Origin of the sequence: Streptomyces sp. NPDC048258, assembly GCF_043201995.1 — a bacterium.
Lineage (GTDB): Bacteria > Actinomycetota > Actinomycetes > Streptomycetales > Streptomycetaceae > Streptomyces.
The window spans coordinates 229181-343031 of sequence record NZ_JBICZH010000002.1 but is presented as its reverse complement, the minus strand read 5'-3'; the positions used below and the strand labels follow the sequence as shown (position 1 = coordinate 343031).

At 71.8% G+C, this 113851-nt stretch carries 100 protein-coding genes and 1 tRNA gene (1 of these 101 only partly in view); 34 read left to right on the top strand and 67 right to left on the bottom strand.

Annotation, left to right across the window (positions count from 1 at the left end; translation table 11 throughout):
- Together ACGFYQ_RS05750 and ACGFYQ_RS05745 are read right to left on the bottom strand one after the other, a co-directional pair.
- Positions 1 to 827, bottom strand: the 5' portion of a protein-coding gene (locus tag ACGFYQ_RS05750) for a hypothetical protein (RefSeq protein WP_393740313.1). It extends 739 nt beyond the left edge of the window; the window shows 827 of its 1566 coding nt (coding positions 1-827); the start codon lies at positions 825 to 827; its stop codon lies beyond the left edge, outside the window.
- Positions 749 to 1585: a DUF6777 domain-containing protein gene (locus ACGFYQ_RS05745; RefSeq protein WP_393740311.1), complete on the bottom strand. Its 837-nt coding sequence runs from the start codon at positions 1583 to 1585 to the stop codon at positions 749 to 751. The genes ACGFYQ_RS05750 and ACGFYQ_RS05745 overlap by 79 nt, the downstream gene beginning before the upstream one ends.
- A 362-nt stretch (positions 1586 to 1947) precedes the next feature.
- Between ACGFYQ_RS05745 and ACGFYQ_RS05740 the strand changes: the two genes are divergently transcribed.
- Entirely contained in the window at positions 1948 to 3846 is a 1899-nt protein-coding gene (locus tag ACGFYQ_RS05740) for a glycosyl hydrolase family 18 protein (protein ID WP_393740309.1), read from the top strand.
- A 70-nt stretch (positions 3847 to 3916) separates the two neighbouring features.
- Here the strand turns inward: ACGFYQ_RS05740 and ACGFYQ_RS05735 are convergent, their stop codons facing one another.
- From ACGFYQ_RS05735 to ACGFYQ_RS05615, 25 genes are all read right to left on the bottom strand, one after another.
- On the bottom strand, positions 3917 to 4363 hold the full coding sequence (locus tag ACGFYQ_RS05735; RefSeq protein WP_328927685.1) for a DUF2550 domain-containing protein: 447 nt from the start codon (positions 4361 to 4363) through the stop codon (positions 3917 to 3919).
- Positions 4364 to 4528: 165 nt separating this feature from the next.
- Positions 4529 to 4900 (bottom strand): F0F1 ATP synthase subunit epsilon, encoded by a 372-nt coding sequence (locus tag ACGFYQ_RS05730; protein ID WP_328927684.1) that lies wholly within the window; start codon positions 4898 to 4900, stop codon positions 4529 to 4531.
- 164 nt (positions 4901 to 5064) lie between these two features.
- Positions 5065 to 6507, bottom strand: coding sequence for a F0F1 ATP synthase subunit beta (gene atpD, locus ACGFYQ_RS05725; protein WP_360888493.1), 1443 nt, complete (start codon positions 6505 to 6507; stop codon positions 5065 to 5067).
- A complete protein-coding gene (locus ACGFYQ_RS05720) occupies positions 6507 to 7424 on the bottom strand; it encodes a F0F1 ATP synthase subunit gamma (protein ID WP_393740306.1) in 918 nt (305 codons plus the stop codon). The genes atpD and ACGFYQ_RS05720 overlap by 1 nt, the downstream gene beginning before the upstream one ends.
- A gap of 20 nt (positions 7425 to 7444) precedes the next feature.
- On the bottom strand, positions 7445 to 9040 hold the full coding sequence (gene atpA / locus ACGFYQ_RS05715; protein ID WP_393740304.1) for a F0F1 ATP synthase subunit alpha: 1596 nt from the start codon (positions 9038 to 9040) through the stop codon (positions 7445 to 7447).
- A gap of 129 nt (positions 9041 to 9169) precedes the next feature.
- Positions 9170 to 9985: a F0F1 ATP synthase subunit delta gene (locus tag ACGFYQ_RS05710; protein ID WP_393740302.1), complete on the bottom strand. Its 816-nt coding sequence runs from the start codon at positions 9983 to 9985 to the stop codon at positions 9170 to 9172.
- A complete protein-coding gene (locus ACGFYQ_RS05705) occupies positions 9982 to 10524 on the bottom strand; it encodes a F0F1 ATP synthase subunit B (RefSeq protein WP_393740300.1) in 543 nt (180 codons plus the stop codon). The genes ACGFYQ_RS05710 and ACGFYQ_RS05705 overlap by 4 nt, the downstream gene beginning before the upstream one ends.
- A 42-nt stretch (positions 10525 to 10566) precedes the next feature.
- Entirely contained in the window at positions 10567 to 10791 is a 225-nt protein-coding gene (atpE, locus tag ACGFYQ_RS05700) for an ATP synthase F0 subunit C (RefSeq protein ID WP_030545783.1), read from the bottom strand.
- A 77-nt stretch (positions 10792 to 10868) separates the two neighbouring features.
- Positions 10869 to 11678 carry a F0F1 ATP synthase subunit A gene (atpB, locus tag ACGFYQ_RS05695; RefSeq protein ID WP_393740911.1) on the bottom strand — a complete coding sequence of 270 codons (810 nt, stop codon included), beginning with the start codon at positions 11676 to 11678 and terminating at the stop codon, positions 10869 to 10871.
- Positions 11679 to 11919: 241 nt separating this feature from the next.
- Complete coding sequence (locus tag ACGFYQ_RS05690) at positions 11920 to 12357, bottom strand: hypothetical protein (RefSeq protein WP_393740298.1); 438 nt, start codon at positions 12355 to 12357, stop codon at positions 11920 to 11922.
- 274 nt (positions 12358 to 12631) lie between these two features.
- Complete coding sequence (locus ACGFYQ_RS05685) at positions 12632 to 13966, bottom strand: MraY family glycosyltransferase (protein ID WP_393740296.1); 1335 nt, start codon at positions 13964 to 13966, stop codon at positions 12632 to 12634.
- Positions 13967 to 14082: 116 nt separating this feature from the next.
- Positions 14083 to 15312, bottom strand: a complete 1230-nt coding sequence (gene glyA, locus ACGFYQ_RS05680; protein WP_393740294.1) for a serine hydroxymethyltransferase — start codon at positions 15310 to 15312, stop codon at positions 14083 to 14085.
- 174 nt (positions 15313 to 15486) lie between these two features.
- On the bottom strand, positions 15487 to 16143 hold the full coding sequence (locus tag ACGFYQ_RS05675; protein WP_393740292.1) for a protein-tyrosine-phosphatase: 657 nt from the start codon (positions 16141 to 16143) through the stop codon (positions 15487 to 15489).
- Entirely contained in the window at positions 16140 to 16787 is a 648-nt protein-coding gene (locus tag ACGFYQ_RS05670) for an L-threonylcarbamoyladenylate synthase (protein ID WP_376678557.1), read from the bottom strand. The genes ACGFYQ_RS05675 and ACGFYQ_RS05670 overlap by 4 nt, the downstream gene beginning before the upstream one ends.
- 49 nt (positions 16788 to 16836) lie before the next feature.
- Positions 16837 to 17682, bottom strand: a complete 846-nt coding sequence (prmC, locus tag ACGFYQ_RS05665) for a peptide chain release factor N(5)-glutamine methyltransferase (protein WP_393740289.1) — start codon at positions 17680 to 17682, stop codon at positions 16837 to 16839.
- 63 nt (positions 17683 to 17745) lie between these two features.
- The gene (prfA, locus tag ACGFYQ_RS05660; RefSeq protein WP_362392970.1) at positions 17746 to 18825 is read right to left on the bottom strand and encodes a peptide chain release factor 1; all 1080 of its coding nucleotides are present in this window, start codon (positions 18823 to 18825) and stop codon (positions 17746 to 17748) included.
- A gap of 117 nt (positions 18826 to 18942) precedes the next feature.
- Entirely contained in the window at positions 18943 to 19161 is a 219-nt protein-coding gene (gene rpmE, locus ACGFYQ_RS05655) for a 50S ribosomal protein L31 (RefSeq protein WP_030708126.1), read from the bottom strand.
- A gap of 171 nt (positions 19162 to 19332) precedes the next feature.
- Positions 19333 to 20436 (bottom strand): LCP family protein, encoded by a 1104-nt coding sequence (locus ACGFYQ_RS05650; RefSeq protein ID WP_393740286.1) that lies wholly within the window; start codon positions 20434 to 20436, stop codon positions 19333 to 19335.
- A gap of 297 nt (positions 20437 to 20733) precedes the next feature.
- Positions 20734 to 22866: a transcription termination factor Rho gene (gene rho / locus ACGFYQ_RS05645; protein ID WP_393740284.1), complete on the bottom strand. Its 2133-nt coding sequence runs from the start codon at positions 22864 to 22866 to the stop codon at positions 20734 to 20736.
- 428 nt (positions 22867 to 23294) lie between these two features.
- Positions 23295 to 24221, bottom strand: coding sequence for a homoserine kinase (thrB, locus tag ACGFYQ_RS05640; RefSeq protein WP_393740282.1), 927 nt, complete (start codon positions 24219 to 24221; stop codon positions 23295 to 23297).
- A gap of 377 nt (positions 24222 to 24598) precedes the next feature.
- Entirely contained in the window at positions 24599 to 25669 is a 1071-nt protein-coding gene (thrC, locus tag ACGFYQ_RS05635) for a threonine synthase (protein ID WP_393740280.1), read from the bottom strand.
- Positions 25670 to 25676: 7 nt separating this feature from the next.
- The gene (locus ACGFYQ_RS05630) at positions 25677 to 26966 is read right to left on the bottom strand and encodes a homoserine dehydrogenase (protein ID WP_393740909.1); all 1290 of its coding nucleotides are present in this window, start codon (positions 26964 to 26966) and stop codon (positions 25677 to 25679) included.
- Positions 26967 to 27093: 127 nt separating this feature from the next.
- On the bottom strand, positions 27094 to 28485 hold the full coding sequence (gene lysA / locus ACGFYQ_RS05625) for a diaminopimelate decarboxylase (RefSeq protein WP_393740278.1): 1392 nt from the start codon (positions 28483 to 28485) through the stop codon (positions 27094 to 27096).
- Between the two features lie 19 nt (positions 28486 to 28504).
- Entirely contained in the window at positions 28505 to 29482 is a 978-nt protein-coding gene (nrtL, locus tag ACGFYQ_RS05620) for an ArgS-related anticodon-binding protein NrtL (protein ID WP_393740276.1), read from the bottom strand.
- Between the two features lie 95 nt (positions 29483 to 29577).
- Positions 29578 to 30051 (bottom strand): response regulator, encoded by a 474-nt coding sequence (locus ACGFYQ_RS05615; RefSeq protein ID WP_393740907.1) that lies wholly within the window; start codon positions 30049 to 30051, stop codon positions 29578 to 29580.
- 106 nt (positions 30052 to 30157) lie between these two features.
- Between ACGFYQ_RS05615 and ACGFYQ_RS05610 the strand changes: the two genes are divergently transcribed.
- From ACGFYQ_RS05610 to ACGFYQ_RS05590, 5 genes are all read left to right on the top strand, one after another.
- Positions 30158 to 30229, top strand: a tRNA-Arg gene (locus tag ACGFYQ_RS05610).
- Positions 30230 to 30343: 114 nt separating this feature from the next.
- Complete coding sequence (locus tag ACGFYQ_RS05605; protein ID WP_393740274.1) at positions 30344 to 33904, top strand: DEAD/DEAH box helicase family protein; 3561 nt, start codon at positions 30344 to 30346, stop codon at positions 33902 to 33904.
- Positions 33905 to 34149: 245 nt separating this feature from the next.
- Positions 34150 to 35313, top strand: a complete 1164-nt coding sequence (locus ACGFYQ_RS05600; protein ID WP_393740272.1) for a restriction endonuclease subunit S — start codon at positions 34150 to 34152, stop codon at positions 35311 to 35313.
- Positions 35310 to 36869, top strand: coding sequence for an N-6 DNA methylase (locus tag ACGFYQ_RS05595; RefSeq protein ID WP_393740270.1), 1560 nt, complete (start codon positions 35310 to 35312; stop codon positions 36867 to 36869). Before ACGFYQ_RS05600 ends, ACGFYQ_RS05595 begins: the two co-directional genes overlap by 4 nt.
- A gap of 74 nt (positions 36870 to 36943) precedes the next feature.
- Positions 36944 to 37594 carry a hypothetical protein gene (locus tag ACGFYQ_RS05590; RefSeq protein ID WP_393740267.1) on the top strand — a complete coding sequence of 217 codons (651 nt, stop codon included), beginning with the start codon at positions 36944 to 36946 and terminating at the stop codon, positions 37592 to 37594.
- Between the two features lie 54 nt (positions 37595 to 37648).
- Here ACGFYQ_RS05590 and ACGFYQ_RS05585 read toward each other — a convergent pair whose 3' ends face one another.
- Together ACGFYQ_RS05585 and ACGFYQ_RS05580 are read right to left on the bottom strand one after the other, a co-directional pair.
- A complete protein-coding gene (locus tag ACGFYQ_RS05585; RefSeq protein WP_393740265.1) occupies positions 37649 to 38242 on the bottom strand; it encodes a Uma2 family endonuclease in 594 nt (197 codons plus the stop codon).
- 52 nt (positions 38243 to 38294) lie between these two features.
- Positions 38295 to 38909 carry an ATP-binding protein gene (locus tag ACGFYQ_RS05580; RefSeq protein ID WP_393740263.1) on the bottom strand — a complete coding sequence of 205 codons (615 nt, stop codon included), beginning with the start codon at positions 38907 to 38909 and terminating at the stop codon, positions 38295 to 38297.
- A 173-nt stretch (positions 38910 to 39082) separates the two neighbouring features.
- Between ACGFYQ_RS05580 and ACGFYQ_RS05575 the strand changes: the two genes are divergently transcribed.
- Both ACGFYQ_RS05575 and ACGFYQ_RS05570 read left to right on the top strand, forming a co-directional pair.
- Positions 39083 to 39955 (top strand): helix-turn-helix domain-containing protein, encoded by an 873-nt coding sequence (locus ACGFYQ_RS05575; RefSeq protein WP_393740261.1) that lies wholly within the window; start codon positions 39083 to 39085, stop codon positions 39953 to 39955.
- Positions 39952 to 40158, top strand: a complete 207-nt coding sequence (locus ACGFYQ_RS05570; RefSeq protein ID WP_393740259.1) for a DUF397 domain-containing protein — start codon at positions 39952 to 39954, stop codon at positions 40156 to 40158. The genes ACGFYQ_RS05575 and ACGFYQ_RS05570 overlap by 4 nt, the downstream gene beginning before the upstream one ends.
- Positions 40159 to 40162: 4 nt before the next feature.
- Here ACGFYQ_RS05570 and ACGFYQ_RS05565 read toward each other — a convergent pair whose 3' ends face one another.
- The 4 genes from ACGFYQ_RS05565 to ACGFYQ_RS05550 all read right to left on the bottom strand — a co-directional run bounded on the left by ACGFYQ_RS05565 (position 40163) and on the right by ACGFYQ_RS05550 (position 47168).
- On the bottom strand, positions 40163 to 42628 hold the full coding sequence (locus tag ACGFYQ_RS05565; RefSeq protein ID WP_393740257.1) for a helicase-associated domain-containing protein: 2466 nt from the start codon (positions 42626 to 42628) through the stop codon (positions 40163 to 40165).
- Positions 42629 to 42728: 100 nt separating this feature from the next.
- On the bottom strand, positions 42729 to 44366 hold the full coding sequence (locus tag ACGFYQ_RS05560; protein ID WP_393740255.1) for a hypothetical protein: 1638 nt from the start codon (positions 44364 to 44366) through the stop codon (positions 42729 to 42731).
- Positions 44367 to 44391: 25 nt separating this feature from the next.
- Positions 44392 to 44784: a hypothetical protein gene (locus tag ACGFYQ_RS05555; protein WP_393740253.1), complete on the bottom strand. Its 393-nt coding sequence runs from the start codon at positions 44782 to 44784 to the stop codon at positions 44392 to 44394.
- Positions 44781 to 47168: an AAA family ATPase gene (locus tag ACGFYQ_RS05550; RefSeq protein ID WP_393740251.1), complete on the bottom strand. Its 2388-nt coding sequence runs from the start codon at positions 47166 to 47168 to the stop codon at positions 44781 to 44783. Before ACGFYQ_RS05550 ends, ACGFYQ_RS05555 begins: the two co-directional genes overlap by 4 nt.
- A 296-nt stretch (positions 47169 to 47464) precedes the next feature.
- On the opposite strand from ACGFYQ_RS05550, the gene ACGFYQ_RS05545 reads away from it, so the two are divergent.
- The 3 genes from ACGFYQ_RS05545 (at position 47465) to ACGFYQ_RS05535 (ending at position 50394) form a co-directional block, all read left to right on the top strand.
- A complete protein-coding gene (locus ACGFYQ_RS05545) occupies positions 47465 to 48448 on the top strand; it encodes an XdhC family protein (RefSeq protein ID WP_393740249.1) in 984 nt (327 codons plus the stop codon).
- A gap of 133 nt (positions 48449 to 48581) precedes the next feature.
- On the top strand, positions 48582 to 49811 hold the full coding sequence (locus ACGFYQ_RS05540) for a DUF6745 domain-containing protein (RefSeq protein WP_393740247.1): 1230 nt from the start codon (positions 48582 to 48584) through the stop codon (positions 49809 to 49811).
- Between the two features lie 52 nt (positions 49812 to 49863).
- Complete coding sequence (locus ACGFYQ_RS05535; protein WP_393740245.1) at positions 49864 to 50394, top strand: hypothetical protein; 531 nt, start codon at positions 49864 to 49866, stop codon at positions 50392 to 50394.
- 66 nt (positions 50395 to 50460) lie between these two features.
- Here ACGFYQ_RS05535 and ACGFYQ_RS05530 read toward each other — a convergent pair whose 3' ends face one another.
- Positions 50461 to 50784 (bottom strand): plasmid stabilization protein, encoded by a 324-nt coding sequence (locus tag ACGFYQ_RS05530; RefSeq protein ID WP_393740243.1) that lies wholly within the window; start codon positions 50782 to 50784, stop codon positions 50461 to 50463.
- A 112-nt stretch (positions 50785 to 50896) separates the two neighbouring features.
- Here ACGFYQ_RS05530 and ACGFYQ_RS05525 point away from each other — a divergent pair, with 112 nt between their 5' ends.
- Positions 50897 to 51292, top strand: coding sequence for a DUF6479 family protein (locus ACGFYQ_RS05525; protein ID WP_393740241.1), 396 nt, complete (start codon positions 50897 to 50899; stop codon positions 51290 to 51292).
- A gap of 120 nt (positions 51293 to 51412) precedes the next feature.
- On the opposite strand, the gene ACGFYQ_RS05520 is transcribed toward ACGFYQ_RS05525, so the two are convergent.
- Together ACGFYQ_RS05520 and ligD are read right to left on the bottom strand one after the other, a co-directional pair.
- Positions 51413 to 52297: an ATP-dependent DNA ligase gene (locus tag ACGFYQ_RS05520; RefSeq protein WP_393740905.1), complete on the bottom strand. Its 885-nt coding sequence runs from the start codon at positions 52295 to 52297 to the stop codon at positions 51413 to 51415.
- The gene (ligD, locus tag ACGFYQ_RS05515) at positions 52297 to 53202 is read right to left on the bottom strand and encodes a non-homologous end-joining DNA ligase (RefSeq protein WP_393740239.1); all 906 of its coding nucleotides are present in this window, start codon (positions 53200 to 53202) and stop codon (positions 52297 to 52299) included. Before ligD ends, ACGFYQ_RS05520 begins: the two co-directional genes overlap by 1 nt.
- A gap of 31 nt (positions 53203 to 53233) precedes the next feature.
- Between ligD and ACGFYQ_RS05510 the strand changes: the two genes are divergently transcribed.
- Positions 53234 to 54331 (top strand): Ku protein, encoded by a 1098-nt coding sequence (locus ACGFYQ_RS05510; RefSeq protein WP_393740237.1) that lies wholly within the window; start codon positions 53234 to 53236, stop codon positions 54329 to 54331.
- Positions 54332 to 54433: 102 nt separating this feature from the next.
- Here ACGFYQ_RS05510 and ACGFYQ_RS05505 read toward each other — a convergent pair whose 3' ends face one another.
- Positions 54434 to 55231 (bottom strand): nuclease-related domain-containing protein, encoded by a 798-nt coding sequence (locus ACGFYQ_RS05505; RefSeq protein WP_393740234.1) that lies wholly within the window; start codon positions 55229 to 55231, stop codon positions 54434 to 54436.
- A 185-nt stretch (positions 55232 to 55416) separates the two neighbouring features.
- Here ACGFYQ_RS05505 and ACGFYQ_RS05500 point away from each other — a divergent pair, with 185 nt between their 5' ends.
- From ACGFYQ_RS05500 to ACGFYQ_RS05490, 3 genes are all read left to right on the top strand, one after another.
- The gene (locus ACGFYQ_RS05500) at positions 55417 to 56046 is read left to right on the top strand and encodes a hypothetical protein (protein WP_393740232.1); all 630 of its coding nucleotides are present in this window, start codon (positions 55417 to 55419) and stop codon (positions 56044 to 56046) included.
- A gap of 185 nt (positions 56047 to 56231) precedes the next feature.
- Complete coding sequence (locus ACGFYQ_RS05495) at positions 56232 to 57137, top strand: hypothetical protein (protein ID WP_393740230.1); 906 nt, start codon at positions 56232 to 56234, stop codon at positions 57135 to 57137.
- On the top strand, positions 57134 to 58372 hold the full coding sequence (locus ACGFYQ_RS05490; protein ID WP_393740228.1) for a histidine kinase dimerization/phospho-acceptor domain-containing protein: 1239 nt from the start codon (positions 57134 to 57136) through the stop codon (positions 58370 to 58372). Before ACGFYQ_RS05495 ends, ACGFYQ_RS05490 begins: the two co-directional genes overlap by 4 nt.
- Positions 58373 to 58489: 117 nt before the next feature.
- Here the strand turns inward: ACGFYQ_RS05490 and ACGFYQ_RS05485 are convergent, their stop codons facing one another.
- From ACGFYQ_RS05485 to ACGFYQ_RS05475, 3 genes are read right to left on the bottom strand one after another with little or no spacing between them, the layout of a single operon-like run.
- Complete coding sequence (locus ACGFYQ_RS05485) at positions 58490 to 58759, bottom strand: hypothetical protein (RefSeq protein WP_393740226.1); 270 nt, start codon at positions 58757 to 58759, stop codon at positions 58490 to 58492.
- Between the two features lie 10 nt (positions 58760 to 58769).
- Complete coding sequence (locus ACGFYQ_RS05480) at positions 58770 to 59483, bottom strand: TetR/AcrR family transcriptional regulator (protein WP_393740224.1); 714 nt, start codon at positions 59481 to 59483, stop codon at positions 58770 to 58772.
- Between the two features lie 23 nt (positions 59484 to 59506).
- Positions 59507 to 60436, bottom strand: coding sequence for a diiron oxygenase (locus ACGFYQ_RS05475; RefSeq protein WP_393740222.1), 930 nt, complete (start codon positions 60434 to 60436; stop codon positions 59507 to 59509).
- 169 nt (positions 60437 to 60605) lie between these two features.
- Between ACGFYQ_RS05475 and ACGFYQ_RS05470 the strand changes: the two genes are divergently transcribed.
- Positions 60606 to 61712: a ferritin-like domain-containing protein gene (locus tag ACGFYQ_RS05470; RefSeq protein WP_393740220.1), complete on the top strand. Its 1107-nt coding sequence runs from the start codon at positions 60606 to 60608 to the stop codon at positions 61710 to 61712.
- A 237-nt stretch (positions 61713 to 61949) separates the two neighbouring features.
- Here ACGFYQ_RS05470 and ACGFYQ_RS05465 read toward each other — a convergent pair whose 3' ends face one another.
- Together ACGFYQ_RS05465 and ACGFYQ_RS05460 are read right to left on the bottom strand one after the other, a co-directional pair.
- Positions 61950 to 63422: a penicillin-binding transpeptidase domain-containing protein gene (locus tag ACGFYQ_RS05465; RefSeq protein ID WP_393740218.1), complete on the bottom strand. Its 1473-nt coding sequence runs from the start codon at positions 63420 to 63422 to the stop codon at positions 61950 to 61952.
- A complete protein-coding gene (locus tag ACGFYQ_RS05460; protein WP_393740216.1) occupies positions 63419 to 64804 on the bottom strand; it encodes an FtsW/RodA/SpoVE family cell cycle protein in 1386 nt (461 codons plus the stop codon). Before ACGFYQ_RS05460 ends, ACGFYQ_RS05465 begins: the two co-directional genes overlap by 4 nt.
- Positions 64805 to 64899: 95 nt before the next feature.
- Between ACGFYQ_RS05460 and ACGFYQ_RS05455 the strand changes: the two genes are divergently transcribed.
- The gene (locus tag ACGFYQ_RS05455) at positions 64900 to 65307 is read left to right on the top strand and encodes a DUF6325 family protein (protein WP_393740214.1); all 408 of its coding nucleotides are present in this window, start codon (positions 64900 to 64902) and stop codon (positions 65305 to 65307) included.
- Positions 65307 to 65714, top strand: coding sequence for an SHOCT domain-containing protein (locus tag ACGFYQ_RS05450; protein ID WP_393740212.1), 408 nt, complete (start codon positions 65307 to 65309; stop codon positions 65712 to 65714). Before ACGFYQ_RS05455 ends, ACGFYQ_RS05450 begins: the two co-directional genes overlap by 1 nt.
- Positions 65715 to 65851: 137 nt before the next feature.
- Here the strand turns inward: ACGFYQ_RS05450 and ACGFYQ_RS05445 are convergent, their stop codons facing one another.
- A complete protein-coding gene (locus ACGFYQ_RS05445; RefSeq protein WP_393740210.1) occupies positions 65852 to 66337 on the bottom strand; it encodes a hypothetical protein in 486 nt (161 codons plus the stop codon).
- 208 nt (positions 66338 to 66545) lie between these two features.
- On the opposite strand from ACGFYQ_RS05445, the gene ACGFYQ_RS05440 reads away from it, so the two are divergent.
- Positions 66546 to 67694 (top strand): NlpC/P60 family protein, encoded by a 1149-nt coding sequence (locus ACGFYQ_RS05440; protein ID WP_393740903.1) that lies wholly within the window; start codon positions 66546 to 66548, stop codon positions 67692 to 67694.
- Here the strand turns inward: ACGFYQ_RS05440 and ACGFYQ_RS05435 are convergent.
- The 5 genes from ACGFYQ_RS05435 to ACGFYQ_RS05415 are packed head-to-tail and all read right to left on the bottom strand — an operon-like array spanning position 67643 to position 73728.
- The gene (locus ACGFYQ_RS05435; protein WP_393740208.1) at positions 67643 to 68905 is read right to left on the bottom strand and encodes a styrene monooxygenase/indole monooxygenase family protein; all 1263 of its coding nucleotides are present in this window, start codon (positions 68903 to 68905) and stop codon (positions 67643 to 67645) included. The genes ACGFYQ_RS05440 and ACGFYQ_RS05435 overlap by 52 nt on opposite strands.
- A gap of 27 nt (positions 68906 to 68932) precedes the next feature.
- Positions 68933 to 69562 (bottom strand): ATP/GTP-binding protein, encoded by a 630-nt coding sequence (locus ACGFYQ_RS05430; RefSeq protein ID WP_393740206.1) that lies wholly within the window; start codon positions 69560 to 69562, stop codon positions 68933 to 68935.
- 7 nt (positions 69563 to 69569) lie between these two features.
- Positions 69570 to 69959 carry a DUF742 domain-containing protein gene (locus ACGFYQ_RS05425; protein ID WP_362392873.1) on the bottom strand — a complete coding sequence of 130 codons (390 nt, stop codon included), beginning with the start codon at positions 69957 to 69959 and terminating at the stop codon, positions 69570 to 69572.
- Positions 69956 to 70441 (bottom strand): roadblock/LC7 domain-containing protein, encoded by a 486-nt coding sequence (locus tag ACGFYQ_RS05420; protein WP_393740203.1) that lies wholly within the window; start codon positions 70439 to 70441, stop codon positions 69956 to 69958. Before ACGFYQ_RS05420 ends, ACGFYQ_RS05425 begins: the two co-directional genes overlap by 4 nt.
- Positions 70438 to 73728: a nitrate- and nitrite sensing domain-containing protein gene (locus ACGFYQ_RS05415; protein WP_393740201.1), complete on the bottom strand. Its 3291-nt coding sequence runs from the start codon at positions 73726 to 73728 to the stop codon at positions 70438 to 70440. Before ACGFYQ_RS05415 ends, ACGFYQ_RS05420 begins: the two co-directional genes overlap by 4 nt.
- A 386-nt stretch (positions 73729 to 74114) precedes the next feature.
- Here ACGFYQ_RS05415 and ACGFYQ_RS05410 point away from each other — a divergent pair, with 386 nt between their 5' ends.
- Positions 74115 to 74888 (top strand): hypothetical protein, encoded by a 774-nt coding sequence (locus ACGFYQ_RS05410; RefSeq protein ID WP_393740199.1) that lies wholly within the window; start codon positions 74115 to 74117, stop codon positions 74886 to 74888.
- A gap of 20 nt (positions 74889 to 74908) precedes the next feature.
- Here ACGFYQ_RS05410 and ACGFYQ_RS05405 read toward each other — a convergent pair whose 3' ends face one another.
- Positions 74909 to 75385, bottom strand: coding sequence for a MarR family winged helix-turn-helix transcriptional regulator (locus ACGFYQ_RS05405; protein ID WP_393740901.1), 477 nt, complete (start codon positions 75383 to 75385; stop codon positions 74909 to 74911).
- Between the two features lie 92 nt (positions 75386 to 75477).
- Positions 75478 to 77886 carry an endopeptidase La gene (gene lon / locus ACGFYQ_RS05400; protein WP_393740197.1) on the bottom strand — a complete coding sequence of 803 codons (2409 nt, stop codon included), beginning with the start codon at positions 77884 to 77886 and terminating at the stop codon, positions 75478 to 75480.
- A gap of 206 nt (positions 77887 to 78092) precedes the next feature.
- Here lon and ACGFYQ_RS05395 point away from each other — a divergent pair, with 206 nt between their 5' ends.
- Entirely contained in the window at positions 78093 to 78485 is a 393-nt protein-coding gene (locus ACGFYQ_RS05395) for a nuclear transport factor 2 family protein (protein WP_393740195.1), read from the top strand.
- A gap of 21 nt (positions 78486 to 78506) precedes the next feature.
- Here the strand turns inward: ACGFYQ_RS05395 and ACGFYQ_RS05390 are convergent, their stop codons facing one another.
- From ACGFYQ_RS05390 to ACGFYQ_RS05380, 3 genes are all read right to left on the bottom strand, one after another.
- The gene (locus ACGFYQ_RS05390; RefSeq protein ID WP_393740193.1) at positions 78507 to 79262 is read right to left on the bottom strand and encodes a DUF4097 domain-containing protein; all 756 of its coding nucleotides are present in this window, start codon (positions 79260 to 79262) and stop codon (positions 78507 to 78509) included.
- A 118-nt stretch (positions 79263 to 79380) separates the two neighbouring features.
- Positions 79381 to 80250 (bottom strand): sulfurtransferase, encoded by an 870-nt coding sequence (locus tag ACGFYQ_RS05385; RefSeq protein WP_393740191.1) that lies wholly within the window; start codon positions 80248 to 80250, stop codon positions 79381 to 79383.
- 164 nt (positions 80251 to 80414) lie between these two features.
- Complete coding sequence (locus ACGFYQ_RS05380) at positions 80415 to 81815, bottom strand: hypothetical protein (RefSeq protein ID WP_393740189.1); 1401 nt, start codon at positions 81813 to 81815, stop codon at positions 80415 to 80417.
- Positions 81816 to 81851: 36 nt separating this feature from the next.
- Here ACGFYQ_RS05380 and ACGFYQ_RS05375 point away from each other — a divergent pair, with 36 nt between their 5' ends.
- From ACGFYQ_RS05375 to ACGFYQ_RS05355, 5 genes are all read left to right on the top strand, one after another.
- A complete protein-coding gene (locus ACGFYQ_RS05375; RefSeq protein ID WP_393740187.1) occupies positions 81852 to 82403 on the top strand; it encodes a hypothetical protein in 552 nt (183 codons plus the stop codon).
- A gap of 189 nt (positions 82404 to 82592) precedes the next feature.
- Positions 82593 to 83231, top strand: a complete 639-nt coding sequence (locus ACGFYQ_RS05370; RefSeq protein WP_393740185.1) for a glycoside hydrolase family 3 C-terminal domain-containing protein — start codon at positions 82593 to 82595, stop codon at positions 83229 to 83231.
- Between the two features lie 197 nt (positions 83232 to 83428).
- Complete coding sequence (locus tag ACGFYQ_RS05365) at positions 83429 to 84169, top strand: response regulator transcription factor (protein WP_328927608.1); 741 nt, start codon at positions 83429 to 83431, stop codon at positions 84167 to 84169.
- Entirely contained in the window at positions 84166 to 85242 is a 1077-nt protein-coding gene (locus ACGFYQ_RS05360; RefSeq protein WP_393740182.1) for an ATP-binding protein, read from the top strand. Before ACGFYQ_RS05365 ends, ACGFYQ_RS05360 begins: the two co-directional genes overlap by 4 nt.
- Positions 85243 to 85512: 270 nt before the next feature.
- Complete coding sequence (locus tag ACGFYQ_RS05355; RefSeq protein ID WP_393740180.1) at positions 85513 to 89385, top strand: multifunctional oxoglutarate decarboxylase/oxoglutarate dehydrogenase thiamine pyrophosphate-binding subunit/dihydrolipoyllysine-residue succinyltransferase subunit; 3873 nt, start codon at positions 85513 to 85515, stop codon at positions 89383 to 89385.
- Positions 89386 to 89767: 382 nt separating this feature from the next.
- On the opposite strand, the gene fxsT is transcribed toward ACGFYQ_RS05355, so the two are convergent.
- From fxsT to ACGFYQ_RS05320, 7 genes are all read right to left on the bottom strand, one after another.
- Positions 89768 to 92770: an FxSxx-COOH system tetratricopeptide repeat protein gene (fxsT, locus tag ACGFYQ_RS05350; protein WP_393740178.1), complete on the bottom strand. Its 3003-nt coding sequence runs from the start codon at positions 92768 to 92770 to the stop codon at positions 89768 to 89770.
- 64 nt (positions 92771 to 92834) lie between these two features.
- Complete coding sequence (locus ACGFYQ_RS05345; RefSeq protein ID WP_393740176.1) at positions 92835 to 94091, bottom strand: aKG-HExxH-type peptide beta-hydroxylase; 1257 nt, start codon at positions 94089 to 94091, stop codon at positions 92835 to 92837.
- Complete coding sequence (locus ACGFYQ_RS05340; protein ID WP_393740174.1) at positions 94088 to 95407, bottom strand: FxsB family cyclophane-forming radical SAM/SPASM peptide maturase; 1320 nt, start codon at positions 95405 to 95407, stop codon at positions 94088 to 94090. The genes ACGFYQ_RS05345 and ACGFYQ_RS05340 overlap by 4 nt, the downstream gene beginning before the upstream one ends.
- Positions 95408 to 95535: 128 nt before the next feature.
- Complete coding sequence (gene fxsA / locus ACGFYQ_RS05335) at positions 95536 to 95730, bottom strand: FxSxx-COOH cyclophane-containing RiPP peptide (protein ID WP_393740172.1); 195 nt, start codon at positions 95728 to 95730, stop codon at positions 95536 to 95538.
- Between the two features lie 99 nt (positions 95731 to 95829).
- Positions 95830 to 99183: an SAV_2336 N-terminal domain-related protein gene (locus tag ACGFYQ_RS05330; RefSeq protein ID WP_393740170.1), complete on the bottom strand. Its 3354-nt coding sequence runs from the start codon at positions 99181 to 99183 to the stop codon at positions 95830 to 95832.
- Positions 99184 to 99225: 42 nt separating this feature from the next.
- Positions 99226 to 100242, bottom strand: coding sequence for an AAA family ATPase (locus ACGFYQ_RS05325; protein WP_393740168.1), 1017 nt, complete (start codon positions 100240 to 100242; stop codon positions 99226 to 99228).
- A 22-nt stretch (positions 100243 to 100264) separates the two neighbouring features.
- Positions 100265 to 102334 carry a trypsin-like peptidase domain-containing protein gene (locus ACGFYQ_RS05320; RefSeq protein ID WP_393740166.1) on the bottom strand — a complete coding sequence of 690 codons (2070 nt, stop codon included), beginning with the start codon at positions 102332 to 102334 and terminating at the stop codon, positions 100265 to 100267.
- A 129-nt stretch (positions 102335 to 102463) separates the two neighbouring features.
- Between ACGFYQ_RS05320 and ACGFYQ_RS05315 the strand changes: the two genes are divergently transcribed.
- Complete coding sequence (locus tag ACGFYQ_RS05315; protein WP_328927598.1) at positions 102464 to 102652, top strand: DUF6104 family protein; 189 nt, start codon at positions 102464 to 102466, stop codon at positions 102650 to 102652.
- Between the two features lie 82 nt (positions 102653 to 102734).
- On the opposite strand, the gene sodN is transcribed toward ACGFYQ_RS05315, so the two are convergent.
- Positions 102735 to 103130, bottom strand: coding sequence for a superoxide dismutase, Ni (sodN, locus tag ACGFYQ_RS05310; protein WP_393740165.1), 396 nt, complete (start codon positions 103128 to 103130; stop codon positions 102735 to 102737).
- 172 nt (positions 103131 to 103302) lie between these two features.
- On the opposite strand from sodN, the gene sodX reads away from it, so the two are divergent.
- Positions 103303 to 103725, top strand: a complete 423-nt coding sequence (sodX, locus tag ACGFYQ_RS05305) for a nickel-type superoxide dismutase maturation protease (protein WP_393740164.1) — start codon at positions 103303 to 103305, stop codon at positions 103723 to 103725.
- Here sodX and ACGFYQ_RS05300 read toward each other — a convergent pair.
- A complete protein-coding gene (locus ACGFYQ_RS05300; RefSeq protein ID WP_393740162.1) occupies positions 103629 to 104258 on the bottom strand; it encodes a CGNR zinc finger domain-containing protein in 630 nt (209 codons plus the stop codon). The two genes, sodX and ACGFYQ_RS05300, sit on opposite strands and share 97 nt — an antisense overlap.
- A 166-nt stretch (positions 104259 to 104424) precedes the next feature.
- Here ACGFYQ_RS05300 and ACGFYQ_RS05295 point away from each other — a divergent pair, with 166 nt between their 5' ends.
- Positions 104425 to 105114 carry a class I SAM-dependent methyltransferase gene (locus ACGFYQ_RS05295; protein ID WP_393740899.1) on the top strand — a complete coding sequence of 230 codons (690 nt, stop codon included), beginning with the start codon at positions 104425 to 104427 and terminating at the stop codon, positions 105112 to 105114.
- 71 nt (positions 105115 to 105185) lie between these two features.
- Here the strand turns inward: ACGFYQ_RS05295 and ACGFYQ_RS05290 are convergent, their stop codons facing one another.
- From ACGFYQ_RS05290 to ACGFYQ_RS05280, 3 genes are read right to left on the bottom strand one after another with little or no spacing between them, the layout of a single operon-like run.
- Positions 105186 to 105950 (bottom strand): amino acid ABC transporter ATP-binding protein, encoded by a 765-nt coding sequence (locus ACGFYQ_RS05290; RefSeq protein WP_393740160.1) that lies wholly within the window; start codon positions 105948 to 105950, stop codon positions 105186 to 105188.
- Positions 105950 to 106891: an amino acid ABC transporter permease gene (locus ACGFYQ_RS05285; protein ID WP_393740158.1), complete on the bottom strand. Its 942-nt coding sequence runs from the start codon at positions 106889 to 106891 to the stop codon at positions 105950 to 105952. The genes ACGFYQ_RS05290 and ACGFYQ_RS05285 overlap by 1 nt, the downstream gene beginning before the upstream one ends.
- A gap of 39 nt (positions 106892 to 106930) precedes the next feature.
- Positions 106931 to 107893: an ABC transporter substrate-binding protein gene (locus ACGFYQ_RS05280; RefSeq protein ID WP_393740156.1), complete on the bottom strand. Its 963-nt coding sequence runs from the start codon at positions 107891 to 107893 to the stop codon at positions 106931 to 106933.
- A gap of 524 nt (positions 107894 to 108417) precedes the next feature.
- Here ACGFYQ_RS05280 and ACGFYQ_RS05275 point away from each other — a divergent pair.
- The 4 genes from ACGFYQ_RS05275 (at position 108418) to ACGFYQ_RS05260 (ending at position 111558) form a co-directional block, all read left to right on the top strand.
- Positions 108418 to 109620 carry an NADP-dependent malic enzyme gene (locus tag ACGFYQ_RS05275; protein WP_393740154.1) on the top strand — a complete coding sequence of 401 codons (1203 nt, stop codon included), beginning with the start codon at positions 108418 to 108420 and terminating at the stop codon, positions 109618 to 109620.
- Between the two features lie 150 nt (positions 109621 to 109770).
- Positions 109771 to 110733 carry a zinc-binding dehydrogenase gene (locus ACGFYQ_RS05270; RefSeq protein ID WP_393740152.1) on the top strand — a complete coding sequence of 321 codons (963 nt, stop codon included), beginning with the start codon at positions 109771 to 109773 and terminating at the stop codon, positions 110731 to 110733.
- A gap of 55 nt (positions 110734 to 110788) precedes the next feature.
- Entirely contained in the window at positions 110789 to 110998 is a 210-nt protein-coding gene (locus ACGFYQ_RS05265; protein WP_267843016.1) for a helix-turn-helix domain-containing protein, read from the top strand.
- Positions 110998 to 111558, top strand: coding sequence for a Clp protease N-terminal domain-containing protein (locus tag ACGFYQ_RS05260; RefSeq protein ID WP_393740150.1), 561 nt, complete (start codon positions 110998 to 111000; stop codon positions 111556 to 111558). Before ACGFYQ_RS05265 ends, ACGFYQ_RS05260 begins: the two co-directional genes overlap by 1 nt.
- 198 nt (positions 111559 to 111756) lie before the next feature.
- On the opposite strand, the gene ACGFYQ_RS05255 is transcribed toward ACGFYQ_RS05260, so the two are convergent.
- Entirely contained in the window at positions 111757 to 112641 is an 885-nt protein-coding gene (locus tag ACGFYQ_RS05255; protein WP_393740148.1) for a helix-turn-helix transcriptional regulator, read from the bottom strand.
- Position 112642: 1 nt separating this feature from the next.
- Positions 112643 to 113578 (bottom strand): DUF4097 domain-containing protein, encoded by a 936-nt coding sequence (locus ACGFYQ_RS05250; protein WP_393740146.1) that lies wholly within the window; start codon positions 113576 to 113578, stop codon positions 112643 to 112645.
- Positions 113579 to 113851: the final 273 nt, after the last annotated feature.

Below are 113851 nucleotides of genomic sequence, written 5' to 3'. Positions count from 1 at the left end.
GAAAGGGCAATCCCGGCCCAGCCGCCCGGGACCCCTCTGGCAACGGCAGTGCCAAGAGCGGCGGCGCCCGATTTCACCGCGCCGACCAGAGCCGCGCCGGCGGAGAGGGCCGTAGCCGCACCATTTCTGATCATCGTCCCAGCGGTGTTCAACAGGTTCCCGACGCCATTGCGCGCAGCGCGAGCGCCCTGCATGAACCCGTCCGAGGTCTTGCTCACCAGGTTCTTGATCCACTGGACGGGGGAAGCGTTCCTGAGCTGCTGGAGCATGGACATCGCACGGCTCGGTGCCGCGCCGCCCCCCGCCTGGCGCGCCTCGCTCACCCCTTCCGCGGCCTCGGCCACCACGCCGCGCAACTGGCTCACCTGCTGATACACCTGCCGGTTGTTCTGTGCTCGCTCGTACGCCACCCGCACGCCGTCTAGCTGACGCTCCTTGTAGAGCGCGTCGGTCCCGACCTCCTTCCACCGATCTGTGGCAGCGCTCAGCATGGCCTTCGCCGGGTGGCCATCGGGCAGCACCGAAAGTCGGCTGTACACACGCCCGAGCCGAGCAGCCTCCACCTCGATTTGCGCCAGTTCTCTCTGCAACTCCGGAATCACCTTTCCGATCCTGGTGCCCCTGTCGATCAGCGGAGCGAGTTCGCGCAGCTGCTGCGGGTTCAGCTGTTTCAGGTCCTCAGGGGTGAGGTTGCGGTTGCGCAACTGGTGGTACGTCATCTGCAGCAGTTCTTCTGGGGTCATGATGATCACCGGGCCTGGGCGGTGCGAGCTGCCGCCTGAGGTGATGTCCGAAGAGCGGGCGGAGGTGTGACGGTCGGCGTCCATCCCGACCTGGATGTACCGCTCGGGATGGCCACATCCCGGTCGGTGGGGCCGGTGCCGCCCACCGGTCGGGCGAACCGGTCGCCCGTGGTCACGTCGGTGAGTACCAGACCCCGCAGCGGTTGCCGGGAGGGGACCACCACGACCGTCCTGCCGGGTTCGAACCCGGGCCATCTCTGACCGGTGTAGACCGGCTTGTCGACCACCACGGGTGCGAGCAGCGGATTGCCGCCCTGGCAGCGCACCCGCGGCACCCCGTGCCAGTCCAGCAGAACGGCCGTGCCGCCCTGCAAGACCGCCTGGAACGGCACCCCCCGGCCGTCGCGGTAGCGGTGGTCGGTGACCCGGATGTCCCCGGTCAGCACTACCGGGGTGAGCCACGCGACATATCGGGGAAGGTCCGCGGTCGCCATGCCGAGGACGCCTGCCCATGCCTGCCCGGGGCCGGGGTTCTGGCGCAGGAAGTCCATGAGGCGGCGGGGATCGCAGGCGGCCGTCTTCCTGACCCCGCCGTACAGACCGGGCTCACTGCCGTACCGGCTGGCCACGGCCACTTCCCCCGAAGTCGAGGGGGCGGTGGGAGTCGCCGGGTCGGTGCCCGCCACCGTGCGGGCAGAGCCGGTACCGGCCAAGGGCGAGGTGAACGGATCGGGACCCACCTCCCCGGTCGGCTGCAGGAAGATCTCCCGGTGCTCCTGCTGGGCCTGCCTGCCCACGAGGAACAGGCCGATCGACATGGCCATGGAGACCAGGCCGACCACGACCATGACTCTGCGCGGCCAACGCCGGTGCGGACCTGCCGGAGGCTTCCCCTCCGGCGCCGACGCCTCAGCCAGCGGGCCGGGCGGGGGTGCGGGCGGCGGGCCACCAATCCGAGGAAGGTCCGACATAACCGACACATCCCATACATTTCCCTCGCCACCCCACCCTTCGCCGCCCATCGGCCACTGTCAAGCACCCCGCCGCACGGTCGGCAACTCGAAGGATCCCGGCGGCCGGCTCGCGACAACTCCCGCAAGGTCTGGACCTCTTGACGGTTGGTCCAGACCTTTCTACTCTCACCAACACTGTGGTGAGCGTGCCATGACAAAGCGTGCTCACGGGCGGCGCAGGTCCCACCCCCATGTCGCAGTCGGCCCCACGACCGCGACGGACCTACGGAGGATCACCCTTGAGCACAGCATCCCCACCCCGCACCAGGCGTGCCCGGTTCTTCACCCGCGTCGCGGCGATCGTGGCCGCGCTCGCCCTGCCCGTCACCGGGCTCGTCGTGCTGGCAGGACCCGCCCAGGCCGCCACCTCGGCGACCGCGACGTACACCAAGGTCTCCGACTGGGGCACCGGCTTCGAGGGCAAGTGGACGGTGAAGAACACCGGCACCACCACGATCACCTCCTGGACCGTCGAGTGGGACTACCCGGCCGGCACCGCCGTCACCTCCGCCTGGGACGCCACCGTCACCAGCTCCGGGACCCACTGGACCGGCAAGAACGTGGGCTGGAACGGCACCCTCGCCCCCGGCGGGACCGCCAGCTTCGGATTCAACGGCACCGGCGGCGGCTCCCCCGGCGGCTGCAAGATCAACGGCGCTTCCTGTGACGGCACCCAGCCCGGCGACACTCCCCCCACCGCCCCCGGCACCCCCACGGCGAGCAACGTCGCCGACACCTCACTGACCCTGAGCTGGTCCGCGGCCACCGACGACAAGGGCATCAAGAACTACGACGTCTACCGGGGCTCCAGCAAGATCGCCACCGTCACCGGGACCACGTACGCGGACTCGGGCCTGACCAAGGGCACGGCCTACACCTACAGCGTCACCGCCCGCGACACCGTCGACCAGACCGGCCCCTCCTCCGGCTCCGTCTCGGTGACCACGACCGGCGGCGTCATTCCCCCGGACCCGGGCGGCAAGGTCAAGCTCGGCTACTTCACCGAGTGGGGCGTCTACGGCCGCAACTACCACGTGAAGAACCTGGTGACCTCCGGCTCCGCCGCGAAGATCACCCACATCAACTACGCCTTCGGCAACGTCCAGAACGGCCAGTGCACCATCGGTGACGCCTACGCCGACTACGACAAGGCCTACACCGCCGACCAGAGCGTCGACGGCGTCGCCGACACCTGGGACCAGCCGCTGCGCGGCAACTTCAACCAGCTGCGCAAGCTGAAGAAGCAGTACCCGAACATCAAGGTCCTGTGGTCCTTCGGCGGCTGGACCTGGTCCGGCGGCTTCGGCCAGGCCGCGGCGAACCCGGCCGCCTTCGCCCAGTCCTGCCACAACCTGGTCGAGGACCCGCGCTGGGCCGACGTCTTCGACGGCATCGACATCGACTGGGAGTACCCGAACGCCTGCGGTCTGTCCTGCGACACCAGCGGCGCCGCCGCCCTGAAGAACCTGATGTCCGCGCTGCGCACCAAGTTCGGCGGCTCCAACCTGGTCACCGCCGCCATCTCCGCCGACGGCTCCAACGGCGGCAAGCTCGACGCGGCCGACTACGCGGGCGCCGCGCAGTACGTCGACTTCTACAACGTCATGACGTACGACTTCTTCGGCGCCTGGGCGGCGCAGGGCCCGACGGCCCCGCACTCCCCGCTCACCTCGTACGCCGGCATCCCGCAACAGGGCTTCAACTCCGAGGCCGCGATCACCAAGCTCAAGGGCAAGGGCATCGCGGGCTCCAAGCTCAACCTCGGCATCGGCTTCTACGGCCGCGGCTGGACCGGCGTCACCCAGGCCGCCCCGGGCGGCACCGCCACCGGGCCCGCGCAGGGCACGTACGAGCAGGGCATCGAGGACTACAAGGTGCTCAAGGGCAGCTGCCCGGCCACCGGCACCATCGCCGGCACGGCCTACGCCAAGTGCGGCAGCAACTGGTGGAGCTACGACACCCCCGCCACCATCGCCGGGAAGATGACCTGGGCCAAGCAGCAGGGCCTCAAGGGAGCCTTCTTCTGGGAGTTCAGCGGCGACACCACCAACGGTGAGCTCGCGAACGCGATCCACACCGGACTCCAGTAAAGACCGAAGCCGGGGAGACGGGTCCGCCCCCGTCTCCCCGGCTTCTTCATGTCCAGAGTCCCTCAGGCCCTCAGGCCACATTCACCCGTTGCCCGGGAGGCGCCGCCTCCAGCCACGCGAGGAAACCCGTCAGGGCGTCCTCGCTCATCGCCAGCTCCAGGCGCGTCCCCCGGTGGAGGGCGCCGAGCACGACGGCGTCGGAGAGCAGGGCCAGTTCCTCCTCGCCCTCGGGGGCGCGGCGCGAGACGACCTCGATGGAGGAACGCTCCAGCAGCCGGCGCGGGCGGTGCGAGTAGCTGAAGACACGGAACCATTCGATCCGGTCGCCGCTGTAGCGGGCGACCCCGTACACCCAGCCCTTGCCGGAGGTGTCGGTCTCCTCGGGCACACCCCAGCGCATGCTGCAGTCGAAGGTGCCGCCGGACCGCTGGATGAGTCTGCGGCGCAGCCCGAAGACAAACAGCCCGATCACCACCAGGGCTACGACCAGGCCGCTCACAAGCAGAGCGAGGAGCATCTTCACCGACCTCCTCGCTCATCGAAAAACTACAAACGAAAAACGGACCCGCATCGCCTCAGCCGCGACCCGGTCTGGAAAATTCCAGAACGGACCGCGGCTGAGGTCTGCTGTGTCCCGGAGGATGGCCCCCCGGTACTCAGCGGTTCAAACTCCGACGGGTGTTCAGCCCGTTACGGCGCGCAGCCGGACATCCGCGCGACGCTCGGCGGCCGCGTCGGCCTCCGCCTTCGCGCGCTCCAGTGCCCGCTCCGCACGCTGGACGTCAATCTCGTCCGCGAGCTCGGCGATCTCGGCCAGCAGGGACAGCTTGTTGTCCGCGAACGAGATGAAACCGCCGTGCACCGCCGCGACGACAGTGTCGCCCCCGCTGGTGCGGATGGTCACAGGGCCCGATTCCAGCACACCGAGAAGCGGCTGGTGACCGGGCATGACGCCGATGTCGCCGGACGTGGTGCGGGCGACAACAAGGGTGGCCTCGCCGGACCAGACATTGCGGTCCGCCGCGACCAGCTCGACGTGCAGCTCAGCAGCCAAGGTGGCTCCTCGGGTCACCACCCGGCGGTTCAGCCGGGTGTTGGGTCAAATTCTAATGGGCGTGGGGAGAGGGACGGGACATACCCGCCCCTCTCCGTCGAGGCACCTGCCGGCGAAGCCGGGGGGCCTGCGAACCGGATGCGCTCCTCGCGGAGCGCGCCGGATCAGGAGACGCCCAGCTCCTTGGCGTTGGCCTTCAGGTCCTCGATGCCACCGCACATGAAGAACGCCTGCTCGGGGAAGTGGTCGTAGTCACCGTCGCAGATCGCGTTGAACGCGGTGATCGACTCGTCGAGCGGAACGTCCGAACCGTCCACGCCGGTGAACTGCTTCGCCACGTGGGTGTTCTGCGACAGGAAGCGCTCGACGCGACGGGCACGGTGGACAACGAGCTTGTCCTCCTCGCCCAGCTCGTCGATACCGAGGATCGCGATGATGTCCTGGAGGTCCTTGTACTTCTGGAGGATCCCCTTGACACGCATGGCGGTCGCGTAGTGGTCCGCCGCGATGTACCGCGGGTCGAGGATGCGGGACGTCGAGTCCAGCGGGTCCACGGCCGGGTAGATGCCCTTCTCGGAGATCGGACGGGAGAGAACCGTCGTCGCGTCGAGGTGGGCGAAGGTGGTCGCCGGCGCCGGGTCGGTCAGGTCGTCCGCGGGGACGTAGATCGCCTGCATCGAGGTGATCGAGTGACCACGGGTCGAGGTGATGCGCTCCTGGAGGAGACCCATCTCGTCGGCCAGGTTCGGCTGGTAACCCACCGCGGAGGGCATGCGGCCGAGCAGGGTCGACACCTCGGAACCCGCCTGGGTGTACCGGAAGATGTTGTCGATGAAGAACAGCACGTCCTGCTTCTGCACATCGCGGAAGTACTCCGCCATGGTCAGACCGGCAAGCGCGACGCGCAGACGGGTGCCCGGGGGCTCGTCCATCTGGCCGAAGACGAGCGCCGTCTTGTCGATGACGCCCGAGTCGCCCATTTCCTCGATGAGGTCGTTGCCCTCACGGGTACGCTCACCGACGCCCGCGAACACCGACACACCGTCGTGGTTGTTGGCGACGCGGTAGATCATTTCCTGGATCAGAACGGTCTTGCCGACACCGGCACCACCGAACAGACCGATCTTTCCACCCTTGACGTACGGGGTGAGAAGGTCGATGACCTTGACGCCGGTCTCGAACATCTCGGTCTTCGACTCAAGCTCGTCGAAGCGAGGGGCCTTGCGGTGGATGGGCCAGCGCTCGGTGACCTCGGCGTTCGCCTCGGGGTAGTTGAGCACCTCACCCAGGGTGTTGAAGACCTTGCCCTTGGTGAAGTCACCGACGGGGACGGTGATGCCCTCGCCCGTGTCGGTCACCGGGGCCTGGCGGACCAGGCCGTCGGTCGGCTGCATCGAGATGGTACGGACGAGGCCGTCACCCAGGTGCTGCGCGACCTCAAGGGTCAGGGTCTTGAGCTTGCCGTCCTCGGCCGGGTCGGCGACCTGGACCTTGAGGGCGTTGTAGATCTCGGGCATCGCGTCGACGGGGAACTCCACGTCGACGACCGGGCCGATGACCCGGGCGACGCGGCCCGTGGCGGCGGCCGTCTCAACAGTGGTCGTCATTACTTGTCACTCCCCGCGGTCGCGTCAGCCATGGCGCTGGCGCCACCGACGATCTCGCTGATTTCCTGGGTGATTTCGGCCTGGCGGGCCGCGTTGGCAAGCCGGGAGAGGCTCTTGATGAGATCCCCGGCGTTGTCGGTGGCCGACTTCATCGCGCGGCGGCGGGCGGCGTGCTCGGAAGCGGCCGACTGCAGCAGTGCGTTGTAGATGCGGCTCTCGACGTAGCGCGGCAGCAGGGCGTCGAGGACGTCCTCCGCCGACGGCTCGAAGTCGAACAGCGGAAGGATCTCGCCCTTCGCACCGGTCTCCTCCGCAGCCTTGTCAAGGCTGAGCGGCAGCATCCGGCCGTCCACCGCGTTCTGCGTCATCATCGACACGAATTCCGTGTAGACGATGTGCAGCTCGTCGATGCCACCCTCGGCGGTGTCCGCCTGGATGGCCTCGATCAGCGGCCCCGCGACGCGCTTGGCGTCGGCGTACTCCGGCCTGTCGGTGAAGCCGGTCCACGACTCCGCGATCTTGCGCTCGCGGAACCCGTAGTACGCGACACCCTTGCGGCCGACGATGTAGGCATCGACGTCCTTGCCCTCAGCGCGCAGCCGCTCGGTGAGCCGGTCGGCCTGCTTGATGGCGTTCGAGGAGTAGCCGCCGGCCAGACCGCGGTCGCTCGTGATGAGCAGGACCGCGGCGCGGGTCGGCGCCTCGACCTCGGTGGTCAGGGCGTGCTTGGCGTTCGAACCGGTCGCCACCGCGGTCACCGCACGGGTGAGCTCGGTCGCGTACGGCATCGACGCCGCCACCTTGCGCTGCGCCTTGACGATGCGCGAGGCGGAGATCATCTCCATCGCCTTGGTGATCTTCTTGGTCGCCGTGATGGCACGGATGCGACGCTTGTAGACCCGGAGCTGCGCTCCCATGAGTCAGGTCCCTTCCGTCGTCACTTGGAGACGTTGACGGCCGGTGCGTCCTCGCCCAGGAGCTTGCCGTCCGAGGTCTCGAACTGGCGCTTGAAGCCGGCGATGGCGTCAGCGATCGACGTCAGGGTGTCGTCCGACATCTTGCCGCCCTCGGCGATGGAGGTGAGGAGGTCCTTGCGCTCGCGGCGCAGGTGCTCCAGCAGCTCCGACTCGAAGCGACGGATGTCGTTGACCGGGACGTCGTCCATCTTGCCGGTGGTACCGGCCCAGACGGAGACGACCTGCTCCTCGACGGGCATCGGCTGGTACTGGCCCTGCTTCAGCAGCTCGACCATGCGCTTGCCGCGCTCCAGCGAGTTCTTCGACGCGGCGTCCAGGTCGGAACCGAAGGCGGCGAACGCCTCCAGCTCGCGGTACTGGGCGAGGTCCACGCGCAGACGGCCGGAAACCTGCTTCATGGCCTTGTGCTGGGCGGAGCCACCGACGCGGGAGACCGAGATGCCGACGTTCAGCGCCGGGCGCTGGCCCGCGTTGAACAGGTCGGACTCCAGGAAGCACTGGCCGTCGGTGATGGAGATGACGTTGGTCGGGATGAACGCCGACACGTCGTTCGCCTTGGTCTCGACGATCGGCAGACCGGTCATCGAACCGGCACCCATCTCGTCGGAGAGCTTGGCGCAGCGCTCCAGCAGACGCGAGTGCAGGTAGAAGACGTCACCCGGGTAGGCCTCACGGCCCGGCGGGCGGCGCAGCAGCAGCGACACGGCGCGGTAGGCGTCGGCCTGCTTCGACAGGTCGTCGAAGATGATCAGGACGTGCTTGCCGGCGTACATCCAGTGCTGGCCGATGGCGGAACCGGTGTACGGCGCCAGGTACTTGAAGCCGGCCGGGTCGGACGCCGGGGCGGCGACGATCGTCGTGTACTCGAGCGCGCCGGCCTCTTCCAGGGCGCCGCGAACGGACGCGATGGTCGAGCCCTTCTGGCCGATGGCGACGTAGATGCAGCGAACCTGCTTGTTCACGTCGCCGGAGCGCCAGTTGTCGCGCTGGTTGATGATCGTGTCGACGGCCAGAGCGGTCTTACCCGTCTGACGGTCGCCGATGATCAGCTGACGCTGGCCACGGCCGATCGGCACCATCGCGTCGACGGCCTTGTAGCCGGTCTGCATGGGCTCGTGCACCGACTTACGGACCATGACGCCCGGGGCCTGCAGCTCGAGGGCGCGGCGGCCCTCGGTCGCGATCTCGCCGAGGCCGTCGATCGGGTTGCCGAGCGGGTCGACAACGCGGCCGAGGTAGCCCTCGCCGACACCTACGGAGAGAACCTCACCGGTGCGCTGCACCGGCTGGCCCTCCTCGATACCGCTGAACTCGCCGAGGACGATCGCACCGATCTCGCGCTCCTCGAGGTTGAGGGCGAGACCGAGGGTGCCGTCCTCGAACTTCAGCAGCTCGTTCGCCATGGCGGAGGGCAGGCCCTCCACCTTCGCGATGCCGTCGCCGGCAACGCTGACCGTTCCGACCTCCTCGCGCGAGGCCGCGTCCGGCTGGTACGACTGGACAAAGTTCTCCAGTGCGTCCCGGATCTCCTCCGGCCGGATCGTGAGCTCCGCCATCTGGGTTCCCTGCTCTCCTTGTTGGGCCTGAAGCTTCTTAGGGGTCTGGGGGCGACCCCCAGGAATCTTCTGCAAGTTCTGCACGGCCCAACCGGGCCGCTAGGAATGCGTTGTTCTATTGGTGGCTGGTCAGCCGGCCATGCGGCGGGACGCCTCGGAAAGGCGGTCCGCGATGGTGCCGTCGATGACCTCGTCGCCGACTCGCACCGAGATCCCGCCGAGGACCTCGGGGTCCACGTCCAGGTTCAGGTGCATCTGGCGGCCGTACAGCTTGGCCAGCACCGCGCCGAGACGCTGCTTCTGCACGTCGCTGAGCGGAACCGCGCTGGTCACGGTGGCGACCATGCGGTTGCGGCGCTCGGCGGCGAGCGTGGAAAGGGACTCGAGTCCCGCTTCCAGGCTACGTCCACGCGGGTGCGTGACAAGACGGATCACCAGGCGCTCGGTGACGGCGTTCACCTTGCCGTCGAGCAGGCTGCGCAGCAGCTCGCTCTTGGCGGCGGTGGTGGCGCCACGCTCGGTCAGCGCCGCACGCAGCTCGGTGTTCGAGGAGACGATCCGGCCGAAGCGGAAGATCTCGTCCTCGACGTTGTCGAGAGCGCCGTTCTGCTGGGCTGCCGTGAGGTCGGCGGTGTTCGCCAGCTCCTCCAGCGAGTCCACCAGGTCACGGGACTGCGACCAGCGGGACCGGACCATGCCGGACACCAGGTCGAGGGTTTCCCCGCCCACCTGGCCGCCCAGCAGGCGACCGGCCAGCTCGGCCTTGGCCTCGCCGGCCTGCGCCGGGTCGGTGAGGACCCGACGCAGCGAGACCTCACGGTCGAGCAGCGCGGTGACGGCAGCCAGCTCACCGGCGAGCTTCGCCGCGTCGACGGACGTGTTGTCCGTCAGCGCGTCGAGACGCTCACGCGCGGAGGCCAGCGCCTCGCGGCTCGCTCCGTTCATCGGGCGGCCTCGGCCTTCTCCTCGAGCTCGCTGAGGAAACGGTCGATCGTGCGGCTCTGCCGGGCGTGGTCCTCAAGGGACTCGCCGACGAGCTTTCCGGCCAGGTCGGTGGCGAGCTTGCCCACGTCCTGACGCAGCGCCTGAGAGGCGGCCTTGCGGTCGGCCTCGATCTGGGCGTGGCCGGCAGCGATGATCTCCTCACGCTGCCGCTGGCCCTCTGCGCGCAGTTCTTCCTTGAGCGCAGTGCCCTGCTCCAGCGCTTCCTGGCGCAGGCGCGCGGCCTCGTGCCGGGCTTCGGCGAGCTGGGCCTTGTACTGCTCCAGGACGCTCTGGGCCTCGGTCTGAGCGGCTTCTGCCTTTTCGATACCGCCTTCGATCGCCGCGTGGCGCTCGTCCAGAACCTTGTTGATGTTCGGGAGGAGCTTCTTCGCGAGGAAACCGAAGACGATGACGAAGGCGATCAGACCGATGACGAGCTCGGGGATCGGCGGGACGAGGGGGTTACCCGGCTCCTCGGCCGCGAGAACCAGGAGGTTCACATCAGTGCCTTTCGTCGATTCGGACTAGTCGTGGAGTTCGTCTTAGTAGACGAACGGCATGACCAGACCGATGAGGGCGAGCGCCTCACAGAAGGCGAAGCCGAGGATCTGGTTGGCGCGGATCAGACCGGCAGCCTCGGGCTGACGGGCGAGAGCCTGCGTGCCGTTACCGAAGATGATGCCGACGCCGACGCCCGGGCCGATCGCCGCGAGACCGTAACCGACGGAGCTGAGGGAACCTTCGACGGCAGCAAGGGTCTGGGACATGCCAGTTCTTCCTTCTCTTTCATGGACCGGTGGGGGTTGGCCACCGGACGATTCGGGGGTTTGCGGAGCGAACTCGCTCAGTGGTGCTCGGCGAGCGCGCCCTGCAGGAAGCTGCAGGCCAGGAGCACGAAGACGTACGCCTGAACAGCCTGGATGAAGAGCTCGAACGCGGTCATCACGATGACCATGACGAACGAGACACCGGCGTAGGCGATGCCGATCCCGTTCAGCAGGTACCAGCTGGCGATGGTGAACAGCAGCAGCAGGGTGTGACCGGCGAACATGTTCGCGAACAGTCGGACCGCGTGGGTGAACGGGCGGACGATGACGTTCGAGAAGAACTCGATCACCATGACCATCGGCAGGATCGGGCCGAGGGACTTGTCGTAGCCCGTGATGTTCTTGAAGCCGCCGACGAAGCCGTGGCGCTTGAAGGTCACCGACATCCACATGACGTAGATGACGAGGGCGAGGCCGGCCGGGTACGCGATGACGGCGGTCACCGGGAACTGGGCGAGCGGCACGATCGACCACAGGTTCATGATCCAGACGAAGAAGAACGTCGCGACCATGAAGGGGACGTACTTCTCGCCTTCCTTCTTACCGAGCGTCTCGTAGACGATGCCACGGCGTACGAAGTCGTAGCCCGCCTCGGCGACCATCTGCAGCTTGCCCGGGACGACCTTCGGCTTCCGGAACGCTGCCCAGAAGAAGCCGACGATGATGACCGAGCCCAGCAGGGCGAGCAGCATCGTCTTGTTGAAGTACAGGTTGCTGTCCGCGTCGCCGAAGATCGGCTTGAACAGGAACGAGTACAGGGTCGGGCCCGGGAAGCCGCAGCCAGTGCCGTCTTCGAAATGACAGTTGATATCGAAGGCGAGCGTCATGTCAGCAGCACTCACCGCAGGGCTCCTTCAGCGTGGCGCATAGGTACGGCAACCTCGTTGTGTCGGCGCGGCGCGCAGCCGCGGTTCGGCACTGGACTGGTGTAACGGATGGTGGGGCGGCTATCAGGCATCGAGCCTCGCGATGGAACAGGCGTCAGCTCAGATGCCCGCGCCCGCAGTGCCGCAGTTGGCACCGGACGATAGCAGGACGCCGAACGCGCACTTATCCCGACCCTACCCCTCACGACTTCGGTCCCGGATTCTCGGGCTTGTCGCCCTTCATCGAGTCCGGTTCGACGTAGAGGATCTTGGCCTTCATATGAGCACGCGTCTGTGCGCCGATCCACACGAGGGTGGTGGCGACGAGCGTGATCGCGAAGGCCTTGGGGTGGAACAGGGTGGTGTTCTTGAACGCGGCGAGAAAGACGAAGAGCAGCAGAATCTGGGCCGCGTAGAGCATGAGCCCCATGGCCTGGAAGAGATGCGGGAGTGTTTTCGCCGTGCGCTGCAGAACGACGAATCCGATGCCCATGAAGAGAATCACGACCAGCGTCGCGACGACGGCACCGACCGCACCCTTGCTGCCGACGACCAGCGCGCTGATCACGGCGGCGAGAGCGCCGGCGACAGCGGTGGGTACGGCGGCTTGCAGGAGGGATCGGACGTCATCTGACCGCATGGCGGTTTGCTCCGCGTGGTGGTGGGGGCACGGGACTCGTACAGGACGAGCGTAAGCCCGGTCCGAGAGGGAACCTCGGGCCAATGGACCGTCGCACTACGGTCCTTCGGCTCTGTCGCCGGGTTTAGTGAACGGTATCACAAACTATTTGATGAGAGCTTTACCTGCGAAGTGTGCTGACTGTCACACATGAGAGGGACCCTGCGCGTGTGTGCGCGACAGGGGAACCTCTTGTCTGGTAAAGGGCGTTCATGTCCGACATGCGCCAGCGCTGTCAGCGGGTCGATTCAGCCTTACGCCGGTCGGGGAAGCGCGAACGGGGGCCGATGGCGGTCGCCCCGTTGACGCCTGACACACCGGCGGCGATCGGCCTGACGGGCTCCGGCTCGGCTCCCGAGGCATCCGCGGCGGCGGCTTCCGCCGCGGCCTCGGCGGCCCGTGCGGCATGCCGGTAGCGCGGCGGCACGAGCTTCTCCGCCCAGCGCGGAGCGCGCGGGGTGAAGCGCGGCAGGAGGAGCAGGATGAGGCCCACGGCGCTGAGCGCGGCGATCGCGAGCACGATCCACATCGAGGCGGAATTCACCGAATACGCCACGGTGCCGAAGGCGATCAGCCCCGACCAGAAGTACATGATCAGCACCGCGCGGCTGTGCGAATGCCCGAGTTCCAGCAGCCGGTGGTGGAGGTGCCCGCGGTCGGCCGCGAAGGGCGACTGGCCCTTCCAGGTACGCCGGACGATGGCCAGGATCAGGTCCGCCATCGGGATCGCGATGATGGTCAGCGGCAGCAGCAGCGGGATGAAGACGGGGAGCATCGCGTGCGTCGCGTTGCGCTCACCGCCCGCGAACAGGGCCAGCGCGTCCGGGTCCACCTGACCGCTGATGGAGATCGCGGAGGCGGCCAGCACCAGGCCGATGAGCATCGAGCCGGAGTCGCCCATGAAGATCCGGGCGGGGTGCATGTTGTGCGGCAGGAAGCCCAGGCACATCCCCATCAGGATCGCGGCGAAGAGGGTGGCGGGCGCGGCCTGCTCGATGCCGTAGCCGAACCAGAGCCGGTACGCGTAGAGGAAGAGCGCGGCGGCGGCGATGCAGACCATGCCGGCGGCGAGGCCGTCCAGTCCGTCCACGAAGTTCACCGCGTTGATGGTGATCACGACGAGCGCCACGGTGAGCAGGTTGCCCTGCCACTGGGTGAGCGGAACCGTCCCGATCCACGGGACGGGGATCCACAGGATGGTCAGACCCTGCATGACCATCACGCCGGCGGAGATCATCTGCGCGCCTAGCTTGATCAGGGCGTCGAGCTCGAACTTGTCGTCGAGTACGCCGACCAGCCAGATCAGGGCGGCGCCGGAGAGCAGTGCGCGCGGTTCGTTCGACAGCTCGAAGACACCGTTGAGGTTCCGCAGGTTGTCCGCGACCAGCAGCCCCGCGCACAGGCCGCCGAACATGGCGATGCCGCCCAGCCGTGGCGTGGGCTCGCGGTGCACGTCGCGGGCGCGGATCTCCGGCATGGCCCCGGCCGCGATCGCGAACTTCCGCACGGGCCCGGTCAGCAGGTAGGTCACCGCGACCGTGACGCAAAGCGTCAGCAGATATTCACGCACGGGCTGCCCCAGATGTATCGCCGGCCATCTCAGCCCCACACATTAGCTGTGATGTCCCTACCACCGAGGACGCGAGGGGGCGGCATCCCGGTTGCGGTACGCCCCTCTTGTCCTGATTACTCACCGTACGGGGGAAATCCCAGCGTGAGCTCGTTGACCTCCGTACGGGTTTTCGCGGCTTCCCCGTGCAGCGCGGCGGCAAACAGTGCCGCGATGCGGAGCATCTCCGGCTCCCCCATCCCCTGGGTGGTCACGGCCGCCGTGCCCAGCCTGATGCCGCGCTGGTCCCCGTACGGGAGGGCGCAGGTGTCGAGCACGATCCCGGCGGCGGCCAGCCGGCCGCGCGCGGTCGGACCGTCGACGCCCAGCGGGGCCGGGTCGGCGGTGATCAGGTGCGTGTCGGTCCCGCCCGTGGTGACGGTGAAGCCGTGGTCCTCCAGCGCTTCGGCGAGCGCCCGGGCGTTGCCGACGACCCGGTGGGCGTACGTGGTGAAGGCGGGACCGGCGGCCTCCCCGAAGGCGACGGCCTTGGCGGCGATGGTGTGCATCTGGGCGCCGCCCTGGGTGAAGGGGAACACCGCCCGGTCGATCCGCTCGGCGAACTCGGCGCCGCACAGGAGCATCCCGCCGCGCGGCCCGCGCAGCACCTTGTGCGTGGTCGCGCAGACGATGTCGGCGTACGGGACCGGACTGGGCGCGGCCCCGCCGGCCACCAGCCCGATCGGATGGGCGGCGTCGGCGATCAGATAGGCCCCGACCTCGTCGGCGATCTCCCGGAAGGCCGAGTACTCGGGGTGGCGGGGGTAGGAGATGGACCCGCAGACGATCGCCTTCGGCCGGTGCGCGCGGGCGAGGTCCTGCACCTGCTGGTAGTCGATGAGTCCCGTCTCGGCGTCGACCCCGTACCCGACGAAGTCGAACCAGCGCCCGGAGAAGTTGGCGGGCGAGCCGTGGGTGAGGTGGCCCCCGTACGGGAGCCCCATCGCCAGCACCGTGTCCCCGGGCCGCAGCAGCGCGGCGTAGGCGGCCAGGACGGCGGAGGAGCCGGAGTGCGGCTGTACGTTGGCGTGCTCGGCCGCGAACAGCGCCTTCGCCCGTTCCACGGCGAGCTGCTCGGCCGCGTCGACGTACTCGCATCCGCCGTGGTAGCGGGCGCCGGGGTATCCCTCGGCGTACTTGTTGGAGAGCGTCGACCCGAGCGCGGCGAGCACGGCGGGCGAGGTGAAGTTCTCGGCGGCGATCAGCTGCAGCGTGCTCGCCTGCCGCTGCCGCTCCCCCGCGAGCACGTCGGCCATCTGCGGGTCCTGCCGTCGCAGGATGTCCGTGGGCTGGGTGATGACGCTCATGGCGCGACTCCAGGGGTACCGGGTACCAGCCACTGTAGGCCGAGGCCGCGCATCGCGCCCTGCGACGGGCCGCCCTGCTGGGGCGGAGCCCCGGTTTCTGGGGGCACCTCCCAGCGGTAGCTGGGGGACAAGGAGCGGGGTGGGGCAAGGCTCCGCGCGGCGGCGGCCGGAGGCTCAGCGCGACGCGGTGACGCCCGTCAGGGCCGTGACCACCGGATCCAGCGCCTGGTTGATCTCGTCGCCGATCGAGCGGAAGAAGGTGATCGGCGCCCCGTACGGGTCGTACACCTCGTCCGCGTCCGGCGAGGGCGCCAGCAGCCAGCCCCGCAGCGCCGCCGCGGCCCGCACCAGCGCCCGCGCCCGCTCCGCCATACCGTCGTCCAGCGGCGGCAGCGTGGCCGGATCTATCGCCCGCACCAGCCGGGTGAACTCCTTCAGCGTGAAGGTGCGCAGCCCCGCCGAATGCCCCATCGAGATGACCTGGGCCCGGTGGTCGCGCGTAGCGGTCAGCACCAGGTCCGCGCGTATGACGTGCTCGTCCAGCAGCTCCCGCCCGGTGAACCCGGAGGCGTCGGCCCCGAAGTCCGCCAGCACGGCGGCCGCGTTCGCCTCCATGGGGGCGCCCTCGTGGCCCCAGGTGCCGGCGCTCTCCACGATGAGGTCCCCGTGGACGAGGCCACCCAGCCGGTGCGAGAGGGCGTGCCGCGTCAGCCGCTCGGTGATGGGCGAGCGGCACACGTTGCCGGTGCTGACGTGGAGGATGCGGAAGGTGTCTCCCCCAGCCTCTGCTGGGAGGTGCCCCGTTGCTATGCCACGCCCCTCAGGGCTCACGGGGCGACCTCGAGGTCGGGTACGACCTCCCGCAGCTGGTCCGCGGTGAGCGCCCCTTCACGCAGCAGGACGGGAACCTTCCCGGTGACGTCGACGATCGACGACGGCTGGATGCCGGGGGTCGGCCCGCCGTCCAGGTACACGGACACGGAGTCCCCGAGCATCTCGCGCGCGGCGTCGCAGTCCTCCGGCGCCGGGTGCCCGGACAGGTTGGCCGAGGACACCGCCATCGGGCCGACCTCGGTCAGCAGCTCGATCGCGACGGGGTGCAGGGGCATGCGTACGGCCACGGTGCCGTGGGTGTCTCCGAGGTCCCACGCCAGCGACGGCTGGTGCTTGGCGACCAGCGTCAGCGCGCCCGGCCAGAAGGCGTCGACGAGCTCCCACGCCTGCTCGGAGAAGTCGGTGACCAGGCCGTGCAGGGTGTTCGGGGAGCCGATGAGGACGGGGGTGGGCATGCCGCGGCCCCGGCCCTTGGCGGCGAGCAGGTCGTTGACGGCCTCCGGGCTGAAGGCGTCCGCGCCGATCCCGTACAGGGTGTCGGTGGGCAGCACGACGAGCTCGCCGCGGCGCACGGCGGATGCGGCTTCGCGCAGGCCCGTCTTGCGGTCCGTCGCGTCGTTGCAGTCGTATCGCCGGGCCATCAGCGGGCCTCCTCAAGCAGCAGGGGGGTGACGGGAAGGGTCGCGCCGGTCACGGCAGCGCCTTGCGGGCGGTCGCGAAGCGCGGACGGTTGTTGAGGTCCGGGTGGTCGGCCGCGTCGGCCCAGCCCCGCTCCTCGGCGAAGATCCACGGGACCTGGCCGCCCTGGGTGTCGGCGTGCTCGACGACGACGATGCCGCCGGGCCGCAGCAGCCGGTGCGCGGTGCGCTCGAGGCCGCGGATGGTGTCGAGGCCGTCCTCGCCGGAGAACAGGGCCATCTCCGGGTCGTGGTCGCGGGCCTCGGGCGCCACGTACTCCCACTCGGTGAGCGGGATGTACGGCGGGTTGGAGATGACGAGGTCGACCTGGCCGTCGAGCTCCGGCAGGGCGCTCAGCGCGTCGCCCTGGTGGACGGTGACCCGGGAGCCCTCGGCGTTCTTGCGGGTCCACCGCAGCGCGTCCTCGGACAGCTCGACCGCGTGCACGCGCGAGCGCGGCACCTCCTGCGCCATGGCCAGCGCGATCGCGCCGGAACCGGTGCACAGGTCGACGATCATCGGCTCGACCACGTCCATCGCCCGGACGGCGTGTATGGCCCAGTCCACGACCGACTCGGTCTCGGGCCGCGGGACGAAGACCCCGGGCCCGACCTGGAGCTCCAGGTACCGGAAGAAGGCGCGGCCGGTGATGTGCTGGAGCGGCTCGCGCGCCTCGCGGCGGGCGACGGCCTCCCAGTAGCGGGCGTCGAAGTCCGCGTCCTTGACGTGGTGCAGTTCCCCCCGCTTGACGCCGTGCACGAAGGCCGCGAGCTCCTCCGCGTCGAAGCGCGGTGAGGGCACGCCGGCGGCGGCCAGCCGCTGGGTGGCCTGGGCCACCTCGGCAAGCAGCAAGTTCACGCTGGTCCTCCGGGCTGCTGTCGTACGGGGTGAAGCGGGGGGTGGGGCAGGGTCAGGCAGGGATCAGTGCGCGGCCGCGAGCTTCGCGGCGGAGTCCGTGTCGACACAGGCCTGGATGACCGCGTCGAGGTCGCCGTCGAGCACCTGGTCCAAGTTGTACGCCTTGAAACCGGTCCGGTGGTCCGAGATCCGGTTTTCCGGGTAGTTGTACGTACGGATCTTCTCGGAGCGGTCCACACTGCGCACCTGGCTGCGGCGCACGTCGGAGGCCTCCTGCTCGGCGGCCTCCTGCGCGGCGGCCAGCAGGCGCGAGCGCAGGATGCGCATGGCCTGCTCCTTGTTCTGGAGCTGGCTCTTCTCGTTCTGGCAGGAGGCGACCACGCCGGTCGGCAGGTGCGTGATGCGCACGGCCGAGTCGGTGGTGTTGACGGACTGGCCGCCGGGGCCCGACGAGCGGTACACGTCGATGCGGAGGTCGTTCATGTTGATCTCGACCTCGACCTCCTCGGCCTCCGGGGTGACGAGCACGCCGGCGGCGGAGGTGTGGATGCGGCCCTGGGACTCGGTGGCCGGAACGCGCTGGACGCGGTGCACGCCGCCCTCGTACTTCAGGCGGGCCCACACGCCCTGGCCGGGCTCGGTGGCGCCGTTGCCGCCCTTGGTGCGGACGGAGACCTGGACGTCCTTGTAGCCGCCGAGCTCGGACTCGGTGGCGTCGATGATCTCGGTCTTCCAGCCCACGCGCTCGGCGTAGCGCAGGTACATGCGCAGCAGGTCGCCGGCGAACAGGGCCGACTCGTCGCCGCCCGCGCCCGCCTTGACCTCCAGGAGCACGTCCTTGTCGTCGCTGGGGTCACGGGGGACCAGGAGCAGGCGGAGCTTCTCGGTGAGCTCCTCGCGCTGCTGGGTCAGCTCCTTGACCTCGGCGGCGAAGTCCGGGTCGTCGGCCGCGAACTCCTTGGCCGTCTCGATGTCCTCGGCCGACTGCTTCCAGGCACGGAAGGTCGCAACGATCGGGGTCAGTTCCGCGTAGCGCTTGTTCAGCTTGCGCGCGTTGGCCTGATCGGAGTGGACCGAAGGGTCGGCGAGCTTCTTCTCAAGATCGGCGTGCTCGCCGATCAGTTCCTCGACCGCCTCGAACATCGGGGGCTCCTGTAGTAAAAGTACGAACGGGGTGACGTGGCGAGACGACGACAAAGGCGCCGGTCCGGCCGCCCCCGAGTGGACAGGGGGCGGCCGCTGACCGGCGCCTGGGTCGCGCTACTTCTTGGCCGCACCCTTGCCGAAGCGCGCCTCGAAGCGGGCCACGCGGCCACCGGTGTCGAGGATCTTCTGCTTGCCCGTGTAGAACGGGTGGCACTCGGAGCAGACCTCGGCTCGGATGGAGCCCTCGGTCAGGGTGCTACGGGTGGTGAACGACGCGCCACAGGTGCAGCTGACCTGGGTCTCGACGTACTCGGGGTGAACATCGCGCTTCAAGGTGTCTCCTAGATTCGGGAGGGCGCCGGGTCGCAGGAGCCGAATTGCGCACTGCGTGAACCGGGGCCGACAGACCAGTCTGCCAGGACCGGGCTGCCTGTCAAAATTCTGAGGACGCCTCCCTCAACGGAGAGGGGCCGGCATCTATTCCGCACCGCCGCGGAAGGGTCCTTACTGGACGACTCCACCGGCCGTGCCCTTGTCGCCCATCGAGTTCTCGGTGGCCTCGGCGGGCACCGGCTGATCGGCCAGCAGGGCGTCCCAGACCAGCTTGGACTGCTTGGTCAGCGGGGCCACGCGGTCGGAATCGAGCGCGTCCACGGTCACCGGCAGGGTGATCATCTGCATGTTGTGGGCGTCGATGCCCTGGAGGCTCTGGGCGAAGCCCATGAGGGACTTCACATCGCCGAGCGCCCTGTCGGTGGTGATCGTCTTGGTGCCGGTGTCGGCGAGGTCGAGCAGCCGCTTGGGGTTGTCGAACAGGCCGATGCTCTTGACCTGCTTGATCAGCGCCTTGATGAAGGCCTGCTGGAGCTGTATTCGGCCGAGGTCGCCGCCGTCCCCGACGCCGTGGCGGGTACGGACCAGGCCGAGGGCCTGCTCGCCGTTCAGCTTGTTGGGGCCGGCCGGGAGATCCAGGTGGCTGTAGTCGTCCTTGATCGGCTTGCTGGTGGTCACGTCCACGCCGCCGAGGGTGTCGATGATCTTCTTGAAGCCGGTGAAGTCGACCTCGATGTAGTGGTCCATGCGGATCCCCGACATCTTCTCGACGGTCTTGACCGCGCAGGCCGCCCCGCCGATGGTGTACGCCTCGTTGAACTGCTTGCGCGTCCCGCCGGGGTCGGTCTTCCCCCCCTTGGTCGTGGTGCAGGCGGGGCGGGCGGTCATCGTGTCGCGCGGGATCGATATGACGCTGGCCTTCTGGTGGCCCTCGTACAGGTGGACGATCATCGCGGTGTCGGAGCGGGCGGAGCCGCCGTCGTCCGGGCCGTACTCGCCGTTGGCGCCGCCCCGCGAGTCCGAGCCCAGGACCAGGATGTCCATGGAGCCGTTGTCGACGTTCTGCGGTCGGTCGGCGCCGAGCGCCTGGTCGATGTCGACGGTCTTCAGGTTGCCGTTCAACTTGAAGTAGAAGTAGCCGAGGCCCGCCCCGCCGAGCAGGACGACGCCCGCGGCGCTCCACGCGGCGATGGCCAGGGCCCTGCGGCGCTTCGGCGGTTTCCGTCGGCGCCGGCGCGCGGCGCGCCCGCCGCTGCCCGTGCTGTCGTCGCTCATGCTCTCCTCGGTCCTGAGTCCGTTTCCCCGGTCATCCACGGCCGCGGTCAACCCTGCGGTCCTCTGACACAGACGGCCGGAGGCCCTCCAGGGTTCCACGGCGCCCGGAGCCCGCCGATCGGCGCGTACAAGGCGGCCTTCGCCGACGATCACCGCGCGACACCCTGTCCACCTGCGGTTTTGTCGCGGGACGTCGCGCGGCGGGAGGAGGTTCACCGCGGGCCGGGGTGTGCGCAAGAGCACAGCCGCCCCCGCCGCGGGTGCGGCGGGGGCGGCTGTGATGTGCGGTGACGCGGGTCAGTCGTCGTTCTTGCCCGACGGAGTCGTCTTCGCGATCTGCATCAGGAACTCGGCGTTCGACTTCGTCTGCTTCATCTTGTCGAGGAGCAGCTCGATCGCCTGCTGCGAGTCGAGCGCGTGCAGCACCCGGCGCAGCTTCCAGACGATGGCGAGCTCCTCCGCGTTGAGGAGGATCTCCTCCTTGCGGGTGCCCGACGGGTCGACGTCGACAGCCGGGAAGATGCGCTTGTCGGCGAGCTTGCGGTCGAGCTTGAGCTCCATGTTGCCGGTGCCCTTGAACTCCTCGAAGATCACCTCGTCCATGCGCGAGCCGGTGTCGACCAGCGCGGTGGCCAGGATGGTCAGCGAGCCGCCGTCCTCGATGTTGCGCGCGGCACCGAAGAAGCGCTTCGGCGGGTACAGCGCGGTCGAGTCGACACCACCGGACAGGATGCGGCCGGAGGCGGGCGCCGCGAGGTTGTACGCGCGGCCCAGACGGGTGATGGAGTCCAGCAGGACGACCACGTCGTGACCCAGCTCGACGAGGCGCTTGGCGCGCTCGATGGCCAGCTCGGCGACGGTGGTGTGGTCCTCGGCCGGGCGGTCGAAGGTCGAGGAGATGACCTCGCCCTTGACCGACCGCTGCATGTCGGTGACCTCTTCCGGACGCTCGTCGACCAGGACGACCATCAGGTGGCACTCGGGGTTGTTGGTGGTGATCGCGTTGGCGATCGCCTGCATGATCATGGTCTTACCGGTCTTCGGCGGGGCCACGATCAGGCCTCGCTGGCCCTTGCCGATCGGCGACACGAGGTCGATGATGCGGGTCGTCAGCACGCCCGGGTCGGTCTCCAAGCGGAGCCGGTCCTGCGGGTAGAGCGGGGTCAGCTTCTGGAACTCCGGTCGGCCGCGGCCGGATTCGGGCGCCATGCCGTTCACCGAGTCGAGCCGCACCAGGGCGTTGAACTTCTCGCGACGCTCGCCGTCCTTGGGCTGGCGCACGGCACCGGTGGTGTGGTCACCCTTGCGCAGCCCCGCCTTGCGGACCTGGGCGAGGGAGACGTACACGTCGTTGGGGCCGGGCAGGTAGCCCGAGGTCCGGATGAACGCGTAGTTGTCGAGGATGTCGAGGATGCCCGCGACGGGGATCAGCACGTCGTCGTCGGCGACCTGCGGCTCGCTCGGGGCGAACTCGTCGCGGCCACGACGGCCACGGCGGTCGCGGTAGCGGCCGCGACGGCCGCGACGGCCGCCCTCGTCGTCGAAGTCGTCCAGCGGACCGCTGTCCTGGCGGTCCTGACGGCCCTGCTGGCCCTGCTGCTGGCGGTCCTGACGGCCGCCGCCCTGCTGCTGGCGGTCGCCGCGCTCGGCGCGGTCCTGACGACCGCCGCCCTGCGCGCCCTGGCCCTGCTGGCCCTGGGCGGCCTGGCCCTGCTCGTCGGCCTTGGCACCGCGGTCGCGGCGGTCGCGCTGGCGGTCGCCGCGCTCGGCACGGTCACCGCGGTCGGCGCGGTCGCGGCGGTCGCGACGGCCGCGGCCCTCGCCGTCCTGCGCGGGGGCGGAGACGGCCGTGGCGGCCTCGGCCTTCACGTCGGTCTGCGGCGCGGTGGCGGTCGCGGTGGCGGCCTCGGCCTTGACGGTCTCGGTCTTCTGCTCGACCTGCACGGCGACGGGGGCCGAGGCCTCCGGGCTGCCGGAGGGGGCGGTGGCCCGACGGCGGCGGCGCTCGCCGACCGGGGCGGCGTCCTCACTGGCCGGCTGCCCCGGGATGTCGATCTGCGCCTGCGCGGCAGGCTTCTCGGCGGGCGCCTCGGCGGCGGCCTCGCCCGTACGGGCCTTGCTGGTGGCACGGCGCTTCGGCTTGGCCTCGGCGGTGTCGGCGGCGCCGGCGGCGCCGGCGGCAGAGGAGGCGGCCTTGGACGCACCCGCGCCGCCCGCCTGCGTCTCCTTGATGACCTCGATCAGCTGGCTCTTGCGCATCCGCGCGGTGCCCCTGATGCCGAGGCCCGACGCGACCTGCTGCAGCTCGGCCAGGACCATGCCGTCAAGGCCGGTGCCGGTGCGGCGACGCTTGGGTGCGGCGCCCGCGGCGGGGGCACTGGTGTCGACAGAGGTGTCGGCAGCGCCCATCAGATCGGTGGTGTCGCTCACGAAGGGTCCTTCCCTGGAGCGGACGTCGGCCTGTCTGGCTCGGCGACCGGTTGTGCTGTCCGACAACAGTCCAGTACCTGATGGGTCATGGACCGCGGCCGGGGCGGTGGTCCGCCGGTAGAGATACGGCGGAGAGAAACGTGCATGGGTGGTTCCGGCGAGAAGCCCCCGAGCTGGAAGCGTGGGAATGTCACGCCGATTCCGGAGCGTGCTCGAAACTGCTGGAAGTGATCAAAGCAGTCGGGGAGGCTCCCGGAAGAAAGGTGGTCCCGGATGGGGACACTGAGCACCGAGCCATGGCGACTTCGGATGCGCACTTGAGACTAACACTACCGGATCCAACAGATATTCCCCCTCTCAATCACCGGCAATCGCGCCCTTCCGCGCGGGCGGCCTGCCCTGGCCGCCCGCCCCTGACCGGCCCTGACTCAGCCGCCCTGGGTGCCCAGCGGAAGTACGCACGCGCCCGCGGCGTCGAGTGCGAGCCGGTTCGCCGCCCACCCCTCGCCCGCGAGCTGCGCGACCTTGTCGGCCGCGTCGTTGTCGACCAGCGCGAGGACCGTGGGGCCCGCGCCGGAGATGACCGCGGGGATGCCGTCCGCCCGCAGCCGGTTCACAAGTGCGACGCTCTCGGGCATCGCGGGGGACCGGTACTCCTGGTGGAGCCGGTCTTCGGTGGCCGGCAGCAGGAACTCGGGACGCCTGGTCAGGGCTTCCACGAGCAGTCCCGCGCGACCTGCGTTGACGGCCGCGTCCACGTGCGGGACGGTGCGCGGCAGCAGGCCGCGCGCGGTCTCCGTGAGGACGGGCTTGGAGGGGACGAAGACCACCGGAACGATGGAATCGGCGGGCTCCATCCGGATCGCCTTGGCGCTGCCGCCGTCCATCCAGGCCAGGGTGAAGCCGCCCAGCAGACAGGCGGCGACGTTGTCGGGGTGGCCCTCGATCTCGGTGGCGAGCTCCAGCAGCGCCGCGTCGTCGAGCTTGGCCTCCCCGCCTATGGTCACGGCGCGGGCGGCGACGATGCCGGCGCAGATGGCGGCGGAGGAGGAGCCGAGGCCCCGGCCGTGCGGGATGCGGTTGGCGCAGACCACCTCGAGGCCGCGCGGCTGGCCGCCCAGCAGGTCGAAGGCGGTGCGCATGGAGCGTACGAGCAGGTGGCTCTCGTCCCGCGGGAGGGTGTCGGCGCCCTCACCCGCGATGTCGATGTTCAGGCCGGAGTCGGCCACCCGGACGACTACGTCGTCGTAGAGCCCCAGGGCCAGGCCCAGGGCATCGAAGCCCGGGCCGAGATTGGCACTGCTGGCGGGGACGCGCACCCGTACGGCGGCGGCGCGGAACGCTGGACCGGCCATCGTCCGATGACACTCCTTGTGACTGTGCGAGATCTTCGCTCTTCGCTGGCTCGCTGCGAATGTACTGGAGAACGTACGACACCCGAAGGCCCTGTGGGCAGCACCGCAGTCATATGCGCGGTGGCGGATGTAAGTACAGCCTATCGAAGGAAGGTTCTCTCGCGACATAGGGCGCACGGGAGGCGCACGATGCGTGTCGCGCACTTCGGCTGACTCCGGGGGACTTCGGCCGCACTTTCATTGCCGTACGAGGCGAGTTGCCGGGTTCCGGGGGGCTCAGGAGCCCTCCGGAACCCGGCTCACGGGTGATGCGTCCGACCGACGTGTCGGACCTTTGCGTCGGTCCTTTGCGTCGGTCCGGTGCGTCGGTCCGGCGGTCAGACCAGGCCGAGGCGGATGGCCGCGGCTTCGGCGTCCACCGGAACGGTGACGGGCTGCGGAGCGCCGGCGACCGCCCAGTCGGGGTCCTTGAGGCCGTTGCCGGTGACGGTGCATACGATCGTCTGGCCGGGGTCGACCAGGCCCAGCTCGGCGGCCTTGAGCAGACCGGCCACGGAGGCGGCCGAGGCGGGCTCGACGAAGACGCCCTCCTGGGCGGCCAACAGCCGGTAGGCCGCCAGGATCTGACGGTCGGTCACCTCGTCGATGAAGCCGCCCGACTCGTCGCGCGCCTGCAGCGCGTACTCCCAGGACGCCGGGTTGCCGATGCGGATCGCGGTGGCGATGGTGTGCGGCTCCTTGACGATCTCGCCGCGCACGATGGGCGCGGAGCCGGAGGCCTGGAAACCCCACACGCGGGGCGTACGGGAGGCCAGACCGTCGGCCTTGTACTCCTTGAAACCCCTCCAGTACGCGGTGATGTTGCCGGCGTTGCCGACGGGCAGCACGTGGATGTCGGGCGCGTCACCGAGCGCGTCGACGATCTCGAACGCTGCCGTCTTCTGGCCCTCGATACGTACCGGGTTGACCGAATTGACCAGCGCCACCGGGTAGTTGTCGGAGAGCGCGCGGGCCAGGTTCAGGCAGTCGTCGAAGTTGCCGTCCACCTGAAGGATCTTGGCGCCGTGCACGAGGGCCTGGCCCATCTTGCCGAGCGCGATCTTGCCGCGCGGCACGAGCACCGCGGAGACCATCCCGGCACGCACCGCGTACGCGGCGGCGGAGGCCGAGGTGTTGCCGGTGGAGGCGCAGATGACGGCCTGCGCGCCCTCCTCCTTGGCCTTGGTGATCGCCATGGTCATGCCGCGGTCCTTGAAGGACCCGGTGGGGTTGGCGCCCTCGACCTTGAGGTGGACCTCGCAGCCGGTGCGCTCGGAGAGCACCTGCGCGGGGACGAGAGGAGTCCCACCCTCGCGGAGCGTGACCACGGGAGTGGTGTCCGTCACCGGCAGACGGTCCCGGTACTCCTCGATGATGCCGCGCCACTGGTGGGTGCGATTGCTGCTCATGGGTCCTTTACTCCCCTTCAACACGCATGATGCTGGCGACACCGCGCACGGTGTCCAGCTTACGCAGCGCCTCGACGGTCCCGGAGAGGGCGGCGTCGGGTGCGCGGTGAGTGACGACGACGAGGGAGGCCTCGCCGTCCTTTCCCTGCTGGCGGACGGTGTCGATGGAGACACCGTGCTCCGCGAAGGTGGTCGCCACCTGGGCGAGGACGCCCGGCTTGTCCGCCACATCGAGGCTGATGTGGTAGCGGGTGACGACGTCCCCCATGGGGCTGACCGGCAGCTGGGTGTACGCCGACTCGCCCGGCCCCGTCGCCTCGGCGAGCTTGTTGCGGCAGACGGCGACGAGGTCGCCGAGGACCGCGGACGCGGTCGGCGAACCGCCCGCGCCGGGCCCGTAGAACATGAGCCGGCCGGCGGCCTCCGCCTCGACGAAGACCGCGTTGTACGCCTCGCGGACGGAGGCGAGCGGGTGCGTGAGCGGGATCATCGCGGGATGCACGCGCGCCGTCACCGACTCCCCGTCGGCGGCGCGCTCCAGGATCGCCAGGAGCTTGATGGTGCAGCCCATGCGCTTGGCGGAGGCGAAGTCGGCGGCGCTGACCTCGGTCATGCCCTCGCGGTAGACGTCGTCGAGGCGGACCCGGGTGTGGAAGGCGATGCCGGCCAGGATCGCGGCCTTGGCGGCGGCGTCGTAGCCCTCGACGTCGGCGGTGGGGTCGGCCTCGGCGTACCCGAGGGCCGTGGCCTCGTCGAGCGCCTCCTGGTAGCCGGCACCGGTGGAGTCCATCTTGTCGAGGATGAAGTTCGTCGTGCCGTTGACGATGCCCATGACGCGGTTGATCTTGTCGCCCGCGAGGGACTCGCGCATCGGGCGGACCAGCGGGATGGCGCCGGCGACGGCCGCCTCGTAGTAGAGGTCCAGCCCGTGCTGCTCGGCGGCGGCGTGCAGCGCGGCGCCGTCCTGGGCGAGCAGCGCCTTGTTCGCGGAGACGACGGAGATGCCGTTCTCGAAGGCGGTGGTGATGAGCGTACGGGCCGGCTCGATGCCGCCGATGACCTCGATGGCGATGTCGATGTCGCCGCGTTTGAGGAGGGCGGTCGCGTCGGTGGTGATGAGCGCGGGGTCGATGCCCTCGCGCACCTTCGAGGGCCGTCGTACGGCCACACCGGCGAGCTCGACGGGCGCGCCGATCCTCTGCGTGAGGTCGTCGGCGTGCGTCGTCATGATGCGAGCCACTTCCGAGCCGACCACTCCACAGCCCAGCAGCGCCACCTTCAGCGGACGCGTACGCATCATTCGACCTACGCCTTTCGATCTTCCATCAGTACCCCGTGCGCGGCTTGCGCGCGGGGCCGAAACCAGTCTCACTCAATGGACAGCAGTTTCCACCCTCGGTCCATTGAGTGAGACGTCTATTTCATCATCCGAGGTCGAGACGCAGGAGATCTTCCTCCGTCTCGCGGCGGACGATCACTCGGGCCTGTCCGTCACGCACGGCGACGACGGGCGGGCGGAGCGCGTGGTTGTAGTTGCTGGCCATGGACCGGCAGTACGCGCCGGTGGCGGGGACGGCGAGGAGGTCGCCGGGGGCGAGGTCGGCGGGGAGGAAGGCGTCCTTGACGACGATGTCGCCGCTCTCGCAGTGCTTGCCGACGACGCGCACGAGCATCGGCTCGGCGTCGGAGGTGCGGGAGACGAGGGCGATGGAGTACTCGGCGTCGTAGAGGGCCGTCCGGATGTTGTCGGACATCCCGCCGTCGACGCTCACGTACGTACGGAGCCCTTCGAGCGGCTTGATGGTGCCGACCTCGTAGAGGGTGAAGGCGGTGGGGCCGACGATGGCGCGGCCGGGCTCGACGGAGATGCGCGGCGCCTGGAGGCCCGCGGCCTCGCACTCGCGGGCCACGATCTCGTGGAGCGCCTTGGCGATCTCGTGCGGCTCGCTCGGGTCGTCGCCGGAGGTGTAGGCGATGCCGAGGCCGCCGCCGAGGTCGATCTCGGGAAGCTCGACGCCGTGCTCGTCGCGTGCGGCGGCCAGCAGCTGCACGACGCGCTTGGCGGAGACCTCGAAGCCGGCCATGTCGAAGATCTGCGAGCCGATGTGGGAGTGGACGCCGAGCAGTTCGAGGCTGTCGTGCCCGAGGGCGCGCCGTACGGCCTCGGCGGCGGAGCCGTCGGCTACGGCGATCCCGAACTTCTGGTCTTCGTGGGCGGTGGCGATGAATTCATGCGTGTGTGCTTCCACCCCGACCGTCACACGGATCTGGACGGGCTGGCGTACGCCCAGTTCGCGGGCGATGTGCGCGACGCGGGCGATCTCCTGGAAGGAGTCGAGCACGATCCGCCCCACACCGGCCTCGATGGCGCGGGTGATCTCGCTCTCGGACTTGTTGTTGCCGTGGAAGGCGATCCGCGAGGCGGGCATCCCGGCGGCGAGGGCGGTGGCCAGCTCCCCGCCGGAGCACACATCGAGGTTCAGCCCCTCCTCCTTCAGCCACTTCACGACGGCCTTGGAGAGGAACGCCTTCCCGGCGTAGAAGACGTCGGCGTCCTTGCCGAAGGCGTGCGCCCAGGCCCGGCACCGCGCCCGGAAGTCCTCCTCGTCGAGGAAATAGGCGGGCGTCCCGAACTCCTCGGCGAGCTTGGTGACTTCGATCCCGCCGACGCTGGCGACGCCCTCACTGCCGCGCGTGACGGTGCGGGCCCAGATCTTCTCGTCGAGGGCGTTGAGATCAGCGGGCGGCGGGGAGTAGTGCCCTTCGGGCAGGACGTCGGCGTGGCGGGGCCCGGCGGGATGCGCGGAACGGCTCATCGGTATCTCTCTTTGCAGGTCACAGGCGTGTCGGTGCGTCTATGCCGAGGAGGGCCAGGCCGCCGGCCAGCACCGTCCCGGCGGCTTCGGCGAGAGCCAGCCGGGCCCGGTGGGCGGCCAAGGGTTTCTCGTCCCCCTGGGGCAGTACGCGGTACTGGAACTCGAGCAGCGCGTCCGCCACCTCGACGAGGTGCCGGGTGAGCCGCTCGGGGGCACGGTGGTGCGCGGCGGCTTCGAGGACGAGGGATTGGTCGGCGAGGGCACGCAGCAGCGCGGGGGCGTCCACCTCCCCGGCGTCGGGCCCGAACCCGAGGTCGGCGGCGTTCCTGAGCAGCGCACGGCTCCGCGCGTGGGCGTACCGCACCCGGAAGAGCTCGCTGCCTTCGCCCTGCACGAGCAGCGCATCGGAGAAGGCGGGCGTCTCGCGGGCGGGAACGGAGAGCATGGCCCAGCGGGCGGCGTCGACCCCGTACCGCGCGACGACGTCGGAGTCCCGCTTGGCGAGGGGCGCGACGGAAAGCCCCTCGGGCACGTCCTGCTCGCTGCCGCCCTGGCTGCGCACGAGCCGCAGGACGGTCTCGCGTACGACGCGCTCGCGCAGCCCGAGCGCGGGGTCCATGTCGAAGGACAGGAAGGCGGCCCCTCCGCGGACGTCCCGGATGATCACGTCCAGGACGATGACCTCCCAGATGACGAGGGGAGCGGAAAGCGCCGGCAGCACGAAATTCAGAAACCCGGGGCCGGTGACCTCGACACTCTCGATCCCCGGCTCCTCGCCGAGCCGGCGGGCCAGCACCCCGGCCACCTCACCGGGCGCGCATCCGGCGGCCTTCGCCACCTGAAAGGCGACGGGGGTGGCGTACTGCCCCACCCCTCCCGGCCGGGTCCGCTCGACGACGACCCGCCCGGGCACGACTACATCGGCGCCCAGCTCCCCGTCCTCGACGGCGCAGCGCACGGCGCGTACGACGGTACGGGGGAGGTCGGCGGGATTCACGGGACCAGCCTAGGGGAGACTCCCTTCCATCCCGCGAAGGGTTTCGCCATGTGAAATACAGGCGGGAAACGCAGGCGCGAAGCGAGGCGGCGGAATCACCCTCGCCCCCTCCCGGCGGGAGCCCCTTTCCTCCCGTCGCGCCGCTCGTTGCCCTCGACCAGCCGACGCACGATACGCACCAGCTCGGCAGGCTCGAACGGCTTCGCCACGAACGCATCCACCCCGGCCGCGATCCCGGCCTCCACCTCGTGCTGCGTACAGGCGCTCACGATCGCGACGGGCACGTCCCTGGTCCGCGGATCGGCCCGAAGCTGCTCTGCCGTCCCGAACCCGTCCAACCGGGGCATGACCACATCAAGGGTGATCACATCAGGACACACGTGGTGCACGACATCCAGACACTCGGCACCATCGTTCGCGGTCACGACCTCGAAGCCCTCCAGCTCGAGATTGACCTTGATCAGCTGCCGGATGACCTTGTTGTCGTCGACAACAAGCACCCGGCCCGAGACGCCTGGCACAACTCGAGAGTAGGTCGGGCGGGGCCCCCGCGTCCGGGTTTTTGCCACTTCCACCCCCTGCGGGCGACCCGCCTCCTTCTCCCCCGCAAACCAGTTCCTGATCACCCTGCGGAAGCTGGTAGTGTTCAACCCGTCGCCGCACAGCGAACGACACGCCCCCGTAGCTCAGGGGATAGAGCAACGGCCTCCGGAGCCGTGTGCGCAGGTTCGAATCCTGCCGGGGGCACTTCGCAGGAAGTGCCACAGAGACCCTCCAAACAGTGCCCGTACTGTTCGGAGGGTCTTTTTGTGCTTCGCACCATGGGTACCCGCAGACCAGCAGCATTCGGGGGACAGACACGTGGACGACAGGCTCCGTGATTTCGCGAAGGGGTCACCCAACTTCGGTGTCCTCTACCAGCACCAGCCTCTGCTTTCCCTCTATGGTGCCTCGGCCGAGGCCACGGTGTTCGCCCACCCCAACTCGTCCCTCGTGCAGGCCGGCCAGTTCGGTGAGGTCCTCGCCGAGGAGCTGATCACCCGCATCGGCATGCGGATCGAGGGCGACCGGCAGATCGACCGACTGGTCGCGCTGACTCGTGCCGGAGTACTCGTCCCCGAGATCCGTGACGACTTCGACCGGTTGCGGCGCGACCGGAACAAGGCCGCGCACAACCACCTCTTCGACACGGCGAAGGCTCTGGCCGCCGTACGCGTCTGCTACAAACTCGGCCTCTGGTTCCACGACGCCATCGAGGGGCGGCGGACGGTCGCGGAGTTCGTACCGCCCACCGATCCCGGTGACAGCGCACAGGTCACGGACCCGGCCGAGCTGGCCGAGTTGAGGGAAGCCCTCGACGGCCACCGCCAGGCCCTCACCCAGGCCCGGACCCGGCTTGCCGAGTCCAGCGACGCCCTCGAAGCCGAGCGTAGAGCGCGCGCCGAGGCCGAGCACCTGATCGCCAGCGCCGACGCGAACAAGACCGAGCTGCTGGCCCGGGTCGAGCAGCTGACCACACAGATCGATGAGCTCCGCACCGCGCAGCAGGCGAAGTACGAGACCGCCCGCCGGCAGCCGCGGCAAGTGGACACCAAGCGCCGCGAGGCGATCATCCACCGCGCGCAGCGGCCCGCACCGCTCAACGAGGTGCAAGCGCGCGAGGCCATCGACAGGATGCTGCACGCCTCCGGCTGGGTCGTGCAGGACCGCGACCAGGTCAACCCCGGAGCGGGCAAGGGCGTAGCGGTGCGCGAGTTCACCCTCGCGACCGGTCGCGCGGACTACGTCCTGTACGTCGACGGGCACATCGTCGGCGTGGTGGAGGCCAAGCGCGAGGGCGATCACCTCTCCAGCGCCGTCGAGCAGAACGACCGCTACGCGTCGGGAGTCCTCAAGGAGCACCGTCTCGCCGTCTGGCGCGAGGCGGAGCCCTTCGCCTTCCGCTACGCGACCACCGGCACCGAGACCTACTTCATCAACCGGCTCGACCCGGATGCCCGCTCCCGCGAGGTCTTCTCCTTCCACCGGCCCGAGACCGTAGCGGGCTGGATGCAGCGTGCCGAGGAGACACCGGGCGCCCTCACCTTCCGCGCGGCCCTGCGCCAGCTGCCCGTACTGGAGGCCAACGGCCTGCGCCTCGCCCAGATCGACGCGATCACCGGCCTGGAGAAGTCGCTGGGCGAGGACCGCCCGCGTGCCCTGATCCAGATGGCGACGGGCGCCGGCAAGACGTTCACGGCCGTGGCTCAGACGTACCGACTCCTCAAGCACGCCAAGGCGCGCCGGGTCCTGTTCCTCGTGGACCGCAACAACCTGGGCCGTCAGGCGTACGACGAGTTCCGCAAGTTCACGACGCCCGACGACGGCCGCAAGCTGTCGGACATCTACAACGTCGACCGACTGGGCGCCGCGGGTCTCCAGGACACCTCGTCCGTGACCATCTGCACGATCCAGAGGATGTACTCGCTGCTGCGCGGGGAGCCTCTCGCGGAGGACGACCAGGCGGACGAGTCCGCAGACAACGCGATGTCCGAGGACACGTACGCGACGGACCAGCCGATCGACGTCTCCTACAACCCCGATGTACCGATCGAGTCCTTCGATCTGATCATCGTGGACGAATGCCACCGGTCGATCTATGGGCTGTGGCGCGGGGTCCTGGAGTACTTCGACGCGCATCTGGTCGGCCTGACCGCCACGCCCACCCTCCAGACCCTCGGCTTCTTCGGCCGCAACCTGGTCTCCGAGTACACCTATCCGCAGGCGGTCGCGGACGGGGTGAACGTCGACTTCGACGTCGTGCGGATGCGGACCGACCTGCGCGAGAACGGCGGCGCGAAGATCGAGTCGGGCACGACGGTACGGATCAAGGACCGCAAGACCAGGCGGCAGCGGTACCAGGAGCTGGACGACGACTTCACGTACACGACCGGGCAGATCGGCCGGTCGGTGGTCACGGTGGACGAGATCCGGGCGGTGCTGACGGCGTACCGGGACAACTGGCAGCGCTGGTTCCCCGGCCGGAACGAGCTGCCGAAGACGCTGATCTTCGCGGTCGGCGAGGATCACGCTGAGGACGTCCTGGCTCAGGTCAAGGAGATCTTCGGACGGGGGGACGAATTCGCGAAGAAGATCACATACAAGAGCCGCCAGGCCGGCGAGGACCCGGACGAGCTGATCCGCGCGCTGCGGACCTCGCCCCGGATGAGGGTCGCCGTCACCGTCGACATGATCGCGACGGGCACGGACGTGAAGGCTCTGGAGTGCGTGATCTTCCTGCGCGAGGTGCGCAGCGCGGTGCTCTTCGAGCAGATGAAGGGACGCGGCGCCCGGACCATCGACGCGACGGAGCTCCAGGAGGTCACGCCGGACGCGGACGACTCGGTGCGCAAGGACCGCTTCGTACTGATCGATGCGGTGGGCGTGACGGACTCGCCGCTGGTGGATGCTCGGCCGCTGGTGCCTGCGGGTGAGGGCCAGGTCTCGCTGGCGAAGCTGCTCGACAAGGCCGGTACGAAGTCGATCAGCGCGAACGAGGCCGAGATCCTGGCGGGCCGGCTGGCCCGCCTCAACCAGCAGCTGACGACGGAGGAGCGCGACCAGCTGACGCGGGCGGCAGGCGGGCGGACGCTGTCGGAGATCGCGGGCGCGATCGTCAAGGCGGTGGACCCGGACCGGCAGGAGCGGGCCCTGGACGAGGGCGGCCAGGCGGCTGCGCGAGCGCTGATCGAGAACGCGATTGCGCCGCTGACGGAGCGGCCGGAGCTGCGGCGGCACATCATGGAGATCCGGCGGGACAAGGACTACGTCTTCGACGAGTTCACGCCCGTCGCGATGACGGCTCTGGACGAGATCCCTCGGCAGCAGCGCGCGAAGGAGCAGGTGGACCGCTGGAGCCGACTCCTGAAGGAGGAGCGCGACCGCATCACGGCGGTCAGCATCGCCCTGACGAGCCCGCGGACGGTGTCCCCGGCGGAAACGTACGCGGCGCTCCAGGAACTGGCCCTGGAGATCCGCCGCCCGCAGTTCGCGTGGACACCGAAGGTCCTCTGGACGTACTACGAGGACCTGGGCGCGGCAGCGCAGTCCCCGGGTCGTGAGGCGGGCGTCCCGGATCTGATCTCCCTGATCCGGTACGAGCTCGGCGTGGACCAGGAGCTGCGGCCGTACCGTGAGACGGTGGAGGAGCGCTTCGAGGCGTGGCTGCTGAAGCAGAGCCAGGCTGGGGCGGAGTTCTCGGAGGAGCAGCTGTGGTGGCTGCGGTCGATACGGGACGTGGTGGCGAGCGACGTCGGCATCGGCACGAAGGAATTCAACGCGGAGCCCTTCAAAGGCAAGGGCGGCGGCCGGGGCTTCCAGCACGCGTTCCCGGGGCGGGATGTCCGGTCTTTGTTGAGTGAGTTGAATCGAGAATTGGCTTGAACGGCTTGAGCGACGTGGAACTTCCGGCAGGGTGGGCGTGGGCCCGCCTGGGAGAATTGGGGTTTGAGTCCCGCGACTCCGTACATCCAAAACACGGCTCCCTCTACCAGTTGTGGAGTGTACCGTCTTTCAGTTCAGGCCACCCCGAGCTCGTAAAGGGGGAGGAAATTGGAAGCACCAAGCTCGCAACCGAGCCACACGACATCCTCATCTGCAAGATTAACCCTCGAATTAACCGCGTATGGATGACCACCAAGAGAATTCCAGGCCGCCATAAAATCGCTTCTCCCGAATGGCTAATTCTGCGACTTCCGCAAGAAATTCAGGAAGTCATGGCACCCTATCTCCAACTCTATCTATCCTCCCCTCGCTTTAGGGAATGGATCACCGGAGCGACTTCGGGCGCAACTGGCAGTCACACGAGAGCGAAATCAAAGCAGATCTTGGAGCAGTTCGTTCCAATCCCTCCGCTCGCGGAGCAGCGCCGCATCGTCGAATCCTGCGAAGATCACTTCTCTCACCTCGACGCGGCGAACGCAAGCCTTACCGCCGCTCAAGCCAAAGTACGAGTCCTGAAGAAGTCCGTACTCCTTGAGGTCGTCCCGGAGAGCCCGCCTGAATCCTGGGAAGCGGCGACCGTGGAACAGGCTGGAACAGTTGATCTCGGTCGCCAACGACACCCCGACTGGCACACCGGCCCACTCATGAAGCCGTACCTGCGTGTGGCCAACGTCTACGAAGACCGCATCGACACGAGCGACGTCAAGGAGATGGATTTTTCGGGCGTGTTCGACCGATATCGCCTTGAACCAGGTGACGTACTCCTCAACGAAGGCCAGACACCCGACTTGGTTGGACGCCCGGCCATCTATCGAGGATACCCTGCGGACGCGGCATTTCAGAAGACCCTCCTACGCTTCCGTCCACGTCCCGGCGTTCTCTCCGAGTGGGCACTTCTCGTTTTCCGACGGCATCTACACGCCAAACGATTCAAGCGCGAAGTAAGAATCACAACCAACATTACCCACCTCCCTGCGGTTCGGTTCAAGCCAATCGAATTTCCGATTCCCCCCCTGAACGAGCAAGAACGGCTAGTCCAGCTGGCGAGGGAGCGCCTCGACGCAGCAGACCGGCTGGCAGCGGCGACGTCTCATGCCCAAGTCCGCGCGGCGCATCTGAGAGCAGCCATCCTCAGCCGTGCCTTCTGCGGACAACTTGTCCCGCAAGATCCCGCCGACGAGCCCGCGTCCGTACTGCTGGACTGGATCCGGGCCGAGCGCGAAGCGCAGGGCGGCAAGGCCAAACGCGGCACTCGCCGGCCCCGTAAGGCGGCCGAAGCTGCGCCGCACCCGGCACCCGCCTCAACCCCCTCGCCCACCACCGCCGTTCAGCAGGAGCTTCCGCTGTGACCCCCGCATCCCCCGCCCTGGCACACGCTCAGACCAACACCCTGGTCGCGAAGCTCTGGAACTATTGCAACGTCCTGCGGGACAACGGCCTGTCCACCATCGAGTACGTCGAGCAGCTCTCGTACCTGCTCTTCCTCAAGATGGCCGACGAGATCGCCTCCGATCCGTTCACCGAGGCCGAGGCGCGGACCGTCGTACCCACCAAGTACGACTGGCAGTCGCTCGCCTCCAAGAAAGGGATCGAGCTCGAAATCCACTACCGCGAGATCCTGGCCGCGCTCGGCAAGAGCCCCGGCACCACCCTCGGAAGGATCTTCGCCAAGGCGCAGAATCGCATCACCGAGCCCGCCCTCCTCGAAAAGCTCGTGGTCGAGCTGATCGGCAAGGAGGACTGGACTATCCAGGGCACGGACCTCAAGGGCGACGCCTACGAAGGGCTGCTCGCCAAGGGTGCCGAGGACACCAAGACGGGCGCCGGCCAGTACTTCACTCCCCGCGCACTCATCGACGCCATGGTCGACGTGATGCAGCCGGGGCCGAAGGACACCATCACCGACCCCGCCTGCGGGACCGCCGGCTTCCTCATTGCCGCGCACAGCTACATCCGTAAGCACCACATGCAGAACCTCGCCCGCGAGGACCGGCTCGCGCTCGGGGACGGCAAGATCTGGGGCAACGAGCTGGTCACCGGCACCGCCCGCCTCGCCGCCATGAACATGTTGCTCCACGGCATCGGTGACGCCGACGGGAAGTCCCTCATCACCGAGGGCGACGCACTCGCCGAACAGCCCAAGCAGCACGCTTCCCTCGTCCTCGCCAACCCGCCCTTCGGCAAGAAGTCCGCGATCACTGTCGTGGGCACCGACGGCAAGGCCGACAAGCAGGACATTTCTTACGACCGGAGCGACTTCCGCGCCACCACTACCAACAAGCAGCTCAACTTCTTGCAACACATCATGTCGCTGATGGAGATGAACGGCCGCGCGGCCGTCGTCCTGCCGGACAACGTGCTCTTCGAAGGCGGCCCTGGCGAAAGGGTCCGTCGGCGCCTGCTCGAAGAATTCGACCTCCACACCATCCTGCGTCTGCCTACCGGCATCTTTTACGCAGGCGGCGTCAAGGCGAACGTCCTCTTCTTCGAGAAGAAGCCCCCGCGCAGCGGAGGCGCTCACAACACCTCGAAGCTCTGGGTCTACGACTTCCGTACCGCGAAGCACTTCACGCTCAAGCAGCATCCGCTGACCCGCGCCGCTCTGGAGGAGTTCGTCGAGGCGTACCTGCCGGGCAAGGCTCGCAACGAGCGCGTGGAAACCGAGCGCTTCAAGTGCTTCGAGTACGACGAACTCATCGCCCGCGACAAGGTGAACCTCGACATCACCTGGATGAAGGACCCCGCGCTCGACGACGCCGACAGCCTCCTGCCGCCCGAGGTGATCGCGCAGGAGATCGTCGAGGACTTGCAGGCCGCACTCAGCGAGTTCGCCGCGATCGCGGAAGCTCTCGGTGGCGAGATCTCGGCGGACACTGACGAGATCCAGCCAGGCGAAGGCGTCTGACACACAACTGAGTTGACCCGCCCCCGTCCCGCCGGAAATCTGGTCTCGATCAATCAGCGAGACGGGGGCACCTCATGGCAGTTCCACAGCCGCAGACGCGCGAGTTCCAGGCGTTCAAGACCAACATCGAGTACGCCCGGAAGATGGTCCTCGCCGGCCAGAGCCTGGCCGCCTTCCAGTCCCCTGTCTTCGACATCGGCGACTTCTACCGTGCCGCGTGGGTGCAGGCCGTAAGCGCCATCGACCACTGGTTCCACGAGGAGCTGTACCGCCGGGTTGCCGACCTGGCCGGTTCGGACAGCCCCGGCATGCCGTACCAGCTGACCAAGTTCGAGCTGCCGCTGGAGAAGGTCGAGGAGGTCCGGCGAGGCACCACCACGCTCGCCGACGCCGTTTCCGAGCACGTCAAGGCGAAGTGGGCGAACGCCTCCCTCCAGAACCCGCGCAAGATCAGCGAGGCATTGAAGCTGGTCACCGAGGAGAACATCTGGGGCAAGGCCGCGGTCCAGCTCAACGAGTGGAACCACGGCCGCACGGGGATGACGGACCAGACGCTGAAGAAGCAGTACGTCTCCATCACCGACCGCCGCAACAAGATCGCCCATGACGCCGACCTGCTGGACGGAGACCTCAAGCGTCGCCGCCCCATCTCCGACGCCGACGTGACGGACGCGATCGACTGGATCGAGCGGATCGCTCTCGCCATCGCCAAGGTTCTTGGCTGACCTCTGAGACGAGAGAGGGCACTGCGGAATGCTGTCCGTAGCGCCCTCAGCGTCTCAAGGGCCTGGCGGCGTGCCGTAGAGCGGGAGACCGAAGGTGGGCAGGTCGCCGCCGAGGCCGGCAGGGAGCGGCACGTATTCGCCGAACTTCCCGTGGACGACGCCCTTGTATTCGCCTTCTGACGGGCGGCTGAACAGTGACCACGTGCCCGTACGCGGATCGATCTGGAGCAGCCGGGCGATGCCTGCCGCCGCGTACCACGCGGTCTTCTCGTTGATCCCTCTCAACCGCTCGCTCGGCGAGATGACCTCCACCGCCAGGACAACCGCGTCCGCGTCAAGCAGCCAACCGTCCTCCTCCTTGAAGGCACACGGTCCGATGGTCAGATCCGGGGTCGCATAGTCGTCCGGGTCGTCGGGCATCGGGACAGAGACGTTCTCGTACGCCTCGTAGGTGGCGGCGAGGCCGGGACGGATGGCATCGCGGAGATCAATGACAGTCCCGGCGTGCTTGCCGCTCGGGCTCGGGGACATCACGAGCTTTCCTCCGATGATCTCCACCCGCATGCCCGTGGCCTGCTCGATCTTCTCTGCGGCTTCGCGCAGGTGTCCGCGGCGGACGGGAATGGAGTGGTGGGCTCGGTTGGCCACTATGTCGCCTCCTTGCCTGCGGGAAGTGGGCACTCACACGGCGCAACCCACCCTACGGCAGCCCCCGTACCGAGAGTGGTTCTGCGGCGGGCACGCGCAGGGGTGGGCCGTCGTCCAAGCCGAGGACGACCGTCAGGCCGCCTGTGGTGTGGGGCGCCGTTCGCACGCTGCGGACTGCGCGCCACGCGCCCCAGGCGCGGACCTGCTGGCCGGCCCGGACCGCGATCGCCGCAATTTCCTTCGTCGCGGGTGCGGGCGCGAGGTCGGGGGCCTTCAGCTCGGACCAGACGGTCTTGCCGATTCCGCCCGCGCGGGCGCTGACGCCCCAGCGGTGGCTGAGTGCGTCCACCACGCGTAGCCCGCGCCCGTGCTCGTCGCCCGCTTCAGCGCGCCCGGGCTCCGGCCGGCCGGACCCGGCGTCGCTCACCTCCAGGCGCAGCAGCCCGTCCCGCGAGGAGTGTGCGATCCGTACTCCGATCTGGCGGTCGCTGGGCACCGGCACGCGCAGGGCGTTGGTCACGAGTTCGGAGAGGACGAGTTCGGCGGTGTCGAGGAGGTCGCTCCCTGCGCCCCAGTCCCCGAGTACGGCGTGCAGTGCCGCGCGGGCCCTTGGTGCGCTCCGGGGGCGGCGTGAGAGCCGGAACGAGACGTCGATCAGTGCAGCCATGGCAGCTCCCAGGGGGTCGAAACCCCCAGACGGAGCGGGGGCTCAGGTACCGACACCAGGAGGGTGCCCACAGAACGGATAACGGCGCAACGTTGAATGGATAGCTGGCTCTTAATTCACCCATACGAGGATTCACACCTCCGCAAGCGCCCTGCTCTGATAGGGAGTTACCTATGCCAAATGTGATGCCCTCCACCGTCCTGGGTCGCCAACTCGGCGACGAACTACGCCGGTCTCGAGAGGTTGCAGGCCTGACCACTGCGGCTGCTGCCGAGGTGCTGGACTGCACGAAGGGGAAGATCAGCCGCATCGAGAACGGACATGTCCCGGTCCGCACACCTGATCTCATCGCACTCATGGAGGCATACGGGGTGAGGGACGCGGAGTCGCGGGAGCGTCTGACTTCCCTTGCCTTGAGGGCGAACAGGCGACGGCGTGAAGGGTGGTGGCATGAGTACGCCTCCGTTCTCAGTGATGCGTACCGCGACCAGATCGAGATGGAGTCGATCTGCGACAGCATCCGCACCTACCAGGTGCAGATGGTGCCTGGGCTCCTCCAAACTCCGGAATACGGGCGGGCAGTGACGGTGGCATCGCGCGCCTGGCAGACGGCTGAGGAGATCGACCGGTTCGTCCAAGTGCGGCTCGCCAGGCAAGAACGGCTGGCGGGTTCGGAGCCCCTGGAATTCTGGGCAGTACTTGCTGAGGGAGTGCTACGCCAACAAGTCGGCGGGCCGGACATCATGCACGCTCAGTTGCAGCACCTACTGACCATGGTCGAGCGTCCCAACATCACCGTCCAGGTTCTGCCGTTCGCCCGCGGCGCCCACTCGGGCATGTTCGGCCCTTACGTACTGCTCAGCTTCCCGCAAATGGCGTCGCTCGATCTCGTACTCACCGAGGCCCCCACTGGCAACATCTGGATGGAGCGAGAGCAGGAAGTCGCGTGCTACCGAGGGCTCTTCGATGACGCCCGCATGGCAGCATTGCCGCCAACGGAGTCACTCGCGCTGATCCAGCGTGTTGCCAAGGAGCACAGAGCATGAGCCACGAAGTCCGCTCGACGGCCGGGGTCCACAAGACGGCGATATGGCGCACGAGCAGCTACAGCGGAGGCCAGGGCGACTGCGTCGAGGTCGCCGACAACGTCCCCGGCCTGGTCCCCGTCCGCGACAGCAAGCGGCCCGGCGGGCCCGTGATCGGGTTCGGGGACGGGGCCTGGGAGGCGTTCGTCACGTACGTGCGCTGACCGGTCAGCTCCGGTCCAGGAGCTGGGCGGCCAGAGCGCGGGCGCTGGAAGGGGCTCCACGCGTCCCCTCGCCGGGGTGCCCGTGGGCCTCGTCCAGGGTGCGCAGGAGGCTGCGCGCGCGTTCGGTGGGGGCGCGGTCCAGGACCGTGGTGCCGGTGGCGGCCTCCTGGGTCGGGGCGTAGCCGGCCGCGCGCAGGGCCGTCAGGGTCTCCTCCGGTGCGGCCGTGGAGATCAGGACCGTGGGTGCGATCCGGCGCAGGCCCAGTTTGGCGAGTCCCCGGGTCTGGGCGACCTCGGCGATCAAGGCGGTGTCGTCGGAGCGGATGCAGCAGGCCGAGCGGACGACGCGCAGCCGCCCGTGCGTACGGGCGGTGTCCTTGATCGTGTAGGTGAGGGGCTGCGGCAGCGGGGTTTCGCGTTCGCTCACCCCCGTCAGCCGGTCCAGGAGCTCGTCGGCGCTCCAGCCCGCGTCCATCGCTCGGCGCAGGGAAGCCGCGGTGATCCGCCAGACGACCGCGTGGCCCTCCGACTCGATGTCGCCGACGGCTGAGAGGAGTTCGGCGAGGTCCGGGGCCGGGGCTCCGGTGACCGTGGCCGTCAGGTCCGTCTGAAAGCGCGCGGTGGTGCTCGGCGCGGGGAGTGTTTCGTACAGGGCGGCGCGGAGGTTGGTCACCGCCCGGGCAAGAGCCGGGCGGGCGGTCAGGTCGTCGCCCAAACCGTCCGCTCCGAGGGCCGTCGGGTCCGTACCCGCGCCCGGTACGGCGGGGTAGTGGTGGCCCGCGCCCGCCTCCAGCAGTGCGCTGACCGCACGCCCCACCGGGGTGAGGGCGCCGTGTGCCACCAGGCCCAGCAGCTCGGCCTCCTCCAGGGTCGACCGGAGGCGGCCCGAGATGTCGTCATCGCCCAGCAACTGTCCTGTCGCGTCGCTCGCGAGGAAGGAGCTCAGCAACGGCTGGTACCAGGCGGCCCGTTCCAGCAGTTCGGCGTACGACTCCGCCGTCAGGTCCAGGCCCTGGCCGTTCGCCAGTCCGGCGAGCGCGCACAGAGCTCCTCGGCGCAGCGGGACGGCGTACCCGTCCTGGGGGCTGATCAGCGCCACCGGAGACTCGCCGTCGTCCGGCCAGTGGGTGAGCACCTCGGGCACCACCGCCCAGGCCGCGATCAGCGGCATCAGCTTCCCGGCAGGCGCGGCCGCCACCCACGGGTCGTAGCGGTCGCTGGGGAGGAGACGGGCCGCGGGCTTGGGCGCCGCCTGCCGCCTGCGGCGCGCAGGTGCGGGCTCGTCGGCCTGTGGGGCGGCCAGGCCGGCGTTGACGGCGAGGTCGAGCCACAGGCGGGTGTCCGCCTCGCTCGCACCGGCCGACTTGGCCAGGCGCCGGGTGTCCCGTACGGCGATACCGCCCGCCTTGCGGACAGTGACCGGCTGCGCGGCCAGCGCCCGTAGGACCAGCTCCGCGCGCCAGGCGGCCGCTCCGGCCGCGGCGCCTCCCTGGCCGTCCCAGCCTCGCGGCAGCGGGATGGTGCGGGTGAGCGGTTCCGGCTCCAGGCGGGGACGGGGCGCGCCCTCGCCGTCGCGCAGAGCGCGGGCCACCTCGTACGGGAGTTCCGCCAGGTCCGGTCCGGCGGGAAGGAGCAGGGCACGTGCGGCAAGCCAGTCGGTGCCCTCGTCGCCGCTGCCACCCTCCCGGAACGTGTACTTGGCACTGGGACCCGCGTACGAGCCGTACTGGGTGGCGAAGCAGTGGGTGCGCAGCAGGGGTGGCCCGAGGACCAGGTTGTCCAGCAGTTCGCGGGCCCGGGACGGCGCCTGGGCCACCAGGTCACGCACCTGGACCGGATCGGCGAGCAGGGCGGTGATGCGGGCCTGGGCCTCGGGGCGGGTGCGTGCCGCGCTCTCGCCGAACAGCACGGTGGCGATCCGTTTGACCTCGGGTGCGTTGTAGGCGGCCGTCAGCAGCCGGTCCGCCGGCCTGCCGTAGCCGTCGAAACCGGCCGCCCGGACGTGCAGCAGGGGTGGGACCGCCAGTTGGCCCTTCGGCGCGGGAAGCAGCAGTCCGCGTTCCCGTAGGCGGGCGAGGGTGTTCGCCGCCTGCCGTCGCGCGCCGCCTTCCGTGAACCAGGCCAGCACCGCCTTCTCGGGCACCAGCCGTTCGGACGGCTCCACCTGCACGGTGACCGGCACCGGGCGCCATCCGTACTGGGCCCGGGGCTCGGCCTGCCCTGTGACGGGCCCGTGCTGCCGCAGGGCCAGCGCCGCGACCGAGGCCAACAGCTCCATCTCCCCCGCGGTCCCCGCCGTCAGTCCGCGCGCCACCGACTCGTCCGCGAGCAGATGCTCGGCGAGTTGGCGGAGCGTCGAAATGCGGGTGTAACCGGCAGCGAGAGGGAGATCCCGTTCCTCAAGCAGGGCGGTCAGCTGTTGTTCCGGAAGCTGCTTGAGCCACTTCTCCAAGGCGGTGCGCGAGTTCACCCCGCCAGCGTAGTGCGAGGGGCGCTGCGGCATGCGGGCTTCCCCGTGCCGTGACCTGCCCACCGCTCCCCCTGCGGCGCGCAGGTCACACCCACCCCCGTCAGGTGAGCGTGTTGGTGAGGTGCGGGCCTATGTAGCCGATGAAGATGCCGTGGGTGGTGCAGGAAGCGTCGTAGTAGTGCAGGCGCGGGGCGACCGTGTTGCCGCCGCCGATCCTGATGTGCGCGCCCATGAAGACCTTGCGGGTGGGGTCGACGTCCACCGGCACGGGGAAGGTCCGTTCCCTGCGCCAGTCGGTCTTGGTCTTCACCGACTTCGACTCGTCCCGCACGATCTTCCGCGGCGAGATGGCGTGCTTGCCGTCGGGCACGTCCTCGCACCACTGCTTGAAGTCCCTCGAGGTCTCCCCGCCGGCCGCGGCGTCGGCGTAGTCCCGGAGCGCTAGCAGGGCGTCCCAGGTCATGCGCCCCCAGGACGAGCCGTACGCCTGGTCGTCGAGTTCCAGGGTGACCTTGCGGGCGCCGGTGAAGTGGACGTGGGGCATCGCGTCGATCCGGCCGAGGATCTCGGCGAAGGACGCGGGTTCCGCGGGGCCGGGTTCGATCGGTGTGTACGCGGCCTCGCCGGCGTTGAGTACGAGGAGCCGGTTCTGGAGCACCCGCACCTGGGCCTTGGCACCCTGGAGCTCCCGGTACTGATCGTCGTACTCGACGGCCAGCATCGACTCGCCCCGCCGTGCCTGCTGCAGTTCCTGCTTCAGGTCGCGGATCTCGTCCGCCCGGACCCTCTGTTCGCGTCCCGCCTCCTCCAGGATTTCGAAGAGGGCGTGGTTCTCGTCCCGCAGCCGCTGCAGCTCGGACGTCCCAACGCCTTCCTTGGTCCGGGCACGGAGGACGGGGACGGAGTCGAGTTCCGTCGGCAGCGGGGCGTGCGTCGCCAGACTCTGCGGGAGCTGGGCGAGGAGGCGGCGGGCCCGCTGCGGGCTCTCGACGACGGCCCTGCGGGACATCACGCGGTGGCGCTGGCCGTCGGCCGCCCAGGCCGGGTCCACTCCCGGCAGGTAGGTGCGGATCCCGCCGGCGAAGACCTGGTGGTACTCCAGGGCCCGGTTGAAGTGCGGCTCGGCCTCGGGCGCGAGGACGTAGAGGATGGCCAGGCCGGCCAGCGGGCGGACGAGCGGGTCCACGGTGCGTTCCAGCCAGGCTTCGAAGTCCACGCCGTTAGGGGTGCTGGCCACGACGACGGGCAGGCGCCGCCCGTCGTCGCACAGCTCGTCTATGACGCAGTCGACGTCGTCGACCTCGATGACCTGCGGCATCCGCGTCACGTCGGCGAGCCCGTCACGCGCCCGCAGTACGTCGAGCAGGCTTCCGGCGAGCCGGGGGGTCTTGGCCGGTACGGGGAGCGCGTCGGGGTCGTCGGGGAGGTGCTCCACGTCCAGCTGGACCCAGGTCGGTCCGGCTCCGGTCTGGCGGATCACCACGGTCGTCTGCCAGGTGCCGTCGGGGGTGGTCTCGCGGAGCCGCCAGCGTCCGTAGGCTCCTGACGTCCCGGTCGCGGAGTCGTGGTCGAGGGTCACACCGCGGGCTATCTCGTTGCGCCCTTCGGCGAACGCGTCGATGTCGTACGTCTTCGGCGGCTCCTTCAGCCAGCTCCGCAGCCGGTCGTCGACCTGGGCTCCGGTTCCTACGTAGTCGAGTCCGCTGGTGACGACCATGCGGTAGCGGCGGGTGTCCACGTGGCGCGGTTCCTTCCGTACGGGGTCACGGCCTGCTGGAAGCGGGAGCGGGCGGCATCGATCGCAGGAGTTCCGCGACGTCCGCGTGCCAGGCCCGCACCTCAGCCGGGGTGGGGGGCAGTTCGTAGGTGTGGTGGTGGCAGGCGGCGCTGAGGGCCGACCAGACGACGTACCACTGGCGGGCCACCGAGGGGCTCACGTACCAGTCCAGGCAAAGCGCCTTGGTGCGGCCCCTGCTGTGGACCATGCGCGGGCTGGCGCTCCGCCAGAAATCGTCCATGGCCTCGTCCAGGGCGAGGCGCAGCAGTGCGGCCGCGGCGCGGGCGCGCAGCCCCGGCGTGAGCGTGGTCAGGGTGCCGGGCGGGGGCGTGAGGAGGCGGTCGGCGGCGGCCACGAGGTCGTGGGGGGACCGGGTCACCGGCGCTGCACCGCCCTGGCGAGGCGCTCGGTCTCCCGGACCAGGTCCATGGGGGCGGCGGACGGGGCGGGAGCCTGGTGGGCACCCGCGTTGCACCGCTCGATCAGGGTGCGCGCCCACGGCCCGTGGTCCTGGGCGACCGCGGCGAGCACCTCGGCCGGTGCCATCGCACTGTCGTAGAAGGCGAGGGCGGCCAGCTCGGTGAGCTTGTGCGTCCTGGCGATCCTCGCCTCGATGTCGTCGTGGCTGTGGCCGTCGGCCCGCAGCCGGCGCCGCGCGGGCTCCAGGTACGCCGCTTCCAGCGCTCCCCGGCACATCTGGGGCAGCACCCGGTCGGCGACGTCCTGCGGCACGTTGCGGTCACTGGCCACGGCCCGGGCCTCGCCGAGCGCGAGGGTGACGGGGTCGTCGGTCCGGGTGACCCGTACGACGGAGTCGGTCTGCCGGGAGACCTGCATGATCGTCGCGGGGACGCGCAGCCGGTGGATGGCCTGCTGGAGGCGGGTGTCGTGGGTGAAGACGACCACTTGGCGGTGCTGGGAGTGGAGTTGGAGGACGCGGGCGAGCCCTTCGACCTTCTCCGGGTCCATGGACTGTACGGGGTCGTCGATCACGAGGAAGCCGAAGGGGCTGCCGCGGTGCGTGGCGCGCGGGAGGAACAGGGAGAGCGCGAGCGAGTGGAGTTCGCCCTGGCTCATCACGCCGAAGGCGGGCGCGTCGATCGTGTCCACGGAGGCGTCGAGGACGACCTTGCGCGCGTTGGCGGTGCCCGCGAGGCTGATCGGGCCGAGCGAGACGCTGCTGCGTTCGCACAGCAGTTTCCAGATGGTCTGCGACTGGTCGGCGAAGGGCCGGAGCCGTTCCTCTCGCAGTTCGTCGGTGACCTTCCTCAGCCACGCCCGGCCGTCCTTGATCTGCTTGACGAGCGGACGGGCGGCCTCCGCCCGCTCGGCCTCGCGGAGGCATTCGGCGAGGCGCAGGGCAAGGGGCTGCCATCGGCCGTCCTGCTCTGCGATCCGGTCCGCGGCCTCCTCGCTCAGCTGTCGGCAGGCGTCGGCCAGCGCGGCCGCCACGCGCTCGGTCCGGTCCGCGAGTTCATGTGGATCGGCGAGGCCCCGGCAGGCTGCCCATTCGTACCAGAGGGAGGTGAGGGGCGAAAGGTCGCCCTGGAGCCAGCCCGGAACCGGCTGCACCAGGTCGTGTACGGCTCGCACCGCGGCCGCCAGGTCCTCCCGGGCGGTCTGCGCCTCGGCGGCCTCCCGCCGGAGCCGTTCGACCTGTTCCCGGGCGTGCACGGACCAGTCCTCGTCGAGGCGGCTTTCGCCGCCGCACACCGGGCAGTCGGCGGACCGCGGGTGGCGGCGGCGGTGGTCCAGGGCGCGCTCCAGCAGTCCGATCAGCTGTCGGGCGTCCTCGGCGGTGGTGAACCGCGCGTCCTCGGCAACGGCGGCGGCCTCCCGGAGCCGGGCTGCCGCGACCGCGGCCTCGCGCGGGTCGGGTCCTTCGAGGCCGGCGAGGCGGCGCAGGCGGGCGAGCTCGGTGCCGTCGGTCGCGACCTGGCCCTTCAGCAGCCCGCGTAACCGGTCGAGGTCCGGCCGACGTCCGCTCAGCGCCGCCACGGCCTCGGCGGCCCGCGGGTCGTCCGACTGTGACAGTTCGGCGCTCACGGCGCGGATCAGGTCGCCGGCTCCCGTGACGGTGTCGGTGAGTTTCTTCGCGCGGGCGCGGGCTTCGTTGTCGGCGTCGCCGAGCAGGTCCAGGCCGAGGATCTGCGCGAGCGCGTCGTGCAGGGCGCTCATCCGCCCGTTGATCATCGCGCCGAGCTCGCTGTACGAGAGGAACGGCCGGTAGAGCGCCAGGTCCTCGGCGTCGATGACCTCGCGCGAGTCCTGTTCGGGGCCGCCGGGCCGGTGGACGACCGTCCGGGAGTCTTCCAGGCCGTCCCCGTGCCAACTCCTGCGGACGGTCAGCGGATCGCTCTCGCCGTCGAGGCACAGCCGCACCGATACCTGCGGAGCGGTGTGGTCGTGCAGGTTGCGCCAGCCCTGCTTCCAGACCTGAGTACGGTCCTGCCAGCGGAAGTTGTCTCCGGTGAGCACCATCTCGGCGGCCTCGGCGAAGCTCGACTTCCCCGAACCGTTGCGGCCTGCGACCACGGTGAGGCCGGGGCCGGGTGTGAGGTCCAGCGTGGCGGCCGGTCCGATGCCGCGCCAGCCGGCCGCCGAGATCGACCGCAGGTAGACGGGCCCCGCCCGCCCGGCACTTCTGGCCCGCGGCTCGGGCAGCAGCTCGGCCACCAGGTCCCGCGCCGCGGGGTCCAGCCCGGAGACGGCGAGGCGGCCGAGTACCAAGTCGCGGAGGGAGGTGTGGGGATGGTCACTCACGGCGGCTCCTTGCGGTGGCACGGGGGCGGCGCTGATCGAACGGTTCGCCCATGTTGCCCGAGTCCGCCGCCCCCGGGAGGCGGAACCGTCCAGCCAGGTCACCGGTCCTGCGGCTCGGTCCGCCCGTGCCCCGGTGCTGCGGTTCCGGTGGTCCGTACGAGGGGGGTGGGGTCGGGTCTGTGGGTTTGGGGGGTGGGTAGGGATGGGGGGCGTGCGTAGGGTGGTCGGTGAGGCCGCATAGTGCCGTTGACCTGGTGCTTTGCGGGGAGAGCTCGCATAGGGATGGGGCGGCGCGGATGCGTGAGCTGGTGGAGACGGCGCGGCAGTGGGTGGCCGAGGGGCGGGCGGGGTATCTGGCCCGGCCCGTGACCGAGCAGGGGTTCGGGCCGCGGGATCCCGCCGGGGCACTGCTCGTCGACGCGCGCGGGGAGTGTGTCGGGGCCCTGTACCGGGGGGTCTTCGACGCCGAGCTCGCCGCCGAGGCCGGGGCCGTGGCGGCCGGGGACACCGCGCGGGTGTGCGAGGTGTCCGTGCGCGCGGCCGAGGCCGCGGAGGCGAAGCTGACCTGCGGCGGGCAGGCCGAGGTGCTGCTGCAGCCGCTGTCGGCGATCCCGGCCGAGTGGTGGGAGCTGCTCGGCGAGGGGGCCGGGGTGGCGCTGGTGACCCGGCTGAACGAGGCCGCGGATCAGGCTGTCAGTGAGGTCGTACGGGCCACGGACGCGCCGCGTGACGACGCCGGGCGGCGCGCCGGGGAACTGCTGGCCACCCGGCGGCCCGGGCGGGACGCGCTGTACTCGGAGACCGGGCTGGTGCTCGTCGAGGCGTACCCGTCGGCCCCGTACGTGGTCATCGGCGGCGGCGGCGAACTCGCCGGGATCATCGAGCGGCAGGCCGCCCTGCTGGGCTGGGGCACGCAGCTCGTGAACGCCGCGCCGGACGCCGCGAAGGTGCTCGCGGATCACCGGGACGCCGCCTGCCTGGTCATGCTCAGCCATGAGCCGGACTTCGACGTTCCGACGCTGCGCACGGCACTGGACCTGCGGATCCCCTACGTCGGGGCGCTGGGGTCGCGGCGGACCACGGCGCGGCGCCGGGACGGACTGATCGCCGCCGGGGTGGACGAGGCCCGACTGGCGCTGGTGCACGGGCCGATCGGGCTGGACCTCGGCGCCAAGACGCCACCCGAGACGGCCCTGGCCATCTGCGCCGAGATCCTCGGGGTGCTGAGCGGCCGGGCGACCCCGGCGCTGCGCGACTCCGACGGCCCGCTCAGGGGATGAGACGGCCCGCTCAGGGATGAGCGGGCACGCCCCCGGCGGAAAAGGAGTTGATGCGGGGCACGGCGGCTGGCACGCTCCCCCGCATGACCTTCGTAGACGCAGTAGACGGAAAGGCGGGCTCCGCCGGGCGCCTGTGAGCGCCCGGGAGTTCGCGTACGAGAGCGAGAACAAGAACGCGTACGAGCACGTCCGCGTGCGCGAGGCGTGCGCGCTGCGGGACGAGTGGCTGGCGTACGGGCTGAGGGCCCGGCCGGCCGAGCGGGCGGACGCCGAGGACGCGGTCGGGGAGATCTACCGACTGCTCGGGGAGCCTCCGCCGCGCTTCGCATGGGTGGCCTCCCCGGCCGCCGCCCTCGATGCCGTACGGGACGAACCCGGCTTCCGCGCCGGGTTGTTGCGGCAGGCCGATCGGCCGCAGACCACCCGCGCCTGGCCGTTGCCGGACCGGCTCGCCCGCATGGAGTCCGGCCTGCGGCACCGGCTGGGCGAGGCGGTCGCCGAACCGTGGACGCCGCCCTGGTCGCAGCGCGGGCCGCTGCCGCCCGGGACTCCGGCCGACGAGGCGCTGGCGGCCGGGTGGTCGGTGCGGCGGGTGCTGCGCACGGCCGTGGGGGACGCGCTGAAGGTCTCGGTCTCGGACGCCGTGAGGTCCACCGTGCGCAGCTCCGTGGGCAGCGTTCCCGGGCTGATGACCTGGTACGGGCAGCACGCCGCGCACTGGGTGGGCTACTACGACGTCTGCGCGCGGGTCGGGGCCGCCCGGTACCGGTCCCCGGACGCCGCCGAACTGCGGCTGTGGGCGCGGCTCGCCCGCGCCACCGGGTGGTGGTGGGCGGCGCCGGGGCTGTGCGTGATGGCCGAGCGGCCCACCGCCGTGCGTACGGAGCCGGCTCCCGCGGCGGTGCACGGCGAGATCCGGCTGCACGGCGAGGACGAGCCCGCCGTGCGGTTCGCGGACGGCAGCGCGGTGTACGTGCTGCACGGGACCGTGGTGCCGAAGTGGGTGGTCACCGGGCCGACCGTCGAGCGGATCCATGCCGAACCCAACATCGAGGTACGGCGCAGCGCCATCGAGCGCATCGGCTGGGACTCCTACGTCGACCAGGCCGGGCTGAAACTCGTCGGGACGGCCGATGATCCCGGCAATCCCGGGTTTCGGCTGAGCCTGTACGACGTACCGGCCGGGGTCTGGGGGCGGCGCGGGCGGCTGCTGCTCACCGTCAACGGCTCCGTGGAGCCGGACGGCCGGCGGCGGCGCTACGGGCTCGGGGTCCCCGCGCATCTCGACGATCCGCTCGACGCGGCCGGGTGGACGTACGGCGTGAGCGGGCGGCAGTACGCGCAACTCGTGCGCAGGACATGACGCGCGGGACGTGACATGCGGGACATGACACGCGGGACATGACACGCGGGACATGACGGTTCATGAGGTTCATGACGACAAGGCAGAGGTGATGCATGTGGTGACGCTCGGGGAACTGACGGAACGGACCGGACTCGACGTGCTGGAGCATCTCGCGCGCGAGATGGCGGTTCCGGTGGTCGACGGGATGCAGGCGCAGGGCGACCTGCTGCTGGTGCCGATGGGGATGCTGGGGCATGTGGGTCTGGGGCGCGGTTGGTCCCCCGACCCGAGGTGGCAGGACGTACCGCCCGAGGGGATCGAGCTGCTGCGCAGTACGGCGGGCGGGAACCCGCACACGTTGGTAGCCGATCCGCAGCGGTGCCGCTGGACGGACGAGGTCACGGACCCGACCGGGCTGGCGCTCGGTGCGCTGGAGGCGACGGCGGTCGCGTACCTGATCCACCCGGAGCACGGCGCCACGGGCATCGCGCCCGGGCGCTACGTGGTGCGGCGGCAGCGGGAGCGGGCGCTGGGGGCGGCGCCGGGGCCGTTGCGGTCCCAGCTGTTCCGCGGGGCGGGGAACCAGTTCGTCTGCGACTGACCGGGCCCGCCCGACCGGGGCTCGGGGAGGACCTGCCAGGCAGGACGGGGCCCGGACCGACCGGCCTCAGTCGCCCAGGGCCCGCTTGAGCTGGGCCTTGTTCATGTCCGAGCGGCCGTGGACGTTGCGGCGCCGGGCCTCCGCGTAGAGCTGGTCGTACGTGGGGCCCTGCGCGCCGGAGTGGGAGTGCAGGCCGCCGCGCCGGGACGAGGACATGTCCTCCAGGGACTCCTTGCTCGCGGTCTTGGATTCGCCGGCCCGGGCACGTTCCTTGTTGACCGTCCGGGCGGCGATCTCCTTGGCCTTCTCCTCGGACTCGCCGCGCTGCTCGACGCTCTCCTTGATGTGTTCGTACTGGCGTTCACGCTTGGGGGAAGATCCACGGGGCATGACCGGCCTCCTTCTCCGCTGGGGCTTCCGCACCGGGCGCGTACCCCGGACGGCGCAAGGTATCCCCGGTAGAACAGCGCATATCGCGTCGAAGTGCGGGAAAATGGGCTTCATGGACATGATCCTGAGCGTGGACAAAACGCTGACCGACATCGCGTGGTTCCTGGTCGTCGGGATAGCGATCGCCGGCTTCCTGCTCGGCGGGTTCAAATTGGGTCAGCGGGTCCGGGCGAAGGAGCCCCCGCCGCCCACCCCCGAGAGTCAGCCCCATCTGCCGAACGGCGGAGCCGTCTACGAGGTCCGCGAGGAGCGGGACCCGGTGGAGATCCCCGAGGGCGGCCTGAGACCGCACGACATGCAGGGGTACGGGAACTTCGGCTCCATGACCTCCGACCACCCGGACGATGTCCGGGCGAGACGCGAGTCCGGTTACAAGAAGGTGGAAGGGCCCGGTCCGCACCCACAGCCCGGTGCTCCCCCGGACGCGGGACGCGGCGCCCACAGCTGACGCCTACAGCCCACGGCCGCCGCCCGCCGCCCGCCGCCGACAGGGCCACCTCTCCCTCTGACCCGCGCCTCCCGCGCGGGTCAGAGGCCTGTCCGCAGCCTCGGAGGGCCGTCCGGCGCCTCAGAGGTCCGTCCGCAGTCGCAGCACCTCCGGCGGCGGGTGCCGGGCCGAGGTGTGCCGGACCTCCGCCGTCAGCGGCGGGTCGAGCGGCCGGTAGGGGACCTCGCCGAGCCCGATCGCCGTGACCGTCGCCCCGGCCGGAGCCGCCTCGGCACGGCCGGCCACGGCCGCCGCCACCTCCGCCCGCAGGGCCGCCGTCAGCGGGCTCGACACCAGCGGGGTCTCGTCCCCGACCGGCAGGACGAGCACCAGGGCGAGCGGGCGGCGCGGGGTGCCGGTGTAGCCGACCACCGCCGCGTCGCGGACGTCCGTGTGCCGGAGCTTCTGCCAGCCGCGCCGCCCGGCCGGGTAGGTCTGGTCCAGCCGCTTGATGACCAGCCCCTCGACACCGCTGGCGGGCAGGGTCTCGTACCAGGTGGCGGCCAGTTCCGGGTCGGTCGTCATCGGCACCGGCTGCAGCGGCGGCCCGAGCGGCAGCAGCAGGTCGACCAGGAGCGCGCGGCGGCGCTCGTACGGACGCCCGCGCAGGTCGAGCCCGGCCAGTTCCAGCACGTCGAAGGCGGCGTACGAGGCGGGCAGGCTCTGGGCCAGTACGGCGGCCCGCGCGGCCGTGGCCGCCGCCCGGCGCTGCACCAGCGCGAAGTCCGTCCGGCCCGCGTGCCAGACGACCACTTCGCCGTCCAGGACCGTCCCGGCGGGCAACTGCTGTGCGGCCACTGCCAGATCGGGGAAGGCGCTGGTCACGATCCGGCCGGAGCGCGCCTGCAGCACCACGTCGGCCTCCGAGCGCACGACGACCAGGCGGTGGCCGTCGAACTTCGGCTCGTACGCCAGGCCCGCCCCGCGCGGGAGGGTCCGTACGGCGGTGGCCAGCGCGACCCGGATCACGGCCCGGCTCCCCGCCCCCTGGGCAGCCGGACGGCCAGGCCGGGGTCGATCAGCGGCCCGAACAGGTCCCCGTCGCGCTCCAGCCGCGGCCCGATGTCGTCGGCGAGGAAGACCAGGTCCTCGGGGGTCCGGCAGGCCTCGACCTCCTCCCACGACACCGGCGCGGACACGGTCGGCCGGGCCCGCGCGCGCAGCGTGTAGGGGGCGGCGGTGGTCTTGGCGGCGGCGTTCTGGCTGTGGTCGACGAAGACCTTGCCGGGGCGCAGGGCCTTGGCCATGCGGTGGACGACCAGGTCGGGGAGCTCGCGCTCGGCCTCCTGGGCGAGGAGCTTCGCGTACGCCGACACCTGCTCGGACGGGGTCGGCTCCAGGGGCACGGCCAGGTGCATGCCCTTGGAGCCGGAGGTCTTGGCGTAGGCGTGCAGGCCATCGGCGGCGAGCCGGTCGCGCAGCCAGAGCGCGGCGGCGCAGCACTCGACGACGGAGGCGGGCGCGCCGGGGTCGAGGTCGAGGACCATCCGGTCGGCGACGGCGGGGGCGCCGGCGGGCCACTGGGGGGTGTGGAACTCCACGACGAGGTTGGCGGACCACATGAGGGTGGCCATGTCGGCGACGACCACCTGCTCGGCGGAGAGGTCCTCGGAGCGGGGCACGGGGGTGGTCTTCACCCAGGCGGGTGCGCCGGGCGGCGGGTTCTTGGTGAAGAAGAGCTGGCCGTCCGGGCCGTCGGGATAGCGCAGGAAGGACACCGGCCGGTCGTGGATGTGGGCGAGGAGGGAGCCCGCGACCGTGGCGTAGTAGTGGAGCACCTCGCCCTTGGTGAAGCCGGTCTCGGGATACAGGACCTTGTCGAGGTTGCTGAGCGTGATGCGACGGCCCTCCACCATTGTGATCGGCGTCATACGATGAGACTGCCACGAATCAGGAGGAACCGTGCGATCCATTTGGAACGGGGCGATCTCCTTCGGCTTGGTCAGCATTCCGATCAAGCTCGTGAACGCCACCGAGAGCCACTCGATCTCCTTCCGTCAGATCCACCTCGCCGACGGCGGGCGGATCCGCTACCGCAAGGTGTGCGAGCTGGACGGCGAGGAGGTGCCGGGCGCCGAGATCGGCAAGGGGTACGAGGAGGGCGACGGGTCGATCATCCCGATCACCGACGAGGACCTGGGGCAGCTGCCGATCGCGACGGCGAGGACGATCGAGATCATGTCGTTCGTACCGGCGGAGGAGATCGATCCGCTGCAGATGGACGCGGCGTACTACCTCGCGGCGAACGGCGCGACGGCGGCGAAGCCTTACACGCTGCTGCGGGAGGCGCTCAAGCGGAGCCGGAAGGTCGCGATCGCCAAGTACGCGCTGCGGGGCCGGGAACGGCTGGGCATGCTGCGGGTCGTCGACGACGTGATCGCGATGCACGGGCTGCTGTGGCCGGACGAGATCCGGCAGCCGGAGGGGGTGGCGCCGGAGGCGGACGTGTCCGTACGGGAGGCCGAACTCGACCTGGCGGACGCGCTGATGGCGACGCTCGGGGAGGTGGAGCTGTCCTCGCTGCACGACGACTACCAGGAGGCCGTGGAGGCGATGATCGCGGCGAAGGCGGGTGGGGCGTTCGAGCCGCCCGAGGCCGTCGTGGAGCCGGCCGGGGGCAAGGTCATCGACCTGATGGCGGCCCTGGAGAAGAGCGTGAAGGAAGCCAAGGCCTCGCGGGGCGAGGAGGGTGCCGAGGCCGAGGTGACGCCGATCCGGCGCAAGGCGGCCGCGGCGGCGCCCAAGGCGGTGGGCGGGAAGAAGTCGACGGCGGCTTCGGCGAAGAAGACGGCGGCGGGCGCGACGAAGAAGACCACGGCTGCCGCCAAGTCCACGAAGGCGGCGAAGTCGGCGAAGTCGGCGAAGACGGGGAAGTCGGCGAAGACGGGGAAGACCGCCAAGACCGCCAAGACGGCGGCGACCAAGTCCACTTCGGCGACGGCGAAGAAGACGGCCGCGGCCGCGAAGAAGGCTGCGCCGCGGAAGCGGACCTCCGCCTGACCCCGGGCGGGGAGGGGCGGGGCCTGCGGCGCTTCCCCTGCCCGCCCCTTCTCGAACCGGCGACTCCGCCCCCCTAGACCTTCGCCTCAATCGCCGGCGGGGCTACACCTGCCACGTCCGCACGTCGCGGGCCAGCGTGAACAGGGCTTCGATGTCCGGAGGTTTGAGGGCGGCCGGGGATCTGCCGAGGTCGGCGGCGGCCGTCGTGGGCTGGAGGACGCGGATGTCGCGGACCGTGGGGGCCACCTCGACGCGGGAGGCGTCGGCCACCGCCAGGGCGGGGGTGACCTGGGCCGTCAGGGCGAGGGTGGCCAGGGCTGCCGCGCGGCGGGCCCAGCGCGGGTCAGGGCGGGGTTCCGCGCGGCCGACCGTGAGCAGGAGGTCGCCGACCACCGCGCGCTGGCGGCGGCCCGGGACCGAACGGACGCAGAAGATCCCGGCCGGGCCGATGAGCAGGTGGTCGATGCGTCCCGTTCCCGGGAGCGGGACGCAGTGCAGGATCCGCCAGCCGTCCGCCTCCAGGGCGTCGCAGGCATCCCCCATCCGCTGCTGGGCCGCCAGGTCCTGGCGCAGCCGGTGCCGCGCCCGGCTGCCCGCCGGACCGTGTTCCAGCTCCCCCAGCAGGGTCTCGCCGGGGCGGTTCGGGGCCAGGTCGGCGTCCGGCGGGAGCGCGAGGCCGGCCAGGTCGGCCGCCGTGGGTACGGGGGGCGGGCCGATCGAGACCGTTCCGCTCAGGTAGGGCCGTAACACCGCCAGGATCGCCTCGCGGTGGTCGTTCGCCAGCACGCTGATCCGGTTCGCCTGCCGGTCGTACCAGGCCACCGCCTGCCCGTCGGGCAGGTTGACATACAGCCGCCCGCGGCCGGGCCGGCCGCTCGGCAGTACCTTGAGTCCCCTCATCGCCCTCACCCCCGCGCTCCATGGGAGCAGCCGGGACGCCGCACGGCAATCCCCCGGTTGTGTAACGACTCCGACGTGACCCTGCGACACCGCTGTTACACGAACGGGGCGCTGTCGCAACGGCCGGCGCCTAAATTTGTCGCACCTGGAGACGCCAGGCTCTGAACAGCACCGAAGGGCTTCCCGTGAGCACCGTCAGCCGCCGCACTCTCGTTCGCGCCGCCGCCGTGACCGCATGCGCCGGAAGTCTGCTGGCGCTGCCCACCGCCGCCGCTCTGGCCGAGGGCGTGCCCGCGGCCTCGTCCGCGCGTTCCGCGGGTCCGCAGGGGGTTCTGGTCAAGAGCCTCTCCCTCGCGGACGGCACCTCCACGGCGAAGGTCTACCGCCTCGCCGAGGGCGCGTACCGGGCGGACATCCTGACCGCCGAGGGCCACAAGGCCGCCAGCCTGACCAGCCGCAACGGCATCACGGACTTCGGCGGGGCAGGGGAGCTGCACGCCTCGCTGGAGCCCGACGGGCGGCTCACGTCCTGGGTGGGCGACGCGCCTGCGGGAGGTGTCGCGCACGCCGTCGGGGGCGAGGGCCACAAGACCGGTACCCGCAGCGGGCAGGTCGTGCCCGCGTCGGCGCCGAAGGCGCCGGACGGCGGAAGCGGGGCCGTGGCCGATGGCCCGGCCGGGGTGCTGCGCCTGAACACGCTGGCCGACGGGCCGGGCGAGGGCGTGCTGCTGCTCGCCGCGGGCGGCGGTATCGCGGCCATCGGCGCCGCCGGGCTCGGCTTCGCGATGCTGCGGCGCGGGCGGACCGAGACCTGAGGCGCGACGGCCGCTGTCCGTGGGCGGGCGGCAGTCGTCCGCAATCCGCCGTCCGCCATCCGCCATCCGCCATCCGCCATCCGCCATCCGCAGACGGAAAATGCTGCAAGCGAAAAGGGCATACCTCCGCATAGGGTTGACGAGATCGAACGTCGTACCGCGCGGACAGGAGGACGCTGGGGTCCGTGAACACGCTTTCCTTCCGCTCGGCCGCCGCCTCCACCGCGCAGGCGCTCGCGGCGCTCGCCCTGGTCACCCTGCTGGCGGGGTGCGGCGACAGCGGTGGCCTGGCCGGGGCGGGTTCGACGCCGACCGCGAGCGGACCCGTACACCTGTGGCCCGACCGTCAGGGCGCCGTCGTACCGCCGGCCGATCCGGGCGGTGCCCCGCCCGAGTACGTCAAGGGGATCCCGGCCGTCCGGGATCAGGACGTGCACGGCGTCGACCCGGTGGCCCTCGTCCAGGCGGAGCTGCGGGCCCATCGGAAGACCGACGTCGGCGCGGACGGGATGCCGCCCGAGACCGTGGCCGCGATCAAGGATTGCGGGACGGAGGACGCGGAGCCCGGGGAGTGCCCGGTGCTGGCGCCGTACTACCGGGACCTGACGGGCAACGGCAAGGACGAGCTGATCGTCGGGATCGAGTTCCCGGACAAGATGATGTCCGTACGGGTGTACACGGCGGACGAGGACGGCAGGCTCAACCGGATCATGGCGACCACGCAGACCGTCATCACCGTGGACCTGGCCGGGCGGGACGTGATCCTGCGCGCGCCCAGCGGGAACAACGGCTACGAGCTGATCACCGCCTGGTCCTGGGACGAGAAGCAGCTCACCATGCTGCCGACGCGCGAGCAGATCGTACGGGTGCCGGGGAATCCGCAGGGCCCGGCGAGTCCGGTCGCCAGTCCGGCCGCCAGTCCGGCGGGTCCGGGCCCCGGTCCCGCGCAGAAGGCACCCGGTGCGGCGGGCACGCGGGGCACGGGTGACGGGCCGGGCACGGGTCCCGGCGACGGGCCGGGTACGGGCCCCGCCGACGGGTCGGGCGCGGGCTTCGGACCGGCGGGCACGGGCGGGCCGGTCACGCCGTGAGATCCCGGCTGCCCGCCTGGACGGCGTCGCTGACCTGGAAGTCGGCGTGCTTCATCGTGGTGATGTGCTGCTCGCTGGCGGCCGTGCTGGGTGCGCTCGTACACGTCGAGGTGACCCGGCAGACCGTGGCCACGGCGCGCGAGAAGGCGCTCGCCAAGCTGCACGACGCCTCGCGGGCGTACGAGGCCGGCGAGGCCCTGCCGCCGGAGTCGGGGCTGGATCCCGAAGGGCTGCCGCCGCAGTTGCGGGCGCTGGCCGTCGGCGGGCACCGCGGGACGATCGTGGCCGACCACCGCGGCCGCCCGACGATGTGGGCGGCGGCGCCGGCCGACGGGCGGGCGCTGGCCACCGCCGTCGACTACGAGCAGAGCGCGCGCACGATCAGCGGGCTGGACAACGCGATCATCGGGTCGTCGGTCCTGGCGATCGGCGGGACGCTGCTGGTCGGCGCCTTCGCGGTGACCCGGGTGACGCGGCGGCTGCACCAGACGGCCACGGTGGCCCGCCGGATCACGCAGGGCGACCTGGACGCGCGGGTGGGCGATCCGCGGACGAAGGACCCCTCGCGGCACCAGGACGAGGTGGCGACCGTGGCCGGGGCGCTGGACACGATGGCGGGGAGCCTGCAGGCGAAGCTGGAGAGCGAGCGGCGGTTCACGGCGGACGTGGCGCATGAGCTGCGCACGCCGCTGACCGGGTTGCAGGCCGCGTCGGAGCTGTTGCCGGAGGGGCGGCCGACGGAGCTGGTGCGGGAGCGGGTACGGACGATGCGGCAGCTGACGGAGGACCTGCTGGAGATCTCGCGGCTGGACTCGGGCAGCGAGGCGGTGGAGACCGACCTGCACCAGCTGGGGCGGCTGGCGGGGCGCGTGGTGCGGGCTTCGGGGACGCGGACGGAGGTCGTGGTCGTCCGGGACGCGCACGTGGAGACGGACCGGCGCAGGCTGGAGCGGGTGCTCGGGAATCTGGTGGCCAATGCGCACAAGCACGGGCGCGAGCCGGTGGTGCTGACCGTGGACGGGCCGGTGGTGACGGTACGGGACCACGGGGACGGGTTCCCCGACTACCTGCTGTCGCACGGTCCGCAGCGGTTCCGCAGCGGGGCGAAGTCGAAGGGGCACGGGCTGGGGCTGACGATCGCCGTCGGACAGGCGGAGGCGATCGGGGCGCGGCTGGAGTTCCGGCGGGCGGAGGGGGGCGGGGCGCTGGCGGTGCTGTCCCTGCCGGGCTCCTAGCGGAGGGCGGGGCGGGGTGGCGGCACCAGCCCCGGCCCGGCACCAGCCCCGCTCCGGCCGCAGCACCGGCATCGTCATCGGCCCCGCACCGGCCGCTCGACCTCGCCCGCGGGGCGGTTACGGGCGGGGGGCCTTGGTCCAGGGCCAGCGGACCTTGGGCTTTTCACCCGAGGGGGCGAAGGTGTACTTCCAGCCCTTCTGGAGGCCCAGGCGCTTGGAGTAGCCGGCCGCGACGCGTTCGTAGAGGAGCACCGTCGGGGGGCCGCCGTCGGGTGCCGGGACGGGGATCTCGTACCACTTCGGGGGGTGTCCGGTCGGGCCGAGCAGGATCGGGAGGACCCGGCCGTCCATCGGGCCGCCCTCGAAGGGGGTCGGTTCGCTTCTCACCCCACCAGTGTCACAGGAGGTGCGCCGCCTCGGAGACCACCGGGATCACGCGGCGGGCCAGGACGCCGACCGGGCCGTCCGCCGATTCCAGGGCCAGGGCCGCGCGGGCGGCGGAGGCCGTCTCCGGGTCCGTGGCCGCGGTTGCGGTCAGCAGGGCGATGAACTGGTCGACCAGCCAGTCCCGGAGGGAGTCGACCTCCGGCTGCTTGCCTTCGTCGATCCAGATGAGCGAGGCCGCCTCGACCGCCGTGATCCAGGTGCGGACCATCATGCGCAGGCGCGGTCCGGGTGCGGGCACGGACAGGTGGACGAGGATCTGTTCGGCCGCCGCGCGGCGGATGCCGTCCACCGTCGCGGTGGTGCGGGAGGTCTCCACGACGCTGCCGCCCTGGAGCAGGGCCGCGAAGCCGGCGTCGTGTTCGTCGACGAAGGCCAGGTACCGGTCGAGGGCACGGGTGAGGCGCTGGGTCAGGGGGCCTTCCTGGGGTTCCGCGAAGCACAGTTCGAGGACGTCCGCCGCCGAGCGCAGGGCGGCCTCGTACAACTGCTGCTTGCCGCCCGGGAAGTAGCGGTAGACGAGGGGGCGCGAGACCCCGGCGGCTTCGGCGACGTCGTCGAGCGAGACCTCCTCGGGCGCCCGGTGCGCGAACAACGACAGTGCGGCGTCGAGGAGTTGGGCTCGCCGCTCCTCGACGCTCAGTCTGCGGTAGGCGCGTACGGTCATGCCCGGCAGCGTAGACGACCTTCCTACGCCAGGAGGCCCGAGCTCTTCCACAGCCTGCGGCCAGCTCCTCGCAGGACGCCGATGTCGTCCAGGAAATCGGTGAGCCGCTTGGCGCCGGTCTGCATGACCTCGCGGCGGTGGCCGCTCGCCTTGACCTGGGCGACGGCTTCGCGGCGGTCCAGGCCGATGTTCTCGTAGACGGCCGGGTTGACGAAGGCGAGGGAGAAGACGCGGGCGGCCTCGCCGCAGCTGATCCGGGTGAGTTCCTGTTCCCAGCGCGGGGCCGTCAGCATCTGGCGGCGCAGTTCCTCGCGGGCGTACCGGACGTGCCGGGCCTCCTCGATGACGTGGATGCGGGTCACGCCGCGGACGAGGGGCTGGACGCGCTCGTCCGGGAAGGTCAGGCGCTGCATCCAGTCGAGGATCTCCTCGCCGAGGAGGGTGCAGGCGAAGGAGCCGGGGGTGGTGGAGATCGTCTTGAGGACGCGGGCGAGGTTGTGGTTGACGCGGGAGACCGGGTACGCGGGGGCGCCGGCCTTCTGGATCATGCGGGCGAACATCATCGAGTGGCGGCACTCGTCGGCGATCTCGGTGAGCGCGTAGCGCACGTGGTTGCTGGTCAGGGACTTGTCGTAGATGTGGCGGACCAGGAGCTGCATGAGGATGATCTCGAACCAGATGCCGAGCGAGCCGAGCGCCGCCGCCTCGTGGCGGGAGAGGTCGATGCGCTGCTCCTCCCCCATCTTCTTCCAGAGCGGGGTGTCGTAGAGGGACAGCAGCTCCGGGGGCCAGTAGTACTTGCCTTCGACCATCGGGGCGTCCCAGTCGAGTTCCTTGTCGGGGTCGAAGGAGTGCTTGGCGGAGGATTCGAGCAGCCGTTCGGCGATCTGCTCGCGGTCCTTGAGCAGGCCGAGTGCGTCCCTCAGCGCGGTTCGTTCGGTCACGGTCGTCATGGCTTCGGATACCTCGCTCGTTGGGTTACCGGCGGTCACTGCTTATGAGACTGCCTGTCAGCAAGGTCGTCAATCCCTCGCGCACGACTTGTTGACCGCGCGTCTACCAACGTGTGACGCTGCCAACTGTCCAGTCCTGTACGGGAGTACGTGAGACGAGGAGGCGTCAGTGTCGACGCACGAGCTCTACACCAAGGACCCGGGCGAGGGCGTCTGGCAGATCCCCGCCACCGGTTCGGCCCGCTTCAGCTGGGAGTACGACGGAGGCCGCGAGCGGCTCCTCGCGCTCTACCAGAAGGGCAAGGACAAGCAGTGGGACGGCGCCAAGCGCATCTCCTGGGACATCGAGGTGGACCCGTACGATCCGCTGGGCACCCCGGACGAGGCGCTGACGCTGTACGGGACGCGGCACTGGGCCAAGCTCACCGAGAAGGACAAGGGCGAGCTGCGCCGGCACTACGCCTCCTGGCAGTTCAGCCAGTTCCTGCACGGCGAACAGGGCGCGATGGTGTGCGCGGCGCGGATCGTCGAGTCGGTGCCGGACCTGGACGCGAAGTTCTACTCCGCCACCCAGACCATGGACGAGGCCCGGCACGCCGAGATCTTCGGGCGCTTCCTGCACGAGAAGGTCGGAATGCTGTACCCGATCAACAACAGTCTCCAGGGGCTGCTGGGCGACACCCTGCGCGATTCCCGCTGGGACATGCCGTACCTGGGCATGCAGGTGCTCATCGAGGGGCTGGCGCTGGCCGCCTTCGGGATGATCCGCGACACGACCGACAAGCCGTTGCCGAAGCAGATCCTGGCGTACGTGATGCAGGACGAGGCCCGGCACGTGGCCTTCGGACGGATGGCGCTGCGGGACTACTACCGGCAGTTGACGGACGCCGAGCTGCGCGAGCGCGAGGAGTTCGTGATCGAGGGCTGCTACCTGATGCGGGACCGGCTGCGCGGGGTGGAGGTGCTGGAGAACTTCGGCATCCCGAAGAAGGAGGCGGAGCGGTTCAGCGAGGAGTCCGAGTTCCTGGCCCTGTTCCGCAAGCTGCTGTTCAGCCGGATCGTGCCCTGCGTGAAGGACATCGGGCTGTGGGGCGAGCGGCTCCAGAAGGCGTACCTGGAGATGGGCGTCTTCGAGATGGGCGACTCGAATCTGGACCTGCTGATGCGCGAGGACGAGGAGATCGCCGAGGCCCTCGACCGCGAGCGCTTCGCGGCCGAGGAGTCGGAACGGGTGGCGGAAGTCCGCGCCACGATCGCGGACGGCGCGGACGTCTGACCCGCCCCATCACTCGGCGGGACCGACCGGCCGGGGACGGGGTGGGGTGTTGTCCGGGACGTAAAGCGTGATTTGTGGCGCGGCCGAAGGCCGCGCCCGTCAACGCCAGGCCCAGGGCGCCATAAAAATCATGCAGTCCCGGACGACACCCCACCCCGGCACCGGCCCCAGCCGCCCCGGCCCGGCTGCGGCCCCGGCCAGGAGCCCGCACCCGCCGAGCCTCCGGCGCAGCCGGACCTACCCCGCCGAGCCCCGCAGGGACAGCGCCGCCTCCATCACCGACCGCGCGATCGGAGCGGCGGCCAGGTTCCCGCTGATGTCACCGCGGTTCGCCGCCGCGTCCTCGACCACCACCGCCACCGCGACCGCCGGCAGCGGAGCCCCCTCGGCCTTGGCCCAGGAGATGAACCACGCGTACGGGGTCCCCGCGTTGCCCACGCCGTGCTGCGCGGTGCCGGTCTTGCCGCCGACCACCGCGCCCGGGATCGCCGCGTTCTTCCCCGTCCCGTTCTCCACCACCTTCACCATCAGCTCCTGCAGCCGCAGCGCCGTGGCCGGAGTCATGGCCCGGCCCAGGCTGCGCTGGTCGCCGCGCCGCACGGGCGACCCGTCGTCCTGCGTGGTCCGGTCCACGAGGTACGGGGACTTGACCTCCCCGCCGCCCGCGACCGCGGCCGCCACCATGGCCATCTGCAGTGGTGTCGCCCTCGTGTTGAACTGCCCGATGGAGGACAGGGCCAGCTGGTCCTGGCTCATGTCCGTGTCGAAGTTCGACCGGGACACCCACGAGGGCACGCGCAGCCCGTCGCCGTTGAACCCGAAGCGTTCCGCCGCCGCCACCATCCCGCGCAGCCCGACCCGCACCCCGATCTTCGCCATCACCGTGTTGCAGGACCACTGCACCGCCTCCGCCATCGAGGCGTCCTGGCAGCCCGTGCTCGCGTTCGGCAGCAGCGTGCTGGTGCCGGGCAGCGGGTACGGGTCCGGCGTCTCGGTCGGCGCGTCCACATCGGTGACCACGCCCGCGTCGAGGGCGGCCGCCGCCGTCACGATCTTGAAGGTGGAGCCGGGCGGGTAGGTCTCGCGCAGCGCCCGGTTGAGCATCGGCCGGGCCGGGTCCGTGTTCAGCCGCGCCCAGGCCTCCTTGACCCGCGCACCCGTACCGGAGAGCACGGAGGGATCGTACGAGGGGCTGCTGACCAGGGCGAGGATCTTCCCGGTGGCCGGCTCCAGGGCGGCCACCGCGCCCCGCTTGCCCGCGAGCCCGGCGTACGCGGCCCGCTGCACGCCCGCCCGGATGGTGGTGGCGGCGTTCCCGCCGGCCGGGCGGCCGCGGGCGAGGTCGTACCAGAGCGGGAAGGCGGAGAGCCCCGGGTCGGTGCCCGAGAGGATCGGGTCCTCGGCGCGCTCGACGAAGCTGGTCCCGTACGTCTGGGAGGAGAAGCCGGTGACGGGCGCGTACAGCGGGCCGTTCTTGTACGTCCGCTCGTAGCGCAGCAGTTGGCGGCTGTCGCGGGAGCCGGTGACGGGGCGCCCGTCGACCAGGATGTCCCCGCGCGGTTCGGCGTAGCGCTCGATGACGGAGCGCTTGTTGGCCGGGTTCGCGCCGTAGGCGGCGGCCTCCCAGACCTGCACGCGCCCGATGTTGACCAGCAGGGCGACGAGCAGCAGGGCGCAGAAGTACGCGCACCAGCGGATGTAGCGGATCACGCGGCGGCCTCCGGGCGGGCGGTCTGCTGCGCGGGGCGCGGTCTGCGGGCGCTGTCGCTGAGCCGGACCAGCAGGGCGACGATGATCCAGTTGGTGACGACGGAGGAGCCGCCCTGGGCGAGGAAGGGCATGGCCATGCCGGTGAGCGGGATGAGCCCGGTGACGCCGCCCGCGATGACGAACACCTGGAGCGCGACGATCGAGGCGAGGCCGGTGGCGAGCAGCCGGCCGAAGGGGTCGCGCAGCGCGAGCCCGGCGCGGAAGCCGCGGGCGACGAGGAGCCCGTAGAGGAGCAGGATCGCGGCGAGGCCGACGAGGCCGAGCTCCTCGCCGGCGGTGGCGAGGATGAAGTCCGACTTGGCGGCGAAGCCGATGAGGAAGGAGTGGCCGTGGCCGAGCCCGGCGCCGAGCAGGCCGCCGGCGCCGAAGGCGAAGAGGGACTGGGCGAGCTGGCCGGGGCCTTCGCCGCGCTCGATGGAGGCGAAAGGATTCAGCCAGTCGTCCACGCGGCTGTTCACGTGCGGCTCGAAGGTCCCGACGGCGTACGCGCCGAGGGCGGCGAGCAGCAGCCCGATCGCGATCCAGCCGATCCGGCCGGTGGCGGTGAACAGCATGATCACGAACAGTCCGAAGAAGAGCAGCGAGGTCCCGAGGTCGCGCTCCAGGACCAGCACGCCGACGCTGAGCAGCCAGATCGTGAGGATCGGGCCGAGGACCCGGCCGGGGAGCAGGCGCAGTTTCCAGAAGAGCCGGCGGCCGGTGAGGGCGAGGGCGGTGCGGTTCGCGGCGAGGTAGGCGGCGAAGAAGACGGCGAGCAGGATCTTGGCGAACTCCCCCGGCTGGAAGGAGAGTCCGGCGAAGCGGATCCAGATGTGGGCGCCGTTGACCGCCGGGAAGAAGACGGGGACGAGCATCAGCGCGAGGGCGGCGGTGACGGACAGGTACGCGTAGCGCTGGAGCGCGCGGTGGTCGCGCAGCGCCGCGACGACGAGGACGAACAGCCCGATCCCCAGGGCGGACCAGAGGAGTTGGTCGTCGGCGGTGAGGTGGGCGGGGGTGGTCGCGTCGAGGCGCTGGATGAGGACGAGGCCGAGTCCGTTGAGCAGTACGGCGATCGGGAGCACGACGGGGTCGGCGTACGGGGCGCGCAGGCGTACGGCGACGTGCGCGACGAGGGCGGCCGCGGCGAGGCCGCCGGCGTAGTGCGCGGCGGGGCGCGGGATGTGGCCGGTGGTGGCGAGGCCGACGTAGAGGTGGCCGAGGACGGAGATCAGGACGGCGCCGACGAGGAGCGTCAGCTCGACGCCGCGGCGCTTGGGGGCGCGGGCGCCGGGGGGCGGGGGCGGGGCTGGTTCCGCCACCTCTGCCGTCAGAGCGGTCATAGGCGAAACGTAGCAAGCGAACGGATGCTATGTCCGCTTATGTCATAGTGTGCCGAAGAGTCGTCACAAACGGTCGGAATCAGGAGCCGAGCCTTATGGGACCTGTGGAATTCATCGTCCTCGCCTTCCCGGAGGAGCAGCTGCGGGTGCCGGCGGTCGAGGCCGTGATGGGCCTGCGGAAGACCGGGGTGGTCCGGCTCATCGACGGGCTCGTGGTGACGAGGACGGCGGCGGGAGAGGTCCTGGCGGCCGAGTTCGACGAGTTCGTGGAGCTACGGGGCCTGCTGACGGGCCGCGACGCGGCACGGCTGATCGGGCCGGAGGACGTACAGGAGTCGGCGGGGCTGCTGGAGCGCGGGAGCTGCGCGCTGCTGCTGGTGGTCGAGCACGTGTGGGCCGAGGACGCGGCGATCGCCGTACGGGCGGCGGGCGGCCGGATCGTGGGCTCGGTCCGCATCCCGGTGGACCGGATCCCGGCCGACCCCCGGATGGGCGTGGCCTGATGTTCATCCGGCCGGTGGGCGTGACGGTGCGGTCCGCGGACCGCCCGGCGGGCCACCCGCTGCTGCGGGGCCTGCTGGCGCGCGCGACGGGCACGGCGGAGGGCACGGTGCGGGCGGACGAGCCGCGGCACGGCGTGCGGTGGACACCGGCGGGGGCGGTGGAGCCGGCGGACGTGGGGGAGCGGGGGGAGCCTGATGAGCCGCTGGAGTGGGAGCCGGAGCCGGAGCGGGTGGAACCGCCGGAGGCGGGTCCCCCGGGGAGCCGGCCGGGGGACATCCCCACGGGCGGACCCACACCCCCGGCAGGCCTGGTGGCCGAGCTACGGCAACTGGCCGACCTGGCCCGGGAAGGCCTGCTGACCCCGCAGGAGTTCACGACGGCCAAGGCCCGGCTGCTGCGCGGCTGACGACAGGGACGCGGGGCGGGGGTACGGGCCCGGGCCGGAGTACGGGCCCGGGCCGGAGTACGGGTGCGGGGCCGGAGTACGGGTGCGGGGTACGGGTGCGGGGCCGGGGTGCGCGTGCGGGGCCGGGGCTTCCGGCGTCACACGGCCGGATCCTCCGGCTCCACCGGGGCGCGGCGCTCCGATTCGAGGGCCGCGGCTCCGGCGCACACGACGGCGGCCAGCGCGAAGCCCAGCACGGCCGGGTTGACGTAGCCGGGGACGGATTCGGCGGCGTACCTTCCGCCACCCGTCGTCTCACAGACGAAGCGGAGGGGCACGTAGTCCACGGTGTAGTCGACGACCGTCAGCGCCCGCTCCCACTGCCCCGGCGTCCGACAGGGCCGCAGCGGCGACGAGTCGGTGCCGCCGTCCTCCGCGTCCACCACCGCACCGGCGACGTGGAGCAGGCCCCACGTGTAGAAGGCGACCGCGACGGCACCCAGCAGGGCGGCGAGACCCCGGTGCCACACCCGGTCCCCGGTACGCCGACGGCCGACCCGGCCGAGCGTGACGAAGCCGTAGCCGAGAAGGCCGAGGCCCGCGACCAGGCCGGCCGGAACGAGCAGCAGAAGCAGGAGCGCCATCCCCGGAGTCCACCAAGCCGAGTTCACGCCCCCTATGACGGAGCCCACAGTTCCGGCAACAGGGCTGTCACAGGGCGGGCGGGGGCTTCGGGTGGCTCCGCCTCCCGAGGACTCCGCCGACCGGGTGATCGGGACGGGGCCCGCTGGGACCGTTGGGGGATTTGTCATACCGGGCGTGGCAGCATCAGCGGCCTCGGAGGTGATCACATTGTCCCATCGGCTGCTTCGTGCCGCCTGCGTCGCCGCGGTGCTGCTCACGGCCGGGCCGCTCCCCGCCGTTCGTGCCGAACCGCTGCCCGGTGAGAACGTCGGGGTGCTGCTGACCCGTCTGCAGGGGCTCTACCAGAAGGCCGAGGAGGCCGCCGAGGCCTACAACGCCACCGAAGTCGCCCTCAAGGCCCGCCAGGAGGAGGAGCGGCGGCTCGCTGCCGAGTCCGGCAGGGCCCGTAGCGCCCTCGGTTCGGAGAGGGCCGTGCTCGGGCGGCTCGCCCGGGAGCAGTACCAGGGCACCCGCGGCCTTTCCCCGTACGTCCGGATGCTGCTCGCCGGGAACCCGCAGGCCGTCCTGGACCAGCGCCGCCTCGCCGCCCGCGAGGGCGCCCGGCGGGCCGCCGTACTGGAGCGGCTCACCCGTGGTGAGCGGGCGGCCGACGCCCTCGCCGCCCGGGCGCGCACGGCGCTGGACTCCCAGCAGGCCCTGGCCGCGCGGCGCAGGCAGCAGAAGGACGAGGTCGCGGTGCAGCTCAAGGAGGTCGAGCGGGTGCTCGCCTCGCTGACCGCCGAGCAGCTCGCGCAGCTCGGCGCGCGGGAGGCCCGTGACACCGCCGCCGCGCAGCGGGAGCTGGTGGACTCCGGCCGGCTCCCCACCCGCGCCGGTACTCCCACGGCCGCCGGCGGCGCGGCCCTCACCTACGCGGCGGCCCAGATCGGCAAACCGTACGTGTGGGGAGCCGAGGGCCCGGCGTCCTTCGACTGTTCCGGGCTGACCTCGCAGGCGTGGGCGCACGCCGGCCGCGCCATCCCCCGTACCAGCCAGGAGCAGTGGGCGCGGCTGCCGAAGGTGCCGCTGGACCAGCTGCGGCCCGGGGATCTGGTGGTCTACTTCCCCAAGGCCACCCACGTGGGCCTGTATGTGGGTGAGGGGAAGGTGATTCAGGCGCCGCGGCCGGGAGCGAAGGTCAAGGTCTCGCCGATCGCCGCGAACCCGCTGCTCGGGGCCGTACGGCCCGACCCCGACGGGACGCCGCTCGCGGAGTTCACCCCGCCGCCGCTGCCCGAGGCCGCGACGGCGGGGGACGACACCGGTTACTCCGAGGAGGAGGCGCCGGAGACCGACGACGCGACCTCCGCCACGTAGTCCGCCGCGTCCTGCGGGTCGTAGAAGTACGCGTCGAAGTCGGCCGGGTTGTCGAAGCCGTTGGCGAATCGATTCGCCACCGGCTGGAGCTGCCCGGCCGCGCCGATCAGGTTCAGCACGTGCTCCGGCGGGACGCCCAGCATCGCGTTCGTCCACTGCGTCACCGGCTTGCCCGTGGTGAACCAGTACTTGTCGAACGTCGCCTTCATCCACGCCTCGTCGAACGGGTTGTCCCCGTGCATCAGGATCGACGAGAGGTACGAGGCCGCGCACTTGGCGGCGGAGTTCGAGCCCTGGCCCGTGATCGGGTCGTTGGCGACGACCACGTCCGCCACGCCCAGCACCAGCCCGCCGCCGGGCAGCCGCCCGATGGGCTCACGGACCACCGGGGCGTACCGGCCGGCGAGCGTGGCGCCCGCGTCCGTCAGCTCCACCTTCGTGGCACGCGCGTACTCCCACGGCGTGAACTTCTCCATCAGTTCCAGCGTGAGCGCCAGGTGCTCCGCCGGGTCCGTGACGCCCTTGAAGACGTCCAGCGGGCCGCCCGGGAGGCCCTCCCAGAACAGGATGTCCGCCCGCCCCGAGGTGGTGAAGGTCGGCATGACGAACAGCTCGCCGACGCCCGGGACGAGGTTGCACCGCACGGCCTCGGTCTCCGGGTGCTCCGGGCGCGGGCCGAGCCCGTGCACGTAGCTGACGGCCAGCGCGCGCTGCGGGGCGTCGTACGGGGAGCGGGCCGCGTCCCGGCCGAACATCGACACCAGCTCGCCCTTGCCGGCGGCGACCAACACCAGGTCGTACGTACGGGAGAAGTAGTCGAGGTCGGCGACGGACGCGCCGTGGATGACCAGCTGCCCGCCGCGCTGCACGAAGGCGTCGAGCCAGCCGGCCATCTTCACGCGCTGGTCGACGGACTGCGCGTACGCCTTGAGGTCGCCCAGCCAGTCGATGGGGCGGCTGCCGTCGGGGGCGGCGACGGAGACGCCGAGGCCCTCGATCCGCGGGGCCTGCCGCTCCCAGAAGTCGAGCTGGAGATCACGCTCGTGCTGGAGCGCCGTGTCGAACATGACCTGCGTGGACATCACCCGCCCGGTGCGGATCTCGTCCGGCGTCCGGTTGGACATGAGGGTGACCTCGTACCCCTTCGCCTGGAGTCCGAGGGCGAGCTGGAGACCGGACTGGCCGGCTCCGACGACAAGTATCTTGCGCATCTCTCACGTTCTCTGTTCGGGGGTGCTCTATTCGGGAGTGGTGTCGAGGGCGTGGCCCACCAGGGTCAGCAGGGATTCGACGACCGTGAGGCGGCGCCGCGCGTCCATGATCACGACGGGGACGTCCGGCGGGATGGTGAGCGCCTCGCGCACGTCCTCGGGCTCGTACGATTCGGTGCCCTCGAAGTGGTTCACGGCGACGGCGTACGGCAGCCCGCAGCTCTCGAAGTAGTCGAGGGCGGGGAAGCAGTCGCGCAGCCGGCGGGTGTCGGCCAGCACGATGCCGCCTATGGCTCCGCGCACCAGGTCGTCCCACATGAACCAGAACCGCTCCTGGCCCGGGGTCCCGTACACGTAGAGGACGAGGTCGTCGTCGAGGGTGACGCGGCCGAAGTCCATGGCGACGGTGGTGGTGTTCTTGTCCGGGGTCGCGGACAGGTCGTCGGTCGGGACGCTGGCCTGGGTCATCACCGCCTCGGTACGCAGCGGGGTGATCTCGGAGACGGAGGACACGAAGGTGGTCTTGCCGACGCCGAAACCGCCCGCGACCAGCACCTTGACGGCGACGGGCGCACGGGAGCGGTCGTACTGCCAGGGCTGGACGGCCTCGTCGTCCGCCGCCCCGGACACGCCCGACACGTCCAACACGTCCGACACCGGCGGGTCAGAGACGGCGAAGACCACTGAGCACCCTTTCGAGCAGCGCGCGTTCGGGCCGGCCCGTGCCGTGGCCCGTCCCGTAGACGCGGATCCGGCCCTGGTCGGCGAGGTCGCTGACCAGGACGCGGACCACACCGAGCGGCAGCTTCAGCAGCGCGGCGATCTCGGCGATCGTGCGCATGCGGCGGCAGACCTCGACGATGGCGGGCAGCTCGGGCATGCGGTCGGGCTTCTGCGGCTCGGACACCTTGGTGTCCAGGGCGGCGACGAAGGTCTCCACCAGCAGGACCTGCGTGAACCGGGTGCGGCCTCCGGTGAGGGAGTACGGGCGTACGCGGGCGGGGCGGCGGTCGGCGCCGCGTATCGGCAGCCGGTCGGAGGCCGGACTCCTCACGGGGTTTTCTCCATCGACTGGCGCAGCTCACTGCGGACTTCGGGGGTCAGGACGTGGCCGGCGCGGCCGACGAACAGGGCCATGTGGTAGGCGACGACGCTCATGTCGCAGTCGGGGGTGGCGTGCACGCCCAGCAGTGAGCCGTCGCTGATGGCCATGACGAAGACGGAGCCGTGCTCCATCGCCACCATGGTCTGTTTGACGGAACCGCCGTCCATCAGGGCGGCCGCGCCGCTGGTGAGGCTGCCGAGGCCGGAGACGATGGTGGCCAGGTCGGCGGAGGCGCCCCGCGGCCCCTTGCTCCTGGCCTGCGGGGCTGCGGCGGCGCCGTCCGTCGCGGGGTCCGAGGACAGGAGCAGGAGCCCGTCCGAGGACACGACGGCGACGGAGTTGACGCCGGGCACCTCCTTGACCAGGTCGGTCAACAGCCATTGCAGGTTGCGGGCCTGGGTGCTCAGTCCGTACGTACTGGGCGCGGTCATGTGCGTGCCTCCTGTGCGGTGTCCCCCTGGTCGGTGTGGCCCTGCCCCTGTTCCCGGTCCCGTGCGTGCTCGCGCCCCGGCTCCCGCGCGAGTTCGGCGGCGGCCACGCGCCGCCCGTCCTGGGCGCCCTGGTAGAACCCGCCGAGGCGGCGCCGCAGTTCGTCGGCGTCGACGCGGCGCGGCGGCTCGGAGGGTCCGTCGTCACCGACCGCGCGGGGGGCGGGGACGGACCGCGGGGTCCGCTTCGGCAGACCCTTGTCGGTGACGGGCTCCGCCTCGCCGAGGTCGGCGGGGTGGCTGCCCTGCCGGGGGATCCAGTCGGCCTCGGCGGTCGCATGGCTGTGCGGCTCCGGCTCGGGCGATGTTTCCCGTACGTCGGCACCTTGCCCGGCGTCGTGCGCCGCGGTCGGGATCCCCGGCTCGGGGTCCGGCACCCCGAAGGCGCCCGCGTCCGCGTCGGGAACGACCCGCGCGAGCAACTGCTCCTCGGGACCGGGCCCGGCCGGGACCTCCGCCGCGGGGGCTGCCGTCGGCGTGGGGACGGTGAAGATCTGCTCGGCGGGCGGCAGCGGGCCGTCCAGCGGATCCGCGGCGACACCTGCGGCCGTGTCCGGCCCGGCCGAGACCGGCTGCGCCTGGTCGGAGGCCGCCGGAGCCTGCGACGCCGCGGCGGCGGCCTCGGGCACGACCCGGGCCAACAGCTCCTCGGCGGGCGCGGCCACGGACTCAGGCCGCGACTCGACGGCCGTGTCCGGCCCGGGCGAGGCCGACTGCGCCAGATCCGCCAGGTCGGAGACCGGGGCCTCGCCCGGCAGGGCGGCTCCGTCCAGGCCGGGCTCCAGGCCCGGCTCCGGCTCCGTGGCAACGGCCGACGGCACGGCGGGGTCCGGCCCAGCGGCCAGGGCCTCGCCCGGCACGAAGGCCTCGACCAGGCCGGGCTCCAAGCCCGGCTCCGTGGCAGCGGCCGCCGACACGGCGGGGTCCGGCGCGGCCAGGGCCTCGCCCGGCACGGAGGCCTCGACCAGGCCGGGCTCCAGGCCCGGCTCCGACTCCGTGGCAACGGCCGCCGGCACGGCGGGGTCCGGCGCGGCCGCCAGGGCCTCGCCCGGCAGGGCGGCCTCGTCCAGGCCGAGCTCCGGCTCGGTCCCCGGCTCCGCCGGTACCGCCTCGCCGCGCGGGCGGCTCGGCAGGGTGTTCTCGTTCGCCTCCGCGATCACGCCCGGCAGGTGCAGCGCGGGCGCGCCCGGCGTGGCCAGGGTGTGCACCGGGGAGGCCGGCGGGGCGGCGGGGAGCAGTGCGGCCGGGACGACCACCAGGGCCTCGGTGCCGCCGTGCCGCGGGGCGCGCAGCTCCGCGGTGACGCCGTGGCGCGCCGCGAGGCGTCCGGCCACGTACAGGCCGAGGCCCAGGCCGTGTTCCGCCTCGGGCTCCTCGTCGTAGGCCTCGGGCGTGGACAGCCGGGCGTTCAGTGCCTCCAGCCGGTCCTCGGTGACCCCGATGCCCTCGTCGACGACGGACAGCACGACGTCGCCGGAGTCCAGCAGCCACCCGGACACCTTGACCTTGGCGTCAGGCGGCGAGAACGTCGTCGCGTTCTCCAGCAGCTCGGCCAGGACGTGCGAGATGTCGTCGGCCGCGTGCCCGGCGACCTGGGTGTGCGAGGGCAGCGCGGCGAGGTCGACGCGCTCGTAGCGCTCGATCTCGCTGACGGCGGCCCGCATGACGTCGACCAGCGGTACCGGCAGCCCCTGGCCGTGGCCGTGTTCCTGACCGGCGAGGACCAGCAGGTTCTCGTTGTGGCGGCGCATCACGGTCGCCAGGTGGTCGAGCTTGAACAGGGTGGCGAGCCGGTCCGGGTCCTGTTCCTTGGACTCCAGCTCCTCGATGACCGTGAGCTGGCGCTCCACCAGGCCCAGGGTCCGCAGCGACAGCGAGACGGAGGTCGTCGACATGATGCGGCGGTGCTCTTCGAGCCCGGCCCGCAGCGTCGTCAGCTCCTCCTCCAGCACCTCGCGGCCCGAGGTCAGCGCCTCGTTGCGGCCGATGATCCGGCGCCGGTCGGCGTCGAGCCCGGCGATCCGGGTGTGCAGGGAGACGGTCTGGTCCCGGACCGCGTTCAGGTGGCGTACGACCTCGGCGAATTCGTCGTTGCGGCCCGTGAACCGGACCGGCTCCACCGAGCCCTCCGGCGTCGCCAGCCGTTCCGCGCCGCGGCGCAGGACGGACAGCGGCCGGGTCAGCGAGCGGGCCACGGCGGTCGAGACGCCCACGGCGATCAGGAACAGCAGGCCCAGCACGGCGATCAGGGTTTCGAGCCGGGTCACGTCGTCGTCTCGCTGGGCGGCGAGCGCGGAGGCGCGCTGTCCGGCGAGGGTGGACTCGACTGACCGCATCCGGTCGATGCGGGCGGTGAGCGCGGAGCCGACGGCGGCCCCGTCGGTCCTGCGGTCGGCGGACGACAGGGTGGGCCGCTCGGTGAGCCGCTTGAGGTAGTCGTCGGCCGCCTTGACCTCGGGTCCGGTGACGGTGGCGGCGAGGGTCTGGCGTACGTCGGGCCGCGCGGCCCGCGCGAAGTCGTCCAGGGCGGCCTGTTCCCGTACACGCGAGCGCTGGGCGGCGGTGGTGAGTTCGTCGACCACGGCCGAGTTGGGGAGCTGCTCGCCGCGGGGGACGGCCAGTGCGGCGAGCAGCAGTCCACGGGTGGCGGAGGCCTGTTCGACCGCCTGGCCCAGCGGGGCCATCGGGCGGGTGGTGGCGAGGGCGGCCACGGCGCGCGGCGGGGTCAGTTCGGCGAGCCGGTCGCCGGGGGCGAGCAGTTCCGCGATGACCCCGGTGTAGGCCTGGTGGGCGGCGAGGGCGCTGCCCTTGCCGTCGACGGCCTCGGCGCGGACGGCCTGGACGCGGGCGATGGCGAGGGCCGTCGGCTCGTCGGCGTCGGCCTGGACCTCGGCGAGCTGCCGGTCGGTGCGGGCCGTACGTTCCTGGACGGGGCCCTTGGCCCCGCCGGGGCGGCCCTTGGCGGCGTACTCGACGACGGCGTCGCGCTCGTCTCCGAGGAGGTGCGCGAGGGTGAGGTTCTGCCGGGTCTGCTCCGCGAGGGTGACCAGGCGCTGGGAGTCGCCCAGTTCCCTCGTGGCGGAGACGACGGCTGGGCTGCCTGCCGCGAGGACGGTGAGGCCGGCGACGGCCACGCCTACGACCAGCCTGCGGCGCACGCGGACGCGGCGTCCTGCGGGGGCCGGGCCGTCGGTGGCGGTGCCGTTCTTCCGAGACCGCTTCTTCTGCACCGGTGCTCGCAATCCTGTACGTGTGCTCTTGCTCGTCTACTCGTGTGGCCGAGGTAACGGCCGGTCAACAAGTAAACGCGCCCCGCCCCCTCGTACCGCCTCAGACCTTTGCAGTGTGATGGGAAGAGAGCCGCACATCACCCACCCGGCCACTCGAACGAGTGAACATCACGGATGAGTTGGCGACCAACTCGGACACCCGGTGTCAGGGCGTGTCCGCGGACAGGCGGTTGAAAGATCCACGCGGGCTTTGGCAGGATGCCCGCCCACATCCCCGGGGGTCCCGGCCGGGCCGTCGGACGCCCCGCGGGCCGCCCTCGCCCACGCCCCCCGCATTGGTACGGACCTACCGCGCTCCGGATCCCCGCGCCCGGCAGAATGACCGCATGCGCATCGACCTCGCCTCCGCCCCCGGCAGCCCGGAACGCCCCAATGAGGACTGGGTGTCGGCCGCGATCCCCGCTTCGGGCGGCGGCGTCCTGGTGGCTCTGGACGGGGTCACCCCGCCGCGCGGCGACGACGGGTGCGTGCACGGAGTGCCGTGGTTCGCGGCCCGGCTCGGCGGCCGATTGACCGAACTGTCCGGATCGCGGCGGGACATGCCGCTGGACCGGATCCTGGCGGAGGCCGTCCGCTCCACGGCCGAGGCGCACCGGGACACCTGTGACCTTTCTCACGTCCGCACACCGCAGGCGACGGTGGTCGTCGTCCGCTGGGACGAGGCGTACGTGGAGCACCTCGTGCTCTCGGACTCCGTACTGCTCCTGCAGGCGCCCGGCGGTGAGGTGACGGCCGTGCTCGACGACCGGCTGGACCGGATCCCGCGGGAGATGCTGCGGTCGCACGAGACGGCGGACACGCTGCGGAACGCGGAGGGCGGCTTCTTCACGGCGGCCGCGGACCCGGCGGTGGCGGCCCGGGCGGTCACGGGGCGCACCCCGCGCGGACGGGTCCGGGCGGTGGCCGCCCTCACGGACGGGGCGAGCCGGTGGACGGACACGTTCGGGGAGGGCGACTGGGGGCAGTGCCTGGCGGTGCTGCGGAAGGAGGGTGCGGAGGGACTGATCGGCCGGGTCCGCGCCATCGAGTCCGACCCGGCGCGCCCGTCGGCCCGGTACAAGCGGCACGACGACGCGTCGGCGGTCTACGCGGAGTTGTAGCGGCCGCTCCGGGGACGGGCCTACTCCGCGCCCGCGTTCAGCTGGTTGAGCAGCCGGGCCAGTTCCGCCACCTCGCCGCGGTCCCAGTCGGCGAGCTTGCGCATGTACTGCTCGCGCCGTGCGTCCCGTACCCGCAGGAACCGCTCGCGGCCCTCGTCGGTGAGGCCGACCAGGAAGGCCCGGCCGTCGGCGGGGTCCGGCTCGCGGGCGACCAGGCCCAGCACCTCCAGGGCCCGCAACTGGCGGCTCATGGTGGCCTTGCCGACGCCGAAGTACGCGGCGAGCTCGGTGGCCCGCTGCCGGCCGGCCGCCTCCAGGCGGGTGAGGAGCCCGTACGCGGCGGGCTCCAGCTCGGGGTGCAGCTCACGGGCCATCTCGCCGGAGGAGGCGCGGGCGCGCCGGAGGAAGACGGACAGCTCCCGCTCCAGGGCAAGGAACTCCTGGTCTTCGCTCCCGTGCACGTCCCGCTCCTTCGATGGTGTGTGGGCCGCCAGTATTTCGCAGCGGGCGCGCCGACGGCCCGGGGCCCCGCCGTGGGGGTCCCCCCGGACGGAGTTGGGGGAGGGGACCCGGGCGCCGTGTCGGCCCGCTACGCGGCGGTGGTGAAGGGCACTTCCGCCTGGGCCTGCGCCTGCGCCAGGGCGAGCTCCAGGACTTGGCGCACATCCGTCACCGGGTGCACCTCCAGCCCCTCCAGCACCTCGGCCGGGACGTCGTCCAGGTCGGCCTCGTTGCGCTTGGGGATGATGACGGTGGTCAGCCCGGCCCGGTGCGCGGCGAGCAGCTTCTGCTTGACGCCGCCGATCGGCAGGACCCGCCCGGTCAGCGAGACCTCGCCGGTCATGGCCACGTCCGTGCGCACCTGGCGTCCGGAGAGCAGCGAGGCGAGCGCCGTCGTCATGGTGATGCCCGCGCTCGGGCCGTCCTTGGGCACCGCGCCCGCCGGGAAGTGGATGTGCACGCCCCGGTCCTTCAGGTCGGCCACCGGGAGTTCCAGTTCGGCGCCGTGCGAGCGCAGGAAGCTGAGCGCGATCTGCGCCGACTCCTTCATGACGTCGCCGAGCTGCCCGGTGAGGGTCAGGCCGGCCGCACCCGTCTCGGGATCGGCCAGCGAGGCCTCCACGAACAGCACGTCGCCGCCCGCGCCGGTCACCGCGAGGCCGGTCGCCACACCGGGGACCGCGGTACGCCGTTCCGCCGGGTCCTGGGCGGACTCCGGCACGTGGTGCGGGCGTCCGATCAGGCCGCGCAGGTCGTCGGCGCCGATGCTGAAGGGCAGCTCGCGCTCGCCCAGTTCGTGCTGCGAGGCCACCTTGCGCAGCAGCCGCGCGATGGACCGCTCCAGGGTGCGCACGCCCGCTTCGCGGGTGTACTCGCCGGCGAGCTTCCTGAGCGCCTCCTCCTCCAGGACCACCTCGTCGGCGCCGAGGCCGGTCCGCTCCAGCTGGCGGGGCAGCAGGTGGTCGCGGGCGATGACGACCTTCTCGTCCTCGGTGTACCCGTCGAGGCGGACCAGCTCCATGCGGTCGGCCAGGGCCTCCGGGATGGCCTCCAGGACGTTGGCGGTGGCCAGGAACACCACGTCGCTGAGGTCGAGCTCGACCTCCAGGTAGTGGTCCCGGAAGGTGTGGTTCTGCGCCGGGTCCAGGACTTCCAGCAGGGCGGCGGCCGGGTCCCCGCGGAAGTCGGAGCCCACCTTGTCGATCTCGTCGAGCAGGACGACCGGGTTCATCGAGCCGGCCTCCTTGATGGCCCGGACGATACGGCCCGGCAGGGCGCCGACGTAGGTCCGGCGGTGTCCTCGCACCTCGGCCTCGTCGCGTACGCCGCCGAGCGCGACGCGGACGAACTTGCGGCCCATGGCGTGGGCCACGGACTCGCCCAGGGAGGTCTTGCCGACGCCGGGCGGCCCGACGAGGGCCAGCACGGCCCCGCCGCGGCGGCCGCCGATCACGCCCATGCCGCGCTCGGTGCGCCGCTTGCGCACGGCGAGGTATTCGGTGATGCGGTCCTTCACGTCGCTCAGCCCGGCGTGTTCGGCGTCGAGGACGGCCCGCGCGCCCTGGATGTCGTACCGGTCCTCGGTCCGCTCGTTCCAGGGCAGCTCCAGGACGGTGTCCAGCCAGGTGCGGATCCAGGAGCCCTCCGGGCTCTGGTCGCTGGCCCGCTCCAGCTTGTCGACCTCCTTGAGCGCGGCCTCGCGGACCTTCTCGGGGAGGTCGGCGGCCTCGACGCGGCTGCGGTAGTCGTCGGACTCCTCGCCCTCCTTCTCCCCGTTCAGCTCGCGCAGCTCCTTGCGGACCGCCTCCAGCTGCCGGCGCAGCAGGAACTCGCGCTGCTGCTTGTCGACGCCGTCCTGCACGTCCTTGGCGATGGACTCGGCGACGTCCTGCTCGGCGAGGTGGTCGCTGAGTGCCTTGACGGCGAGCTTGAGCCGGGCGACGGGGTCGGCGGTCTCCAGCAGTTCGACCTTCTGCTCGACCGTCAGGAACGGCGAGTACCCGGAGTTGTCGGCGAGGGCCGACACCCCTTCGATCTGCTGGACCCGGTCGACGACCTGCCAGGCCCCGCGCTTCTTGAGCCAGCTGGTCGCGAGCGCCTTGTACTCCTTGACGAGCTCGGTGACCGCACCCGGCAGCGGGTCCGGCACGTGCTCGTCGACGGTTTCGCCCTCGACCCAGAGCGCGGCCCCGGGCCCGGTCGTCCCGGCGCCGATGCGGACCCGCCCGCGGCCGCGGATGAGCGCGCCGGGGTCCCCGTCGGAGAGCCGCCCCACCTGTTCGACGGTCCCGAGCACACCGGTGCCCGCGTACTTCCCGTCGATCCGCGGCACGAGCAGCACTCGGGGCTTCCCGCTGCCCGCCGCCGCCTGGGCCGCCTCGACGGCCCCGCGCACCTCGGCGTCGGACAGGTCCAGCGGAACGACCATCCCAGGCAGCACGACCTCGTCGTCGAGCGGCAGCACGGGCAGAGTGAGCGTTGCGGACGTCGAAGCCATGATCTTCCCTCCGGCAGTGAAGTTGAGCTATGCCGACTCAATGCATGTGCGCCGCCGGTTGTTCCCCAACCTCCGTTCGCCTGGGGCGAACACCCCCGGATGAACGCCGCCCCGCCGCCGGACGGACGCCCTGGGGTGCGCGGGTCAGGCCGTCGGCTTAGCGTCGCCGTGCGAAGCCTTCGGGCCCGAGACCATACGAGGCGCTGATGACCGATCACCCGCACATCGCCCTCTTCCACCGCACCATGGCCGCCTTCGCCGCGGGCGACATGGATGCACTGGCGGAGCTCTTCCATCCCGACGTGCTGTGGCACGTCGGCGGCAGCAACGTGCTGGCGGGAGACCACCGGGGGCGCGATGCGACGTTCGCGCTGTTCGGCCGGGAGTTCCAGCTGACGGGCGGTACCTACCGTCCGCAGATCCACGACGTGCTCGCCGACGACGACCACACGGTCGCGCTGCTCCACGTCACGGCGACACGTGATGGCAGGACGCTCGACTTGGACTACGCCCTCGTCCTCCACATCCGGGACGGGAGGATCACCGAGGGCTGGGTGCTGACCACCGACCCGCGCGCATACTACGAGTTCTGGTCGTAGGGCCCTGGCTCTTCGACTCCGTCAGCTCCGCGCGGAGACGCGGACGTCGCCCGAGGTGGTCTTCGCCGAGAGGTGGGCGGGAGCCGAGGGGTCCGCGGGGAGCGAGATGTCGCGGGCGCCGGACGTGGTGGTGACCGCGAGCCGGTAGGGGGCCCGGGGAACCCGCAGGGTGACGTCGCCCGAGCCGGTTTCGGCGAGCACCGAGGACGGGGCCTGTGCGAAGTCCAGCCGGGTGTCGCCCGAGTCGGAGCGGATCTCGGCGGTGGGGCCGGCCAGGCCGGAGGCGGTGATCGCGCCCGAGGAGGTACGGGCCTTCAGCGGGCCCGCGATGCGCTCGGCCCGGACCGCGCCGGAGTCGGCCCTCAGCTCGGCCGCCGCCACGCCCGTCACCGTGATGCGGCCGCTGCTGCTCTCCAGCTTGACCGTGGCGGAGGCCGGGACCTCCAGGCGGTAGTCGATGGAGCAGGTGGTGGCGCAGCCGTCGGAGAAGGTGAGCACGCCCGAGGTGACCTGCTGTCCGGGCGTCGGAGCGGTGTCGCCGCGGTAGTGGACGGTTCGGCGGACCGTGACTCCGGGGCCGGATCCGGGGGTGACCTCGATCGAGCCGGACCGGGCGTCCGTGACCTCCACCGCGGAGACGGCCTCGGTGACCGTGGCGTCGGCGGTCGCCGTCTTCCGCGGGCCGTCCCCGAAGGAGCAGCCCGCCAGGAGGAGTCCGGCCCCGAGGGCGACGACTGCGGTGCGGGCGGGGCCAGGTGACACGGCGTAAGAGGTCATGGTCACGAGTCTCGGGCGGGAAGCGCCCGCGGCCGATGGGGCCGGTCCCCGGACCGGTGGTGGGGTTTACCCCCGGTGCGGAACCCGGCCGCCCGCGACCGCCCCCGGCCGCCCGCCCTCAGCCCGTGACCACCGGCCGCTGGTCCGAGGGGATGCCCCACTCGCTCCAGGAGCCGTCGTACACGGCCAGGTCCCGGTAGCCGGCGAGGGTGGCGCCGAGGGCCAGGACGCAGGCCGTCACCCCCGATCCGCAGCTGAAGTAGAGACGCTCCCGGTCGCCGGTCAGCGCGTCGATGGCCGCGCGGAGTTCCTCCGCCGGGCGCATCAGCCCGTCGGGGCGCTGGAGTTCGGCGAAGGGCAGGTTGATCGCGCCCGGCATGTGGCCGCCGCGCAGGCCCGGGCGGGGTTCGGGGGCGGTGCCGGCGAAGCGCTCGCGGGTGCGGGCGTCGAGGACGGCCGCCGCCGGGTCGGCCAGGGCCGCGGCGACGGTGGCGCCGTCGACCAGCAGCCCGGTTCGGGGGCGGGCGGTGAAGGAGCCGCGCGGGCCCTCGTACGCCGGGCCGGTGGCCTCCACGGGCAGGCCGGCGGCCGTCCAGGCGGGCAGTCCCCCGTCGAGCACGGCGGCCCGGTCGAAGCCCATGGCGCGCAGCATCCACCAGGCGCGGGCGCTGGAGTAGACGCCGGCGCCGTCGTAGACGACCACGGTGGAGGTGTCGTCGACGCCGAGGGCCCGCATCGCCTCGGCGAACCGGGCGGCGCCCGGCATGGTGTGCGGGGCGGGGGCGTCGTGGTCGGACAGCTCCCCGTCGAGGTCGAAGGGGCGGGCGCCCGGAATCCGGTGGGCGGCGCCGCGGTGGGCGCCGACGGAGGCGTCGAAGAGCACCAGCCCGGGCGCGGCGAGCCGCTCCGCGAGCCAGCCCGCGCCGACCAGCGGTCCGGGGTTCTCGGAATCGGCCCCTCGGGACGTGGAGTTCTGGGACGTGGGCATACGGCGCCTCCTGTGTGAACCGGGTCGCCCCATCCTCGCAACCGGCCCGGCGCGAGTACGTGTCCGAGCCTGATCAGGGCTCAGGGCTCACGGCCCAGGGCTCACGGCTCACGGCTCACGGCTCACGGCCCAGGGCTCACGGCTCACGGCTCACGGCTCACGGCTCACGGCTCACGGTCCGCGCAGCCTCCCGGCCTCGCGTACACGGCGACCCGCGCTCCGCGTACCTCCGTGACCGAGCACCGGTCGAACCAGGCGGCCAGCGTCTGCCGTTTCACCGCCTCCCGCGGGTACGGGTCCAGTGGCTGGTCGGCCGGGTCCAGGAGGGCGATCACCCGCGGGGAGTCGATCAGCGCCTCCCGGAGGGCCGGCGACGGCAGCTCGGTGCCCTGCAGGCTGCGCGAAGCCGCCGGGCCGCGGTCCAGGGCCACGTCGCGCAGCTCCCCGTAGACCCGCGGCGAGGACAGCAGCCACTCGCGCCGCCGTGACGGCAGGAAGACCACCGCGTCCCCCGGCCGGGCCTGCTCCCGGACCGCGGCGGCCACCGCGAGTACGTCGTCCTTGCGGCTCTCGGGCGTACGCAGCCACGCCGACCAGAAGCCGAAGGGCACGAGGAGGGCGGCGACCGCGAGCCACGGCCACCAGCCGCGGACCGACGCCAGCCGGGCCCCCGCCAGCAGGGCGAGCCCGGCCAGCGCGTAGAGCACGTACCGGTCGACGTACCAGGGGTCGAGGAGGGAGACCGCCATCAGCAGGCCGGGCGGCAGCAGCGCGAGCGGCAGCGCCACCCGTACGAGCCCTCCCGGCGCTCTCCGCGCCAGCAGCAGGGCGGCCGCCGCGAGGACCCCGTACGCCGCCCAGTCCTGCCAGGCCGGCCGCCCGAGCCAGCCGAGCTGCTGCTGCGCCTGCCGCGCGCTCACCAGGGCCAGCGGCAGCAGCAGCGCCACGACGGCCCCGGCGGCGAGGCGCCAGCCGCGCGAGCGCCAGGCGGTGAAACCGTGCGCGAGGAGGGCCAGTACCGCGAACTCGTGCAGCCAGCAGCCGAGCAGCAGCACCACCGCGTACGCCGCCCACCGCTCGCGCAGCATCAGGTACGTCGCCCACACCACGGCCGCGGCGACCAGGGCGTAGGAGCGGCCCTCCTGGGCGTACATCTGCACCGGCGGCAGCACGGCGTAGCCGAGCCCGGCGATCAGCCCGGCCCGCTCCCCCGCGAGCCGGCGGCCGATCGCGGCCACCCCGGCGGCCGCGAGGGCGGTGGCGGCGACGGAGGGCAGCCGCAGGGCCCACAGGCCGCCGTCCCAGGCCAGGAACACGCCGTGCATGAGCAGGTAGTACAGGCCGTGGACGGCGTCCACCTGGCCCAGCAGCTCCCAGAGCCCGCCGAGCGGCCGGTGGGCCACCTGCCAGGTGACCGACTCGTCGCGCCACATGCTGCCGCGCCGCTCCAGGCCCCAGAGGCCGAGGAGGACGGCGACCAGCGGGGGCAGGGCGCGCCGGGACCACGGGGCGATGCGGGTGATGGCTGCCTCCGGGTGCTGTCGGAACGGGCGTGGGGACTCCATACTCGGGGTTCGGGGGGAGTACCTGCGGAGGTGGGTGTGCGAGCGTTCCGAGCGGTGGCGGGAGCGGTGCTGGGCGCGGTGGTCCTGGCGGGATGCGGGGCGTCCGGTTCCGGCGGGGGCGACGACGCGCCTCCGACGCCCCGGCAGGCCCCCACGGCGGCCCCGACCGGCCCGACAGCCCCCGCGGCCTCGACGGGCCCGTCGCCGGGCGGCGCCGCGAGCCCGACGGCCGACAAGCCCCCCGCCGCGGACGAGACCCTGGTCCGGGTGAGCCGCAGCGGCGGCTACGCGGGCCAGACCCACACGCTCATCGTCAAGGGCGACGGCTCGTGGACCCGGCTGGACGGCAAGGCGCAGCCGGAGGGCGCCGGAAAGCTGTCGGAAGCCGGGCTGGCCGCGCTGCGCACCGCCCTCCGTGAGGCGGACTTCGCGAGGCTGCCCCGGATCTCGACGGGCGAGGGCAAGGTCTTCGACGGATTCATGTACGCCTTCGTGCACGGCGGCTACGAGGTTGCCGCCGCCGAGGAGGCCCTGGCGCCGGCCCTGCGCACGGTGCTGGACGCGCTCCCGCCGTTCACTGCGAGCTAGACCTATTACGCCGCCCGCTGCGCGAGTGCTCGGCCTGTTCGAGAACCGTTCCTAGCGATGTTGACCGGTCTTGGCCACATCGCTGTAAACCGGACTTGCCGGTTGTCTCCCCGAACGGTCTTGGGAGACCGGGAACAGCGCGAGCTGGTCGCTTCGGCTCCAGCAGGTCTTGGTGCCGGAATCCCGTACGTGGATCCGGACGTGGCGGCCGAGACGGTGGGCCGGGCCGATTTCACGTCGCTGGGCGCCGCGGCGCAGCGCCGCTCGCTCACGGTCCTGACAAATCCGGAGGGATTCCTTCCGCTCTCCGCGAAACTCTCCGCCCGATCCGCGCGATCCACGCGATCCGCGCGACCGGCCGGACCGAGGCTGTACGTGCGGAACGTGGACGAGGCCGTCGCCGCCGAGTACGGCGAGGTCGTCGCCGACCCGGCCGACGCCGATCTGGCCGTGCTGCGCCTGCGGACCCCGCACGAGCCGCGCGAAAACATCTTCGAGTCCTTCTTCCACTCGGGCTCCCTCGCCTTCCCCGAGCCCGAACTCGCCGAGATCCTGAGCCTGCTGGACCGGGTCCCGACCCTGGTCTGCATCAACCTGGAACGGCCCGCCGTCATCCCGGAGATCGCCGAACGCGCGGCGGCCCTGATCGCCGACTACGGCGCCGCCGACGCCGCCCTGCTGGACGTGGCCTTCGGCCGTGCCGTCCCCGGGGGCCGCCTCCCCTTCGAGCTCCCCCGCTCGATGCGGGCCGTCGAGGCCTCGCGCCCCGACGTCCCGAACGACACGGAGAACCCGGTCTTCCCCCACGGATACGGACTGTCGATGTAGGGCACACGGACAGCGAGGCGGCCTCGCCGCCCCGCCCGCCGGGTGCCGGTCCAGTGGGGGGTCCGGCACCCGGTACATCCCCCCCACTACCAGGATGATCAGCACAAATGCCCTGTCCGAACCCCGCATAGCCGCAGGCCGGTGCCTCCTCTACGCTGCACCCCACCACGCAGATCTTCATGGGGCGGGACCGGGACATGGAACAGACACACACCACCCACAACGGCGCCTCGGCGACCCCCGGCGCCCAGCGGCGCGTACTCGTCGTCGAGGACGACCACACCATCGCCGAGGCGATCGCGGCCCGCCTGCGGGCCGAGGGCTTCCAGGTGCAGACGGCCGCGGACGGCCCGGCCGCCGTCGCCGCGGCCGAGAGCTGGCTGCCCGAGCTGCTGGTCCTCGACATCATGCTGCCGGGCTTCGACGGCCTGGAGGTCTGCCGCCGGGTCCAGGCCCAGCGGCCGGTCCCGGTGCTGATGCTCACCGCCCGGGACGACGAGACCGACCTGCTGGTCGGGCTGGGGGTCGGCGCCGACGACTACATGACGAAGCCGTTCTCGATGCGCGAGCTGGCCGCGCGGGTCCACGTACTGCTGCGGCGCGTGGAACGGGCCACCCTGGCCGCGCACGCCCCCCGCGGGGCCACGCTGCGCCTGGGCGACCTGGAGATCGACCACGCGCAGCGCCGGGTCCGGGTGCAGGCCGAGGACGTGCACCTGACGCCGACCGAGTTCGACCTGCTGGTGTGCCTGGCCGGCACCCCGCGGGCGGTGCTCTCGCGGGAGCAGCTGCTGGCCGAGGTGTGGGACTGGGCCGACGCGTCCGGGACCCGTACGGTCGACAGCCACATCAAGGCCCTGCGCCGCAAGATCGGCGCGGAGCGGATCCGTACGGTCCACGGCGTCGGGTACGCCCTGGAGACCCCGGCGCAGGCGTGAGCGGCGCACCCAGGCCGAGGTCCGTCGGCGCCCTGCGGCCCTTCTCACCGTTCTCGATCAAGACCAAGCTGGGCACCCTGGTGGTGGTCTCGGTCTTCATCACGACGGGCCTGCTGCTGGTGGCCCTGCGCACCGACACCGAGCTGCGGTTCATCACCGTCTTCTCGGTGATCGCCTCGATGCTGATCACCCAGTTCGTGGCGCACAGCCTGACCTCGCCGCTGGACGACATGACGACGGTGGCCCGGGCGATATCCCAGGGCGACTACACCCGCCGGGTGCGCGGCGCCGGGCGCCGCGACGAGCTGGGCGACCTGGCTTCCACGATCAACCTGATGGCGGACGACCTGGAGGCGGTGGACCGGCACCGCAAGCTGCTGGTCGCCAACGTCTCGCACGAGCTGCGCACGCCGATCGCGGCGCTGCGGGCGGTGCTGGAGAACGTGGTGGACGGGGTCTCGGCCGCCGATCCGGAGACCATGCGCACGATGCTGAAGCAGACCGAGCGCCTCGGCCGGCTCGTGGAGACGCTGCTGGACCTCTCCCGGGTGGACAACGGGGTGGTCCCGCTGCGCGCCCGCCGCTTCGAGGTGTGGCCGTACCTGTCGGGGGTGCTGAAGGAGTCGGCGCTGGCGGCCGCGGGCCGGCCGGGGCTGTCCAGCGGATCCGGCGGGCACACCCGCAACGACGTGCACCTGCACCTGGACGTGTTCCCGCCCGAGCTGACGGCGTACGCGGACGCCGAGCGGCTGCACCAGGTGGTGGCGAACCTGATCGACAACGCGGTCAAGCACAGCCCCCCGCACGGCCGGGTCACGGTCCGCGCGCGGACCGGCGAGACGCCCGGCAGCCTGGCGCTGGAGGTACGGGACGAAGGTCCCGGCATCCCCGAGGCGGAGCGGCACCGGGTCTTCGAGCGGTTCAACCGCGGCAGCGCGCGCGGCGGTGACGGCGGCACCGGACTGGGCCTGGCGATCGCCCGCTGGGCCGTGGAACTGCACGGGGGGCGGATCGGAGTGGCCGAATCGTCACGGGGCTGTCGCATCCTCGTCACGCTTCCGGGCAGCTCGTAGGCGCCGCGTTGACGTAGGGTTCGAGTGGGAAGGACATGATCTCGGCCACACGTGCCCGGGGTCCGTCAGGGGTGCGAAGCCAGGAGGCCGCAACCTCGGTGCCCCCTACCCGAACCACACTTGTTTCCCGCCATTCCAGGCAGTGAAACCCGCCGTTCGATGTGACCTGCATGACGGAAGTCCCGCCCGGTCTGCATCTCACGGCCCAGGAGGCGTAGCCTTTATTCCCGCTGTCCATACCTTGTGAAGCGGAAGAGGGCGGTTGCCGCCGTGTCGCCACAGTCCCCCAGTAACTCGAGCACCAAGACCGAAGCAGGAGAGGGCGGGAAGAACCCCGCCTCAGGCTTCGGTGCCAATGAGTGGCTCGTCGACGAGATCTATCAGCAGTACCTCCAGGACCCGAACTCGGTCGACCGGGCCTGGTGGGACTTCTTCGCCGACTACAAGCCGGGGGGCGCTGTCGCTCCGGTGAAGGCCGAAGAGCCGAAGAAGTCCCCTGCGACGACGGACGGCGCCTCCGCACAGGCCGCCACCACCGTCACCGCAGCCCCGCAGGCCGCCGACGCCGCCGTCACGGGGGCGGCGAGCGCCGCGCCCGCTCCCGCCGCCGCGCCCACGCCTGTGTCAGCTCCTGCCCCTGCTCCTGCCACCCCCTCTGGTGCCCCTGCTGTGACTGTCACCTCCCAGGCCCCGGCCGCCGCACCGGCCGCGCCCGCCCCCTCCGCTCCCGCAGCCCCCAAGCAGGCCGCGCCCGCCACCGAGGCCCCCGCGGGCCCCGAGCTGGTGACGCTCCGCGGCCCGGCTGCCGCTGTGGCGAAGAACATGAACGCCTCCCTGGAGGTGCCGACGGCCACGTCCGTCCGCGCCGTCCCGGTGAAGCTGCTGTTCGACAACCGCATCGTCATCAACAACCACCTGAAGCGCGCCCGGGGCGGGAAGATCTCCTTCACCCACCTCATCGGCTACGCGATGGTGCAGGCCATCAAGGCCATGCCGTCGATGAACTACTCCTTCGCGGAGAAGGACGGCAAGCCCACCCTGGTCAAGCCGGAGCACATCAACTTCGGTCTCGCGATCGACCTGGTGAAGCCGAACGGCGACCGCCAGCTGGTCGTCGCCGGCATCAAGAAGGCCGAGACCCTCAACTTCTTCGAGTTCTGGCAGGCCTACGAGGACATCGTCCGCCGCGCCCGTGTCGGCAAGCTGACGATGGACGACTTCACCGGCGTCACCGTCTCGCTGACCAACCCCGGCGGCCTGGGCACCGTGCACTCCGTGCCCCGCCTGATGCCCGGACAGTCGGTCATCATGGGCGTCGGCTCCATGGACTACCCCGCCGAGTTCCAGGGCACCTCGCAGGACACCCTGAACAAGCTGGGCATCTCCAAGGTCATGACCCTGACCTCGACCTACGACCACCGGGTCATCCAGGGCGCGGCCTCCGGCGAGTTCCTGCGCATCGTCGCGAACCTGCTGCTCGGCGAGAACGGCTTCTACGACGGCGTCTTCGAGTCGCTGCGCATCCCGTACGAGCCGGTCCGCTGGAACCGCGACATCGACGCCTCGCACGACGACGACGTCACGAAGGCCGCCCGCGTCTTCGAGCTGATCCACTCCTACCGGGTCCGCGGCCACGTCATGGCCGACACCGACCCGCTGGAGTACAAGCAGCGCAAGCACCCCGACCTCGACATCACCGAGCACGGCCTCACCCTGTGGGACCTGGAGCGCGAGTTCGCGGTCGGCGGCTTCTCCGGCAAGTCGATGATGAAGCTCCGCGACATCCTCGGCGTGCTGCGCGACTCGTACTGCCGCACCACCGGCGTCGAGTTCATGCACATCCAGGACCCGAAGCAGCGCCGCTGGATCCAGGACCGCATCGAGCGCCCGCACTCCAAGCCGGAGCGCGAGGAGCAGCTGCGCATCCTGCGCCGTCTGAACGCGGCGGAGGCCTTCGAGACCTTCCTGCAGACGAAGTACGTCGGCCAGAAGCGCTTCTCGCTGGAGGGCGGCGAGTCCGTCATCCCGCTGCTCGACGCCGTCATCGACTCGGCCGCCGAGGCCCGCCTCGAAGAGGTCGTCATCGGCATGGCCCACCGCGGCCGCCTGAACGTGCTGGCGAACATCGTCGGCAAGTCGTACGCGCAGATCTTCCGCGAGTTCGAGGGCAACCTCGACCCGAAGTCCATGCACGGCTCCGGCGACGTCAAGTACCACCTGGGCGCCGAGGGCACCTTCACGGGCCTGGACGGCGAGCAGATCAAGGTCTCGCTCGTCGCGAACCCCTCGCACCTGGAGGCGGTCGACCCGGTCCTGGAGGGTGTCGCCCGCGCCAAGCAGGACGTCATCAACAAGGGCGGCACGGACTTCACCGTCCTGCCGCTGGCCCTGCACGGCGACGCGGCCTTCGCGGGCCAGGGTGTGGTTGCCGAGACGCTGAACATGTCGCAGCTGCGCGGCTACCGCACCGGCGGCACCGTGCACGTGGTCATCAACAACCAGGTCGGCTTCACCGCCGCCCCGGAGTCCTCGCGTTCGTCGATGTACGCGACCGACGTGGCCCGCATGATCGAGGCGCCGATCTTCCACGTGAACGGCGACGACCCGGAGGCCGTGGTCCGCGTGGCGCGGCTCGCCTTCGAGTTCCGTCAGGCGTTCAACAAGGACGTGGTCATCGACCTCATCTGCTACCGCCGCCGCGGCCACAACGAGTCCGACAACCCGGCGTTCACGCAGCCGCTGATGTACGACCTCATCGACAAGAAGCGCTCGGTGCGCAAGCTGTACACCGAGTCCCTCATCGGTCGCGGCGACATCACGCTGGAAGAGGCCGAGCAGGCGCTCCAGGACTTCCAGGGCCAGCTGGAGAAGGTCTTCGCGGAGGTCCGCGAGGCCGCCACGGCTCCCGCCGGCGCCCCGGTGGCGCCCGCGCAGGTCGCGCAGGAGTTCCCGGTCGCCGTGAACACCGCGGTCTCCCAGGAGGTCGTCAAGCGGATCGCCGAGTCCCAGGTCAACATCCCCGACCACGTCACCGTCCACCCGCGTCTGCTGCCCCAGCTGCAGCGCCGCGCGGCGATGATCGACGAGGGCACCATCGACTGGGGCATGGGCGAGACCCTGGCCTTCGGCTCGCTGCTGATGGAGGGCACCCCGGTCCGGCTGTCCGGCCAGGACTCCCGCCGCGGCACGTTCGGCCAGCGCCACGCGGTCCTCATCGACCGCGAGACCGGCGAGGACTACACCCCGCTGCAGTACCTGTCGGACGACCAGGCCCGCTACAACGTCTACGACTCGCTGCTCTCCGAGTACGCGGCCATGGGCTTCGAGTACGGCTACTCGCTGGCCCGCCCGGACGCGCTGGTCCTCTGGGAGGCCCAGTTCGGTGACTTCGTCAACGGCGCGCAGACCGTCGTCGACGAGTTCATCTCCTCGGCCGAGCAGAAGTGGGGCCAGACCTCCGGCGTCACGCTGCTCCTGCCGCACGGCTACGAGGGCCAGGGCCCGGACCACTCGTCCGCGCGTCCCGAGCGCTTCCTCCAGATGTGCGCGCAGGACAACATGACGGTCGCGATGCCGACCCTGCCGTCGAACTACTTCCACCTGCTGCGCTGGCAGGTCCACAACCCGCACCACAAGCCGCTCATCGTCTTCACCCCGAAGTCGATGCTGCGTCTGAAGGCGGCGGCGTCGAAGGCGGAGGAGTTCACGAACGGTTCGTTCCGTCCGGTCATCGGGGACACCGCGGTGGACCCGAGCGCGGTCCGCAAGGTCGTCTTCTGCGCGGGCAAGTTCTACTACGACCTGGAAGCCGAGCGCGAGAAGCGCGGCATCACGGACACCGCGATCGTCCGCATCGAGCGGCTGTACCCGCTGGCGGGCGCGGAACTCCAGGCGGAGATCGCCAAGTTCCCGAACGCGGCGAAGTACATCTGGGCGCAGGAGGAGCCGGCGAACCAGGGTGCGTGGCCGTTCATCGCGCTGAACCTGATCGACCACCTCGACCTGGCGGTCGGCGCGGAGGTCCCGACGGGCGAGCGCCTGCGGCGCATCTCGCGGCCGCACGGCTCGTCGCCGGCCGTCGGCTCGGCGAAGCGCCACCAGGCGGAGCAGCAGCTCCTGCTGAACGAGGTCTTCGAGGCGTAGTCGCTGCGCGGCTCAGCAGCACGGAAGGCCCGGCCCCCCTCGGGGGAGCCGGGCCTTCCGGCCGTTTCGGGCTGCGCCGGGGCTGGCTGCCGCTGGGCACATCCAGCCCCGCCGAAGCTGGTTGCCCGCAGGGCACATCCAGCCCCGCCGAAGGTGGTTGCCCGCAGGGCACATCCAGCCCCGGCGGGGGGGGGGGGGGGGGGGGGGGGGGGGGGGGGGGCGGGCGCCGCCCCCCCCCCCCCCGCGGGGGGGGGGGGGGGGGGGGGGGGGGGGCCCCCCCCCCCCCCGAAACCCGGCTCCGCCGGGCACGGGCTCCGCCCGGACCCGCTCCTCAAACGCCGGCGGGGCTGGATGTGGCTGATGCCGCCCGCAGGGCCGGGGGCTACGGCTGGGGCTCGAAGTCCCAGTACGGGCGGGTCTGTTGGCGGGCCGAGACCGTGTGGACGTGTTGGGGGCCCAGCGTACGGATGAGGCCCTTGATGCCCGCCTCCTCGTGCTTGCCCGCCTCCGCGTCCTCCCGTACCGACCGGAGGTCCGCCGCCAGCGCGATCTGCGCGCTCAGCGTCATCGGGTGGTCCGGGCCCAGCACCTGCTCGGCGGTGCGCAGCGTCTCCCGGCTCAGGTCCAGCGCGTCCTCCAGGCGCCCCGTGATGTTGCGGTGCCCGGTGGCGTTCAGGGCGCAGCCCAGCGTCCAGGGGTGCCGGTCCCCCAGCGCGCCCCGCATGCCGACCAGCGCCTGCTCCGCGAGCGAAAGGGCCTCCACCCGCTCGCCCTGGGCGCGCAGCACCAGGCCGAGGTTGCCGACCGTGCCGATGCTGTACGGGTGGGCGAGGCCCAGCTGGGACTGGTAGCCGCGGACCACGTCCTCGGAGATCCGGCGGGCCTCGCCGATGTCCCCGTACTCCCTGAGGTAGGTGGCGTAGTCGGAGGCCACCATCAGCGTCCACGGGTAGTCGACCCCGAAGACCCGCGTGGCCCGCTCCCACACGGCCCGCAGCCGCATGCCCGCACCGGGGATGTCCCCGGAACGCCGCAGGCACAGCCCGAGGTTGTGCTCGGCGCGCAGGGTCTGCGGGTGGCCCAGCCCCAGCACCTGGGTGTTGAGCTTGAGCCCCTGTTCCTGCCGGGTCTGCGCCTCCCGGTAGCGGCCCATCATCCGCAGTCCCATGGCGCAGGCGATGCCGGAGGAGAGGGTGGAGATGTGCTGCGCCCGCAGGACCCGCTCGCGGCGGCGCAGGGTGTCCAGGTCGAGGTCGTACGCGTCCTGGTAGCGGCCCAGCAGCCGGTAGGTGGCGGCCAGGTTGTTCTGGGCGCCGAGCGTGGTCGAGTCGTCCTCGCCGAGCAGCTCGCGGTACGTGGCCAGGCAGTGCTCGAAGATCTCGCGGGCCGGCTCGAACTTGGCGATGCACAGCAGGACTCCGCCGTACGCGCTGCTGGCGCGCAGGGTCTCCAGGTCGCGCTCGCCGCGTTCCGAGGCGAGCCGGTCGGCGACGGCCTTGGTGAGGGTCTCGGCGCGGCGGAAGAGGCCGAGGTTGCGCAGGGCTCCGCCGTACTGGTAGCTGAGCTCGCGGACCTTGGGGTGGTCCTCGCCGAGCGTGGCCCGCCAGGCCTGGTCGGTCTCCTCGGAGAGCCGCAGGCAGGTGCGGTACTCCCCGGCGAGGATCAGGTAGCGCAGGCAGTGCAGCAGGAAGTTCTGGATGCGCGGGTTGCTGCTGGTCAGCACCCCGGAGGTGGCCAGGTGCGGGATGAGTTCGGCGTAGCGGGGCCACAGCCGGGAGTCGGAGGGCCGGCCGGGGTCGGCGGCGGCGAGGACCTGGCGGACGGCGCGGGAGAGCGGTTCGGCCTCGTCCTCGGAGAGGTTGTCGCGGACGATGCCGTGGACCATGCGGTGCAGCTGTACGGTCTCCAGCCCGCCGCCGCCCTCCTCCACGGGCAGGTCGGAGTACTCCAGACGGACCACGGAGAACTGGACGAGCTTGTTGAGGGCCGCGTTCCACCGGATCTGGTCGTTGATCAGCCCGGCGAGCTCCTCGGGCACCTCGTCGGCGGGGAACTCGCGCAGCAGCCGCAGCGGCACCGGCCCGGGTGCGAAGAAGACGAACAGCCTTAGCAGGGAGAGCGCGTCGGGGAAGTTCTCCCGGACGTTGTTGAGCAGTATGGCCAGGGCCGTGGGGAAGGGCAGCGGGTAGTCGTCGGAGACGGTGACGGCCTCGCGGGAGTCCAGCCGGCGCTGGAGCAGCGCCAGGTAGTCGCCGACGGTCAGCGGGGAGTCGGCGAGCCAGCCGGCGGTCTGGTCGAGGGCGAGCGGGTAGTCCTCCAGGGCCTCGGCGAGCTGGTCGGCCTCCACGGCGGTGAGCCGCAGCGCGCGGCGGCGGATGAAGGTGATGGACTCGGGGCGGGCGTAGAGCGGGACTTCGACGAGGCTGGTGTGCCGGGAGGCCCATTCGCGGTTGCGTGAGGTGATGATGACGTCGCCCGCGCCGGTGGGCAGCAGGTCGGTGAGGTCGTCGGGGTTGTCGCAGCCGTCGAAGACCATCAGCCAGCGGCTGTACGGGGATCCGCGCCGCAGCGCCTCCAGGACGGCCCGGATCTGCTCGCCGTAGCTGCCGGCGCCGCGCGGCAGGCCGAGGGCGGGGGCCAGGTCGGCGAGGCGTTCGCGCAGGGTGGGCCGGTCCTCGGCGGGGACCCACCACACCACGTCGTACTCGGAGGCGAAGCGGTAGGCGTACTCGGTGGCGACCTGGGTCTTGCCGACGCCTGAGAGCCCCAGGAGGGTGACGGTGGAGGCGCCGGCCGGGGCTTCGGCGAGCGCCGCACGCAGGGTGCCGATGACGTCGTTGCGGCCGGTGAACCGGGGGTTGCGGCGCGGCACCCGGCCCCAGATCTCGGGCGGGTCGTTGGGGAAGCGGGGGCCGCGGCGGCCGGTCTCGGTGCCGATCCGGTCGGTGGGCAGCTCCAGGCGGCGCAGCACGCGGTACTCGGCCTCGTACGCGTCCAGGCCCCACAGGTCGGTCTTCTCCAGGACGGCGACGGCGCTGGGCAGCGGGGCGTCGGTGAGGCAGACCGCCGCGAACCGGTCGGGGTGGCGGTCGGTGACCGCGCGCAGGGCGGTGTTCCACTCCTCGTCCGTGTGGGTGCCGGCGGAGAAGTAGCGTTCGCTGAGGACGAGGAGGACCCGGCTGCCGGAGCGGGCGAGGTCGTCGAGGGCCTGGGCGAGGCCGGGGCTGTTCTGCGGGTCCCAGCGCTGGAGGGCGACGCGGTGGCCGTGCTCCTCCAGCCGGTGGGCGATCCACACGGCCCAGGGCCGGTTGAACCCCGCGAAGCTGATGACGAAGCGCTGCGGCCCAGCGGCTGAGGTGGTCTGGTCCTGCCGACTACCGGTCATGCGGCCGCCTCCCTGAGATCCGGGCAGTGGACGGGGTTGAAAAGGTACCGCAGCGGACGGCCCGTCAGCCTTGTGCGAACGGCGCGAGTTCGGGGTGTTCCGCGCACCAGGCGCGGCGCTCGCGGTCGATGGCCCGGCGCGCGGTGGCGTGCTGCTTCCCGGGCGGCGGGAGTTCGTCCATGGCGCGTTCGGCGGTCCTCATGGCGTCGACGAACTCCCTTCCCGCGGAGGTCAGTCGGTCGTTCGCCCCCAGGACGGGCAGGACGGCGGCGACCTGGGCGCGGACCCGGGCGTGCTGGGCCCAGGCGCCGCGGGCCCCGTAGAGGGCGGCGCGCTGCCAGTACCCGGCCAGGGCCAGGTGGGCGTAGGCGCCGTGCAGGAGCCCCTCCAGCGGGCGGGGGTCGGCGCGCCAGGGGGCCCAGTACCGGGGGGTGCGGTCGGCGGTGTGCAGGGTCAGGACGTCGGCGAGGGCGGTGAGCTTGCCGTGCTGGACCTCGTGGACGAGGGTGGCGGCCAGCGCGGGCGGGGCCTGGGCGCGGGCCAGTACGGAGCCGGCGGCCGCGGGCAGGGTGGCGCCGCTGGAGCGGGAGCCGCCGGCGAGCGGTACCACGGAGCGCAGCAGTTGGACGGTCTCCTCGGCGCGGGCGGTGTCGTACCGCTGGAGCAGGGTGAGCGCGCCGGACCACTGGGTGTCCCAGCGCCGGTGCCCCTTGGGGGTGAGCCGGCGGGCGGGGCGTACGGGGGCCTGCTGCGCGGGGCCGGGTGCCCGGTAGGGGTCGAGGTCGTCGAGGGCGGTCCGGCCGCCGGGGAGGGTGTGCAGGGGGAGGGTGGCCGGGTCCTCGGGGTCCCAGGAGCGTTCGGTGAGGGCGAGCGGGCCCGGGCGGTCCGGGCGCAGGAGTCCGAGGGTGGGCAGGAGGAGGCGGCCGTGCTGGGGGCGCAGGGTGTGGGTGAAGGCGATCCCGGCGCGCAGGGCGGCGGCGACGGCGAGGGCCCCGAGGTGGCCGAGGTCCGGCGGGGGCCCGTACGGGGCGTGCAGGCGGCGCAGGGTCTCCTCGGCCCACACGCCGGTGGCCGGGTAGTGCAGGACGTCGCGCACGGCGCCGGGGTCGTGGCGTTCGGCCTCCTCCAGCAGGGCCCAGTGGCCGGCGGTCTCGCCGGACCGGCCGCCGGGGGCCGCGTCGAGGACCCCGCGCAGCAGGACCAGGCGCTTGGAGCGGCGTACGTCGCGGACCAGGCGGGTGCCGTCCGAGGAGGGCTCGGTGGAGGCGAGGGCGCGCAGGGTGCGGGAGGAGACGGTGAAGGAGGCGAGGGCGGCGGTCATGAGGCGACCGCCGGGGGGCGGGCGGCGGTGGCGGCCCGGGCGGTGGTGATGGCGGTGGCCGCGGTGGCTGCGGTGGCGGTGGCCGCGGCCTGCTGGAGGGCCGCGGCGATGTGCCGGATCAGGACCTGGAGGTCCGCGCAGTACACGGACGGCTGGCGGAAGCCCTCGCCGGCGCGGTAGCGGTGCGGGTAGTGCCCGCCTCCGCACACCTCGACCAGCTCGCAGGCACGGCACCCGGCGGCGAGCGCGTCCCGTCCGAGCTGGCGGGCGGCGAATCCGGGGTGGTCGAGGAGCTGGTCGAAGCTGTGGGTGGCGAGGGTCATCCCGGTGGCGGCGGCGCCCTCGTAGGCGGACTTCAGCGAATCGGCCTGTTCGATGGAGCCGTCGGTCTCGATGACGGCGGTGGCGGCGGGTGCGAGCCCGAGGGTCTCGGTGGCGGCGGGCAGGCCGAGCAGCAGGGCGATGATCTCCTCGAAGGTCCGGATCCGGGTGCGCCGCACCCCGTCGTGCCACCAGCGTTCGAAGACGGCGAGGAGCCAGTCGGCGTACGGGGTCCGGCCGGGGTGGTGGCCGGGCGGCGGGGAGCTCCGGTTGGCTAGCGGCAGCAGCAGCCCGACGCTGGGCGGGGCGAAGGCGAGCAGGGACTCGTACGTCTCCACGGGGTCCTGGGCGAGGTCGATGACGCAGAGCACCCCGGCATAGCTGTCCGGATGCCGTGCCAGCAGCCGCAGGCCGCGGGCGGCGGCGCCGAATCCGGGACGCCCGGCGTGGTCGACGCGCCGGGTGTTGTGCGCGGGGAGCCCCCCGTCGAGGCTGACGCCGACGCGTATCCCGGCGGCGGCCAGCGCGGCGAGCCGACCGCGGGTGAGGAGGGTTCCGTTGGTCTGGACGGTGGCGGTGACCCGGGTGTGCGGGGCGGCCGCGGCCACGGCGGCCCGTACGGCGTCGACGGGCGCGGCCAGCCGGCCGGGCGCGGTGAGCAGCGGTTCGCCGCCGTGCAGCACCAGGTCGACACGGGGCAGGTCGTGGGCGGCGGCGTGCTCGGCTATCCGCTCGGCGGCGCGGGCGGCGGTGGCCGGGGCCATGACGGCGGGCTGGCCGCGCCAGCCCTGGTCGGCCATCTCGTAGACGTAGCAGTAGGTGCAGGCGAGGTTGCAGCGGCTGCGCGTCTTGAGCACGAACTGCCGTATCGGATGCGGACGGTGGCCGGCGGCCCGCAGGGCGGGGACGTCGAGCCGGGTGTAGGGCCAGGGCGCGTGGCGGGCGTGGGCGTCCCGCGCGGGCAGCACGGCGTCGCTCGTGTCGGTGTCCCTCATCGCCTGCGCCTCCCTCCCCCGGCGGCTGCTGGGAGGTCCCCCAGCGACGGTCCATCCCTGCCCTTCGGACGGCCTCGGCTAACGGCGGAAAGCGGTCAAGTGGTGTGCGGCTCAGGCGCGGTATCCGGTCACACGATGCCCGAGTCGAAGGCGTTCAGGATCTCGGCCGGGTTGGTCACCCGCTCGACCATGCCTTCGATCACCTGGGCGAGCACGGGATGGTCGATCCCGCGCAGCGCCGCCAGATCCAGGCCGGAGAGATCCGGCAGCCCCCCGGGGCACCGCTGGACCACCACTGCCACGTCCTGATCCTTCGTCACCATGGGCCGCCCGTCCCCCTGTTGCGTCGCACGTTCGATGGTCCACTGCCCTTTCCCCTCCCCCGGCGCCCGGAAACGGCCGGGCCGGGGGCGCAGGGCGGCTCAGAGGGCCGCCTCCAGGGCGCTGATCCGCGCGGCGAGCGCCTCGGACCGCCCCTCCGCCGCCGCCTCGGGCCGTACCCCGGACCCCGCCTCGGGCCGTACCCCGGACCCCGCCTCGCCGCCTGTGCCGAGCCGCATCCACAGCTCCAGCGCGGAGCGGTACGCGTCCAGGGCCGCCCTGGGCCGGGCTAGGCGCTCCAGCACCTCCCCGCGCAGCTCCTGTACGCGGGCGGCCAGCTGGACCGCGGTACCGGCGGCCCGGCGCTCCTCGCGGTCGGCCTCCAGGGCGGCCCGCCAGGCCCGCCGGTAGGAGTCCGCCGCCCGGTCCAGGCGGTCCAGGGCCCGGGTGTGCCCGTGGATCTCCTGCTGCACGTCCCCGTGGTCCCGCCAGGCGCGGGCCCGCTCCAGCGGGCTGCGGCTGTGCCGGACGGCCAGTTCCAGCAGGTACTCGGCCTCCCGCAGGTCCACCGGGTCCCCCTCGTAGGTGTGCCGCAGCCGGAGCCCGGCGGCCAGTCTCAGCAGCCGGTGCGCCGCACCGGGGTCGGACTGCGGCACCGCCGCCCGGCTCTCGCGCAGCACGCGTACGGCTGCCCCGGTGAACCGCCGGCCGTCGGCGGCCCGGGCCCGCTCCATCAGTACGTCGCCCCACTCGGGCAGCAGCTCGCCGAAGGCGTCCGCGTCCCGGGGGATCAGCCGACGGGCGCGGCCGTACGCCTCCGCGGCGTCCTCCAGGGCCGCCGGGTCGGCGTCCCGCTCGTAGCGCGCCCGGTGCACCCGCGCCAGGCAGACCAGGGCCGCCACCCGCTGCTCGGCGTCCCCGCCGGCCTCCGCCAGGGCCGCGTCCAGCTCCGCGGCCGCCTCCTCCAGCCGCCCGGGCAGGTACCGCAGAGCCCCGGCCAGTTCCACCCGCACCCGCGCGCGCGCTTCCGGACCGGCCGTCCCGTCCGCGGTCAGGGCGGTCGCGGCCAGCCGGGCCGCGGCCTGTTCGGCCAGGGCCGTGCGCTCGGCCGGGTCGGAGGTGTGGGGCAGCAGGGCCAGCAGGACGCGGCCCAGGGCCCGTTGGAGTGCGGGATGCGGCGGCGCGTCGGTGGCGCCGCCGGGCGTGGGTGCGGGCGTGGGACCGGGCGTGGGACCGGGCGTGGGACCGGGCGTGGGACCGGGCGTGGGACCGGCCAGCGACTCCAGGGCGGCCCGCGCCTCGCGCAGCGCGCCCGGGTCCTCCCGCAGCGCGCTCAGCCGGATCAGCGTCTCGGCCCGGCGCACCGCGCAGTCCCGCCGCAGTCCGGGGTCCCCCGCGGCGCCCGCCGCCGCGAACTCCCGGTCGGCGGCGGCCAGCAGCTCCGCCTCGCCCGGGGAGGTCGTACGGGTGGCCGCCAGCGCCCGCTCGTACAGCACCCGGCCCCGCACGAACCGGGCCGGGGCGCTCCGCAGCCCGGTCACGGCCCGCTCGGCCTCGGCGAGGAGTTCGGGGTCCCGCTGGGCCGCCCACAGCCGCAGCAGCGCGCCCGCCAGTTCGGTCTCCGCCTCCTCCGGCGGATCCCCCGGCCCCGCCGGGGCCGTCACCGCGCGGCGCAGGACCGCCACGGCCTCGTACAGGGCGCGCGCGTCCCCGTCCGCGAGCCGGTCGCGCGCGGCGCGCACCGCACCGGCCCGGCCGGGTGCCGGGGGCGGGGCGGGCTCGCGCACCGGCGGGTCCCCCTCCTCGGGCACCCCGGGAAGGTAGCGCCGTACGACCTTGGCCGAGACCTGTGCGAAGGCCTGCGGGAGCCGCCCGGCGGGCGCCCGCTCGGCGTCCTCCGGCGCGGGTCCGGCCTCCGTGGCCGGCGCCCCGGTCAGCTGCGAGACCGCGAGCGCGGGGAAGTTGCGCACGCCCCGCCCGAAGTGGGCCTGCACGTACTCAGAGCAGTGCTTGAGCACGAGGGCGGCCTCGTCCCGCCCCAGCGGCCCCAGCAGTACGTCCTGCACCCCGGGCGTGAACTCGTACCACTGCCCCGGCGCCTCCGCGCTGCGCCGCAGCAGCCCGCTCAGCAGCACCTCGGCCAGGTCCGAGGGCTCGGAGTCCGGCAGCATCGTGCGCTGCACCAGCCGCATGACGGGCAGCGTCAGCGGGGCCGCCGACAGGTACACGGCCAGCTGTACGGCCCGGGGCGCGGCCGAGGACCGGAACCGCGCCACCAGCTCGCGCGGGGGCCGTACGGCACGGGGCGGCGGCGGGGGCGCCGCCGGGTGGGCGGCCAGCACCCGGCCCACCTCGGCCGGTACGGGGCCGGTGCCCAGCCCGGCGACGAGCCGGGCCCACGCCCCGAGGGCGGTCGCGCCGGGGGGCAGCACGGGCACGGTCAGCCCTCCCACGGGCCGTCCGGGCAGCGGCGGCCGGTCCGACCGGAATTTCAGCTTCCCGCCGCTGCCCTCGACCCGGGTGAGCGTGCCCCGCTCGGTCGGCAGCCAGCTGCGGCCCCACAGCCGCTGCGGCAGCGGCTGCACGACCACGCACGGGGTGCACTCGGCCCACCGGTGCAGCAGCCGCTGCGCCGCGCCCTCGCGCCACAGCGGTCCGGCGCAGTCGGAGACCAGCATGGTCAGGGCCCGCCCGGTGGGGTCGCGCAGCTGGTCCCCGGAGCGCAGCCCGGGGCCGGGCACGGGGCCGCGCCCGAGCGCCGCCGTGCCGTCGGCGAGCCGGTGCAGGTAGTGCACCTGGACGTCCCGGAAGGCGCCCAACCGCTCGCACACGGAACGCAGTTCCTCGAACATGTCCTGCCACACCGCCATCGACGGCGACGCGTCCATCACCAGCCGTGCGGTGGCCTCGCGCCTGCTGTCGGGCCGGAGCACCGGGATGACCAGCCCGAGGGCCCGGGCGCTGGCCTCTGCGGTGGCCGGTTCGTCGAGGACCATCCGGGTGGGCGGGGCCGGCGGCCGGTGCCGCTGGAGGGCGCGCAGGGCCCGCTGTATCTCCAGGATGCGGGGCAGCGCGGCCGCCCTGGGGACCCGTACGGGCACCCCGCGCTCCCCGGGCGACTCCCCCGCGAGCTCTCCCTCGGCCTCGCCGCCGCGGCGCGTCCCGGGCGGATAGAGCCTGACCGGATCCTCAGGTTCCAGCTCCACCCGCCCGGGATCCTCGGGCGGACTGACCGGATCCTCAGCCTCCGGCTCCGGTACGGGCACCTGCGCGCCCGGCGCGGCCCGCCCGGGCCCGCTGATCCGCCCGGCCAGCCACAGCGCGTCGGCGAGCTCCTCGGCCGACGGGTCGAGCCCGGCGCGCCGCAGCAGCACGGCCAGTTCACGGATGCCGGACGCTCCGGCCGGAGCTCTTCCGGCGGGCGGAAGTCCGTCGGGTGCCGGTCCGTCAGGCAAGCGTCCGGCGGGCGGGGGTTCGGCTCGTGGCGGCACGGCCCGTCACCTCGGTCGGTCGAGGCGCTGGATGAGCAGGTCCGCGAGGTCCTCCCGGGTGGGCGGGGCCGCGTAGTGGGTCAGGTAGACGGCGTTGAGCAGTTGGTCGGCGGCGACCAGCTCGGACTGCGAGCGGCTGAGGAACTCCCGGATCAGGTCGGCCCCGAGCTGGGCCGCCTCCTCGCCGAGGTGGGCGCGGACCATGGTGGCGAGCCGCTTCTCGCCGGGCTGTCCGAGCTTGAGCTGGATGCAGCGCCGCAGCAGGGCGGCGGGGAAGTCCCGCTCCCCGTTGCTGGTCAGGATGATGAACGGGAAGGCCCGGCAGCGCACCCGGCCGCCCTGGACGGTCACCTTCGAGCCGTCGTCGGTGAGCACCTGCACCTCGGGCTCGGTGTCGGCGACCCGCTCCAGCTCGGGGAGGGCGAACTCCCCTTCCTCCAGCACGTTCAGCAGGTCGTTGGGGAGGTCGATGTCGCTCTTGTCGAGCTCGTCGATGAGCAGCACCCGGGGCCGCCCGGTGGGCAGCAGGGCGGTGCCCAGCGGCCCGAGCCGGATGTACTTGCCGATGCCGGGCGCCCCGCCCGGGGCCCCGCCGCCCGCGGCGATCTGGACGTCCTGGAGCCGGGCGAGGGCGTCGTAGCGGTACAGGCCGTCCTGGAGCACGGTCCGCGACACCACCGGCCAGCGCAGCACCCGCCCCAGCTTCAGCTCGTGGGCCACGGCGTGCGCGAGGGTGGACTTGCCCGTTCCGGGGAAGCCCGTCACCAGCAGCGGCCGCCGCAGGTACAGCGCGGCGTTGATGGCCTCCAGCTCCTCGGGCTCGGGCCGGTGCAGCTCGGCGGCCTGCCGGTGCGCGCCGAGCCGCCGGGCGATGTTCCCGTCGGCCGCGTCCGCTCCGGCGGGGCCGCCCGCCTCCCCCACGGGCCCGCCGTCGAAGTCCCGCCACGGCGGCGGATCGGGCAGGGCGTCGATCCCGTCGTGGGGCTCGCCGACACCCCGGTATATGAGCCACTCGTCGTTCATGGGTGCTGCTCCCTCCTGCCGGTCACAGGTCCCCCTGGAGCGGCTCGTCCTCGGGCAGGGCGCGCGCGGGGTCGTCCCAGACGAGCGTCGCCCCCGCCGCCCAGTAGGCGTCCGGGTCGGCCCCGTACGCCCGCCCCCGCAGCGCCTGGAACCGCAACGGCAGCACCTCCGCCCGGCCCGCTTCGGCCAGTTCCTCCCGCAGCCCGCGGTGGAACGGGGCGCACGACACCCCGGGATCCGCCGGGGGCCGGCGGCCCACCACCACCCCGTACCCGGCGTCCCGCACCGCATGCAGCGCTCCGAGCGTGGGCTCCAGCGCCGCCGCCCGGCAGTGCACCGGCACGGTGTTGTCCGGGAGTCCGGCCAGCCAGCCCGGCGCGGGGCTGCGCGGGCGCCCCCGTACGCAGTCGGCCCGTTCGTCGAGCAGCGGTCCCGCCTGCACCCGGGCCCACCGGGCGGCCGCGGCGGGCGCGCGTCTTCCGGCGGGGTGGCGGAACACCACCGGCCGCTGCACCCCCAGCGGCACTCCGCCCACCAGCACCCACTCGTCCACGGGCACCCCGAACAGCTCGGGTTCGACGGCCACTTCGAGCACGGCCGCCGCCTCGTGGGTGTCGGACGCCCGGAAGGCTTCGGCGAGCGGGGCCCGTAACGCCTCGGGCAGCTCCCGCAGGGTGGCCCGTACGCCCGAGTCCACCGCCCGCACCCGCCCGGGGTGCGCCGGGCCCGCCAGCACCGAGACCTTCCAGTCGTAGACGTCCTCCCAGCCGTGCGCCCACAGCTGCAGCAGGGCCGAGGCCCCGGTCGGCAGTCCGCCGGACGGCCGGGCCGGACCGCGCACCGCCTGCCCGGCGGAGGCCCGCCGGCGGCGCTCGCGCTCGGCCAGGCCCCGCTCGTGGCGCTCGCCGAGCTCCCGGCGGAGCGGCCGCCACAGCCGCTCGGCCGTGGCCCGTACCCAGTCCCACAGTTCCTCGTCGGCGCCCGGCGTCGGCGGCTCGCGGTAGTCGGCGACGCTCACGTCCGTCGCGTACCGGAGCATGGCCGCGGCCTCCCCCGCCCCGCCCGGCGGGTCGTGCAGCAGCCCCAGCCCGTCGCGCCAGCTCAGCGGGGCGAGCGGATGCGGGTCCGGCTCCTCCCCGCGCGCCGCCTCCACCAGGGCCCGTACGACCTCGGAGGAGCCCGGCGGGGGCAGTTCGGCGAGCAGCCCGCACAGGGTGGTGCGCTCGCCGGGGGTGAGCCGGCCGCGCCCGCCGTACGGGTCCCCGTCCTCGGCCGGGAGTTCGTCGTGCACGTCCGTCCAGGTCCGTCGGCTGTTGAGGTCGCTGAGGTGCTGGTCGTAGTGGTGCAGGTCGTGGGCCTGCATGACCCGGCGGTACAGCCCGGTCCGGCCGCGCGCGGGCATCGGCAGGGTGCGCAGCTGCGCGACCGAGACGGCGAGCCCGCCGGCGCCGGTGTGGCGGCGGGCCTTGACCACGCCGACGACCTCGCCGCGGGCCAGGTCCACCACGGGGCCGCCGGACATGCCGGGTTCGATCTCGTCGTCGTCGCCGAGCCGGATGGCCGCGCCGTTGCCCGCGGTGCCGCGCAGCCGGGTGGTGCGGCCGGTGATCTCGGGTGTGCCGAGGTCCTCGGTGCAGCCGAAGTACGCGACTTCGTCGAAGCGGGGCCGGGAGCGGTCGGTCAGCCAGACGCAGGCGTGCGAGACGGGTGCCAGGACGCGGATCAGCGCCAGGTCGGGCAGGTCCCACAGGGCCCGCCGGCCGGGGCGCCGGTCCTCCAGCCGCTCGGGCAGCACGCACTCCACGCGCCCGGTGACGGTCCCGGTGGAGCCGTTGCCCCCGGAGGAGAAGGTGATGCCGACCTCGCGCCCCGTCAGACGCACCGCAGCACCCCCTTCGCCGACGACGTGCGCGCACGTCAGGACCCAGCCGGGGGCGATGAAGAACCCGCTCCCCCAGGTGGGGCCGGACGAGTAGCTGCCGGGGGCTTCATACCCGCCCGGCGGGGCGTGGACGCGTACGGTCGCCGCCTGGACGAGGGGCTCCAGAAGCTCGAAGGCGCGCGCGGAGCCGGCCGTGCGCCCTTCCGTCATTCGCGCCCCCCGCTCGTTGGGCGTCCACCGTAGCGCCGGAGGCGCCGTGGGCGGGAGGTCTCGCCGCAGAGCGGATTATCCTGGCGGGAAACACCCCCTGCACATCCACATCACGGCACGGAGCCCGACTTGTACTTCACCGATCGCGGCATCGAGGAGCTGGAGAAGCGGCGCGGCGAGGAGGAGGTCACCTTCGAGTGGCTCGCCGAGCAGCTGCGCACGTTCGTCGACCTGAACCCGGACTTCGAGGTCCCGGTGGAACGCCTGGCCACCTGGCTGGCCCGGCTGGACGACGAGGACGACGACACCGAGGACTGACGGGACACGAGAACGGCCCGGCTGCGCGAAGCAGTCGGGCCGTTCTCGTCAGGGTGCACCGGGTGCACAAGGCGGCGCCGGATCAGGCGGCCTTGGTCTCCCAGAAGATGCGGTCGATCTCGGCGATGAGCTCGAGGGCCTTCGCGCCGGTGGCCGGGTCGTTCGAGGCCTTGGCCGTCGAAAGGGCCTTCAGGGTGTCGTTGACCAGCTGGTGCAGCTGCGGGTACTTCTCGAAGTGCGGCGGCTTGAAGTAGTCGCTCCACAGCACCGAGACGTGGTGCTTGGCGAGCTCGGCGCGCTGCTCCTTGATGGTGATGGCGCGCGCGCGGAAGTCGGCGTCGTCGTTGGCCTGGTACTTCTCCTGCACGGCCTTGACGGACTCGGCCTCGATGCGGGCCTGGGCAGGGTCGTACACGCCGCACGGAAGATCGCAGTGGGCGGAGACCTTCGCCTTGGGGGCGAAGAGGCGGGAAAGCATGGAGTGTGTCCTCCTCGTGATCGTCTTCTCAAGGGGGAGATTACTCGCTCGGAATGCGCTTTTCGCGGTCGCCCCCATGGGCTTAGGACAAAAGTCCAGCGTCGCGGGCGGACCGGTGAGCGAATGTACGGGGCCGTACGGCAGCATGCGGAGGGTGACGAGGAGGTCGGGCATGGTGGAGAGCGGGCGCCCGCGGAGGCGGTTCGGGCTGGTCGACGTGAGCGGGCCGTCCATGGTTCCGACACTGGTCCACGGGGACCAGGTGCTGGTCCGGTACGGGGCGGCCGTCCGTCCGGGTGACGTGGTGGTGCTGCGCCACCCGTTCCAGCAGGACCTGCTGGTCATCAAGCGGGCGGTGGAGCGGCGGCCGGGCGGCTGCTGGTGGGTGCTCGGCGACAACCCGTACAACGAGACCGGCGACAGCACCGTCTACGGGCCGGTGCCCGACGAACTGGTGCTGGCGACGGCGGTCCTGCGCATCCGGCCGCGCGGGGAGGATCAGCGTTCGCTCATGGCCCGGCTCTCGTGGGCGGCCTCGGCGCTGCGCCCGCTCTGGGCGGACGCCTCGGCCTCCAGCCGCTTGCGGGCGCGGTAGGCGGCCACGTTGGCCCGGGTGGCGCAGCGGTCGGAGCAGTAGCGCCGGGAGCGGTTGGTCGAGGTGTCGAGGTAGGCGTTGCGGCAGGGCGCGGCCTGGCACAGGCCGAGGCGGTCGGGGCCGTGCTCGGTGAGGGCGAAGGCCAGGCCCATGGAGGCCATGGCGGCGTAGCCCGCGGAGGCGTTCGAGGGGTGCTCGGCGAGGTGGATGTGCCAGTCGGGGCCGCCGTCGTCGCGGATGGTGTCGTGGCCGGTGACCTGGGGGCTGACCGGGAACTCCATCAGGAGCGAGTTCAGCAGGTCGACGGCGAGGACGTGGTCGCCGCTGTCGGCGGCCTCGAAGACGGCGCGCAGCCGGCCGCGGACGTTGCGGAAGCGGGTGACGTCGGTGTCGGTGACCCTGCGGGCCATCTGCACGCTGGCGCCGAAGAGGGCGCGGACGGCGTCCACCGAGGTCAGCGAGTCCTTGTTGCGGGCCGGCTCCTCGGTGTTGACCAGGCGCACGGCGAAGTCCGAGTAATGGGCCAGTTCCACTTGTAGTCCTTACGGCTGCGGATTAGTGTCTCCCGTAACGGCTGAGACGTCTTCGAGGGTATTACGTGTGGAGGGGTTCGTGAGGGCGGATACGACGAAAACCGGCACCGGTCGCCAGGCCTGGCAGGCATGGCAGGACAGCTGGGACCGGCAGCAGGAGTGGTACATGCCCGACCGCGAGGAGCGGTTCCGGGTGATGCTCGACATGGTCGAGGCCCTGGCCGGCCCCGCCCCCCGGGTGCTGGACCTCGCGTGCGGTACGGGAAGTATCACGGACCGCGTGCTCAAGAGGTTCCCGGAGGCCACCAGTACGGGCGTCGATCTCGACCCGGCGCTGCTGACCATCGCCGAGGGCTACTTCGCCGGGGACCGGCGGGTCACCTTCGTGACCGCCGACCTCAAGGACCCCGACTGGCGCGCGGCCCTGCCGCACGACACGTACGACGCGATCCTGACGGCCACGGCCCTGCACTGGCTGCCGAGCGAGGAGCTCGCCGTCCTGTACGGGCAGCTGGCGCCCCTGGTCCGCCCGGGCGGAGTGTTCATGAACGCCGACCACATGCCCGACCCGGCCACCCCGCGCATCGACGCGGCCGAGCACGCCCACCGGCACGCCGGCATGGACCGGGCCAAGGCGGCCGGAGCGGTGGACTGGCGCGAGTGGTGGGCCCTGGCGGCCGCGGACCCGGCGCTGGCCGAGCCGGTGAAGCGGCGCTTCGAGATCTACGGGGAGCACGCCGACGGCGACACCCCCACCGAGGCCTGGCACGCCGGCACCCTGCTGGACGCCGGGTTCGCGGAGGCCCGTACGGTCTGGCGCTCCCCCTCGGACGCGCTGGTCCTAGGTCTCAAGTAGGGACCTGAACACACATGCGTAAGGGGCGGTACGGGAAACCCGTACCGCCCCTTACCCGTCCGCGGGTGCGACTACAGCACCTTGGAGAGGAACGCCTTCGTCCGGTCGTGCTGGGGGTTGCCCAGTACGTCGCGGGGGTGACCCGACTCGACGACCACGCCGCCGTCCATGAAGACGAGGCTGTCGCCGACCTCGCGGGCGAAGCCCATCTCGTGCGTGACCACGATCATGGTCATGCCCGACTCGGCCAGGTCCCGCATGACGTCCAGGACGTCACCCACCAGCTCCGGGTCGAGCGCCGAGGTGGGCTCGTCGAAGAGCATCAGCTTCGGCTCCATGGCGAGCGCGCGGGCGATCGCCACACGCTGCTGCTGGCCGCCGGAGAGCTGGGAGGGGTAGTTCCCGCCCTTGTCGCCCAGGCCCACGCGGTCCAGGAGGCGTACGGCACGCTCGCGCGCCACCGCCTTGGACTCGCCCTTGACCATGACCGGGGCTTCCATGACGTTCTCTATGGCCGTCATGTGCGGGAAGAGGTTGAAGCGCTGGAAGACCATGCCGATGTCCCGGCGCTGGGCCGCGACCTCGCTGTCCTTCAGCTCGTAGAGCTTGTCGCCCTTCTGGCGGTAGCCGACGAGGTTCCCGTCGACGTACAGCCGTCCGGCGTTGACCTGCTCCAGGTGGTTGATGCACCGCAGGAAGGTCGACTTGCCGGAGCCGGACGGGCCGACCAGGCAGAAGACCTCACGCGGGGCGACCTCCAGGTCGATGCCCTTGAGGATGTGCGCCGCACCGTAGGACTTGTGGACGCCCTCGGCCTTCACCATGGCAGTCGTCATCAGGCCACCGCCTTGCGGTTCGAGAAGCTGGACAGTTTCGCCTTGATCTTCTGCAACGGCGTGGGCGGCAGCGAGCGGAGCGCACCGCGGGCGTAGCGGCGCTCCAGGTAGTACTGGCCGACGCTGAACACGCTGGTCAGGGCGAGGTACCAGATCGACGCGACGAAGAACATCTCCATCACCGCGAACGAGGTGGACGCGATGTCCTGGGCCGCGCGCAGCAGGTCGAAGTACTGCACCGCGACGACGAGCGACGAGGTCTTGAGCATGTTGATGAACTCGTTGCCCGACGGCGGCACGATCACCCGCATGGCCTGCGGCAGCACGACGCGGCGCATGGTCTGCATACGGGTCATGCCGAGCGCGTGCGAGGCCTCGGTCTGGCCCTCGTCGACCGACTGGATGCCGGCCCGGACGATCTCCGCCATGTACGCGCCCTCGTTGAGGCCGAGACCCAGCAGGGCGGCCAGGAAGGGCGTCATGACCTGGGTCATCTCGTCCTTGTAGAACCCGAGGTTCAGGATCGGGAAGATCAGGGCGAGGTTGAACCAGATGAGGAGCTGCACGTACACCGGGGTGCCGCGGAACAGCCAGATGTAGAACCAGGCGATGGTGCTGGTCACCGGGTTCTTCGAGAGCCGCATCACGGCGAAGAGGACACCGAGCACCAGGCCCAGGACCATCGAGGCGACGCTGATCCAGATCGTGTTGCCGACACCACGGAGGATGGTGGGGTCGAACAGCTTCTCCGGCACGGTCGCCCAGCGCACGTTGCCCTGCGAGAAGGCGATGGCGAGCGCCACGACCAGGCCGATCACGACCACGGCGCTGATCCAGCGGCCGTAGTGGCGGACCGGGATGGCGCGGATCGCCTCGGGGGGGACGGCCCCGGCCGGCGGGGTGTCCGCCGGGTCCGGGACCTTGTCGAGCTTGTCAGTCACAGTGACTGCCCTTCAGTGTGCTGCGGTGGTACGCGGAGGTCAGGAACCGGCGTTGATCTTGGCCTCGGTCACGGCGCCGGAGCCCGCGTTCCACTTGTCCAGGGCGGCCTTGTACGTGCCGTCCTTGATGACCGCGTCGAGGGCTTCCTTGAGCGCGTCGCGCAGCTCGGTGTTCTTCTTGTCCACCGCGATGCCGAAGAGGCCGGCGTCGGTCGGGTTGGCGATGGCCTCGAAGTCGTTGCCGCCGCCGGCGGTCTGCGCGATGTACGCGGCGACCGGGGAGTCGTTCAGGTCGGCGACGGCGCCGCCGGCCTTCACGCGGGTCTGGGCCTCGGCGTCGGTCGGGAAGGACTCGATGCCGATCTCGGCCTTGCCGGCCGTCTTGCACTTCTCGGACTGGTCCTTGGCGGACTGCTCGTACGTCGTGCCGCGCTGGACGGCGACCTTCTTGCCGCACAGGTCGTCGAGGGTCTTGATGCCCTCCGGGTTGCCCTTCTTGACCAGGATGCCGGTCGAGGCCGAGAAGTAGTCGACGAAGTCGACACCGGCGCCGGTCTTGGCGCCCTTGTCGTCCAGGCCCTCCTGACGGGCCTTGGTGTCGGTGAGCGAGGACATGACCAGGTCGCTGCGGCCCGTCTGCATGCTGCCGATCAGGGTGTCGAAGGTTCCGGACTCGAACTTGAACTGGACACCGAGCTGCTTGGCCAGGGCCGCCGCCACGTCGGGGTCGACACCGACGATCTTGCCGCCCTCGGTGAACTCCATCGGCGCGTAGGTCGCGTCCGTACCGACCTTGATGACACCCGCGTCCTGGATCTTCTTCGGAAGCTTCGAGAAGAGCGGCGCGCTGCTGTTGGCCGCCTGCCCCGAAGGGGTCGTGGAGGCCTTGTCCGTCTGGTCTCCACAGCCGGTGAGGACCAGGGCGCCGGCGACCGCGATCGCGCCGACCGCGGCGATCCGGGACCGGGCGGCGGTCGAACGACGGGTGATGCTTGCGGTCATGAGCTGGTTCCTCCGGCTGGTGGAAAAGCACCGAAAAACGGTCGGGCACGCATCATCGAGTGTCGCGACCTTGTGTGATTACGGCATCTTGCCATTCGGACTGGCGCATTCAGGGTGCCCGTCAGGTCAAAATCAGATAACGGACACCCCCGGCTCTCCAACAGGACTGCGGGCGTGGCCCCTCAGGGCCGCAGAAAACGCTGCGACCAGGCAGTTTGGCCTCACTATTTACGGTGCGTCTCGCCCATTGGACAGAGACGTTTGGACTTTTAGCCAAAACCAGGACATGCAGCCTATGGTCGAGCAGGAATCGACTCGTCTGGGCGAGCGTTCATCCGGTAGAACAGATCCTTACACCCCTCATCCGGGGCTCAGGGCGCGCGTGCGGCGCGCCCGCGCGTACGAACCTCCCCTTCGCGGAGACGGGCCAACCGTCGATGCGGAGTACGGACGCGGTGCCCGCCCACCCCTTAACCAGGAGTGGCCACCCTCAACGATTCAAAGGACTTAAGGGGTCACACACAGTGGCAGCGGAGATCTTCAACCCTCGCAGTGACAGCGTGACGGACAACAACCCGGACGCGGTGTTCGCGCTGCACCGGGGCGGCAAGATGGCCATCCAGGCCACGGTGCCGGTCAACAACAAGGACGACCTTTCCCTCGCGTACACCCCCGGCGTGGCGAAGGTGTGCACCGCCATCGCCGAGCAGCCGGAGCTGGTGAACGAGTACACCTGGAAGTCCAACGTGGTCGCCGTCGTCACCGACGGCACCGCCGTGCTCGGGCTCGGCGACATCGGCCCCGAGGCCTCCCTCCCCGTGATGGAGGGCAAGGCGATCCTGTTCAAGCAGTTCGGCGGCGTGGACGCGGTTCCGATCGCGCTCGCCACCAAGGACACGGACGAGATCATCGAGACGGTCATCCGTCTCGCGCCGTCCTTCGGCGGGGTGAACCTGGAGGACATCTCCGCTCCCCGCTGCTTCGAGATCGAGCGCCGCCTGCAGGAGGCGCTGGACATCCCGATCTTCCACGACGACCAGCACGGCACGGCCATCGTGACGCTGGCCGCGCTGCGCAACGCCGCGAAGCTCACGGGTCGCACCCTCGGCGACCTGCGTGCCGTCATCTCGGGCGCGGGCGCGGCGGGCATCGCCATCGCCAAGATCCTTGTGGACGCGGGCATCGGCGACGTGTGCGTGACGGACCGCAAGGGCGTCGTGTCCGCCGACCGCTCCGACCTGACGGACGTCAAGGCGGAGATCGCGGGCCTGACCAACAAGACGGGCCAGACCGGCTCGCTGGAGCAGGCCCTCGCCGGCGCGGACGTCTTCATCGGCGTCTCCGGCGGCACGGTCCCCGAGGAGGCGGTGGCCTCGATGGCGAAGGACGCGTTCGTCTTCGCCATGGCCAACCCGAACCCGGAGGTCCACCCGGACGTCGCGCACAAGTACGCGGCGGTCGTGGCCACGGGCCGTTCGGACTTCCCGAACCAGATCAACAACGTGCTGGCGTTCCCGGGCATCTTCGCGGGCGCCCTCAAGGTGCGCGCCACCCGGATCACCGAGGGCATGAAGATCGCCGCCGCCGACGCCATCGCCGGTGTCGTGGGTGACGAGCTCGCCGCCGACTACGTGATCCCGTCGCCGTTCGACGAGCGCGTGGCCGAGGCCGTCGCGTCGGCCGTCGCCGCGGCGGCGAAGGCCGACGGCGTGGCCCGCCTGGCCTGAGGCGCCGGGCTGAGCTGTACGGGCAGGGGCCCGGCCGGAGCGATCCGGCCGGGCCTTTCGTCTGTGCGCGCACCCGGTGCGACGAAAGCCTCACCACCGCGGTCCCGGGAAGGGCTGGAACCCTGCCCTACCGAACGGTAGCGTCGCGGCATGTTCGCTGCCTACGCCGCCCGAATCGACCGTGACCACCCCCTGAACGGCCTTGAGCTGGGCGAGCGCCCGGCGCCCGAGGTCCGGCCCGGCTGGGTGACCGTGAACGTCAAGGCCGCCTCCCTCAACCACCACGACCTGTGGTCGCTGCGCGGGGTCGGTCTCGGCCAGGAAAGACTCCCGATGATCCTCGGCTGCGACGCCGCCGGGATCGACCAGGACGGCAACGAGGTCGTCCTGCACTCCGTGATCGGCCAGAGCGGCCACGGGGTCGGCCCGGACGAGCCCCGCTCCATCCTGACCGAGCGCTACCAGGGGACCTTCGCCGAGCAGGTGACCGTCCCCGCCTGGAACGTCCTGCGCAAGCCCGCCGAGCTCTCGTTCGAGGAGGCCGCCTGTCTGCCGACGGCCTGGCTGACGGCGTACCGGATGCTGTTCACCAACGCGGGTGTCCGCCCCGGCGACTCCGTCCTCGTCCAGGGCGCCGGCGGCGGGGTGGCGACCGCGGCCATCGTCCTCGGCAAGGCGGCCGGCCTGCGCGTCTTCGCCACCAGCCGGGACGAGGCCAAGCGCAAGCGGGCCGTGGAGCTGGGCGCCGTGGAGGCGTACGAGCCGGGCGCGCGACTGCCGCAGCGGGTCGACGCGGTGATCGAGACGGTGGGCGCGGCGACCTGGTCGCACTCGGTGAAGTCCCTGCGCCCGGGCGGCACCCTGGTCATCTCCGGTGCCACGAGCGGCGACCGCCCGGCGCACGCCGAGCTGACCCGGATCTTCTTCCTGGAGCTGAAGGTGGTCGGTTCGACGATGGGCTCGAAGGACGAGCTGGAGGACCTGCTGTCGTTCTGCGCGACCACCGGGGTGCGGCCGGTCATCGACGAGGTGCTGCCGCTGGACCGGGCGCGCGAGGGCTTCGAGAAGCTCGCGTCGGGCGACCTCTTCGGCAAGATCGTGCTCACCCCCTAGCGCAGGCGTCAATAAAGGTTGACACCTCCTCCCGCGTCAACCTACATTGACACTCATGACGGAAGCTACCGATCTCGCCGAGCGGGCCGGTGACCGCGACCCGCGTGTGGGCCTGCGTGCCGTGGCCGCCCTCCGGAGACTGCTGGAGCAGTTGGAGGCCGTACAGGTACGCAGTGCCCGCGCGCAGGGGTGGTCCTGGCAGGAGATCGCGGCCGAGCTGGGCGTCAGCCGGCAGGCCGCGCACAAGAAGCACGGGAGGCTTTGATGTTCGAGCGTTTCACGACCGAGGCCCGCAACACCGTGACGGGCGCCGTCGCCGAGGCCCGACGGGCCGGGGCCACCACGGTCACCGAGGAGCACCTCCTCCTCTCCCTGCTGTCCCTGGGCGCCCTGGATCCGCTGGATGTCGACCGCGCCGCCGTCACCGCCGACCTCGCGGCGGCCCGCCGCCGGGGCGGCATGTCGAAGACCGACGAGGAAGCGCTGGCCGGACTCGGCATCGACCTCACGGAGATCGTCTCCCGCATCGAGGAGACCCACGGTGAAGGCGCCCTGTCGACCCCGGCGCCGAGCAGGCGCACGCTGGGCGGCTCGATCCGCTCGGCCCTCGGCCGCCCGGAGCCGGACAATCGGCACGTGCCCTTCGCCCAGGGCTCGAAGCAGATCCTGGAGCAGTCCCTCCGCATCGCCCTGGGCCGCAAGGACCGCCACATCGGCACCCTGCACCTGCTGCTGGCCCTGCTCTCCCGCCCCGGCGCGGTCTCCGAGGTCCTGACGGACCACGGAGTCACCTACGGGACGGCGGAGACGGGCCTGGCCGCCTAGGGCCTGGCCCCCTAGTGCTGTGGCCGGAAAGGTTTGCCGGGGCGCGGCTCCCCCAGCTACCGCTGGGAGGTGCCCCCAGGTGCGGTGCATCGCAAGGCGGAGGGCCGCGGCTCGTACTGGACGTACTTGCGCGGTCCGACAACGCGGCGAGGTGCCGTGCCGGGCGCCGCGACCCGGTGAACCTCTCCGGTCACAGCACTAGGACTTGTGGAGCGTGCCGGTGAGGCGGGAGGCCGCCGCCGCGAGGTGGGCGCGCGCCTCGGCCAGCTGGGCCGGGGACACGCCGTGGTCGCGGGCCGCGTCGCGCACGTCGTCGCGGAAGCGGTCCAGCAGCCGGTCCAGGTCGCGGGCCGCGTCGCCCGAGGGCGTCAGGTCCTCGGCCCAGTCCGTGTCCACGATCAGGGGCGTGCCGGACGCGGCGGGTTCGGCGGGCGTGGAGCCGCCGAGCCAGGCTCCGGCCAGACTGCCCAGCACGCCGCCCGACTTGGCGAACTGCTCCTGGAGCTGGCTCGCTATGCGCTGGACCTCCTCGCGCGCCCGCTCCTGGGCCTCCTTGGCCTGGCGGCGGGCCTGCTGGGCCTCCTCGCGGGCCCGGCGGCTCTCGTCCTTCGCCCGCCGCGCCTGTTCCTTCCACTCCTGCCGCGCCTTGCGCAGCTCCTCCTTTGCCGCCTTCCAGGACTCGTCCTCGACCCGGGTCGCCGACGCGGAGGCCGCCGCCCGCATCTCGCGCCGCAAGTCGCCCGCCGCGCCCCGGACGTCGTCGCGGATCTCGGCGGCCAGTTCGGTGACCGAGTCGCGGATCTCCAGCTCCAGGTCCGCGAGTTCACCGCTGCGGTCGGCCAGTTCTGCCCGGCCGGCCTCGGTGATCGAGTACACCTTGCGCCCGCCCTCGGTCGCGTACGTGACCAGGCCCTCGGCCTCCAGCTTGGCCAGGCGCGGGTACACCGTGCCCGCGGAGGGCGCGTACAGCCCCTGGAAGCGCTCCTCCAGCAGGCGGATCACCTCGTACCCGTGGCGCGGTGCCTCGTCCAGCAGCTTGAGGAGGTAGAGGCGGAGGCGGCCGTGGGCGAAGACGGGCGGCATGTCAGAGCACCTTCTTGTCGAGCACGAGGGGGGCGGCGGGCGTGCCCGCGTCGGCCTGCGGGCGGCGCAGCAGCGCGATCGATCCGGAGACCGTGGTGGCCCGCAGGGTGCCCGTGCCGGAGCCGAGGGTACCGGTGATCCTCTTGGCGCCCATCTGGCCGGAGACCCACAGGTCCTCGAAGGCGTTGGAGACGGCTCCGGTGGCGGTGTTGACCTCCACGCGGGCGTCGGCGGGGTGCGGCAGCCGGATGGCGACCTGTCCGGAGACGGAGTTCAGCGCGATGTCCACCGGGCGCGGAGCCGCCGGGTCGAGGTCCAGGTCGATGAGCATGTCACCACTGACCGAGTCGGCCCGTACGCTCACGCCCGCGCCGTCGACCACCGTCAGGCCGCCGGACACCGAGTGGAAGCCGAGGTCGCCGGTGACGGACTGGGCCTCGACGCTGCCGGAGACGGTGTGCGCCTTGACCCTGCCCGACAGGCCGACCAGCGTCGCGTCGCCGGTGACCCCGTTGACGTCGGTGCCGCCGGAGATCCCGGAGACGAAGGACGTGGCGTCGACCGCGGCCAGCCGCACCTGGGTGGCGGCCGGGACGGTCAGGGTGACGGCGGCGCTGCGCTCCCATGCCTTGCGGCCGGAGGCGGAGCTACCGGACCAGGCCTTCCACGGCTTGGCCTCCCACCACTTCTTGAAGCCCTGGGCGCCGTTCCAGGGCAGGTCCTCGTAGGAGACGGTGAGGGTGCCGCCCTCCTGCACCACATACAGGGGCGGTCCGTCGACCTCGGTCACCTCCAGGCGGGCCGGGCCCTCCTCGGCGGCGACCACGTTGACCGTGCCGCTCACGAGACGGACGCGGAGCTCGGTCACCGGCTGCTCGAAGGTGAGCTTCTGCGGTTCGGCGACGTGCCACGTCGACTGCGACGTCTGCTCTGCCATGGGGCTGATCCTCCTCGTGCGCTCACGGACGGGGTCTCGACGCACGCAACATATCGCGTCTTCTGTGAACACGATATATCGCGGTCGGGTGAAGTCAAGCGCGCGTGCGGAATCTGCCGTATACGGCGATTTGCCTGATCGTGTGGGGGCGCGGCCGCGCGGCGGCGGGCGCGGCCGGGCGGCGGGCGCGGCCGGGCGGCGGGCGCGGCCGGGCGGCGGGCGCGGCCGGGCGGCGGGCGCGGCCGGGCGGCGGGCGCGGCCGGGCGGCGGGCG

Excerpts from the sequence above, each read along its gene's own strand:
- ACGFYQ_RS05740 (WP_393740309.1), top strand. The coding sequence starts at position 1,948 with ATGTCGCAGTCGGCCCCACGACCGCGACGGACCTACGGAGGATCACCC.
- ACGFYQ_RS05735 (WP_328927685.1), bottom strand. The coding sequence starts at position 4,363 with ATGCTCCTCGCTCTGCTTGTGAGCGGCCTGGTCGTAGCCCTGGTGGTG.
- atpD (WP_360888493.1), bottom strand. The coding sequence starts at position 6,507 with ATGACGACCACTGTTGAGACGGCCGCCGCCACGGGCCGCGTCGCCCGG.
- ACGFYQ_RS05720 (WP_393740306.1), bottom strand. The coding sequence starts at position 7,424 with ATGGGAGCGCAGCTCCGGGTCTACAAGCGTCGCATCCGTGCCATCACG.
- atpA (WP_393740304.1), bottom strand. The coding sequence starts at position 9,040 with ATGGCGGAGCTCACGATCCGGCCGGAGGAGATCCGGGACGCACTGGAG.
- ACGFYQ_RS05710 (WP_393740302.1), bottom strand. The coding sequence starts at position 9,985 with ATGAACGGAGCGAGCCGCGAGGCGCTGGCCTCCGCGCGTGAGCGTCTC.
- atpE (WP_030545783.1), bottom strand. The coding sequence starts at position 10,791 with ATGTCCCAGACCCTTGCTGCCGTCGAAGGTTCCCTCAGCTCCGTCGGT.
- atpB (WP_393740911.1), bottom strand. The coding sequence starts at position 11,678 with ATGACGCTCGCCTTCGATATCAACTGTCATTTCGAAGACGGCACTGGC.
- ACGFYQ_RS05690 (WP_393740298.1), bottom strand. The coding sequence starts at position 12,357 with ATGCGGTCAGATGACGTCCGATCCCTCCTGCAAGCCGCCGTACCCACC.
- glyA (WP_393740294.1), bottom strand. The coding sequence starts at position 15,312 with ATGAGCGTCATCACCCAGCCCACGGACATCCTGCGACGGCAGGACCCG.
- ACGFYQ_RS05670 (WP_376678557.1), bottom strand. The coding sequence starts at position 16,787 with ATGGCCCGGCGATACGACTGCAACGACGCGACGGACCGCAAGACGGGC.
- prfA (WP_362392970.1), bottom strand. The coding sequence starts at position 18,825 with ATGTTCGAGGCGGTCGAGGAACTGATCGGCGAGCACGCCGATCTTGAG.
- ACGFYQ_RS05650 (WP_393740286.1), bottom strand. The coding sequence starts at position 20,436 with ATGAGCGACGACAGCACGGGCAGCGGCGGGCGCGCCGCGCGCCGGCGC.
- thrB (WP_393740282.1), bottom strand. The coding sequence starts at position 24,221 with ATGGCCGGTCCAGCGTTCCGCGCCGCCGCCGTACGGGTGCGCGTCCCC.
- thrC (WP_393740280.1), bottom strand. The coding sequence starts at position 25,669 with ATGAGCAGCAATCGCACCCACCAGTGGCGCGGCATCATCGAGGAGTAC.
- ACGFYQ_RS05630 (WP_393740909.1), bottom strand. The coding sequence starts at position 26,966 with ATGCGTACGCGTCCGCTGAAGGTGGCGCTGCTGGGCTGTGGAGTGGTC.
- lysA (WP_393740278.1), bottom strand. The coding sequence starts at position 28,485 with ATGAGCCGTTCCGCGCATCCCGCCGGGCCCCGCCACGCCGACGTCCTG.
- ACGFYQ_RS05600 (WP_393740272.1), top strand. The coding sequence starts at position 34,150 with ATGACCACCAAGAGAATTCCAGGCCGCCATAAAATCGCTTCTCCCGAA.
- ACGFYQ_RS05590 (WP_393740267.1), top strand. The coding sequence starts at position 36,944 with ATGGCAGTTCCACAGCCGCAGACGCGCGAGTTCCAGGCGTTCAAGACC.
- ACGFYQ_RS05580 (WP_393740263.1), bottom strand. The coding sequence starts at position 38,909 with ATGGCTGCACTGATCGACGTCTCGTTCCGGCTCTCACGCCGCCCCCGG.
- ACGFYQ_RS05575 (WP_393740261.1), top strand. The coding sequence starts at position 39,083 with ATGCCAAATGTGATGCCCTCCACCGTCCTGGGTCGCCAACTCGGCGAC.
- ACGFYQ_RS05570 (WP_393740259.1), top strand. The coding sequence starts at position 39,952 with ATGAGCCACGAAGTCCGCTCGACGGCCGGGGTCCACAAGACGGCGATA.
- ACGFYQ_RS05545 (WP_393740249.1), top strand. The coding sequence starts at position 47,465 with ATGCGTGAGCTGGTGGAGACGGCGCGGCAGTGGGTGGCCGAGGGGCGG.
- ACGFYQ_RS05535 (WP_393740245.1), top strand. The coding sequence starts at position 49,864 with ATGACGGTTCATGAGGTTCATGACGACAAGGCAGAGGTGATGCATGTG.
- ACGFYQ_RS05530 (WP_393740243.1), bottom strand. The coding sequence starts at position 50,784 with ATGCCCCGTGGATCTTCCCCCAAGCGTGAACGCCAGTACGAACACATC.
- ACGFYQ_RS05525 (WP_393740241.1), top strand. The coding sequence starts at position 50,897 with ATGGACATGATCCTGAGCGTGGACAAAACGCTGACCGACATCGCGTGG.
- ligD (WP_393740239.1), bottom strand. The coding sequence starts at position 53,202 with ATGACGCCGATCACAATGGTGGAGGGCCGTCGCATCACGCTCAGCAAC.
- ACGFYQ_RS05505 (WP_393740234.1), bottom strand. The coding sequence starts at position 55,231 with ATGAGGGGACTCAAGGTACTGCCGAGCGGCCGGCCCGGCCGCGGGCGG.
- ACGFYQ_RS05480 (WP_393740224.1), bottom strand. The coding sequence starts at position 59,483 with ATGACCGTACGCGCCTACCGCAGACTGAGCGTCGAGGAGCGGCGAGCC.
- ACGFYQ_RS05475 (WP_393740222.1), bottom strand. The coding sequence starts at position 60,436 with ATGACGACCGTGACCGAACGAACCGCGCTGAGGGACGCACTCGGCCTG.
- ACGFYQ_RS05460 (WP_393740216.1), bottom strand. The coding sequence starts at position 64,804 with ATGACCGCTCTGACGGCAGAGGTGGCGGAACCAGCCCCGCCCCCGCCC.
- ACGFYQ_RS05455 (WP_393740214.1), top strand. The coding sequence starts at position 64,900 with ATGGGACCTGTGGAATTCATCGTCCTCGCCTTCCCGGAGGAGCAGCTG.
- ACGFYQ_RS05450 (WP_393740212.1), top strand. The coding sequence starts at position 65,307 with ATGTTCATCCGGCCGGTGGGCGTGACGGTGCGGTCCGCGGACCGCCCG.
- ACGFYQ_RS05445 (WP_393740210.1), bottom strand. The coding sequence starts at position 66,337 with ATGGCGCTCCTGCTTCTGCTGCTCGTTCCGGCCGGCCTGGTCGCGGGC.
- ACGFYQ_RS05435 (WP_393740208.1), bottom strand. The coding sequence starts at position 68,905 with ATGCGCAAGATACTTGTCGTCGGAGCCGGCCAGTCCGGTCTCCAGCTC.
- ACGFYQ_RS05420 (WP_393740203.1), bottom strand. The coding sequence starts at position 70,441 with ATGACCGCGCCCAGTACGTACGGACTGAGCACCCAGGCCCGCAACCTG.
- ACGFYQ_RS05410 (WP_393740199.1), top strand. The coding sequence starts at position 74,115 with ATGCGCATCGACCTCGCCTCCGCCCCCGGCAGCCCGGAACGCCCCAAT.
- lon (WP_393740197.1), bottom strand. The coding sequence starts at position 77,886 with ATGGCTTCGACGTCCGCAACGCTCACTCTGCCCGTGCTGCCGCTCGAC.
- ACGFYQ_RS05395 (WP_393740195.1), top strand. The coding sequence starts at position 78,093 with ATGACCGATCACCCGCACATCGCCCTCTTCCACCGCACCATGGCCGCC.
- ACGFYQ_RS05390 (WP_393740193.1), bottom strand. The coding sequence starts at position 79,262 with ATGACCTCTTACGCCGTGTCACCTGGCCCCGCCCGCACCGCAGTCGTC.
- ACGFYQ_RS05385 (WP_393740191.1), bottom strand. The coding sequence starts at position 80,250 with ATGCCCACGTCCCAGAACTCCACGTCCCGAGGGGCCGATTCCGAGAAC.
- ACGFYQ_RS05380 (WP_393740189.1), bottom strand. The coding sequence starts at position 81,815 with ATGGAGTCCCCACGCCCGTTCCGACAGCACCCGGAGGCAGCCATCACC.
- ACGFYQ_RS05365 (WP_328927608.1), top strand. The coding sequence starts at position 83,429 with ATGGAACAGACACACACCACCCACAACGGCGCCTCGGCGACCCCCGGC.
- fxsT (WP_393740178.1), bottom strand. The coding sequence starts at position 92,770 with ATGACCGGTAGTCGGCAGGACCAGACCACCTCAGCCGCTGGGCCGCAG.
- ACGFYQ_RS05345 (WP_393740176.1), bottom strand. The coding sequence starts at position 94,091 with ATGACCGCCGCCCTCGCCTCCTTCACCGTCTCCTCCCGCACCCTGCGC.
- ACGFYQ_RS05340 (WP_393740174.1), bottom strand. The coding sequence starts at position 95,407 with ATGAGGGACACCGACACGAGCGACGCCGTGCTGCCCGCGCGGGACGCC.
- fxsA (WP_393740172.1), bottom strand. The coding sequence starts at position 95,730 with ATGGTGACGAAGGATCAGGACGTGGCAGTGGTGGTCCAGCGGTGCCCC.
- ACGFYQ_RS05325 (WP_393740168.1), bottom strand. The coding sequence starts at position 100,242 with ATGAACGACGAGTGGCTCATATACCGGGGTGTCGGCGAGCCCCACGAC.
- ACGFYQ_RS05320 (WP_393740166.1), bottom strand. The coding sequence starts at position 102,334 with ATGACGGAAGGGCGCACGGCCGGCTCCGCGCGCGCCTTCGAGCTTCTG.
- sodN (WP_393740165.1), bottom strand. The coding sequence starts at position 103,130 with ATGCTTTCCCGCCTCTTCGCCCCCAAGGCGAAGGTCTCCGCCCACTGC.
- sodX (WP_393740164.1), top strand. The coding sequence starts at position 103,303 with ATGGTGGAGAGCGGGCGCCCGCGGAGGCGGTTCGGGCTGGTCGACGTG.
- ACGFYQ_RS05295 (WP_393740899.1), top strand. The coding sequence starts at position 104,425 with ATGCCCGACCGCGAGGAGCGGTTCCGGGTGATGCTCGACATGGTCGAG.
- ACGFYQ_RS05290 (WP_393740160.1), bottom strand. The coding sequence starts at position 105,950 with ATGACGACTGCCATGGTGAAGGCCGAGGGCGTCCACAAGTCCTACGGT.
- ACGFYQ_RS05280 (WP_393740156.1), bottom strand. The coding sequence starts at position 107,893 with ATGACCGCAAGCATCACCCGTCGTTCGACCGCCGCCCGGTCCCGGATC.
- ACGFYQ_RS05270 (WP_393740152.1), top strand. The coding sequence starts at position 109,771 with ATGTTCGCTGCCTACGCCGCCCGAATCGACCGTGACCACCCCCTGAAC.
- ACGFYQ_RS05265 (WP_267843016.1), top strand. The coding sequence starts at position 110,789 with ATGACGGAAGCTACCGATCTCGCCGAGCGGGCCGGTGACCGCGACCCG.
- ACGFYQ_RS05260 (WP_393740150.1), top strand. The coding sequence starts at position 110,998 with ATGTTCGAGCGTTTCACGACCGAGGCCCGCAACACCGTGACGGGCGCC.
- ACGFYQ_RS05255 (WP_393740148.1), bottom strand. The coding sequence starts at position 112,641 with ATGCCGCCCGTCTTCGCCCACGGCCGCCTCCGCCTCTACCTCCTCAAG.
- ACGFYQ_RS05250 (WP_393740146.1), bottom strand. The coding sequence starts at position 113,578 with ATGGCAGAGCAGACGTCGCAGTCGACGTGGCACGTCGCCGAACCGCAG.